Here is a 115,343-nt window from a genome sequence, read left to right as displayed (position 1 = left end):
GAGGGAGGCCGAGTCCGACGCCTCGGGGGTGCAGATCGGGAAGGCGCGTTTGAGATCGCCGGGGATCAGATCGGTTTCCAACAGGGCTTCGCGGGCACGCATGCGGTTGCGGTTGCCGCGGACGGTGTTGATCTCACCGTTGTGGGCGACGAAGCGGAACGGATGCGCGAGTGGCCACGACGGGAACGTGTTGGTGGAGAACCGCGAGTGGACGATGGCGATGGCGCTCATGCACCGCTCGTCGCGCAGATCGGGGTAGTACAGCGGCAGCTGCATCGTCGTAAGCATGCCCTTGTAGACCATCGTCCGGCTCGACAGCGACGGGAAATACAGCCCGGTGCCGGCTTCCTCGATGTCGGCGGTGACGCGTTCGGCCTGCTTGCGGAACGGGTAGATCGCGCGGTCGAGGTCGATGCCACCCAGGCGGGGGCTCCCGATGGCCGGCTCCACGGTCACGAACAGTTGCGCCATGTACGGCATGCAGCCGACAGCGGTCTCGCCGATGTCCGCGCCTTCGACATCGACGGGCAGTTCACGCCATCCGAGCACGGTGATGCCCTCGTCGGCGGCGAGATCGGTGACCCGTGCCATCGCGATCTCGCGCAGTGCCGGGTCCGCGGGGAGGAAGCAGTTGCCGGCCGCATAGGTGTTGGAACCGTCCGGGTTGGCCGGTGGCAGATCGAAATCGACCGAGCCACGCAACAATTCGTCGGGTAGCTGAATCAGGATGCCCGCGCCGTCACCGCTGTTCGCCTCGGCGCCCGCCGCTCCACGGTGTTCCAGGTTCTCCAGGGCCAGCAGGCCGTCGGCGACGATCGAGTGAGAGCGACGTCCGTGGACGTTGGTGACCATCGCCACGCCGCATGAATCGACCTCTGCCTCGGGGTCGTACAGTCCCTGCTTCGCCGGAAGCGCCGAAAACAACATCACTACCTCCACTGGATTCGAGTCGAATCGCATGCATGATGTCCTTTGGGACAGCGCTGGCCCGTGGAGCAATGTGGCCGTTCGCGGACATGGGGCTGCCGCAGACGGTGAGACTCCACCTTATCTGACGCGCGGCGATGGTGCGCTCGTTGCAGTCGGCGCGGCAGGCGTTGTCCGACAGTGAAGTCGGACGCCATCCGAAGTCGGGCGTCGTCAGGTGAAGTCGAGCGTCGTCAGATGAAGTCGAGTGTCGTCAGGAGTCGGAGGAGCGCCGGTCCGCGGATTCGGCGGGGGCCACCTCGTCTGCCGAGGCGGCGGGCGTGTCGTCCGCGTCGTCCGTGGGCTGGTCGTCGGTCTCTGTCTCCCCCGCGTCGTCTGACTCCGCGGCGGTCTCCGTCTGCCCGGTGGTATCCGATTCCGGCGGTGTCCAGGCCGTCGCGTCGGCGACCTCGGCAGTGCCCTCGATGATCTCGGAGTCGTCGACGGGATCGTCGACGATGACGACATTGGCGTCGGAGCTCGAACTCTCGGAATCGTCCGCTTCCGGGGTCCACGCAGTGGCGTCGGCGACCTCACCGGTGCCCTCGATGATCTGCGAGTCGTCGACCGGGTCATCGACGTGGATCACGTCGGCCTCGGATTCGGTGGCATCGGAAGCGCCGTCAGTGTCGGACTGAGCGCCGTCAACGTCGTCGGGAGCGCTGTCAGTGTCAGACTGAGCGCCGTCAACGTCGTCGGGAGCGCTGTCAGTGTCAGACTGAGCGCCGTCAACGTCCTCGCGAGCGCTGTCAACGTCCTCCGGAGCGCTGTCAGTGGTGTCGGGAGCGCTGTCAGTGGTGTCGGGAGCGCTGTCAGTGGTGTCGGGAGCGCTGTCAGCGTCAGACTGAGCGCTGTCAACGTCAGACTGAGCGCCGTCAACGTCCTCGCGAGCGCTGTCAACGTCAGACTGAGCGCTGTCAGTGTCAGGCTGAGCGCTGTCAGTGGTGTCGGGAGCGCTGTCAGTGTCGGACTGAGCGCTGTCGGCGTCCTCGGGAGCGCTGTCGGTGTCGGACTCGACGGCACGGTCCTCGTCGGCCTCTTCCAGGCCCTTGGCGATCACCTGGGTATCCGTCGCGTCGTCGCCGGCATCGGTCGTCTGGGCGTCGTCGTCGAACTCTTCGGCGTCGTCGTCGAACTCTTCGGCGTCTTCCTGAACCTCGCCGTCCTGAACCTCGTCGTCCTCGTCCTCGTCGACGTATCCGACGGCGCCGAGCGCCTCGAGTTCTTCGGCGCGGTCCGCATGGTACATCTCCAGCCCGCGCTCACGGCCCTTGGTCGCCACCACGAAGTAGATGGCGGCCGCCACGAACAGCAGTGCCGAGGTGAAGACGTTGATACGGATTCCCGCGATGAAGGTGTAGACGGTGTCCGAGCGCAGCAGCTCGACGATGAACCGGCCGGCGCAGTAGCCGGCGACGTACAGGGCGAACAGACGCCCGTGGCCGATGCGGAACTGGCGATCGATCAGTACCAGGGCCAGCACGATCAGCAGATTCCACACCATCTCGTACAGGAAGGTGGGATGGACGATCGCGTACACTTGACCGGTCGAGGTGCCGTTGATGAGTCCGGGACCGGTCTGGTAGCCGTCGGAGCGCTCGAAGATCTCCAGGCCCCACGGCACGGTCGTGTCGCGTCCGTACAGCTCCTGATTGAAGTAGTTCCCGAGGCGACCGATGGCCTGCGCGAGCAGGATCGGTGGGGCGATCGCATCGCCGAACGCCGGCAACTTGATCCCGTGTCGGCGACACCCGATCCAGGCACCCAGGGCACCGAAGATCACCGCACCCCAGATTCCGAGACCACCGTCCCAGATCCGCAGGGTGTCGATGGGAGACTTCCCACCGTCGCCGAAATAGATCTGCCAATCGGTGAGGACGTGATAGATCCGGCCGCCGATCAGTCCGAACGGGACGGCCCAGATGGCGACGTCGAGGACCTCACCGGGCTGGCCCCCACGCGCGATCCACCGGCGGTCCCCCCACCAGACGGCCAGGATGATGCCGACGATGATGCACAGCGCATAGGCACGTACCGGGACCGGGCCCAGATGCCACACACCCTGCGGTGGACTCGGGATGTAGGCGAGCAACGTCGTTGTCGGCGCGATCACGCCTGACACCCTAGCCGACCGCTGACGGCCTGCTCACCGCGGTGGGGTCGGATGAGCCACACCGTCGGCGAGCTCGGAAACCAGCGCATGCAGGGCACCGGGACTCTGCGCGGCAGCGCTGACCAGCGCCGATCCGACGATGACGCCGTCGGCGTAGGAGGCGATCTCGGCGGCCTGCTCACCGCTGCGCACACCGAGGCCGACACCGATCGGGATGTCGGAGTACTCGCGCACCCGCGCACACAGTTCGGGCGCCGCGTTCGACACGGTGGTGCGGGCACCGGTGACACCCATCGTCGATGCCGCGTAGACGAATCCGCGACACGAGTCGATGGTCAGGGCGAGCCGTTCCGGCGTCGAGGACGGGGCGACCAGGTAGATCCGGTCAAGGCCGTACTCGTCGGAGGCGACGTGCCAGGCCTGCCCCTCCTCGGGAATGAGGTTGGGGGTGATCAGTCCGGCTCCGCCGGCATCGGCGAGATCGTGGGCGAAGCGTTCCACGCCGTACTGCAGGATCGGATTCCAGTAGCTCATCACCACGGCCTGCCCACCCGCACCGGTGATGGCCCGGACCGCGGCGAACACGTCACGGACCCGCACCCCGTTGGTCAGGGCAAGATCGGCGGCCTCCTGGATGGTCGGACCATCCATCACCGGATCCGAATAGGGAATGCCGACCTCGATGATGTCGCAGCCCGCCTCGACCATCGTGGTGAACGAATCGATCGATGCGGCGACCGTCGGATACCCGACGGGCAGGTAACCGATGAGCGCCGCACGACCCTGCTCGCGACACTTCTCGAAGACCGGCGACAACCGGGACGGACCGACGTGGGCGATGGTGCTCGGGGTCATCGGGCGTGCGCTCCTGCGGATGTGTCGGTGTCATCGGTGTCGGTCGGCTCGTCGAACAGGTGGAACCATCGCGCGGCGGTGTCGACATCCTTGTCGCCACGACCCGAGAGGCTCACGACGATGATCGCGCCCTCACCCAACTCACGGCCGAGCTTGAGGGAACCGGCCACCGCATGCGCCGATTCGATCGCGGGAATGATGCCCTCGGTGCGACTCAGCAGGGCCAACGCCTCCATCGCCTCCGTGTCGGTGATCGGCTGATACTCGGCCCGGCCGATGTCCTTGAGGTAGGCGTGCTCGGGTCCGACCCCCGGATAGTCCAATCCGGCCGAGATCGAATGCGATTCGATGGTCTGACCGTCCTCGTCCTGCAGCAGGTAGGAGAAGGCGCCCTGGAACGCACCGGGAGTACCGCCGGTGAATGTGGCCGCATGCCGGCCGGTCTCGACGCCGTCGCCGGCCGCCTCGTAGCCGACCAATCGCACACCGGTGTCGTCGATGAACGGATGGAAGATGCCGATGGCGTTGGAGCCGCCGCCGATACACGCGGTCACCGCGTCGGGCAGGCGTCCGGCCTGCTCGAGGATCTGAGCACGCGCCTCGAGTCCGACGATGCGTTGCAGATCGCGGACCAGCATCGGGAACGGATGTGGGCCCGCCGCGGTACCGAAGCAGTAATAGGTGTTGTGCGCATTGGTGACCCAGTCACGCAGCGCCTCGTTGATGGCGTCCTTGAGGGTGGCCGAGCCGGTGTCGACGGCGATGACCGTGGCGCCGAGCAGCCGCATCCGGGCGACGTTGAGGGCCTGTCGTTCGGTGTCGACGCGGCCCATGTAGATGATGCATTCCATACCGAAGAGGGCACATCCGGTGGCGGTGGCGACGCCGTGCTGGCCCGCGCCCGTCTCGGCGATGATGCGTGACTTGCCCATCCGGCGCGCCAGCAGCAACTGCCCGAGCACGTTGTTGATCTTGTGAGATCCGGTGTGGTTGAGGTCTTCTCGCTTGAGGAAGATCCGCGCTCCGCCGGCCTCCGAGCTCAGCCGGGTCGCCTCGTACAGCGGTGACGGGCGCCCGACGTAATCGCGTTGCAGCCGATCGAGTTCGGTGAGGAAGCCATCGTCGCTGCGCAGCTTCTCATACGAGGTGGTGACATCATCGATGACGGCCATCAACGCCTCGGGGACGTGCCGGCCACCGTACTCCCCGAAATGCCCGCCCTCGTCGGGTTCGATCGACGTGCGGGTTGCCACACCCTTACTGGCCGTAGGAAATTCGGTCGTCACAGGAGACCTCACTGCAGTCACGTCACCACGGCCGCATCCGGCGTACGCCGAATGAGGCTGTCAGCGAACAGGTTTCGGACAAGATGGATGGGTTCCGGCGGTCACCAGCTCGGACACCGCGGTGCGCGGGTCACCGCTGGTCACCAACCCTTCGCCCACGAGTACCGCGTCGGCGCCGGCACCCGCGAACGCCAGCAGGTCGGCGGTACCACGAACGCCGGATTCGGCGACGCGGATGACCTTGGTGGGTAGCCCCGGGGCGATCCGCGAGAAATTGTCACGGTCGACCTCGAGGGTCTTGAGATTGCGATTGTTGACGCCCACCACCGACGCACCCGCTTCGAGTGCGCGATTGGCCTCGTCCTCGGTGTGCACCTCGACGAGTGCCGTCATGCCCAGACTCTCGGTGCGGTCGAGCAGCGACGCCAACACATTCTGTTCCAGCGCGGCGACGATCAGCAGGATCATGTCCGCACCGTGGGCGCGGGCCTCGTGGATCTGGTACGGCCCGACGATGAAGTCCTTGCGCAGCACCGGAATGTTCACCGCGGCACGCACCGCGTCGAGGTCGGCGAGAGAGCCGCGGAATCGTCGCTCCTCGGTCAGCACGCTGATGATGCGCGCGCCACCGGCCTCGTAGGCGGTGGCCAATTCGGCCGGATCGGCGATGGTCGCCAGATCACCCTTCGACGGGCTGGCGCGCTTCACCTCGGCGATCACCCCGATACCGGGCTGTCGGAGCGCGGCCATCACGTCTTTGGGGTCGGCGGCCTGCTCGGAGGCCGCTTTGACGGCGGCGTAATCGACGACCGCTTCACGCGCGGCGACGTCGGCCTTGACTCCCTCGATGATCGACTCGAGGACGTTCGGCATGCTCACGACAGCTGGTTACCTTTCGACGATCTTGCCTCCACCAGGGTAGACGGACGCCTCGGAGCCATCGTGACCGGGGCGAACATCAGGCGGATCGGCCGCGGGACGGGCCCATCACCGCTGATCGGTGGGATCGATGCCGGTGTCGAGCGCGTCCCACATCATGCGTTCGTTGGCCTGCTTTCCGGTGGCGGCGGTGCCGTCGGTCGCCGAGTTGTCGGCGTCCTCCGCGTTATCGGCGGCGGCCTTGCGTCGTTTGTGCTCGGCGAAGATCTCCCGTTCGAGTTCCTCCCGCCGTGCCGCCGGCGTGGTGTACTTCGACGACATCGCCGCACCGGAGGCGGCGCGCAGCAGCAGAATGCCCGCCAGCACGCAGCAGACGGTGCCGGCGATGACGACCGCGGCGACCCAGCCGTTGGTCGTGGTCAGTCGCACCACGTACTTGTCGGCCAGGTCGATGGCCCGCGCCGCATACAGCGAATCCGACGAGCTGGTTACCATCGACAACGCCGGGAACGCCGCCAGCAGACCGCCCACGGCCACCAGCACGGCGAGCAGCCGCAACCCCCAGCCGCGCAACGAGAACGCCGCGAGGATCGCCGCCAGCAACACCAGTGCCAGCGGGGTCAGCCACGGACTCCAGTCGGCTCCCTTGACGGTCATGTAACGGTCCGGGGACATGCCGTCGCCGGCGAACACCGTCGCCCACGTCAGCCGCGACGACACCCAGAACAACAGGGCGCCGAGTCCCAGCAGGATCGCCGCGATGACCTTGGTGCGCCGCACGCGGGCGGCTCGGGTGGTGGTCGTGCCGGCGGTGTCGGTCGTGTCCGTGTCGGCGGCGCCTGCCGGTTCGGTGGTGCCGTCCGGTTCGGTGGTGCCGTCCGGATCGGTGGGTGTGGAGTCGTCAGTCATCGTCGGAGATCTCCGCGGCGCCGCCGCCGGCGGTGCCGACGCGTCGCATCGTCGACGCCGCCGCCACCGCGTTCAGCACGGCGGTCGCCTTGTTTCGTGCCTCGTTGTATTCGTAGTCCGGGTCGGAGTCGGCCACCACGCCACCGCCGGCCTGCACGTATGCCCGTCCCCGCGACATCAGGGCCGTGCGGATGGCGATGGCGGTGTCGGCGTTGCCGGCGAAGTCGAGGTAGCCGACGATGCCGCCGTACAGACCGCGACGGGTGAGTTCGTGTTCGTCGATCAGTTCCATCGCCCGCACCTTGGGCGCGCCGGTGAGAGTTCCCGCGGGGAAGCAGGCGGTGACGGCGTCGAGTGCGTTCTTGTCGTCGCGCAGGGTCCCCGACACCGTCGACACCAGGTGCATCACATGGCTGTATCGCTCGATGTGCCGGTAGTCGCTGACCTTCACCGTGCCCGGTCGGCACACCCGGCCGAGGTCGTTGCGGCCGAGATCGACGAGCATCAGGTGTTCGGCGTTCTCCTTCTCGTCCTCGATCAGACCCTTCCCGAGGAGCTGGTCTTCCTCCTCGGTCGCGCCACGCCATCGGGTACCGGCGATCGGGTGCGTGGTGGCGACGCGGTCGTTCACGGTGACCAGGGCCTCCGGGCTGGATCCGACCACGGTGAACGGGTCGCCGTTGATGCCGGGGATGCGCAGCAGATACATGTACGGGCTGGGATTGGATGCTCGCAGCACGCGGTACACGTCGAGGGGGTCGGCGTCGCTGTCGATTTCGAAACGCATCGACGGCACCACCTGGAACGCCTCACCGGCCTCGATCTCGCCGACCAGGTCACGCACGATCTCGTGATACTCCTCGCGGCTGCGCTGGACCCGGTAGTCGGGTGTCGGGTGGTCGAACAACGACACCGTCGAGGGGGCAGGGGCGGCGAGGGCCTCGGTCATCCGGTCGAGACGTTCGAGGGCGTCGGCGTAGGCCTGTTCGACGCGGTCGTCGGAACCGTCCCAGTTCACCGCGTTGGCGATCAGGGTGATCGTCCCCTCGTGGTGATCGACGGCGGCGAGGTCGGTGGCCAACAGCATCATCAGGTCGGGCAGATGCAGATCGTCGACGGTGGTCTCGGGCAGACGCTCCAACCGACGCACCATGTCGTAGGCCATGAACCCGACGAATCCGCCGGTCAGCGGCGGCATGTCGGGCAGCGGATCGGTGGCCAGCAGACGCAACGATTCGGCCAGCACGGTCAGCGGATCGCCGTCGACCGGGGCTCCGGCCGGAACCGCACCCCACCAGCTCGCCTTGCCGTCGACGACGGTCAGCGCCGACGGTGCGCCGGCACCGATGAACGACCACCGCGACCAGCTGCGCCCGTTCTCCGCGGACTCCAGCAGGAACGTGCCCTCACGGTCTCCGGCGAGCTTGCGGTATGCCGACAGCGGCGTCTCCGAATCGGCCAGCACCTTGCGGGTCACCGGCACCACCCGGTGATCGGCGGCGAGGTCGAGGAACTCCGCGAGGGTCGTGGTCGTGGCGTGATCGGCTCCGGCGCGGTGGGAACCGGCGTGCTCGTCGGCGGGAGTGTCGCTCATCCGAGGGGCTCTCCGCCCACGCCCCACTGGCCCCGCGGGATCTCGTTGATCGTGACCCACACCGAATCGGGATTCTTGCCGGTGGCACGGGCATAGGCGTCGGTGACCGCGGCGATCGTCTCGCGCTTGACCCGGTCCGACAATCCGGGGGTCTGCGAGATCTGGATCAGTGGCATGACTAACCTCCGCCTTTCGTGGTTTCGTGTGCTGCCTCGATTGTCTCAGGCCCGACGGCCTCGGCAGCCGCGAACTCCGACAGCAGCGAGTCGGTGTCGAAGCAGCTGTGATTGCCGGTGTGGCAGGCCGCGCCGACCTGGTCGACGACGAGCAGGACGGTGTCACCGTCGCAGTCGAGGCGGACGTCGTGCACCGACTGGGTGTGCCCGCTGGTCTCCCCCTTGACCCAGTACTCCTGACGGGACCGCGAGTAGTAGGTGGCCCGCCGCGTCTGCAGGGTGCGTTCCAGAGCGACGTCGTCCATCCACGCCACCATCAGCACGATGCCGGTCTCGCGTTCCTGGGCGACGGCCGCGAAGAGACCGTCGGCGTTGTGCTTGAGCCTGCCCGCCAGTTCCGGTGGTAACGCCATGTCTCAGACCTCCATCGGGGTGTCTCGTGCGGTGCGAATGGTGATGCCCTCCGCGGCCATCGCATCCTTCACCTCGCCGATCGTCAGTTCGCCGAAGTGGAACACCGAGGCGGCCAGGACCGCGTCGGCGCCGGCCTCGACGGCCGGGGCGAAATCGCCGACCTTTCCCGCGCCCCCGCTGGCGATGACCGGGACGTCGACCGCGGCGCGCACCGCGCGCAGCATCCGCAGGTCGAATCCCTGCTTGGTGCCGTCGGCGTCCATCGAGTTGAGCAGGATCTCCCCGACGCCCAATTCTTGTCCGCGCCGGGCCCATTCGACGGCGTCGATGCCGGTGCCCTTCCGGCCACCGTGGGTGGTGACCTCCCAGCCGGACGGGGTGGGTGCGCCGTCGGCGGGCACGGTCCGGGCATCCACCGACAGCACGATGCACTGCGACCCGAAGCGGCGGCTCATCTCGGCGAGCACCTCCGGGCGTGCGATCGCGGCGGTGTTGACGCTGACCTTGTCGGCGCCGGCACGCAACATGGTGTCGACATCGTCGACGGTCCGGATTCCGCCGCCGACGGTGAGCGGGATGAAGATCTGCTCGGCGGTGCGCCCGACCACCTCGATCATCGTCGACCGTCCCGAACTCGATGCGGTGACGTCGAGGAAGGTGAGTTCGTCGGCACCCTCGGCGTCGTAGCGCGCCGCCAGTTCGACCGGGTCACCGGCATCACGCAGGTTCTGGAAGTTGACGCCCTTGACCACCCGACCGTCGTCGACGTCCAGGCAGGGAATGACACGAACCGCCAAGGTCATGAGCTCTGCTCCTTCGTTTGCGTCGGCGCCTTCTCGTGCGACTGCGCCTGCGCCGAGCCGGCGGTGTCGAGCCGGTCCACGCCGAACACCTCGTTCACAACGGCCATCACCTCCCGGTGAATTCCGGGGGCGCCGGCCACCAGCGACGGCGAGGCGACCGTCCAGTCCGCCCCGGACAGATCGGTGGCCACTCCCCCGGCGCAGCGCACCAGCGCCGCCCCGGCGGCGTTGTCCCACGGGTGTCGCCCGAAGGCGATGGATGCACCGAACGCACCCGTCGCGGCATACGCCATGTCGATTCCGGTGCTTCCGGTCATCCGCAGCCGCGCCACCCGCCCGGACAGCGCGCGGATCAATTCGGCGCGGCGTGCCCCGGGATAACGCCCACCGTGCCCCACGTTGAACGGTCCGAAGCCGATCGCCGACTGCGACAACGACTCCGGCGGTCGCGCGTCGACCGGTTCGCCGTCACACAGGAGCCGGCCGCCGGCGTACCCGGCGAACCGCTGACCGGTCAGCGGCAACCAGGTCAGCCCAAGGACGCTCTGGCCGTCGACGAGCAGGGCCAGCAGAATCCCGGTCAGCGGAATCCCCGACGAGTAGTTGTAGGTGCCATCCACCGGGTCGAGAACCCAGACGGCGCCCTCGTCGACCGGAGGACCACCGAATTCCTCACCGTGGACGCCGATTCCGGTGCGCTGCGCCAGTTCGCCGGAGATCCGGCGTTCCAGATCGAGATCCACCTGGGTGGCGAAATCGGTGTCGCCCTTGCGGACCGCGCTCGGGGCACCCAGACCCGCGACGAACTGATCACCGACTCCGTCGAGGATCGTGCCGGCGACGTCGAGCAGTCGCGGCAGATCCAGGTCGGCGCCTCCGGTCACCGGCCGCCGACCGCCGTCAGCGCCTCGGGCAGGGTGAACCGCCCGGCGTAGAGGGCCTTGCCGACGATGGCGCCTTCGACGCCCTGATCGACCAGCCCGGAGATCGCGACGAGGTCGTCGAGCGCGGACACGCCACCGGAGGCGACGATCGGCGCGTCGGTCGCGGCGGCCACCTCGGCGAGCAGTTCGAGGTTGGGGCCGGCGAGGGTGCCGTCCTTGGACACGTCGGTGACGACGTAGCGAGCGCATCCGTCGCCGTTGAGACGTTCCAGGACCTCCCACAGGTCACCACCGTCGGTGACCCAGCCGCGTCCACGGAGCCGGTAGGAGTTGCCCTCTCGGATCACGTCGAGGCCCACGGCAATGCGATCGCCGTACTTGTCGATCGCGCGGGCACACCACTGCGGATTCTCGAGGGCTGCGGTTCCGAGGTTGACCCGGGTGCAGCCGGTCGCCAGCGCGGCGTCGAGGGACTCGTCGTCACGGATACCGCCGGACAGTTCGACCTTCACGTCGAGTTCGCCGACGACCTCGGCGAGCAGGTCGCGATTGTTGCCGCGACCGAACGCGGCATCCAGATCGACGAGGTGGATCCACTCGGCGCCGTCCCGCTGCCAGGCGAGTGCGGCCTCACGCGGTGAGCCGTAGGAGGTTTCGGTGCCGGCGGCGCCCTGCACCAGGCGTACGGCCTGCCCGTCGGCGACGTCGACGGCGGGCAGCAGTTCGAGAGTGGTTCCCATGGAAGTTGGTGAGTCCTTTGTGTTGAGTATCCGGAGCGGGTCGAGAATCCGACCGTTGTCTGGTGCGACGTCGCCTAGTCCGGTGGACCTTCGCCGCGTGAAGCGCGAATCGCCTTCTCCGCCTTGCCGATCTGATAGCGGGAGGTGAATCCGATCGCGGCGATCATGGCCAGCACCGCGACCAGGGCGGAGACGAGTCCGGCGGTCGGATTCCATTTGGCCATGCCGAGGATGATCGGAATGAACAGCACCAGGACGATGGCGCCGGCACCGAGCACGTAGACGACGAACCGCCCGTAGGAGAAGCGGTACTCCTCCGCCGGAGTGTCGGGGGTCTTGGGAGATTCGGTCATGACAGACTCTCGATCCAGTTGCGGAGCAGCTGGGCCCCGGCGTCACCGGACTTCTCCGGATGGAACTGGGTGGCGCTCAGTGGTCCGTTCTCGACGGCGGCAAGGAACTTGCCGCCGTAGTCCCCCCAGGTCAGCTTCGGTGCCCGCAGTGCGGTGCCGTCGTTGTCCATCTCCCAGGTCTGCGCGGCGTAGGAGTGCACGAAGTAGAAACGGGTATCGGCGTCGAGGCCGTGGAACAGTACGGAGTCGTCGGGGGCGTCGACGGTGTTCCAGCCCATGTGCGGCAACACCGGCGCCGGCAACCGGGTGACCGCGCCCGGCCACTCGCCGCACCCGTCCGCCTCGACGCCGAACTCCACACCCTGCTCGAAGAGGATCTGCATGCCCACGCAGATCCCCAGCACCGGGCGGCCACCGGCGAGGCGTCGGCCCACGATCCGATCGCCCTTGACCGCCCGCAGACCCTCCATGCAGGCCGCGAATGCACCCACGCCGGGGACGACGAGTCCGGTGGCGTTGAGTGCAGCATCGAAGTCGCTGGTCACGGTGACCTGACCGCCGACACGTTCGAGGGCCCGGTGCGCCGACCGGAGGTTGCCGGAGCCGTAGTCGAGGACGACGACGTCCGGGCCGGTCGTGCTCATAGGGCTCCCTTGGTCGACGGCACACCCGAGGTGCGCGGGTCGTACTCGGTGGCTTCACGGAGCGCGCGGGCGACGGCCTTGAACTCGGCCTCGGTGATGTGGTGCTGATCGCGGCCATAGAGCACCCGCACGTGCAGGGCGATCCGGGCGTTGAGGGCGATCGACTCGAAGATGTGCCGATTGATGACCGTCGAGTACGGCACACCCGGGTAGCCGCCGATCACCGCGGTCAGCAGGTGATCGGGTTCGCCGGTGTGCACGCAATACGGCCGGCCGGATACGTCGACGACAGCGTGGGCGAGGGTCTCGTCCATCGGGATGAAGCAGTCACCGAACCGGCGGATGCCCTTCTTGTCACCGAGTGCCTGGCCGAGGGCCTGACCGAGCACGATCGCGGTGTCCTCGATGGTGTGGTGGCCCTCGACGTCGACGTCGCCCTGGGCCGCCACGGTCAGGTCGAAACTGCCGTGCTGGCCGAAGGCGTTCAGCATGTGGTCGAAGAAGGCGATCCCGGTGGAGATGTCGGTCTTGCCGGTGCCGTCGAGGTTGAGTTCGACGGTGATCGAGGACTCCTTGGTGGCCCGCTCGACACGTGCGATGCGCGGCGTCGGCTGCGTCGCCGACGAGGTGGTCGAATCCTGCACTGTCACTTACCCATTCTCCAGATCGGTGGCGGCCAGACGGCGACTGACGTCGAGGAAGGCGTCGTTCTCGTCGCGCAGTCCGATGGTGACACGCAAGTAGCCCGGAATCGACACATCGCGGATCAACACTCCGTCGTCGAGGTAACGCTGCCACGACGACGGGGCGTCGGCGAACCGGCCGAACAGCACGAAGTTGGCATCGGAGTCGATGACGTCGAAGCCGGCCGCCTCGAGGTCGTCGACGACCCGCTTGCGTTCGGCGATGATCTTCTCGACGCCGGCCAGGGTGTCGTCGCTGTGACGCAGCGCGGCTCGGGCGGCGGCCTGGGTGAGGACCGACAGGTGATACGGCAGGCGCACCAACTGCAGGGCCTCGACGATGGCCGGCGAGGCCGCAAGATAGCCGAGACGTCCACCGGCGAAGGCGAACGCCTTGCTCATGGTGCGGCTGACCACCACCTTGGCCGGGAATTCGTCGATGAGTTCGGTGGCGCTGGGCTGTTCGGAGAACTCTCCGTAGGCCTCGTCGACGATGACGATGCCGGGCGCGGCCTCCACGATCGCCCGCAGTCCCTCGTTCGGGATGGATGCCCCGGTCGGGTTGTTGGGTGAGGTCACGAACACGACGTCGGGGCGGCGAGCGGTGATCTCGGCGACCGCGTAGTCGATGTCGAGGGAGAAGTCGGCGTTGCGCTTGGCCTCGAGCCACGTGGTATCGGTGCCGTCGGAGATGATCGGGTGCATGGAGTAACTCGGCACGAAGCCGACCGCGCTGCGCCCGGGCCCGCCGAAGGCCTGCAGCAGTTGCTGCAGGATCTCGTTGGAACCGTTGGCGGCCCAGAGGTTGTTCACGTTCAGCCGAACACCGGTGGCGGCGCTGAGATAGTCGGCCAGTTCGGTGCGCAGGGCGATCGCGTCGCGGTCGGGGTAGCGGTGCAGGTCGGTGGCTGCGGCACGTACCGACTCGGCGAGATCGTCGATCAGGGCCGGCGACGGCGGGTGCGGATTCTCGTTGGTGTTGAGAATGACCGGAACCTTCAATTGCGGTGCGCCATAGGCAGTTTTACCGCGGAGATTGTCACGCAACGGCAGATCGGCCACGGTGATCGATGCGCCCGGGGTCTGCGGATCGCTGACCGCCGTCATTGCACGGACCTCTCGGTCGCGAACCGGCGGGTGATGGCATCCCCGTGCGCCGGAAGGTCTTCGGCCTGCGCGAGGGTGACCACCTTCTCGGCAACGTCACGCAATGCGGCCTCGTCGTAGTCGATGACGTGCACGCCACGCAGGAAGGTCTGCACCGACAGCCCGGAGGCAAATCGGGCCGAACCCGAGGTCGGCAGAACGTGATTGGATCCCGCGCAGTAATCGCCGAGGCTCACCGGCGCGTAGTTGCCGACAAAGATCGCTCCCGCGTTGTGCACACGATCGGCGACCGCGGCGGCATCGGCGGTCTGAATCTCCAGATGTTCGGCGGCGTAGGCGTCGACCACCGCGAGACCGGCCTCGACGTCGTCGACGAGGACGATCCCGGATTGCTTGCCGGACAAGGCCGTTGTCACGCGCTCGCGGTGCTTGGTCTGCGCCACTTGGGTTTCCAGCGCCTCGTCGACGGCGTCAGCGAGCTCGACACTGTCGGTGACGAGCACCGAGGCGGCCAGCACGTCGTGTTCGGCCTGACTGATGAGGTCGGCGGCGACCAGCGCGGGGACCGCGGTGGCGTCGGCCAGGATCGCGATCTCGGTGGGACCGGCCTCCGCGTCGATGCCGACGACACCACGACAGAGACGCTTGGCCGCGGTCACGTAGATGTTGCCGGGTCCGGTGATGAGGTCGACCGGATCGAGGACGCCTCCGGGTTCGTCGGCGGCGTCGGTGTCGGTGCCACCGTAGGCCAGCAACGCGACGCCTTGTGCGCCTCCGACCGCCCATACCTCGTCGACTCCGAGCAGTGCACAGGCGGCGAGGATCGTCGGGTGCGGCCATCCGCCGAAGTCTTTCTGCGGCGGCGAGGCGACTACGAGCGATCCCACTCCGGCCTCCTGCGCCGGGACCACGTTCATGATCACCGATGACGGATACACGGCATTGCCGCCGGGGACATAGAGGCCGACGCGCCGGACCGGAATCCATTTCTCGCTGACGATGCCACCGTCGACGACCTGGGTGCGGGTGGTCTCGCGACGCTGATCGGCGTGGACGAGCCGCGCCCGGGTGATGGACTCACGCAGGGCATCGGCGACCGCCGGGTCGAGGCGTTCGAGGGCATCGGCGATCACCTGGGCGGGCACCCGCACCGATGCCGGGCGCACACCGTCGAACTTGTGCCCGTAGTCCAGGGCGCCCTCGGCTCCGAGATCGGCGACCGCATGCACCACCGGCGCCACCGTGTCGAGTACGGCGTTGACGTCGGTTCCCCCACGAGGCAGCGCGCGACGCAGTTCGGCGAGCGTCGGCGCGCTTCCGCGCAGGTCGGTTCGGGCGAGCATGGGTCACTCCTGGTCGGCTGGTGGATTTACCCAACCAGGATACGGGTCGCAGGCCAGCGGGTTTCACGCCACACCTGCGGCTCGGATTCGGGGACCCATAGCGAACACCTTTCATGTCACTCGTCACATGCGACCCACCGGCCTCAACGTGGTTCGCATCCTCCTGTCCCGCCCACCAACGTGTCCGACCGTGCGCGCCGCTACGCTCGCCGCGTGGCATTCGATTGGGCGGGGCTGACCGAGCACATCCGACTTGCGATCGTGCGGGCGGTATCAGAGTTCCGAGATGGACATCGAGACGAAACGATCTACGGCGCGGCCGTCTTCGGTTTCTACGCGGACGGCGAGATAATCGCCTGGCCGTTGATCGGAGTGGCGAGCGAGAAGTCCGCGCAGGCCACCGACGCCGACCTACGGTGGCACCCCTACGACTGGGACTGGTCCCGCGAACCCTCCGACGTGGACCAGCGGTGGAGCGAATTGTTGTCGAAGTCAGCCCGAGACGGGGATGACGATCACTTCGACAAGGTCGAGGCCCGCTTCTATCGGTCGGTGATCGCGGCATGTAAGTCGGCGCGGAAGCAACTCGCGGCCGCCGGTGTGATCGACAAGACGTGTCTCGTGGTCGCGGTCGACGAGGCCGAGGAACTTGTCGCCAAGTGCATCAGCAAGGCTCAACTCCGACGCCACTTCCCGCATCTCGACGCCGCGCAGGTGGAACGCGATCGTATTGCCGGACTCCCGGTGACTGAACAGGTCCGTGAGTGGTGCGATCTGTTGATCGCGGATGCGACGAGCAGTGATGCCCCGTTGGGTTGGGAGGAGTCGCGCGAAGCGTTGATCGCTCTCGGTCGCGCCGAACCCGACCTCGCTCTCGACGCGATCATGAGCCGAGTTCGCGAGACGACGGACGTCCCGGAGTGGCGGTGGATGTTCGTCATCGACCGCATACGCATCAGCCGGCCCGACGTTGTCGAGTATCTGACGTCGAGGATGCGCACTGCCCGCGGTGATGAGTCCGCGTCACGATGGTCGGCGGGCCCGCTCGTGACTCTGGGTCACACGGACATCGTTGTGACGCAATTCGACTCTCTCAATCCCGGCGCATACGACGTCTTCGGTGGGCCTTACCGCGCCCTCGATCCCGACCATCCGCTGGACTATCGGCCGCTCGAGGCGGCTCTCACTGCGCACCCGGAGATCGAGCGGGCGCTCGTGAGCGTGATGGGCACTGGCGTGACCCGACATCACGACGTGCCGGTGGGCGATGTCGCCGCCCTATTCGACGGTCTGCGCTCCCCTTGGGCGATCATCCGACGCCACGCTGCCTTCACCCTGTTGCACGCACCGCTCGACGGTGCCGGACGCCAACGCTTTCTCGATTCCCTCGCCGAGTTGGAGAACGATCCCGACCCGGAGATCACCGCCCAAGTGCCGTTGCTCCGAAGCATCTTTGCCGACCGCCGGACGTGACAAGGACGAACCGCCTTCCCGGCTGGTCGAGCCGACCGGAGCGATGGCCTTGCGTGAGCTCCGTCGAAGCTACGAGCCGTGTCCGCCGGGCCGAGGTTGTCGAGATCGAGGTCGAGGCCCAACCCGTCGGTCGAGCCGCACCACACGTTGGTCGAGCCGGGCGGAGCGCTAGCGAAGCCCGTGTCGAGACCTCGCAAGGAAAGGCCGGAACTTCCCACCGCCACAACGTTTCTGTGGCAGTGCGGCCCGGCCAGTACCGGTGGGCGGGCTGCTTCAGGAGGTGTCGAGCCGGTAGTGAAGCCGGGCTGCCAGGACACGTTCGATCCGGCTGTTACGAGGGTTCATGCCGATGGCGGCCAGTTCCTCAAGCTCACGTTCACGGTCGGCGTCGCTGGTACGGATGCCGCCATCACGGATGCGGCGCTCGCGGGGCTGTCCTTCGCTGGTCGTGTCGCGGACACGAATCCGGGTACGCGAGGCACGATCCATCCCGGCAGCGGCAGCAGGGTCGTCGGGATCGTCGGTGATCGGAACACCGTCCCCGTCGAAGACGACCAGGTCGATCTCCCCGGTGTCGGTGACACCAGGTTCGTCAGAGTGCTCGTCGCCTATGGCGCCGGGCCTGTCCTGCTGGTCGGGTGGTTGAGGCTCGACCGGATCGAATTGGTCTGCGCCCGAACCATATTCGTCGACGGCTGGGTCGGGCCGGTCAGTGACGCCGGACTCATGATCGGCGTCCTGGTCGACGCTGTCTGCGATGTCGATGCTGTCGTCGATGCTCGAGGAGTCGGCAGCCGGAGCCGGATAGTCACTCGAGACACCACGATCGGACGAGATTTCGGCGTCCACGAACGGCGACGCGGTGTCCTCGTCGTCGGGATCGGCCGGTTCGTCGATGTCGGTATGGACCGACTCGGCCTCATCCTCCGCGTCAGCGACGTCGGCTTCGATGTCAGCAGTTTCGGCATCGACGGTGTCGGCGTCAACCGCGTCGGTGTCTGCGGGTTCGGTTGCGCCGGCACCACAATCGGCGACGATGTCGCCGTGGATCTGTTCGCGGATCTGGTCGAGTTTCTCCTCGTACAGGGCGGTGATGTCGGGGTGGTCGTTGACGATCTTCGGGTTTGCCGGCATGCCGGGTTCGGCGTTGAGTTGCCACCAGCACCGTCCGGCGAGCGGCCCGTCTTCGTAGATGCCGGTGGTGTACTGGCCGGGTTTCGGGCCGACCATCCGGTTGTGCGGCCCACACGCCGGCGCCAAATCGCTGATGTCGGTTTTCCCGCCATCAGCCCAGTCCTCTTTGGCGTGATGCATTTCCGAACGCGACGCGGGTTGCCCACACCCGGGGAACGAGCACACCTCACCGCCGGTGCGGGAGAACGACGCGATCCGCTGCTCGGTCGACGCCAGGCGTCGGGACCGCCCGAGATACAGGGGCAGGTCGATGGCGTCGGAGAACACCGCCAGGAACTGCTGCACATCGGTGGGATCTTCGATGTCTCCCAACGCACTCAGCAAATCAGGAATGGGAATCGTCGAACCAGATGCCGTGGTGGCATATCCGGCCCCGGCCAGCAGATCCGTCACGGACGCTTTCGCGATCAACGCCACGGGCAGGCCTCGATGCGTTTTGCCGAGGACGCCTTCTTTCATCGCCGACACCAACAACATGTGCATCGCATCAAGATTGCGTTGCGCCTGAGAACGGTCGTCACGTTTGACCGCCGCAGCCAACACGTCGGGGTCGGCGTCACCGATCGCACCGGTCGGCGATTCCGGATCGCTGAGACTATTCATCCCGGGTTTGGCCCAGGCGTCGAGCATGGTGTCCCACAGAGCCCGGGTGACCGGCGGGAGATGCCCGTTGAGTTTCGCCATCCCATCGACCCGGGACTGGTTGATCCACAGGTTGCGACGCTGTTGGCGTTCTTTCTCCTCCACCAACTGTCCATCGGGATCGAGGTGCGCCAGGATCCGGGCACCCATCTTGGTGATGTCGGCTGGAATGTGTTCGGTGGCTTTCTCACCCAGGGTTTCTTCGGCGGCGACCTTCTTGTCATGCGGAACGGCGCCCGGGATCTTGTCCAGGGCTTCCAACGCCGCCGAGAGGTGGGTGTGGCCGATCAGGCCCTGCTCATATGCTTTGGACAGGGTGGGGAACTTCGGTTCCTCCGGTTGTCCGGTCAGCCCGTGGAATCGGGCGGTGGCTTTCATGTGCGCGATGCGCATGGTGGGTTGCGCGATCCGCAGATCGAAGTTCAGAAAGTTCGACAGGCTGACTTTGCCGACCTTGCGGTGCACACTGCGATCCGAGATTTCCAGGATCGCCCGATCACCTTGGAAGTGGGTGCGGGTCGCGATCTGTTCGGACAGTTTCGCCGCCTCGATGACTTCGGTGTCCGAGCAGGCGGTCATCGGAGTCTGGGCCAACTCGTCCAAGATCTCGGAGAGTTGGTGCATCAGTTGCAGTGGTCGTGACATGGGACTGTCGGTGGTGTCTGTCATGCTGATGTCACCTCCCCCGAGAATGCCGTGTAGCATATCTGTTCTATTATAACCCCACTTAAACACGAATCGCAAGTGTTTTCTATACACAGGTTGTGCAAAGGTGAGTGTGTTTGGGGTGGTTGGGTTTTCAGCGTCGGCTTGCGAGGTCTCGACACAGTCCTCCGCTAGCGCTCCGGACCGGCTCGACCAACGAAAAGGGGTGCTCGACCGGCGGAATGGGGCTGCTCGACCGGGCCGGAATGAGGGGTGCTCGACCGGCGGGATCGGCTCTCGACCGGCGGGATCGGCTCTCGACTGGCGGGATCGGCTCTCGACCGTCCCGACGGTCGGCACCTGTACGCAGTCGACGTGACGACCGTTCGCGCACTGAGCAGCCAGGTACACACCTACAACATCAACGGCCCGGTGGTCTCACTGACAACCGTGACGGAGTGAGAGACGGCTACAAACCCTCGGCGTTCGGTGGCAGCCATCGAAAGAACCTGTCACGCAACCCGTCCCGGATGGCCTGGGTCGGCGTTATGACGTCGCCGCCACCGTCATAGGGGTGATAGAGCCAGTCCGCTCCCGGCGAGGCAATGATGACATCACCGGCACGGTCGTCGGCAACCAACCTCAGCAGCGCACGCAACTGCGGCGACCCAAGAGTCGACGTTCCTATGTAAACGTGCTGCCACCACTGAGAATCCATGTCGTCGTCCACGAGCAGCGAGCGCCAGTACGCGGCCCTACCGCACGCCGCGACAAGACGCGGAGAACGGGCCGTCGGTTGCGAAGTCGATGACCCCGCGCTCGTCAGCACACGAAGGTCCCGCGGCGATGTTCCTGCAACCGAACTCAATTCGGACAGCACTGCCCGGTGCCGAGAGAACACCGTGCGATGCTCGGCATCGTTTTCCGGGGACCGTTTGGCGCCCGGCAGCGTGTGGAAACGCACCCAGGTGTCCCCGACTCGGTATCGAAGCAGATGCCCGATCGGCTCGAGGTCACCTCGTCTCGAACGCCACATGTCGTCGAAGTCGGCCACGACACCACTGATGTTCTGCGCCATTGCCGATGGTCGACGCGCCTGGGCGTCAGCTCGGGATGTCAAGACCGAGATCGAGTGCGGTCACCGAGTGGGTGAGTCCGCCGACCGCGAGATAGTCGACGCCGGTCCGGGCGTAGTCGGCGGCCTGGTCCAGCGTCAGTCCGCCCGAGGACTCCAGCTTGGTCTGCGGCGACCGGTTGTTGCGACGGGATACCGCCATCTGGGTGGCCCACAACTCGAAATTGTCCAGCAGCACCAGTTGCGGTTCGAGGGCGAGTACCTCGTCGAGTTGGTCGAGCGAGTCGACTTCGACCTCCACCGGAAGATCCGGTGCGGCCGCCCGGACGGCGGCGAGCGCGGCACTAACCGATCCCGCGGCGGCGACGTGATTGTCCTTGATGAGGGCGGCGTCGCCGAGGCCCATCCGATGGTTGACTCCCCCACCGGCGCGCACCGCGTACTTCTGCAGATAACGCAAGCCCGGCAAAGTCTTTCGTGAGTCGCGAACTCTGGCTGCGGTCCCGGCGATGGCATCGACCCACTGGGCGGTCGCGGTGGCGATACCGGAGAGGTGACACGCCAGATTCAGTGCCGTACGTTCTGCGGTCAGCAACGGTGCGGTGGGCGCACGAACGGCAAGGACGGTGTCGCCGGGCGCGACCCGGGTGCCGTCGGCCACCTGCGCGGTGGTCTCGTAGGCACCGAACCCGATGACCTCGTCGAGGACCGCCACCACCACCGGTAGGCCGGCCACCACGCCATGAGCGCGACTGACGATCGCGGCGTCGGTCACCGCATCGGCGGGGACTGTCGCCGCGGTCGTGACGTCGGGGCCGTAGCGCAGGTCCTCGTCGAGCGCCGTGCGGATCAGTGCACGGACCTCGTCGGTGACGGCGAGGTCGAGGTCAGCGTCGGCGACGAGTTGGCCGACGAATCCCTGCGACGATGAAATATTCTGCGACACAGCGCTACTCACCCGAACCGGGATTACCGATGGCGATCATCCGCTCGACGCTGCGACGAGCGCGTTCGGCGACATCATCGGCGACGAACACCTCGTCGCGACCCTCGCGCAGCGCACGCAGCAGCGCGGCCGGCGTGATCATCTTCATGTACGGGCACGATGCGCGATCGTTGACCGCCTGGAAGTCGATACCCGGAGCCGCCTTGCGCAACTGGTGCAGCATGCCGATCTCGGTCGCGACGAGAACCTGCTTGGCGCCGGTCTCGCGGGCGGCATCGATCATTCCACCGGTGGAGAGAATCTTGACCCGGTCATCCGGAACCGCACCCTCACCGGCCAGATAGAGAGCCGATGTCGCACAACCACATTCGGGGTGGATGAACAGATCAGCATCGGGGTGCGCGGCGGCCTGCTCGGTGAGCTCGTCGCCGTTGATGCCGGCGTGGACGTGGCATTCGCCGGCCCAGATGTGGATGTTGTCGCGGCCGGTCTCGCGCTTGACGTGTGCACCGAGGAACTGATCCGGCAGGAACAGGACGTCGCGGTCGGGGTCGATGGACGCGACGACGTCGACGGCGTTGGACGAGGTGCAGCAGATGTCGGTGAGTCCCTTGACCTCCGCGGTGGTGTTCACATAGGACACCACGACGGCGTCGGGGAACTCGTCCTTCCACTCGCGCAGTTCGTCGGCGGTGATCGAGTCGGCGAGCGAGCATCCGGCGCGGGCGTCGGGGATCAGCACCCGCTTGTCGGGGCTGAGGATCTTGGCGGTCTCGGCCATGAAGTGCACGCCGCAGAAGACGATCTCGTCGGAGTCGACCTCGGCCGCGATGCGTGAGAGAGCGAGGGAGTCACCGACGTGATCGGCGACGTCCTGGATGGCCGGCAGTTCGTAGTTGTGCGCCAGCAGGGTCGCGTTGCGCGCGCGTGCGAGGCGGCGGATCTCCTCGGCCCACTCCGGGGTCGGCTCGACACCCGAGTAGCCGCCGGGGCCGTCGACCCATTGCGCATCGATGAGACCCGGTGCGTCTATCAGGGTCGCGTCAGTCACCGCGGCGCGGTCGCTGGTGATGCTCATCTGCCACTCCATCTCCCTGCCGCCGGGCGGCGGCGTGGTCTCGGCGCGGTCTGCGCCTCGAGCCGGTTTTCGACTAGTGGTCGAAAACCTGGTGATGATCGTAACACCGGCAAGCGCGCGGACATTCCGGCCGGATGCCGCCGGGCCGCGTCATCGCTGACCAAGCACGCCTGAACTGCGGCAACACAGTGTTCCTCGGCGAGCGCTGTCAGTGTCAGCGAGAGCGCTGTCAGTGCGGAGCAGAGCGCTGTCAACGTCGGCGAGAGCGCTGTCAGTGCCGGCGAGACCGCTGTCAACGCCGTGGCGAGCGCTGTCAGTGTCAGCGAGAGCGCTGTCAGCGGAGACGCGGCAACGCGATGGCGGAGCCCTGCCCGATCGGCCTGAGCTGGAGTAACGCAAGAGATTGCGCGATCTGGACACGTGCTCCGAGTAGTTCCAAGCGCATTCCAAGTAGTCCACTACGCGTTTGCGGGATCGTTTCACTCCGTAGCGTTCATAACGCAACGCAGCAGCAGAAACCCCGTTCATCTGCCCCAGGAGACATGATCATCATGACCGCTTCGCGCAATGCCAACACCTCCGACGGCCCGAGTCATCGACAGATCCCGACCGCGGTTGGGCCGCGTCCGGTCCTCGGTGTCCGCCGCGCCTACTCCACGCCGTTGCAGGCGATGCGTCGTCGTCAGGAGGCTCTCGACCGCCTCGCCGCCCGTCGGCCTGGGTCAGCCGCCGATCCGATGGCACCACCGACGGCACTCCGGGCGGTCCCCAGCGAGCCGCCGTCCCCGCAGTACACCCCGGTCCCGTTGACCACCCGCGAGGTCGAGGTGCTGCGCACCTGGCTGCTCGTCGACTCGAAGTCGGAGGCCGCCACCCAACTGATGATCTCGGTGGGCACCGTCAACACCCACCTCGCCCGCATCCGCGTGAAGTACGCCGAGGCGGGCCGTACCGCACGCACCAAGGCGTCGCTCGTCGCGCGGGCCATCCAGGACGGACTCGTGGTCCTCGACGACCTCTGACCTACTATCGAGCGCATGTCGCTGCGGGTCGAGGTGCTCTCTGTCGTCTTCCAGGTGCGCCCGATCTCCCCCGGCGGCCAGCCCGACCTGTTCGTCCTGCTGTGGCGGACCGACGAGAATTCACCGTGGTCACTGCCGGGCGGTGACGTGGCCGGCGCCGCCGAAACCCTGTCGGCCAGCGCCCGTCGCTTTCTCACCGAGAATCTCGATGTCACCACGGTCGCGCACCTCGAGCAGTTGTCGGTGTTCTCCGATCCCGAGCGGGTACCCGAGGTGCGGACGATCGCGTCGACCTATCTGGGTCTGGTGCCGACCGACGCAGCGACCCGGCTCCCGCCGACGGCCACGTGGCACCGGGTCGACGCTCTTGCCGAGCAGTCCCTGGCCTACGACCACGCCGCCATCATCGACGCGGGCCGGCACCGCCTGGCGGCCAAACTGTCCTACACCAACATCGCATTCGCGTTGGCGCCCAAGCGGTTTCCGATGTCGGAACTCTCCGAGATCTACGGCGCCGCACTCGGATATCGCGTCGACACCACGAACCTGCTGCGCATCCTGAGCCGCCGCGGTGTGGTGGTGGCAACCGGAACGTTGGGCCGCACCGGCCGCTCCGGAGGTCGCCCGCCGGCGCTCTACGCGTTCGCCGACACGCAATTGCGCGTCACCGACGAATTCGCGACCCTCAAACCGCCGATGTGACCACAACGTCGGACTGCTCGATGCGGCCGTCACCCACCCCGAGGTCGCCGCGTCGGCTCACGATGGCCGCCAACAGGTACACCACCGTCGCGGTGAGCGGCGCACAGATCAGCAGAATCCAAGGGCCACTGGGCGATCCGCGGGTCACGCCGTCGAGCCAGAGTTGCGGGACGGCGGTGAACACGTCCCCGACGCCGATCGAATCCGGGTCGGGGAAGCGTCGAGCGGCGAATCCCGAACCGACGACACCGGCGAGCGCGCCACCGATCACCGTCGACGCCAGCATCGCGGCGTAACCGGGCAGGCCACGCCAGCCGGGCGCGACGAACCACGTCACCACCGCGGCGACGACACCGAAGCCGAACATCACGAACGCGAACGTCGCGACGCCGGCGAAGCTGTCGACCATGTACACCTGGGTGCGGCCCTTGACCGCGGAGGCCGCGGGTGTGGCGACCGCCCACACTGCGCCGGCGATCACACCGAACAGCACAACGACCCCGACGGCGGCCAGCAGCGTGGCGGGTGTGCGGTGCCGGACGCGCGGACGCATCTCGAGCGCGGTTGCAGCACCGGCCACCTCGCTCACCGGCGCCCCAACTCGCTGGAGTCGACCGTGCCGTGGCGCGAACACCGCGCATCCCAGCCGTCGGGACGGACCTGCACCACCATCCGCCGGCCGCACTGGCCGCAGAACCGTGGCGGTTCCAGGCCGAGGCGTGCCGCGGTCGGCACCGCGTCGGGCGCCTGGATCTCCAGTTCGATGCCGGTGTAGACGCCGTAGCGATGCGGCTCGTCGAGCGGACCGGGAATGTCGGTCGCCGCCGCGGCGGCGCTCATCGTGGTTGCTCTCATCTCACCAGGTAATCAGATGCTGTCGTTGAGTGCCTTGATCGGCATCGACAAATCGCTGAGCAGGTCCAGATCGTCCTCGGCGGGACGACCGAGCGTGGTCAGGTAGTTGCCGACGATCACGGCGTTGATACCGCCGAGGATGCCCTGCTTGGCGCCGAGGTCGCCGAGGGTGATCTCGCGACCGCCGGCGAAACGCAGGATGGTGCGCGGCAATGCCAGACGGAACGCCGCGACCGACTTGAGTGCCTCGGAGGCCGGCAACACGTCGAGGTCACCGAACGGGGTACCCGGCCGCGGGTTGAGGAAGTTCAGCGGCACCTCGTCGGGATCGAGCGAGGCGAGGTCGGCGGCGAACTCGGCGCGCTGCTCGAGGGTTTCCCCCATGCCGAGGATGCCGCCGCAGCAGACCTCCATGCCGGCGTCACGCACCATCCGCAGGGTGTCCCAACGCTCCTCCCAGGTGTGGGTGGTGACGACGTTCGGGAAGTGGCTGCGCGCGGTCTCCAGGTTGTGGTTGTAGCGGTGCACGCCCATGTCGCGGAGTTGGTCGACCTGCTCCTGGGTCAACATGCCCAGGCTGCAGGCGATCTGGATGTCGACCTCGTTGCGGATCGCCTCGATACCCGCGGCGACCTGGCTCAGCAGCCGCTTGTCCGGACCGCGGACCGCGGCGACGATGCAGAACTCGGTGGCGCCGGTCTTGGCGGTCTGCTTGGCCGCCTCGACCAGCGACGGGATGTCGATCCAGGCGCTGCGCACCGGCGAGGCGAACAATCCCGACTGTGAGCAGAAGTGGCAATCCTCAGGGCAGCCACCGGTTTTCAGCGAGATGATGCCCTCGACCTCGACCTCGGGGCCGCACCAGCGCATCCGCACATCGTGCGCGAGCTGCAGCAGTTCGGTGAGGCGGTCGTCGCCCAACCGGAGCACGGTGAGCACCTGCTCCTGGGTCAGGCCCTCACCGCGTTCGAGGACCTGTTCGCGGGCGATGGTGAGGATGTCGGCGGTGTCGGCGTCGACGGTGGCGGGGGCTATCGGGGCCTGGGTCATCAGAAGATTCCTTCGAGGTGGCTGTTGTCGGTCGGGGTGGTCTGCGGGGAGTCGGCGTGAGCAACGGTCTGCGGGGCGTCGGCGTGGGTGCGGATCGCGGTGATCCAGTCGGCGTCGAACCAGGTGGGTGCCGCGGAGCGGAATGTCTCACCCGACATCGCACCGGCACCTTCGGGCAGGACTCCGACGACCGGTACACCGGTCAGGCGCGGGAGGTCGTGTCGATTGCAGCGCATCGCGAGATCCGGAGCGGCGGGCCAGGATCCGATGACGAGGCCGGCGACGTCGACGCCGGCCGCGCGGATGGCCGCCACGGTGAGCTCGGCGTGGTTGAGCGCTCCGAGTCCCGGTTGGGTGACGACGAGGACCGCCGAACCGAGAGCGCGTGCCACGTCGAGGATCGTGAACTCGGGGGCGAGTCGCACCAGTACACCGCCGGCGCCCTCGATGAGGGTGAGCCGATGGTCGCCGACGATGTCGGCGACCCGGGGCACCACGTCGTTGATGTCGAGTTGCGGTGATCCGGCGCGGTGCGCGGCGGTTTCCGGGGCGAGCGGATCCGGAAACCGCGCCCCCTCCCACGTCGGCAGGTCGCCCGCGAGGGCGGTGACGGTCGCCAGATCGCCCGGCTCGTCGGGTCCGACACCGGTCTGCGCGGGCTTGCAGACGGCGACGTCGGTGCCGGCAGCGGCGAGCGTCGCGGCGAGTGCCGCGGTGACGATGGTCTTGCCGACGTCGGTGGAGGTGCCGGTGATCACCAGGCTCCGGTCGGCGACCGGCCGGGTGGGCTTCCACCACGGATCGAGGGTCATCGCGCACCCACCTCGTGCAGCGCCGCGCGCACCACGTCGGCGGCGTGGTCGATGTCGGCGTCGTCGAGATCGGCGCGCAGGGTCAGCCGCAGCCGGGAGGTGCCCGGTGGCACCGACGGCGGGCGGAAGCACCCCACCAGCACCCCGGCGTTCCGGCAGGCGGCGGCCGCGGCGACCGCGGGCTGCGGGTCACCGATGATGATCGAGAGCACCGCCGAGGTCTCCACCGCGCCGTCCGGACCGACGGGCAATGCCACGTCGAGAAGATCGGCCATGCGAATCATGTTGTGGCGCAGTCGCTGTGGCATATCCGGTTGCTCCCGCAGGATGCGCAGGGCGGCGTGGGCCGCGCCGACGGCGGCCGGATTGAGACCGGTGTCGAAGATGAAGGTGCGGGCGCGGTCGGTCAGGTGATCACGCAACACCGCCGGCCCGAGCACCACACCGCCCTGCGCGCCCAGGGACTTCGACGCGACGGTGGTGGCGACGAGGTCGGGTGCGCCGGACAGGCCGACCTCGGCGATCACTCCCCGACCGCCCGGGCCGCGCACACCGAGGCCGTGAGCCTCGTCGACGAGCAGTGCGGCACCGAATTCACGTGCAGCGGTGTACAACTCGGCCACCGGGGCAGCGGCACCGTCGACGCTGTAGATCGAGTCGGTGACGACGAGGGCACGCTCTTCGGCACGGTCGGCCAGTGCCGCGCGCACCGCCGCGACGTCGCCGCGGTCGACCACCACGACCCGTGCCCGCGACAGCCGGCAGCCGTCGATGAGCGAGGCGTGGGTCCCGGTGTCGGAGACGATGAGATCACCGCGTCCGACGAGCGCGGTGATCGCCCCGACGTTGGCGAGGTAGCCGGACGAGAACATCAGCGCGGCAGGGAATCCGAGGAAGTCGGCGATCTCGTGCTCGAAGTCGACGTGCGCCGCGGTGGTGCCGACGACCAGTCGCGATGCGGTCGAGCCGGCGCCCCATTGCGTCACCGCGGACCGTGCGGCATCGATCACGTGCGGATGCGTCGAGAGCCCGAGATAGTCGTTGGAGGCGAGGTTGAGCAGGCCCGCGCCGGTGGTCCGCACGATCGGTTCGCGGTGCAGCCCGGCCTCTTTCGTGGCACGGGCGGCGTTGTGCAGCCAGGACAGGGCGACCGATTCGCCGGTGGCGGCGGGTGTGGTGGGGTTCAGCGTCGTCACGGGTGACCTCCGGCGGGTACGGCGAGACTGGCGTCGACGGCGGCCCGCATGCCGCGGGTGATCACCTCGACGTCGTCGGCGGTGCAGATGAAGGGCGGCATCGCGTAGATGAGGTTGCGGAACGGCCGTAGCCAGGCCCCGGCGTTGACGGCCGCCGTCGTCGCCGCGGCCAGGTCGACGGGGTGGTCGAGTTCGACAACGCCGATCGCACCGCGCACGCGCACGTCGGCGACGCCGGTGATTCCACGCAGCGGTTCCAGGCCGGTACGCAGGCCCTCGCCGATGCGCGCGACGTCGGCGCGCCACGCGCCGGCGAGCAGCAGTTCGGTGGAGGCCACCGCGACGGCGCAGGCGAGCGGATTGGCCATGAAGGTCGGGCCGTGGGCCAGTCCCCCGGCCTCACCGGCACTGATGACCGCGGCGAGTTCGTCGGTGCACAGGGTCGCCGCCAGGGTGAGGTATCCACCGGTCAGCGCCTTGCCGACGCACATGATGTCGGGTGCGATCCCGGCATGGTCGGCGGCGAACAGCTCCCCGGTGCGCCCGAAACCGGTGGCGATCTCGTCGAAGATCAGCAGAACGTCGTGGTCGTCACAGATGCGGCGCAGGTCGGCGAGGTATGCGGGGTCGTGGAAACGCATTCCGCCGGCGCCCTGCACGACCGGTTCGACGATGATCGCGGCGAGCTCGTCACGGTGGGCGCGTACCGTCTCCGCGACGGCGGCCACGTACGCGGCATCATGGTCGGCCGGTGGCGCGGGAACGAAAAGTTGTTGTGCGAGAACGTCGGTCCACATCGAGTGCATGCCGCCGTCGGGATCGCAGACGCTCATCGGCGCGAAGGTGTCACCGTGATATCCGCCGCGCCAGGTGAGCAGTTTCGTGCGCCCCGGTTCACCGCGGCCACGCCAATACTGCAGGGCCATCTTGATGGCGACCTCCACCGACACCGAGCCGGAATCGCAGAAGAAGACCTTCTGCAGCCCACGGGGGGTGATGTCGACGAGCAGTTGTGCCAGACGAGCGGCGGGCTCGTGGGTGAGACCACCGAACATCACGTGCGACATCGAGTCGAGTTGTCGGCGCGCGGCGTCGTCGAGGACCGGATGGCGGTACCCGTGGATCGCGGCCCACCAGGAGCTCATGCCGTCGACGACGCTGCGACCGTCGGCGAGATGGAGGTGAACGCCGTCGGCGGCACGCACCACGAGCGGCTCCGAGGCGGCCGGGATGGCCCCGTAGGGATGCCAGATGTGCTGCGCATCGATGCGACTGATGCTTGCCTGGTCCACGGTGGAGTTCCTCTGGTGACGGGTGCTGGACGCGGTGTGATGGGCGACACCGCTCGACTGCCTGAACACTGTACAGGACTTTTCCTGGACGGTGTACAGGCCGCCGTGGGCCCGCTTCGACGCGCCCTCTACCCTGTGCCTGTGAGCAACTCCCGCGCCGACATCCTCGCCGCCGCCCGTGACGTGCTCATCCACCACAGCCTGGCGGATCTGACGATGCGCCGCCTCGCCTCGGAGGTCGGCGTCCGACCCAACGCCCTGTACTGGCACTTCCCCAACAAACAGACACTCCTGGCCGCACTGGCCGACGACCTGCTGTCGGAGGTCGCCCGCCCCGATCCGGCGCAGCCGTGGGACCAGCGCCTACGGGCCCTGGCCGTCGGAATGCGCGCGGCCCTGCTGCGCGTGCCCGACAGCGCCGAGGTCGTCTCCTCGAGCTGGGCCAGCGGCCTGTCCGACCGCGCGGTCGCCGACGACATCGCGGCCGCGGCCGCCGGCGGCGACCTGCACGAACGGGATGCACGCGCGGTCGCCACCGCCATCTGCCAGCTCGTCATCGGCCTGACCATCGAGGAACAGACCCGCGCCCAGATGGAACGGCTCGGCGTCACCGGCCCGTCCGGCCGCGATTTCGACACCGAGTTCGGCGACGGCCTCGAGGTGATACTCGACGGCGCGCGCCGCCGATCCGGAGCGCAGGTGCCCGCGGACCGCTAGCGTCGAGAGGCGACCACCGTCTCGACGAAAGCCGTTCCGCCCACCGTGGCTCGCACCACCTCTGCTCACCGCACCGATCTCGATGGCCTCCGGGGCATCGCGATCGCCCTTGTCGCGGTGTTCCACGTCTGGTTCGGCCGGGTGTCCGGCGGTGTCGACGTCTTCCTGACCCTGTCGGGCTACTTCTTCGTCGGCTCCCTGCTGCGCCACGCCATCGACGCCCAACAGCAGCCCCACATCACCCTCGGTGCCGCGGTCAACCCATGGCCCCGGCTGGCGCGCCTGGGCCGGCGGCTGCTCCCGGCGTTGGCGACGGTGCTCCTCGCCGTCCTCGTCCTGACGATCGTGATCCTGCCGCAGACCCGGTGGAACGCGATCGGACAGGAACTGACCGCGAGTGCGCTGTATTACCAGAACTGGTACCTCGCCCTGAACTCCCAGGACTACCTCGCGGCGAGCTCGGCGAACAGTCCGCTGCAACACATCTGGTCGATGTCGGTGCAGGGCCAGTTCTTCCTGGCGACCCTGCTGGCCGCGCTGGCAGGCACCGGCGCGATCGTTGTCGGTGCGCGCTTGTTCGCGCCGCTCGCACGGCCGGCGACGATCCGGACGATCGTCGGCGTCGCGGTACTCACGGTGGCGGTCGTGTCGTTCTGGTGGGCGACGATGCGGATGGACGTCAATCAGCAGTGGAACTACTTCGACACCCTGTCGCGACTGTGGGAACCGCTGGCCGGCGGACTGCTGGCGGTGTGGATGCCGACCTGGCGGGTCTCACGATGGCTGCGGACCGTCGCCGCTGCCATCGCGCTCACACTGATCCTGACCTGCGGGTGGTGGATCGACGGCGTCGCCTCCTACCCCGGCCCGTGGGCACTCGTTCCGGTCGGCTCGACACTGGTGATCATCTGGGCGGGAGCCGCGCAGCGCCCACCACGCGGACGGCACGCCCGCGTCGACGACTCACCGCCCCTCCTCAGCCGGGCGCTCGCCTCACCCTGGCCGGTGTGGCTGGGCGCCATCGCCTACTCGCTGTACCTGTGGCACTGGCCGCTGCTGATCTTCTATCTCTCGTGGCGCGGCACCGATCACGCGTCGATCCTCGCCGGCGCCGCGGTGCTGACCGCCTCGGTGATGCTGGCGTGGCTGACCAAGCGATACATCGAGGATCCACTGCGTGAAGGTTTACTGCGGAACGAACGACCGGTGCACGAACGACCGGTGCACGAACGACGGGTGCACGGTGACCCGTCGCGTCGCGCCACCTCAGCGCGACGTCGCCATCTCGGCTACGCCCCGGTGCTGGCGACGGTACTGGTGATCCTCACCGTCGCCGGCGGAGTCGGCGTGCGCCTGTGGTCGCAGCACGTCGCCGCCGTCCACGTCGACACCGCCGATCTCGACCCGCGGCTGTATCCGGGAGCCCGGGCCCTGCTCGACGGCGTTCCGGTGCCGGCCGTCGAGCCGCAACCCAGCCCGCTGGAGGTCATCGAGGACTTTCCGGCGACCTCGACCGACGGCGTCATGAGCGATTTCGAGGATCCACGTATCCACGTCGGGGTATACGGCGACCCCACCGCCCCACGGACCATCGCACTGGCCGGTGGATCGCACGCGGAGATGTGGATCACCGCCCTGGATCTGCTGGGGTCACGGCACCACTTCAAGGTCACGACGTACCTCAAGATGGGATGTCCCCTGTCAACGGAGCGGACACCCCGACTGCAGAACGGGGTGCCCTACCCGCAGTGCCGCGACTGGTCGCGGCGCGTGGTCGACCGGATCGTCGCCGACCGCCCGGACGCCGTGGTCACCACCTCGACCAGGCCGCGTGTGGGTGCCCCCGGCGACGTCATGCCGTCCACCTACCCACCGGTGTTCGAACGTTTCACCGACGCCGGCATCGAGGTGATCGGACTCCGCGACACCCCGTGGCCGCACGGCCCCGACGGTGCGATCGACACCCCGACCTGCCTGGCCGACGGCGGGACCGCCGACACGTGTGGGACCGACCGTGCCGAGGCACTCGACCGGATCGACCCGGCGGCGGGATACGCCCAGCGCAACCGCCGTTTTCACGCCCTCGACCTCTCCGACGGCCTGTGCGACGCGAACCGGTGTCCCGCGATCGTCGGCAACATCATCGTCTACAAGGACTGGCATCATCTGAGCGCCACCTACGTCCGCAGCCTCACCGACGGTCTGGGCCGCCGGCTGGGCCGCGCCCTGCCCTGGACGACCGATCACGATCCCTGATCGCGCAACTCGGGAGTCCCGATTGGGACGGGTATCACGTACGCCCGGACGCAGACCGTTCCGAGATGAACGCCGACACCATCGCGACTACTGTCGTGGAATGAACTCACCGAAGGTGGAGACGTCCGCACCATCCACCGGCGATGACCAGGCAGCGATGACCGGGCAGGCCGCCGCAGCCGAGGATCCCAGCGGCGACGCGCTCGACGCCGAGCAGGTCACCCCGCCGACCGAGGACGAGACCGCGAGCGAATCGACCCGGCCCGAGCCGGAATCCGCCCCGGCAGAAGCCGCGGCCCCAGAAGAAACCGCGGTCCCGGACGCCGAACCCACTCCCGCACCATCCCCCGAACCCGCCGCCGTCATCACGGACACCCCGACGACTGCCGCACCGCTGAGCACCAGCACCGCACCCCACCCGACCGAGAGTCCGGTCAAGGCACCGGAGCAGGCCGAGCCGCTGGTCGCCCCCGAACCCGATCCGATCGACGTCTGGCCGGGGCAGGCCTACCCGCTCGGCGCCACCTACGACGGGGTGGGCACCAATTTCTCGTTGTTCTCCGAGATCGCGACGGCGGTCGACCTGTGTCTCATCGACCGCGACGGCAACGAGCGCCGCATCCGACTCGAGGAGGTCGACGGGTACTGCTGGCACTGCTACCTGCCCAACGTCGGCCCCGGCCAGTTCTACGGATACCGCGTACACGGCCCCTACGATCCGGCCAACGGTATGCGGTGCGACCCGAGCAAATTGCTGCTCGACCCGTACGGCAAGGCTTTTCACGGCGAGTTCGACGGTGACGCATCGCTGTTCTCCTATCCGTTGCCCGGCACCGACCCCTCGGCGACCGAGGAGATCCCCGTCTACGACCCCGGAACACCGGTGTCGGTGGATGCCGATCAGCCTCCCGCCTCCGACGAGGCCGCGGAGGTCGGGGGACCGTTGAGCGTGGGCGACGAGGCGGACGTCACGACTTCCGCAGGTGACGACGCGGGCGACGCCCCGGCCGAGACGCTGAGCACCACTGCCGACGACACCGATTCGGCTGCAACGGAAGTCGACGACCCGGCGGTCGACGGCAACACCGATGACGCGACGGACGACGACGACACCACCACCGACGACGAGACCACCGCCGACGAGGCGACCGCGCCCGACGTGGTGATCGAGACGGCGGATCCACCGGTGGCACACGAGGAGATCGTCGAACCCGAGCCCGCCATCCCGCCGACGCCGGAATACCACGACCCCGAGCCGAGTCCGTCGATGCCCCAACTCGATTCGCTCGGTCACACGATGCTGTCGGTGGTCATCAACCCGTTCTTCGACTGGCAGAACGATCGCGCACCGCGCCTGCCCTACCACCAGACCGTCATCTACGAAGCCCACGTCAAGGGGATGACGGCGACCCATCCGGGCATCCCGGAGAACCTCCGCGGCACCTACGCGGGACTGTCACATCCGGTGATCATCGATCACCTCAAATCGCTGGGTGTCACCGCCATCGAACTGATGCCGGTCCATCAGTTCATGCAGGACTTCGTGCTGCTCGATCAGGGGCTGCGAAACTACTGGGGGTACAACACCTTCGGGTTCTTCGCCCCGCATGCCGACTACGCCTCGAATCACGCACAGCCGGGCAGCGCGGTGACCGAGTTCAAGGCGATGGTACGGGCGTTCCACAAGGCGGGTATCGAGGTGATCCTCGACGTGGTGTACAACCACACCGCCGAGGGCAACCACCTCGGCCCCACCGTCGCATTCCGCGGGATCGACAACGCCGCCTACTACCGCCTCGTCGACGGCAACGCCGAGATGTACATGGACTACACCGGAACCGGCAACAGCCTCAACGGACGTCATCCGCATACGCTGCAGCTGATCATGGACTCGCTGCGGTACTGGGTGCTGGAGATGCACGTCGACGGTTTCCGCTTCGACCTGGCGTCGACGTTGGCGCGAGAACTGCACGACGTCGACCGCCTGTCGGCGTTCTTCGATCTCGTGCAGCAGGATCCGGTGGTCAGTCAGGTCAAGCTCATCGCCGAGCCGTGGGACGTCGGGGAGGGCGGCTACCAGGTCGGCAACTTCCCACCGCTGTGGACCGAGTGGAACGGCAAGTACCGTGACACCGTCCGCGACTACTGGCGGGGTGAGCCGGCCACCCTGGGCGAGTTCGCCTCCCGCCTGACCGGATCGTCGGATCTGTACGAGGCCACCGGGCGCCGACCACTGGCCAGCATCAACTTCGTCATCGCACACGACGGCTTCACGCTGCGGGACCTGGTGTCCTACAACGAGAAACACAATGAGGCCAACGGTGAGGGCAATCGCGACGGGGAGAGTCACAACCGTTCCTGGAACTGTGGCGTGGAGGGCCCCACCGACGACCCGGAGATCCTCGAGTTGCGCGCCCGGCAGCAACGCAACATCCTGGCCACGCTGTTCCTGTCGCAGGGCACCCCGATGCTCGCCCACGGCGACGAGATCGGCCGAACCCAGATGGGTAACAACAACGTCTACTGCCAGGACAGTGAATTGTCGTGGATGGACTGGACTCTCGCGGAGGAGAACGCGGATCTGCTCGAGTTCACCCGGCGGGCGATCGCGTTGCGCACGGCCCATCCGGTGTTCCGGCGCCGCCGGTTCTTCGCCGGCAAACCCATCCGCTGGGGTCATCAGTCGCTCGACATCGCGTGGCTGACCCCGTCGGGTCAGGAGATGACCACCGCCGACTGGGACAGCGGATTCGGCAAGAGTCTCGCAGTCTTCCTCAACGGCAACGGGATTGCCGAGAAGGACGAGCGGGGTGAGCGCATCCTCGATGACCACTTCGTGATCTGCCTCAACGCCCACTACGAGGACATCGAGTTCACCCTGCCTTCGATCCTGCGCCCCGGCTGGCACGGCGTACTCAACACCGCCAGCCCGACCGGCGTGTCGGATCTGGAGTCGGTCGGCGGCGGAAGCACGTTCGCGGTGCGTGCCCGATCACTCGTCGTCCTGCGAAACAAACGCTGATCGATGGTCACGCGCCCGGAACCGATCGCCACCTACCGTGTCCAACTGACGCCCGATTTCGGATTCGCCGACGTCATCGGAATCCTCGAGCACATCGCCGACCTCGGCGTCAGTCACGTGTACCTGTCACCGATCGGCACGGCCATGCCCGGCTCGACGCACGGCTACGACTGGGTTCCACCACCCCAGGTGGCACCGGAACTCGGTGGGCGCGAGGGACTTCGGGCACTACGGGCGGCCGCGTCGGTACTCGGGCTCGGAATCGTCATCGATATCGTCCCCAATCACACCGGAGTGGCGGTGGCCCTGCGGAATCCGTGGTTCGCCGATCTGCTGCGCCACGGTGCGGGATCACGCTATGCGACGTACTTCGACGCCGATTTCTCCTCCGACAACGGCGCCGACGGGGCACTCGCACTTCCGGTGCTCGCCTCCGACGGCGACCTGACGCCGCTGACCGTCGACGCGCACGGCATCCTCCGGTATCACGACCACGCCTTCCCCACCGCCCCGGGCACCCTGGGCGGAACACCCGCGCAAGTGCATGCGCGCCAACACTATCGGCTCGTTCCGTGGGACTCGGGCCTCATCGGGTACCGACGGTTCTTCACCGTCAACGAACTCGCCGGTCTCCGCCAGGAGGACCCCGCGGTGTACGACGCCACGCATGCGTGGCTCCGGGATCTCCTCGAGGCCGATCTGATCGACGGTGTCCGCGTCGATCATCCCGATGGCCTGTGGGATCCGATGGGTTACCTCGAACGCCTCCGCGGCGACATCGGCGCCGATCGACTGCTCTACATCGAGAAGATCCTCGCCGCCGACGAGGCGCTCGAGCCGACGCTGCCCGTCGACGGCACCACCGGTTACGACCAGTTACGGGTCATCGAGGCGCTGTTCACCGCCCCGTCGGGCATCGTCGAACTCAGCGAGATCCACGAACACGTCACCGGGGTGGCCGGTGATGCCCGGTGGCTGCATGCGACCGAACGCAGTCGCAAGATCACCACCTTGGCGACCATGTTTCCCGCCGAGCACCGACGTCTCGTCCGTGCCATCACCCATTCCGATCCGAGTGTCGATGCGGCGTCGGTGGCCGATGCGGTCGGCGAACTCATCGCCGACCTCGGCGTGTATCGCGCCGACTACCCGTCGTTGCGGTCCCGCCTGGTCACCGCGGCCGACGCGATCGTCGCCCGACGCCCGGACCTCGCCGACTCGATGGCGCTGATCATCCGCACCACCGAGACCCCGGGTGCGGCGACGTCGAGGTTGGCCCAGACCTGTGGTGCGGTCACCGCCAAGAGCGTCGAGGACAGCCTGTTCTATCGCACCGCACGGCTGGTGTCCGCGCAGGAGGTGGGTGCCGATCCGGCCGATCCGGCGTTGTCCCTGCACGATTTCCACCGGCACAACGTGACCCGTGCGCAGCAGTGGTCCCGTGCCATGACCGCGAGCTCCACCCATGACACCAAGCGCGGCGAGGATGTCCGCGCACGCATCGCGCTGCTGGCGCAGGTCCCGGAGCGATGGTCGATGACCATCCGCCGGATCTGGGCGGCGACCCCGCCACCCGACGACTTCACCGGATACTTCCTGCTGCAGAACATCATCGGCGTCTGGCCGACCGATGGCGCGGTGACCGACGAACTGCGGACCCGACTCGTCGACTACGCCCGCAAGGCGTCACGCGAGGCCGCTCTGAAAACCACCTGGACCGAGGTCGACGAGCAGTTCGAGTCGGCACTGTCCACCTGGATCGACACGATCACCACCGGCGAGCCCGCCGAGGTGATCACCGGGCTGGTCTCCCGGCTGGCGTCGGCGTGGGAACAGGAGTCCTTGGCGCGCAAGGCCATCGCCCTTCTCGGCCCCGGGGTGCCGGACATCTATCAGGGCACCGAGTGGTTCGAGGACTCGCTGGTCGATCCCGACAATCGACGACCGGTGGACTACCGCCGCTCGACCGACCATCCCAAGGTCCGACTCGTACAGGCCGCGCTCGGTGTCCGGTCGACCCATGCCGCCGCGTTCGGACCGGATGGCGACTACCGGCCGATCCTGGCCGAGGGCCCGGCATCGGATCACGTGATCGCGTTCGGCCGCGGTGTCGCCGGGGACGCCGACCCTCGCGTGATCGTCGCGACGAGTCGATTCACCCACAGTCTGCTGCCACCCGACGGCGCGAAGACGATGCTGACGCTGCCGCCGGGCGACTGGGTCGATGCGGTGTCGGGCGCCACCCACTCCGGCTCGGTCAGCATCGCGGATCTCCGTGCCGTCGCGCCGGTGGCGATCCTGACCCGCTGATCGTCCCTGACCCGTTGCTCGCCGGCCGCGGCGCGCCCGCTACCCGGCCGGGGTCGGGGCAGGCGTCTCGGTCTGGGTCGGGGCCGGTGCCGGTGCGCTCGAGCTCGGCGTGGATTGCCCCGGCAGGGACTGCGACGGATCGACGACGCCGCTCTTCTCACTTCCGGGCGGCCCGCTGAAGTCCGACACCAGCCAATTGCCGTCGACCTTCTGGAGGTCGAGGATGAAGATCATCAGGCGGGTCTCGCCGTTGGGGATCTGCGCCGATCGTGCGGTCACCTCGGCCATCACCGTGGTCTTGGCGGTGTCGGTGTCGAAGGATGCCACCGACGACGACACGATCTTCGAGGTCGCCTCGATGGCGAGCGCCTGACTGTTCTGCTCGGTGGCGGCGCGATCCTGTTCCAGCCGGGACCGCAGAGCCCCGGTCGACAGCGGACCCAGGATCTCCTTGTATTTGTCGGTGTTGCCCGGGTTGATCGTCGTCACCAGCTGCGTCACGAACTGCTCGGACACCTGCTTGGACGCGTCAAAAGCCTTGAGTCGCTGTTGATCCGAGTAGTACAGCCATCCGAGTACCGCCACTCCGGCGATCAGGGCGGCCACCACGATCGCCCCGAGCACGCGCAGCAGCGAGCGCGAGGACAAGGTGATCGAGAACTCCTTGCCCTTGCCCGTGCCCTTGCTGGTGTCCCGGTCGGCGGGCGCCGACGACGGGACCGTGTCGGCAGTCGACGTCTCGAGGTCATCGGCGGCAGCGTCGGAATCGGCGGCGGCGACGCCCTCGGCGGCCGGCGACGTGCGCTTGGCCTTGGCGGTCTTGGACCGCGGAACGGGTTTACCCTGCGCCTTCGTCAGGGATGCCGTCGCCTTCGAGACCTGCTGTGTCGGCGAGCCGTCGGCGTCACCGGTGTCGGCATCTGTGGTGTCGGGGTCTGTGGTGTCGGCGTCACTGGTGGTGGTGTCGATGGTGGGGTCCCCGTCGTTGTTCTCGCCGTCGTTCTTCTCGCCTGTCATGCACAGCTTTCCGTCCGCACGATGGATGTCACTTGTTCTCGGGGATCACTTGTCCAGCGGAACCGTGCGCGCATTCGGGTCGTAGTTCGGTGGCGGCCCGGCGGTGTCGTCACCCGGCGGTCGCGGTGCGTTCGCCGAGCCACGGATCTGCTGGTTGGGATCCTCGGTGACACAGTACAGATTCGTCGGAACGGTGAGTTCGAGGATCTTGGTCGGCCGCGTCGGCGTGATCGGGTAGTCGCAGTAGGGCCGCGGATAGATCGACCCGAATGCCCACCAGGCGCCGTCGTGGAACATGCTCAGGCTCTTGATCGATGCGTCCCGGATCGAGGGCAGCAGATTGACGATCGCCGGCGCCCGCAGCGCACCCTGATGGGCGATGTCGCGGAACTGGCCGAGCAGATCGGTGAGCGGGTCCTGCATCTCGTTGAATGACCCGGTGAGGCTGGTCAGCTGCTGCGGGCCCTTGCCCAGCAGGGTGCGGATCTCCCGGTCGGAGGCCACCGCGGCGTTGACGATCTCGCTGGTGGCGTTGACGGTGCCGGCGAGGTCCGGCTGGATCTGTGCCGTCGTCTGCAAGATGGTGCCGGTCTGCTGGATCAGCTTGGTGGTCTGGGGCAGCACCCGGTACAGGTCGGCGAAGATGGTGCCGCCCGCGTCGAAGAGCACCCGCAGGTCATTGGTCTCGCTGTCGGGGTTGAGGGCGACGTCGAGGTTGTCGACGACGACGGTCAACTGTGTCGGGTCGATCTGGTCGATCACCCCCAGCGAGGTCTCCAGCAACTGCGGGAACGGCACCGTCGTCTGCGTCTGGTTGACGTTGATGGTGTCCCCGTCGGCCAGATACGGGCCGTCGGCGGTGGCGGGCTGGAAGTCGACGTACTGCTCACCGGCCGCCGAGAGTCCCAGCGCCGCAACGATCGTGTTGCGGTTGATCTTCACGTCGTCGTCGATGGACACCTTCACCTGCACCGAATCCGGTTGCACGTGAATGGATTCGATGTCACCGATCTCCACTCCGCGCAGGGTGACCCGCGAGGTGTCCTGCAGACCGCCGGAGACCGGGAAGTTGATCGTCAGGCCGTAGTGCCCCTGGAAGGGCTGCCACCGCAGGGCACCGAAGGCCAGGTAGGACAGCCCCAGCAGCATCACCCCGATGAGGGCGAGGTTGCCCAGCAGCACCGAGTGCTTACGGAGAAAACCGAAGATCCCGCTCATCCGCAGCACCCCTGTGTGGCGGTGAGGCGGGCGATCAGACGTTGCAGCGTCTGCTGCAGCGACTGACCGGCCGAGTCGAGATCGCCGAGTTCGGGAAGTCTACTGGCCGAATCGAATCCGGCCCCCGGATTGAGGTAGTACACCTTCGCCGACAGCGCCGCCGCACTGGAACTGGTCGCCTTGACCCACTTCGGGGTCAGCACCGCGAGATTGTCGGCGAGACCGCCGAGCGTGGGTGCCGCGGTGTTCAACTGGGCCAGGACGTTGGCGAGATGATCCACCAGGTCGATCAGGTTCTGACGATCGTTGGTGAGGAAGTCGTTGGTCGCCGCCGTGACGGTGTTGGTCTTGTCCAGCGTCGTCAGGATGAGCTGCATCTGATCGTTGATGACGTTGAAGGCCGGTGCCAACTTGTTGATCGACGCCATGATCTGGGCGCGGCCGTCGGACAACTCGGTGGTGAGGACCCGCGTGTTGGCCATCGACCGGTCGACGGCCGCGGCGTTCTGGTTCAGCTTCACGATCGCGGTGGTCATCCCCTCGATGGCGCCGTTGAGCTCCTGCGGGTCATCGGGACTCGTCGAGACGGCCGCACTGAGCTCGGTGAGGATCTGTTGGGTCGACCCGAGCGATCCGCTGTCGACGAGTCCACTGATGCTGATCAAGAGGTCCTCCACCGTGGCGGCCGCCGACCGTGGGCCGGTGAGGGTGTCCCCGTCGGCCATGTAGCGGCCCTGCGCCGCCGCGGGCGGCAGCAACGCGACGAAGACGTCACCGAGCGGAGTCGCCTGGCGCAGTTCGGCTCCGGTGCCGACCGGGACCTTGGCGCTGGTGCTCACGTCCATCGTCACGATGGCCTGGTAGTTGTCGGCGCGGATCCCGGTGACCTGACCGACGTCACTGCCGTAGAGCTTCACCTTGGCCCGGGTCGGCAGATTGAGCGCGTTGTCGAAACTCGCGGTCAATTCGATGGTCTCGCCGAGGTTGCCCGGTGCGGGCAGCGGGATCTGTTCGACGGTGAGGCCGGGAAGCACACCGCAACCCGACACCGCCAGCATCGCCGCGACGATGCCGGTGAGCAGGGACTTGCGGGCCCAGCGGCGGCGCCGGGCGACGTCGGGCGACCAGAGGCGGCGGCTCATTTGCTCAACTCCAGTAGCCCGTTGAAGATCCCCAGGTCCGGACCGAAGTCCTGGAGCTGGCCGGTCTGACATCCGTTCTTCTGCAGATTGATGGCCCGGCAGAACTGGGACAGCAACTGGGTGTCGATCAGCGACTTGTCCAACAGCACCTGCGCGCGCCACGCCCCCTGCTCCGCCGACACCGAGTTGCTCAGGTTCTGGAACAGCAGCGGCCCGAGGTCGATGGTCTCGACGACCTGTCGGGAGAAGTCGCTGAGGTTCTCGGCGAGTGCGGCCAACCGCGCCGAGGACGCACTGATGGTCCCGCTGTTGTTGCGCAGGAACTCCGAGGTGTTGAGCAGCGCCTGGTTGAGGTCGCCGAGGGTGGCCACCAGACCCGGCGACTGCCGACCCAGCATCTCGCTCACGTCGTTGATGGAACTCGAGAACGCCTTCATCTTGGGATAGTTCGCGACCAATGCGGCGGTGAGTGTCTGCACCGACTTGATGATGTCGACGAGGCCGTCACCGTTGCCGGAGACGATCTGCGAGGCACTCCCCAACTGGTCGATGGCCTCCTGGAGGCGTTGCCCGTTGCCCTCGGTGATGCCGGTGGTGATGTCCATCAGGTCGGCCACCGGGCCTTCGCCGGGGGCATCGCCGGACAGCGAGGTGACCAGCTTGTCGACGGCGTCGAACAGATCACCGGCCGAGACGGGGCTCAGGCCCTCCTTGCGCATCACCGCGCCGTCGGCGAGTTTCGGGCCACCGGTGTAGGCGGGGGTGAGTTCGATGTGGCGGGTCGTCACGATCGAGGTGTTGACGATCGCGGCCTGCGCATCGGCCGGGATCGGCACGTCCTTGTCGACGGTGAAGGTCACCTTGACGCGGCTGCCCTGCTGTTCGATCTTGGTGATCTGGCCGACCGGCATGCCCAGCACCGCAACGTCATTGCTGGTGTAGAGACCCGCCGTGTTGGGAAAGTAGGTGCTGATCTCGATGGCCTGATCGGCCGCGACGGTCCAGCTCGCCGGGATCAGCGAGCATCCCGACAGCGCGCCGACGGCGACGAGGATCATCGCGATCAGGGTCGCCGGGCGCTGACCGGTGCGCCGACGTGCGGCGCCGTCCGCGCTCACACCCGTCTGAACTGTGTCGGTCAGCATCCGTCCACCACCCGTGCCAGGCAGAGCCAGTTGTCCGGGAAGATGCCCCAGGGCAGGTAGCCGTTGGCGTAGGGGCCGTCACCGATCACGTTGTTGGTCAGGCGCGCGGTCACCGGCAACACCTCGAGCATCTTGCGCAGGTTGTCGCGGTTCTTTTCCAGACCCTGCGAGATGGTGTTGAGGTTGGCCATGATGGGCGCGAACTGGTTGGCGTTGTCGGCGGCGACGAGTTGGGCCTGCTCGGTGATCTGGGCGATGCCGTCGAGCAGTTGGGTGACCAGCGCCTGCCGGGCCACGATCTTCTGCGCCAACTGCGCCCCCTGCCCGACGATCACCGCGAGTTAGGTCTGGGAGTCCTCGACGATCGAGGTGACCGACTTGGTGTCGGCGACCAGCTGATTGATCTGGTCCTTGCGGTTGGTGATGATCTCCGACATCTGGGTGAGCGCATCGAGGGTGGGTTTGGTGACCGCCGGAGCGCCCGCGAGTTGGGTGTTGAGCGTCTTGATGCTCTGCGCGAAGTCCTCGTCGTTGACACCCTGCAGGATCGGGGTGCCCTCCTCGATGGTCTTGTTCAGGTCATAGGGCACGCGCGTTTCCGTGATCACCCCGTCCTGTGCGAGGTCCGGCGAATTGCCCAGGGACACATCGATGTAGCGCTGCCCGAGGAGCGTCGACATCTTGATCTCGGCGGAGCCGTTGGAGGTCACCACGACGTCGTTGTCGACCTTCATCACGATGTGGACGTGATTGCCGGCGAGTTCGGTGCTGGCCACCTCACCCTTGTCGATGCCGGCGACGCGGATCTTGTCACCGGGCCGGATTCCGCCGGCCTGGGCGAAATCCGCGGTGTAGGTCTTCTTCCCGAGGTCGGCCTCACCGATCCCGGTGATCGCGAGGATCAGCACGACGATGACGATCGCACCGCCGAGGCCGTACCAGAGTCGGCGGTTGCGGTCGAAGCTGCGGCGCATGCGGCTTCTCATCGGCACACCACCGAGTGTTGGGTGCCGCCGATCTTGTTGATGATCCCGGGCGGGAACAGCACGTCGCCGATCGCGATGTCGAGGTCACACGCGTAGATGTTCAGGTAGGCGCCCTCTCCGAGAACCAGCGGGAAGTGTCCGAGGAAGATCGGCAGGTTGGTGGCCAGTCCGTCGAGTTTGGCGCCCTCCCCGATGAGGGTGGCGGTCGCCTGATTGGCCGAGGTCGCCGCCGCGGCGAGGTTGCCACTGGTCTGCGTGAGCACGTCGGCGAATCCGGATGCGGTCTGACCGATCTGGGTGACCGCGGTGCCCAGGGCCGCCGAGTTCGAGTTGAGGTTCTCGATCACGGCCTTGAGGCTGTCGATCAGCGTGCTGACCTGATCTCCCTGGCGGGCGAGGTCACGCAGTACTCCGCTGAGATTGTCGATGATCGCGCCGATGACCACATCACGGTTGGACATGTCGGAGGCGAACTTGCCGACCTGGGCGACGGTGTAGGACAGCGACACCGTGTCGCCCTGGAAGGCCTGGACCAGACCGTTGGACAGGTCGTTGATCTGCTCGGGCGTCAGCGTCTCGAATACCGGCTGGAATCCGGCGAGCAATTTGGTGACGTCGAAGGAGTCCTCCGACGGCTGCTCGAGTGCCGATCCCACCGGTAGCGGTTGTGCGTCCCCGTCGGCGAGACTGAGCGCGAGGTAGCGCTGGCCGATCAGGTTCTGGTAGCGAATGGCCGCCTTGGTGGTGGTGTACATCGGCTGATTGGTCTGGACCTCGAAGGTCACCTTGGCGCGGCCGTCGTCGAGGTCGATCGAACTGACCCGGCCCACCCGCACGCCGGCCATGCGCACGTCGTCACCGCTGGCGAGGCCGGACGCATCGCGGAAGTAGGTGGTGTACCCGTGGGTCTCACCGGGTACCGACCGCTCCAGCGTCGAGTAGATGATGTAGGTCAGCAACAACGCGATGACCGCGAACAGCGAGAAGCCGATCAACGGCTTACGGATGGTGGTGGCGCCCGCGCTCATCGCCCGCCTCCGGTCTCGGTGGACACCGTCTGCACCAGCGGCCCGAGCATCAGGGTGTCGGCGGCGGTCGGCGTGCGATTCAGTGCGGCACTCAGGGTCCGGTTGTCGGCGGCGGTGGTGACCGAGGCCGGGAAGGTCATCTGACGCATCCCACCCTGCGGGTACACCATCAACGGACCCGAACTGGTCGGGCCGGTACCGGTACCCGGACCGACGCACCCCGGACCGCGGGTCTGGCCGTACGGTCCACCGTTGTACACCGGGCAGTTCTGTCGCGTATAGCGTTGGAAGGCCGAGAAACTCACCCCGATGTTGAGCTGTGGGTGCCCGTTCACACCGGTGAACACGGTCAGCACCCGGGCCGCCAGATTGTTCAACGCGGTCAGGGCATACGGCAGCGAATTCGGCTCGTACACGGCCGCACCGAGCATCCGGTTCGCGTCGGCGACGACCGCCTTGCCGGCATCACCGTTGGCGGCGAACAGCGCCTGGATCTCGTCGGTCAATCCCTGCCCGGCCGACAGGATCGCCGTCAGATTGTCCCGGTTCTCGGTGACCGTCATCGCCGGGATCACGCTGCGGCCCAGGGCGTCGAGCAGCTCCGGCGCCGATTCCGACAGGCCGCGCACGGAGTTGTCGAAGTTCTCGAATCCCGACGGCGCCCCGGGTGGGAACTGCGCGTTGAGGGTCTTGAAGTAGTTGTCGAGAACGCCGACGAACAGCCCGAATGTCTGGCCGCCGCCGTTGAGGGCGTCGGCGATGGTGCCGAGGACACCGGCGAGTTGTTCGGGCGGGACCGCCTGCAGCAAGGTGCGCAGCTGATTCTGGGCGTCCTGCAGTTTGATGGTGGGCAGCGACGCGTCGGCGGGGATCGACGCACCGGAGGACAGGTGATCCGACGACGCATTGGCCGGCGGCACGAGTTCCACCGAGTTCACGCCGAACAGATTCGACGGGACGGTGCGGGCGGTGACATTGGCCGGGATGCCCTCGGCCTGCTCGGGCAGCACGTCGATGTCGACCTGGCGAAGCGCGATGCCCTTGGCGCCCGTCTCGTCGGAGGCCTGCACACCTTTCACCTGCCGACGATGAATCCGTTGTAGCGGACGTCGGCGCCGGTGGTCAGCCCGTCGCCGACGTCGGTGAGCTTGGCCGAGACCGACACCGTCGAGGTGAACACGCCCTGATACCGCATGAACAGCAGCACGAAGACGATGACGAGCACGATCAGAAACGCCAGCCCACGCAGGAAGTACTGCACGAGCGAGGGGTTGCGGCCGTCGGTGGCGATCAGCATCGGTTCCCCCTCATCCCGAGATCTTGATGCCGGGTGATGTTCCCCAGAACACCAGCGTCATGACCAGATTCGCGAAGACGATGACGATGATCGCCAACCGGATCGCGTGTCCCGCGGCGACGCCCACCCCCTCGGGTCCGCCCGAGGCGAAGTACCCGTAATAGCACTGCATGAAGGTCGTCAGCAGCACGAAGACCACGACCTTGATGAAGGAGTACAGCATGTCGGTGGACAGGATGAACGAGTCGAAATAGGCGAGATAGTCGCCGGCGCCCTTACCGCTCTGCAGCTGGTACATCACCTGGCAGGCAAGGTAGTTGGCGGCCAGCGAGACCGAGTAGAGCGGGACGATCGCGAGTACCGCCGCCGACATCCGGGTGGTCACCAGATACGGCAGCGGACGGATCGCGATCGATTCGAGCGCGTCGATCTCCTCACTGATCCGCATCGATCCCAGCTGGGCGGTGAAGCGGCATCCCGACTGGGCGGTGAAGGCGGTCGCGGCGAGCAGCGGGGCGATCTCACGGGTGGTGGCGAAGGCCGAGAGGCCACCCGTCACCGGGGAGATACCCAGCAGGTTCAGCGCCGTGTAGCCCTCGATGCCGACGGTCGCGCCGCCCATCACGCCGAGGATCACCATCACGCCGACGGTGCCGCCGCCGACCACGATCGCACCGTTGCCCCAGGCGACGTCGGCCAGCAGCCGCCACACCTCCTTGCGGTAGTGGGTGAACGCGATCGGCACCGCGCCGATCGAGCGCACCAGGAAGGTGATGAGGTGACCCATCTGGACCAGCGCGTCGCGCGGACCCTCGTAGACGACCTTGGTGGCCGCGAGCGGCCGCAGAACGGGGGGTACGTACCGGGAGGCGGCCATGTCACACCACCTTCGCCGGGACGAGGATGGCGAACAGCTGGGTGAGCACGACGTTGACGGTGAACAGCAGCAGCACCGAGTTGACGACGGCAGCGTTCACCGAGTTCGCCACGCCCGCCGGACCACCCTTGGTGTTGAGGCCGCGGTCGCAGGCGACCACCGCCACGATCGCACCGAAGATCACCGACTTGGCCAGCGCGAACGACAGATCCGAAACCCCGGCGAAGGACGCGAAGGTGCCGGTGTAGCTGCCCGGGGTGCCGCCCTGGAAGTACACGTTGAAGACGTAACCGGTGATGAATCCGACGAAGCAGACGAAGCCGCAGAGCAGGAAGCTGACCACCATGGTCGCGAGCAGTCGCGGGGAGATGAGGCGTTGTACGGGATTGACACCCATCACGCGCATCGCGTCGATCTCGTCGCGGATGGTCCGGGAGCCGAGGTCGGCGGCGATCGCCGACCCGACCGCACCGGCGAGCAGCAGCGAGGTCACCAGTGGGGCACCCTGCCGGATGACGCCCAGGCCGGTGGCCGCACCGGAGAACGACGTCGCACCGATCTGTCCGGCGATGTTGCTCACCTGGATCGAGACGATGACGCCGATGGGTATGGCCACCAGGAACGTCGGGAAGACCGAGGTGCTGGACATGAACGCGCACTGGCGGATGAACTCGCCGAAGGGGAACCGTCGTTTGACGATGTCCTCGACGAGCACCTTGAAGACCTCGACGAACATGGCGAGCTGACGACCGAAGGTATCGAAGCTGGCGACGACGTGGTCATGAAACCACGAGGACACCATCCCCCGCCGTTTCGGCGGCGCCTCCTCACCGTGCGGCGAGGCCTGCGTCTCTGTGCTCAATACCCGTCCCTGCATCGTCCGAATACCATCGCGCCCCCCATGGCAGGCGTGGCCCGCAGTAATATACAGCACCCCGCGCCACCGCTTATGCAGTTGGTCACAGCACGCCTGGCCTGCGGTGATCCGCCGAACCCAATACCTTGAAGCGGGTGAACGAACAACGGTCCGATCGCCCGGCGAGCTGTCACCCTCATGTGGACGACGTCACAATAACTGGGACGGACGACCAAAGTCATCCGAAACACACGAAACGGCCCGACAGTTTTGTGTCAGGGTTCGTCGCGTCGCCGTTCGCTCCCCCGCGCGTCCCGGCCGACATCCGGGTCTGGGCACCGGCCGCCGACCGGCTGACCGCGGTGTTCACCGGGCCGGGGGCCGGTACGGATGCCGGCTCACCGCCGCGCGTGGAGGTGCCGATGGTGCCCGACGGGCACGGGTGGTTCCGGATGGACGCGGCGTCGGTGGCCGGACTCGACACGGCCGGACTCGACACGGGGGGACTCGACACGGCCGGACTGCGGTATGGCCTCCTCGTCGACGATGCGACGACGCCCATCCCCGACCCGCGCTCGACCCGGCTGCCCGACGGGGTGCACGGCCGCTCGGCGTTGCACGTCGTCGACGAGTCGATCTGGCATGACGCGCAGTGGGCGGGGCGCAGCGTCCGCGGGGCGGTGATCTATGAGATGCACGTGGGTACGTTCACCCCGGACGGCACCCTGGACTCGGCCATCGACCGGCTCGATCACCTGGTGGAACTGGGCGTCGACTTCGTCGAGCCGTTGCCGGTGAATGCCTTCAACGGCACCCACAACTGGGGCTATGACGGCGTCGGCTGGTATGCGGTGCAGGAGAGTTACGGCGGCCCTGACGCCTTCGCCCGATTCGTCGACGCCTGCCATACCCGCGGCCTCGGGGTGGTCCTCGACGTCGTCTACAACCACCTGGGACCGTCCGGGAATTACCTGCCGGACCTCGGTCCGTATCTGGGTGCCGGGTCGACCGGGTGGGGTGCCTCACTCAATCTCGACGGACCGGATTCGGACGAGGTGCGACGCTACATCCTGGGCAATGCCCTGCGCTGGTTCAGCGAGTTCCACGTCGATGCGCTGCGACTCGACGCGGTGCACGCGCTCGTCGACCATCGTGCCGTTCCGCTCCTGGAGGCCCTGGCGATCTCCACCGATGCGCTGAGCGAGGAACTGGGCCGGCCGCTGTCGCTGATCGCCGAGTCCGATCTCAACGATCCCCGGATGATCCTGCCGCGCTCGGCGGGCGGATACGGATTGACCGCGCAGTGGGACGACGACATCCACCACGCCATCCATACGACCGTCTCCGGCGAGCGGCAGGGCTACTACGCCGACTTCGGCAGTTACGCAGCGCTCGCGAAGGTGCTGCGTGGCGGCTTCTTTCATGACGGCACCTATTCATCGTTCCGGCGCCGACACCACGGCCGGCCGATCCCCGACCAGGTTCCGACCACCGCGCTGGTCGCCTACACCTGTGATCACGATCAGATCGGCAATCGCGCGGTCGGTGACCGGCCGAGCGCGTACCTCGACGGCGGGCAACTGGCCATCAAGGCGGCGCTGGTGCTGTTGTCCCCGTACACCCCCATGCTGTTCATGGGTGAGGAGTGGGCGGCCGACACCCCGTTTCAGTTCTTCACCTCGCACCCCGAACCCGAACTCGGCGAGGCCACCCGCAACGGACGCAGGTCGGAGTTCGCCGAACACGGGTGGGATGTCGACGACGTCCCCGATCCGCAGGACCCGCAGACCTTTCTGCGGTCGAAGCTCGACTGGTCCGAACTCGACCGGGATTCCCACGCCCGGATGTTGCGGTTCTATCGGGCGCTGATCGCACTGCGAAAGCAGGAACCGACCTTCGCCCGCGACGACTTCGCCTCGGTGCGAATCGAATTCGACGAACAGGCCGGCTGGTTCGCGATGCATCGGGAACCCGACTGGTCGGTGGTGGCGGTCCTCGCCGACCACGAGGTCACCGTGCCGATCGCCCTGCATCCGGTGTTGTCGTGGGAGGCGCCGACAGTGACCGACGAGGGGATCGGCAGCAGCGGGCACAACGTGATCGTCGGTCGGCGTACGCCGTCGCAGTGACGCCGGCGGCCCGAATCAGGTCAGGTAACGATACGCCGGTGAATCCGGTTCGAGCCGTTCACAATTGAGTCGCGAACGGTCCATCCGGTCCATCAGGCCGGCGAGGCCGTCGGGACTGCCGAGTTGTACGCCGACCAGCGCGGCCCCGGTTTCCCGGTTGTTGCGTTTGACGTACTCGAACAGGGTGATGTCGTCGTCGGGTCCGAGGACCTCGTCGAGGAAGCGGCGCAGCGCCCCGGGTTCCTGGGGGAAATCGACCAGGAAGTAGTGCTTGAGACCGCGGTGCACCAGCGACCGTTCGATGATCTCGCCGTAGCGCGACACGTCGTTGTTGCCCCCGGAGACCAGGCAGACGACTGTCGCGCCGGCGGGCAGATCCAGCTTCGCCAGACCGGTGACCGCCAGTGCTCCGGCGGGTTCGGCGATGATGCCCTCGTTCTGGTAGAGATCGAGCATCGTCGAACAGATCGCACCCTCGTCGACGTGGGTGATGTGCGCGGCACCGGGCCGCAGCGTCACCGGCTCGTCCGGGAGCACCGGGACCTTCGGCGCGGGGCCCAGCAACGGATGCGCGGTCACCGACGACCTCAGATCCGCCATCACCCGATAGCCGAGGGCGCCGATCCGCTTGACCGATGCCCCGTCGACGAACGGGTCGATCTCGTCGAGGGTCACCGGTCCCCCGCCGGCCAGCGCGGCGGCCAGCGACACCGCACCGGTCGGTTCGACGCCGACGATCGTGCTCGACTCCGAGATCGTGTGCAGGTAGGTGGCGATCCCGGCCAGGCAGCCCCCGCCGCCGACCGGGGTGACCATGACGTCGGGCGCGCCGCCGAGCTGCTCGACGATCTCCTTGGCGATGGTGCCCTGCCCGGCGGCGGTGCGCGGATCGTCGAAGGCGTGGATCCAGGTCGCACCGGTGCTCAGCACGTCACCCTGCGCGGCGGCCGCCGCCGCGTCGTAGGTGTCACCCACCGCATGCAGCTCCACGAATTCCCCACCGTGCCAGAGGATTCGGTCGCGCTTCTGCTTGGGTGTGGTGGTCGGTACGTAGATCCGCCCACGCACCTGCATCGACCGGCACGCGAAGGCGACGCCCTGGGCGTGGTTACCGGCGCTGGCGGCCACGACTCCCCGCGCGCGTTCATCCTCGGACAGCTGCGCCATCACGTTGTAGGCGCCGCGAATCTTGTACGAGCGCACCGTTTGCAGGTCCTCGCGCTTCAGGAAGACCTGGGCGCCGACGAGATCACTCAGCCGCGGAGCCGGTTCGAGCGGGGTGCGCGCCACCGCCGGCGCGATCCGCTCGGCGGCCGCGTCGATCGACGCAACCGACAGGGCGGGTCCGGACGGGACCGCTCCGGACGGGGCTGCTCCGGATGTGGCTGTTCCGGATGTGGAACCGGTGTCACGCGACGTACTCACGCGTTCCATCGTCTCACTGGGCCGGCGCGCCCGTGCGCGCGGCGGGTCCCACGCCGACCCTGGTGTCTCACCTCGCGGCGTGCCTACACTCGCAATGGGTAACGTCCATCACACCCGCGAGGAGCCCGCATGCGACTGCGTCACCGGAACCGAGTTCTCCGCCGAACCGCGATCGCCGTCGCGGCCGGCGCCACCGCACTGACCACCATCGTCGCGACGGGCAGCACCACCGCACAAGCGGCACCGCTGTGCCCGGGGGCCTCACCCGCCCGGTTGGTCGGGACGGTGCCCGGGGCGGCGCTGGAGGGCCTGACCGTCGATGGGCGCGGCCGACTCTACACCACCGACCTCATCAGCGGGCAGGTGTTCCGACTCGACGCCCCCGGATCGCGCGCGGTACCGATCGCGCGGGTGCCGGCCGGCGGCGCCGGTGCGCTCGCCTGGACCCCCGACGGCACCCTTCTCGTCGGGTACGGCGCGGATCCGCGGGTCATCGTCGGCGACGCGCTGCGGCCGGGTGCCATCGCACGTCTGAACACCTCCACCAACGTGCTGCGGCCGTGGGTGGGCGGACTGTCGGCGGCCGACGGCATGGCCGTCGCGGGCAACGGCGTCGTCTACGCCACCAACGACTTCGGGAATCTGATCGGGCGGGTGTCCCCCACCGGGGCGGTCAACCCGACGTGGGGTTCCCTGCCGAGCGCCAACGGCGCGGTCCTCGGCCGGGGCGACCGGTGGTTGTATGTCTCGCGGACGTTCACCAATCCGGGGGTGAGCCGCATCTCGACGGCCAATCCCCGCGTGGTGCAGAGCCTTCTCACCCTGGGCGGTGGCGATGCCCTGGCGGCGCCCGACGGCCTCACACTCGACTCCAAGGAACGGCCGATCGTGCCGTTCAACGCCGCCGGACAGATCGTGCGGGTGACCTCACCCGGCAGCTATTGCGTTCTGGCGCAAGGACTTCCGCTCTCGAGCGTGGTCAGCTACGGCGGCGGGAATCGCGGCTTCTCGGCAGGGCGCCTGTTCCGCGCCGGCTTCGACGGCCGGATCTATGAGATCCCGGCCGGGTTCGATCCGTCCGCACCCATGCCACTGGCAGCGCGGTAACGCCCGATCCACCACGTGGAGATCAGGACCACGCCCGACACCCAGGCGGCGGTCTGCATCGAGGTGAACACGGCCAGGCTCAGCACGGCGGCGAGCACGGCGGCGGCGACGGCCTGCAGCTTGTAGACCGGCCAGTCGGTCCCGGCGATGTCGACGGTGGGCACCGCGCGCCGCGAACGGGGCTGCATGGTCTCGATCATCGCTGTCATCGATACTCCCGGAACATCAGACTTCGGCTGCCGTCGCAGTCGATATTAGCATCGTCGGCAAGAAAGTTTCGGTCAGCCGAAACCTTGCCGGGGTGTGACCTTCACTGCCGACGGCGAAGGGTGTCGAGCAGTTCGTGATACGGGCCGACGAGATAGGCGGTGTCCTCGGCGCGCAACCGGTCGTCGCGGCGCGGATGCAGGATCGCGCCGGTGTGGCGATCGATCGCGATGACCCGGGTGAGGGTGGGCAGCTCCGCCATCGAGATCCCGTCGAGGGTGCTGCCGCGCCGCACGAAGACCCCACCGACCATGAAGGAGCGTTGCCCCACCGAGAACGTCGAGATCACCTGCAACCCCAGTGCCGCGCCGATGAACCAGGGTGCGGCGAGTTCGACGGTGGAACGGACGTTCTCGAAACCGAAGCGGTGGGCGACGGCGGAACCGAGGGTGTGGTCGAAGACCCGGAGCACGACGGGCACACCCCGTTCGGCCGACGTGTTGCCCCACCGCTCGCCGAGCGACTCGCGGGCGATGATCCCGGTCTCGATGTTGATCATGTCGTCATGGGTGAGCACCGCGACCGCTCGCGCCCGGCCGATCCGGGCGTCCTCGAGGGTCTGACGCAGGGTGGCGTCCCCGAAGATGACCGGCACGTCGGCCGCCGCGGCGGTCGCCAGGAAGCGATTGTCGGTGCTCGACTCGATCGCGACCACATCGTGGCCGGCCGCGCGCAGATCGGTCGCCACCCGGATGCCGAAGGAGCCCAGACCCACGACGATGACGTGCTCGCGCATCTCCCGGGCGCGACGTTTGCCCGCGGATTGCCCGATGCGCCGTGACAGCAGGACGTCGGCGACGAAGGCCATCAGGACCGCGGTCGTGGTCACACCGGCAAACATCAGGCAGATGGAGAACAGCCGCAGCCAGACCGGCTGATCGACGAAACTGAAGTCGCCGTAGCCGACGGTCGCGATGGTCTCGGTGGAGAAGTACAGCGCGTCGACAAAGCTCATCCCCGGTTTGTGATAGGTGAAACGCAAGAGCAGGGTGGCTCCCAGCAGCAGTGTGAACGACGCCCCGAGTGCGCGGAACAGGTTCGGATTCACATCCTCGAGGAAACCGCGCAGCGCGCCGACCCCGCGCACCGGCAACGGCGGTCGCCGCCGACGGGCCGGATTCGGTCTTTCCCATGCGATCCCGGCGACCGCGAGATCGTCCGAGGTTCCGATGACGGCCACACGATCGCCGACGCCGACGTCGAGATCGCGACCCGGGCAACACACCACGCTCTCCGCGGCGTCGTCCCCGCCGGCGATCACCGCCACCGGGGCCAGGTCGCCGTACAGGTCACGCAGCGTACCGGCGGAGGGTGCGTCGGTGACGGCCATGATGAACTCGGTGCCGGCGACGGAGATGGAGTGGGTGGTCCGCGACAGGCATGCCTCGACGACCGACGGCGCGGCGAGTTCGGCCACGTCGAGCACCGCGCCTGGTCCGTTGCCCGCCGTCACCGCCTCGCGCAACACCTGATTGGACATGTTCACCACGACGCGCGCCGTCGTGCTGTGCTGCCGGGCCAGCAGCGCGAACTCCAGATTGACCGCGTCGTCGGATCCGGCGCACACCACCGCCAGGGCCGTGGCGACGTCGGCGGTGGACAGATCCGCCGGGGTCGCCACGGTGACGACGCGTACGCCGCTGCTCGAGATCTCCTCGGCGATGCGGACACTCAGCGCGTCGTCGCCGTGCACGATGATGTGACCGGGCATCTGATGAGGGTAATCAGCGCGCGGCCACCGCGCCGGTCGGCTACTGACCCAGGCAGCTGGGACCGAGCAGTGCCTTCAGATCACCCATCAGCGCCGAACTCGGCGTCACCCGCAACGACTCGGTGAGGCGCAGCAGCGTGGACCGCTCGTCGCTGACCAGGGTGACGTGCACATCCGCGGTCCCGGGATGCCGGGTCAGCACCTGCTTGAGCGCGGCCACCCGGTCCGGGGTGCACATCCGCGCGGGCAGGGTCAGGGCCACCGGCTTCGACGCCCCGGCGGCGGCGAGATCGGGAACGGCGAGATCATTGGCGCTGATCATCGTCGAATCGTCACGCTGGTTGACCCGCGCCCTGATGAGCACGATGTTGTCCGGTGCGATGTCCATTCCGTACGCCGCGAACGCCCGCGGGAAGAAGTAGACCTCGACACCACCGACCATGTCCTCGAGGGTGACCGCGGCCCACGGCTCACCCTTCTTGTTCACCCGGCGGGTGACCGCGGAGATGATGCCGCCGATCGTGATCTGCGCGCCGTCGCCGACGTTGCCCTCGAGCAACTGCGTGATCGAGGTGTCGGTCTGCGCGGCGATCGCGTGTTCGACGCCCGCGAGGGGATGCCCGGAGACGTAGAGCCCCAACATCTCCCGCTCGAGGGTGAGTTTGTGTTTGGTGTCCCACTCCTGATCGGGCACCTTGACCGCGAACACCTCGGCAAGAGAATCGGACGCGTCGTCGTCGCCTCCGCCGAAGAGATCGAACTGCCCGATCGCCTCGGCCTTCTTGGTGCCGATCACCGATTCCACGGCCTCGGCGTGAATCAGGAACAGACCCTTGCGCGGATGCTCGAGCGAGTCGAAGGCGCCGGCCTTGATCAGCGACTCGGAGACCTTCTTGTTGCAAGCGGTGACGTCGATCTTGTTGAGGTAGTCGGAGAAGCTGGTGAACTTCCCCTTCTCCTCACGGGCCGCCAGGATCGACGACACGACGCCGGAGCCGACGTTGCGGATGGCGGCCAGACCGAAGCGGATGTCGGTGCCGACGGCGGCGAAGTTGCGTTGCGACTCGTTGACGTCCGGCGGCAACACCGTGATGCCGAGTTTGCGGCAGTCGGCGAGGTAGATGGCCGCCTTGTCCTTGTCGTCGCCGACCGAGGTGAGCAGACCCGCCATGTACTCGGCGGGATAGTTGGCCTTGAGGTAGGCGGTCCAGAACGACACCAGACCGTAGCCGGCGGCGTGCGACTTGTTGAAGGCGTACCCGGCGAACGGCAACACCGTGTCCCACAGCGCGGTGATCGCGGCCTGGGAGAACCCGTTGTCGCGCATCCCGTCGGCGAAACCGTCGTAGGCCTCGTCGAGGATCTCCTTCTTCTTCTTGCCCATCGCGCGGCGCAGCAGGTCGGCCTGTCCGAGCGAGTAGCCGGCCACCTTCTGCGCGATCTGCATGATCTGCTCTTGGTAGACGATCAGGCCGTAGGTCTCGGCGAGGATCTCCTTGAGCGGTTCCTCGAGCTCGGGATGGATCGGCCGGATCTCCTGCAGACCGTTCTTGCGCTTGGCGTAGTCGGTGTGCGCGTTGACGCCCATCGGGCCGGGCCGGTACAGCGCGAGCACCGCGACGATGTCCTCGAACCCGGTGGGCTGCATCATCTTCAGCAGTTCCCGCATGGCCGCGCCGTCGAGCTGGAACACGCCGAGGGTGTCGCCGCGGGCGAGCAGTTCGTAGGTCTTGGGATCTTCGAGCGGCAGGGTGTCGAGGTCGAGGTCGATACCGCGGTTGAGGGTGATGTTCTCCAGCGCGTCACCGATGACGGTGAGGTTGCGCAGCCCGAGGAAGTCCATCTTCAGCAGGCCGATGGCCTCGCACGACGGGTAATCCCACCCGGTGATGATGGCGCCGTCCTGCGCACGTTTCCACACCGGGATCGCGTCGGTGAGCGGTTCGGAGGACATGATCACCGCGCAGGCGTGCACGCCCGCGTTGCGGATCAGACCCTCCAGACCCAGTGCGGTGTCGTAGATCTTCTTGACGTCCGGGTCGGTCTCGATGAGCGTGCGGACCTCGGTGGCCTCGTTGAACCGCTCGTGTTCGGGATTGGTGATACCCCAGACCGGGATGTCCTTGGCCATGATGGGCGGCGGCAGCGCCTTGGTGATGCGGTCGGCGATGGCGAACCCCGGCTGCCCGAACTGGACCCTGGCCGAGTCCTTGATGGCGGCCTTGGTCTTGATGGTGCCGAAGGTGATGACCTGGGCCACCTTGTCACTGCCCCACCGGTCGGTGGCATAGCGCACCATCTCACCGCGGCGGCGGTCGTCGAAGTCGATGTCGATGTCGGGCATCGACACGCGCTCGGGGTTGAGGAATCGCTCGAACAGCAGTCCGTGCGGGATCGGATCGATGTTGGTGATGCCCAGTGCCCATGCGACGAGCGACCCGGCCGCCGACCCACGACCGGGACCGACGCGGATGCCGACCTCCTGCGCGTGCCGGATCAGGTCGCCGACCACCAGGAAGTAGGCCGGGAAGCCCATCTGGATGATGACGTCGAGTTCGTAGTTCGCACGCCGCTGATACTCCTCGGGGACCTCGGTCCCCGGGAAACGACGCTCGGCGAGGCCGGTGGCGACTTCCTTGCGAAGCCAGGTCTGCTGGGTCTCGCCGTCGGGTACCGGGAAGATGGGCATCCGGTCATGGTGGGTGAAGACCTCGGCGTAGCTCTGCACGCGCTCGCCGATCTCGAGGGTGTTGTCACAGGCACCCGGGACCACCGAATCCCATTGCGCGCGCATCTCGTCGGCCGATTTGAGGTAGTAGCCGTCGCCGTCGAACTTGAAGCGGGTCGGGTCGGAGAGGGTCTTGCCGGTCTGCACGCACAGCAGCGCCTCGTGGCTGGCCGCATGATCCTTGGTGACGTAGTGGCAGTCGTTGGTGACGATGGGCTTGATGCCGAGCTTACGGCCGATCTCGAGCAGTCCCTCGCGAACCCGGCGCTCGATCTCCAGACCGTGCTCCATGAGCTCGAGATAGAAGTTCTCCTTGCCGAAGATCTCCTGCCACTTGGCCGCGGCCTCGAGTGCCTCTCGGTCATGGCCGAGTCGCAGCCGGGTCTGCACCTCACCGGACGGGCATCCGGTGGTGGCGATGATTCCCTCGGCGTATCGGGCGATGATCTCGTCGTCCATACGCGCCCATTTGCCGAGTTGACCCTCGATGGAGGCCAGCGAACTGAGCTTGAACAGGTTCCGCAATCCGGTCGAGTTCTCGGCGACCATCGTCATGTGGGTGTATGCGCCCGAACCGGAGACGTCGTCACCCTTCTGGTCGCGCGTCCCCCATTGCACCCGCTTGGTGGTGAACCGGGACTCCGGCGCGATGTAGGCCTCGATGCCGATGATCGGCTTGATGTCGTTCTTGATCGCGGTGTTGTAGAACTCGCTGGCGCCGAACATGTTGCCGTGGTCGGTCATGCCGATGGCGGTCATCCCGAGGCGTTTGGCCTCGGCGAACAGCGGCGCCACCTTCGCGGCACCGTCGAGCATGGAGTACTCGGTGTGGTTGTGCAGGTGAACAAACGAGTCGGCCACGGGACGCTTCTCACCTCGGTGTTTCTCGACTGGTCGGATGGGGCGTCACCAACTGTAGGCGCAACCACCGACAGCCGACGCCGGGCACGCCGCATGTGGCTGGTGAGGCGATCACGCGTGTGTCGGGCCCGGTGTGTCGTGCCCGGCGTGTCGTACCCGGGCGTCGTACCCGAGTGTCGAACCCGGAGCGTCGAATCCGGAGCGTGGCCTCAGCCGGCCCGCAGCACGTCCAGGGCGTGCTGCAGGTCGGCCGGATACGGACTGGTGAACTCGACATACCGACCGTCCGCGGGATGCGCGAAGCCCAGCGACCGGGCATGCAACCACTGACGCTCCAGCCCGAGCCGGGCGGCCAGGGTCGGGTCGGCGCCGTAGGTGAGGTCGCCGCAGCACGGATGGTGCAGCGCCGAGACGTGCACCCGGATCTGGTGGGTGCGTCCGGTCTCGAGATGGATGTCGAGCAGCGATGCGGCCGCGAACATCTCGATGGTGTCGTAGTGGGTGATGCTGGGCTTGCCGGCCGCGGTGACGGCGAACTTCCAGTCGTTGCCGCGGTGGCGGCCGATCGGGGCGTCGATGGTGCCCTCCGGCGGATCGAGGTGCCCCTGGACCAGCGCGTGATACCCCTTGTCCACCTCCCGGTCCCGGAACGCCCGTTTGAGCAGCGAATAGGCCCGTTCGGAGACGGCGACGACCATCAATCCGGAGGTGCCGACGTCGAGCCGGGACACGATGCCCTGGCGTTCGGCGGCACCGGAGGTGGAGATCCGGAATCCGGCGGCCTCGAGGGCACCGACGACGGTGGGTCCGCTCCAGCCCAGTGAGGGATGCGCGGCCACCCCGACCGGCTTGTCGACGACGATGATGTCGGAATCGTGGTAGATGACCTCGAGATCCTCGACGGGGGTCGGCTCCACCCGCAGCGGTTCGGCGGGTTCGGGCAACAGCACGTCGAGCAGGCTGCCCGCGGTCAGCTTGTGCGACTTGCCGACCGCGACACCGTCGACGGTGATGTCACCGTCGTCGGCGAGACGCCCGGCGACGGTACGCGAGAGTCCGAGGATGCGGGCCACCCCGGCGTCGGTGCGCATGCCGGCCACGCCGTCGGGAATCGGGAGGGTCCGTGACTCACGCATCGGTGGCCCGCCGATCCTCGGTGCCGCCCTCGGTGCCGTCGCCGTCGGTGTCGCCATGGCGCGCCGCCCAGCCGGATCGTGAGCCGTCGTAGTCGAATCCCAGCAACGACAGGACCACCAGCAGGATCGCGCCGCAGACGACCGCGGAGTCGGCGACGTTGAACACCGGCCACCAGCCCACCGAGACGAAGTCGACGACGTGGCCGCGCAGCGGTCCGGGGGCCCGGAAGATGCGGTCGATCAGGTTGCCCATCGCACCCCCGAGGACCAGCCCGAGTCCGAGCATCCACCAGCCCGAGCGGAGTCGGCTGCTGTAGCGGATGATCACCACGACCACCACCAGCGCGACGACGGTGAGCACCCAGGTGTAGCCGGACGCCATCGAGAAGGCCGCACCGCTGTTGCGGACCAGGCGCAGGGTGACGACGTCACCGATGATCGACACCGGGTCACCCGGGGTGAGCAGCGACACCGCGAGTGTCTTGGTCAGGATGTCCAGGGCGATGACGCAGCCGGCGATCACGGCGAGAATGCCGAGGACCCGGCCACCACGTGTCGGCTCGGTCGGCCCGGTCGCCGCAGGAGTGCCGCTCCCCGGATCGTCGGCGCCGTCATCCGACGACGCGGTGACCTCGGGTGCGTCGATCTCCTGTCCGCCCGCCTCCTGTCTGTTCGCCGAGGGCTCCTCACGCGCTGCTTCATCCACCCGACCATCATCCCTGATGCGTGCAATACGCTGACTGCCGTGTCCCTGACGTCCGATTCCACCGCGTCATCGACGCGCCATCAGCCGGTGTCCCGCCATCGATCGGTATCCCTCCGCACGCGCTCGTCGATGGTCGCCGCCTGCGCCGCGACGTGCGGTCTGCTCCTCGCCGCGTGTGGCTCCGACACCGACACCCCGGCGTCGGCGACCCCGGCGGTGCCGAGCGGGCCATGCGTGTCGGCGGCCACCGCGGCGAGTATGGCGACGCAGATCCCGATCCCGTCGGCATCGGTGACACTCACCTCGCCGGGCACCGGGCCCCTCCGCGCCGCGAGCGCGGCCCCCGACCTCGCCTCGGCGCAGCAGGTCACCCTCTCGACCACCTCCACCGAGTCGTCGACGACGGCACAGACGACGCAGTCCCTCGACACACCGCTGACGGTGCGCTTCGGGTGCGACGCACCCGATCGGCTGACCGCGGTGCTCGGCGCCCCGACGTCGGCGCAGCCGGAACTCGGCGGTCAGTTGCCGCCGGTCGCCGGCAGCGTCGCCGAGATCGGTGTCGGTCCCGGTCTGGCCCCGCTGTCGTTGCGTCTGGCCCCGACCGATCCATCGTCGGAATCGGCGCGACGCGCCGTCGAACAGTCGCTGGTGCAGTCGTTGCAGAACGCGATCACACTGCCCGCCGATCCCATCGGTGTCGGCGCCACGTGGCGCACCGAACGCACCCTGTCCTCGGCGGCGACCGTCGTGCAGACCGTCGAGGCGCGGCTGACGCGGTGGGAGGGTGACCGTCTGACGGTGTCCTTCACCGCCGACGAGTCACCGGTCAATTCGGTGTTCACCATTCCCGGCGGCGATGCGACGCTGACCATCGAACGGTATTCCTACACCGGTTCCGGCGAGGTGACGATCGATCTGACCCGCGGGCTGCCCGTCGCGGGAACGGCCGAGTATCGCGGGGCGCGCGAGCTGGTCGGCGCCGACGTGAATCAGCCGCTGCTGCAGACCTTCGGGTTCACCATGGGCTGGAAGTCGCCCTGACGACGTCGGCACGGCCCCCTGGGCCACGCCTGGCGGGCATACGACGATGGCCACCGATCCGGAGGGATCGGTGGCCATCGTCGTCGGTCGGGGCCGCGCTGTCAGTTGGGTGCCCTGTCAGTTGGGTGCGCGGCTGGTGGTGGTGCGGCGGGTGCTCGTCGACGGGCACATCGCGCTGGTGACACCGTTGTTGGTGATCAGCGGGCAGACGAAGCTCGACGCCAGCTTCCAGCGACCGTTGTCGTAGACGATCTGGGCATCGATGTCCTGGGGTGCCTGGTCGGGCAGTTTCACGGTCGCGCGCACCGTCGCGCGGTTGGGTCCGTCGACGGTGACCGGGCCCTTGAGGGTGTAGGTGACGTCCTGGTTCTGCTGGCGGGCCTCGACCAGCTTGTCGAAGACGGACGGGTCCTTCTCCGAATTCTGGACGAGGACGACCTTCTGCGCGTTCGGCACCTGCGGGTCGAGTGCCGTGTCGAGCATCTGGTTCAGCGTCGCCACCGACGGCGGCGAATCCGGATTGGTGACGTCGCTGCCGTCGGACGCCGTCGAACTGCTGGTCGCGGGAATGGTGGGGATGTCATCGGAACCGTCATCGCCGCCACAGGCGGTGAGGCCGGCGGTGACCGCGGCGGCGATCATGACCGCACCTACGAACTTCGGAAACTTCAACGAACTCCCTCACTGGTCTTCGGGTCTGGGCATCGGTTCGGATGCACGGCGCCGGGACTCCCCGCCCCGCGCGCCGCGACGAGTTCTCCCCACTATGCCAAACAAGATCGGGCATGAGCGCCAACCCCGGCCCAATCCGGCGTCACCGGTCACCGACCGCCGCCCCGCATCGAGGTCGGTCCTCGACTCCACCCCGCAACGGTTGACGCCACCCGGAGGTTCCGGGGAACCTTGTGATCCATGGCACCTTCGCAGGCCCGCGCCCGCATCGTCCTGATCACCACCGGCGGCACGGTCGCCTCGCAGACGACGGCCGACGGGGCCGTGCCGACGTTGTCGGCCGATGATCTGATGGGTGTCGCCGAGGTGCCGGGCACCGTCGGCGATGACGCCGACGCGGTCCCGGAACCGCTGGTGAGTGCCGTCGACGTGGTCGCCGTCGACCTGATGGCGAAGGACTCCTCGGCACTGACCCCGGCCGATCAGTTCCGGATCGTCTCGGCCATCGCCGATGCCCTCGCCGACGACGCGGTGGACGGCGTGGTGGTCACCCACGGCACCGACACGATGGAGGAAACCGCCTTCCTCGCCGACCTGTTCGCGGCCGATCCGCGGCCGGTGGTCTTCACCGGCGCCCAGTATCCGGCCGATTCCCCGGATTCCGACGGCCCGGAGAACATTGCCGCGGCGTTGGGCCACGCGGCGGACCCGGCGAGCCGCGGTCACGGGGTCTCCATCCTCCTCGGTGGGCAGCTCGTCGCGGCGCGTGGTGCGTTCAAGGCGTCCACGGTCGACCTCGATGCGTTCGACTCGGTGCATGACGGGTTGCCACGACCGCTGCTGACCGGTCCGGTGCCGAGTGGCCGGTTGGCGCGGGTGGACACCTACAGCCTGTATCCGGGTGTCTCCCCCGGCATCATCGCCGCGGCCGTCGCGCAGCATGCGGGCGGCATCGTGTTGGCCGGGACCGGTTCGGGCAACACCCATCCCGACATCACGGCCGAGGTGGATCTGGCGCGTCGACGCGGCGTGGTCGTCGTCGTGTCCACCCGGGTTCCGTTCGGCCCGGTCGTCCCCACCTATGGCGGCGGTGGCGGCGCCGTCGATCTGGAGCGGGCGGGCGCGATCGTCTCCCGGTGGCTTCGTCCGCCGCAGGCCCGGATGGCGCTGTTGGCACTGCTCGGCACCGGCTGCGATCAGGACGAGGTGGCCGACTTCTTCTCGGCATCCGAACCGCGTGACTGGCCGGCCTGAGTCGCCGTCGACGGCCACGCGAGGCTGTCGAGCGGATCGGCCGGTTGCAGGTTCGCGTCCGACTCGGTGAACGTGCGGACCGGTCCGGGTCCGGTGGCCCGCGTCTCGAAGCGCACCGTCACCACCCCGTGACCGGCACCCTGCACCCACCCGTGCCCGTACTCGGGGTGCACCACGTCGCGGCCGGTAGCCCAATGGTGGTGCGCCCCGGACGGATTCGCGCTCGTGCGGTTCCCGGCGGGGACGTCGAGGTCGAGGGAATCGGTGTGCACCGGATCGATGTCACCCGAGTCGGGCTCGACTGAATCGGGATCGACCACAGGGGTGTCGCCCGGATCGAGGTGGGCAGAACTGATTGCGCCGGCCGTGACCGCCGCGTCGCCGAAGAGTGCGTACTGCTCGATGTCGCTCAGTCCCGAGTACCCGACGCCGACGAGCCGGATCGGGCCGATTGCCTCCGGATCGAGGGCCAGTCGCTGAGCGATGGCGACCAGCGCGTCGAGGTCGCTGGTGGCGGCGGGAAGGGTGGAACTGCGGGTGAGGACGGACATGTCGGAGCGTTTGAGTTTCAGGACCACAGTGCGGGCCCCGCGACCGTCCGCGACGAGCCGCCGATGGGCGTCGGCGGCCGCGCGGGCGATCGCCGGCCGCAGGGCGGGCAGGGTCACGATGTCGTCGGCGAATGTCGATTCCGCCGAGATCTGTTTCGCCGCGGCACGTTCGGTGACGGGGCGGTCGTCGATGCCCTGGGCCAGGCGATGCAGCGCCGGCCCGACGGTCGACCCGAGCACCGAGGCCACCTCCACCTCGGACAGTGCCGCGAAGTCACCGATGGTGGCAATCCCCAAGCGCGCCAATCGGTCTCCGGATACCGGGCCGATCCCCCAGAGTTTGCGCACCGGAAGTGCGTGCAGGAAGTCGAGTTCCCCGGATGGTCCGATGACCATCACCCCGTCGGGTTTGGCCATCCCCGATGCGATCTTGGCGATCTGCTTGCCCGACCCGAAGCCGACCGAGGCCGCCAGTCCCACCTCATCCCGGATGCGGCGCCGGATGGACTCCGCGAACTCCTGTGCGGTGGCACCACTTTCGCCACTGAGCTCGGACGGTTCGGCGAACGCCTCGTCGAAGGACAGCATCTCGATCACACCCACCGATTCGCGGACGATCGCGAAGATGCGTTCGCTCACCGCGCGGTAGACGCTGCCGCGTGGCGGCAACACCACCGCGGTCGCGCCGACCAGTCGCCGCGCCTGATGCATGGGCATCGCCGATCGTGCGCCGTAGGCACGGGCGGCGTAGCTCGCGCCGGCCACGACTCCGCGGCCGCCGGTACCGCCGACGAGGACGGGTCGCCCGGCGAGGGTGGGCCGGGTGAGTTGTTCCACCGAGGCGAAGAAGGCGTCCATGTCCAGGTGCATCACCCAGCGGGCACTGCGTTCCCCCTCTCCGGAGGGAGCGGATCGATCGGACACCTCACCAGCGTAGGCAGTACCGGACGGGGCACTCGCCGCGCGGGTCACCCGACGACGAAGACCGGGATCTGGTGGGCGTGGGCGCGGATCTGATCGGCGGTGGCGTCGACGCCGACTCCGTCGGGCAGGAAGCGGCCGACTTCCCAGCCCCACTTGTCCAGGTAGCGGCGGATGATCGCCGGGCGCGCGGAATCGGGCACCTCGGTGAGGTGGGCGGCACGAGTGCGACGACCGCGACGCAACTCGACCGCCCCGTTGACCCGCACGTTGCGCACCCACTGGGTCTGACCCCGCACCGAGACCAGGTACTGGGCGCCGTCGATGGTCAACGGGTTGACCGGGATTCGCTGCGGTGTGCCGGTCTTCCGTCCGAGGACGGTCAGGGTTTGCGCGCCGGCCAGATTCACGCCGCGATCGGCGAGCCATCGGACGATGGCGTTGAAGCGGACATCGAGACCCTGCGGTGCGCGGTAGTGGGTGTCGGACATGTCGGCCCTTTCGTTGAGGCGGAATCGAGAGCGGTGCTCTCTAATTCAGAATCCGCCATCCCGGCCAGAAAATCAAGAGCACCGCTCTCATTCATGGCACGATGGTCGCCATGCCCCCTGCCGACACTCCCCCGTCCCGCGCGACCACATCGCGTTCCCGTGCACAGAATCGACAGGTCATGGAGTCCGAGATCCTGCGGCTCGGGCGTGAGCATCTGCGCACCCACGGAGCCGCGGGACTCTCGCTGCGTGCGATCGCCCGGGAACTCGGCGTGGTCTCCTCGGCGGTCTATCGCTATGTGCCCAGTCGCGACGAACTGCTGACGCTGCTGCTCGTCGAGGGGTACACCGACCTCGGCGAGGCGGTCGACGCCGCCGCCGATGCCGCCGAACCGGCGGATTCCTACGTCCGAATCCTGGCCGTCGCCAACGCGATTCGTTCCTGGGCGATCAACGACCCGGCCCGGTGGGCACTGCTGTACGGCAGCCCGGTACCCGGCTACGCCGCCCCCGCCGACCGCACCGTCGCGCCCGGCACCAGGGTGATCGCCCGCCTGCTCGCCGAACTCGCCGACGCACATGCCGCCGGACGGACCACCGATCGCCGGACCTCGCTGCCCGCCGAACTGTCGACCGACCTCGACGCCATCCGCACCGAGTTCGCCAGCACCCTGCCCGACGGCGTCCTGCTGGCCGGAACACTGTTGTGGTCCACCGTGATCGGCGCGACCTCGCTGGAGGTCTTCGGCCAGTACGGCACCGACACCTTCGCCGCGCCGGAGCAGTTGTTCGGCGCACAGGTCGACGCCGTCCTGTCGGCGATCCTGCGTCGGGACCGACCGACTCCCGACCCGCGCGTGTTACCCGATCACGCGGAGTAGAGATCCTCGCCGTGTGCAATCCGGGCCAGGACCCGACGGAACACCTCGTAGTCGTGGGGTCCCACCTCGGCGGCCCATGTGCGTTCGACCGCCGACAGATACACCCGAAGTCGCCCGATCAGGTCCTCGCCTCGCGCGGTCACCGAGATCCGCCGCACGCGTCGATCGCCCGGATCGTGGCCGACCGCGAGGAACCCGCCGTCGACCAGGAAGGCGACGTGCTGACCGGCGCCCTGCTTGGTCATTCCGAGAACCTGCGCCAGGTCGACGGTCCGCCCGGCTCCGTCGGCGACCGCCTCGAGGACGCGAAAGTGCGAGACGCGCAGGCCGTCCCACTCCTCGGGGACCACCCCTGCGCGTACCCGCGCCAGGGCGAGTCCCAGCAGCATCGCCACGTGCGGACCCGGCCCGGCTGCGGACATCCCCTTGACAGAATTGGTCAATCTACTTACCTTTCTAGTAAAGTAGCTTGACCAAAGGGTAGCCGATGAGCGCGTCGCCACAAGAGCCTTCCCCCGCGCCCTGGCTCGAGGAGATCCGCGCCGTTGTGCCCGGCGAGATCCGTGAGACCTCGGTCGCCGACGTCGATTACCCGCTGTCGACACTGACCACCGGCGAACGCGCCGAGGTTCGCGTGCGCACCGACGCCGGCACCCACCGCCTCGTCCGCAAGGTCGCCCGATCCGTGGCACGGTCTCCGATGCTGGCGGCAATACCGCCCGAACACCGGGCGGTCCTGATGGACGCATTGCCCTGGCGTGTCGAGCCCGACGTATACCGCTCGCCCATGTCGTCGTCGCTCCCCGAGGGCATGCGACAGGCTCGATGCCCGGCCGTCATCGATCTCGACGACGAATCCGCCGCCATCTGGCTGGAACGGGTCGACCATGTCCCGGGTCCGTGGTCGGCAACCGACTACCGCGACGCCGCCCGGATGCTCGGACGATTCGCCGGTGCGGACCCGATCGGTCACATCGCCGACGCCATCGGACACCCGACCGGTCCGCATCAGGCCCGGGTGTACTGGCAGATCAAGCTGTGCGGGATGTATCTCGCGGCGTTCGACGAGGGATCGGTGTGGTCACACCCGGCGCTGCTCCGAACGGTGACGCCGGCTCTGCGCCGTCGGCTCGACGCGTTCATCGAGCAGGTGCCGACCCTGCTGACCGAGATCGAGTCGCTCCCGCTCCTCGTCGCACACGGCGACGCATGTCCCAACAACATCCTGCGTTCCGTGGACGGCTCCGGGTTCATCGTCATCGACTGGGCGTTCTTCGGCCGCAATCGGGTGGGCTTCGATCTCTCCCAACTCGTCATCAGCGAGATCGACCTCGGACGGATGCCCGGCGCGCGCCTCGGCGAACTCCAGGATCTGTGCCTGCCCGCCTACCGAGCCGGACTCGCCGACGGCGGCGTGCGGATCACACTGCCCGATCTCACCCGCGCCCACCGCATCCAACTCGCCCTCGCGGCAGCAGTCGCCTCCATCCCCGTCGAACGCCTCACCCCCGATGCCGTCGCCGACCCGGCACTCGAGGAATACTGCCGTCAGCGCATCACGGCTTTGGAGCACATGCTTGCGGCGATCGACATCTGATCGCGAACCCGACGTCCAACCCCATCCACGGTGACAGCGCTCGACACCACGTTGACAGCGCTCTACCCGACGTTGACAGCGCTTGGCGAAGCGCTGTCAGTGAAATTCAGAGCGCTGTCAACGTGTGCGTGAGCGCTGTCACCGACCGTGCCGGCGCTCAGCTTCCGGCGGGCGCCTTCACCACATCGGCGCTGACGCCGTCGCCGAGTGCGATCGCTCCGGCAGCACCGTCGACGTCGACGTCGAAGCGGACCGCGAGAACCTCACCGGCGATCAGCTCGGCATGACGCCGGGCCCATTCGGCGCGCCCGGCGGGTACCACCAGACGGATCTCGATGCGGTCGGAGACGTCGAGTCCCAACGTCTTTCGCGCATCCTGCAGTTCCCGCACGCGGTCCTTGGCCCAGCCCTCGGATTCGAGTTCCTCGGTCACCGCGGTGTCGAGGACGACCAGGCCACCGCCGCCGGGCAGCTCGGCCGTCGAATCCGGCTCCACCGCAACCAATTTGCGCGTGTACTCACCGGGCTGCAGATCGATCCCGTCGGCCGAGACCACCTCGGTGCCATCGGCGGCCGACGACACGGTCCAGTTGCCCGCCTTGACCGCCTTGATCACCCGCTGCACATCCTTGCCCAAACGGGGTCCGGCCGCGCGGGCGTTCACCACCAGCTCGTGGCGCCCATAGGCGTCGGCGTCGGTGGACAACTGCACCGACTTCACATTCATCTCGTCGGCGATGAGGTCGGTGAACGGGGTGAGTTGCTCGGCCGTCGGCGACGCGATCGTCAACCCCGGCAACGGAAGTCGCACCCGGAGCTGGTTGGCCTTGCGGATACTCGACGCCGTCGAACACACCGCCTGCACCTCGTCCATCGCCGACACCAACGCGGTGTCGCCGGGCAGTTCGTCGGCACTCGGCCAGTCGGTGAGGTGCACCGACCGTCCGCCGGTCAGCCCGCGCCAGATCGCCTCGGTGGCCAGCGGCAGCAGCGGCGCCGCCAGCCGGGAGGCCACCTCGAGCACCGTGTACAGCGTGTCGAAGGCGTCCGCATCGGCGTCCTGTCCCGCCCAGAACCGCGCCCGGGACCGACGGACGTACCAGTTGGTCAGCGACTCGACGAACTCGCGGAACGACTCACATGCCCCGGCGATGTCATAGGTGTCGAGCGCCGTGGTCATGTCGTCGCGGGTGACCGCCAGCTTGGCCAGGATGTACCGGTCGAGCACGTTGGTCGAGTCGGTCCGCCAGGTGGCCGGCCGCTCGGCGTAGAGCTGCAGGAAACTGTAGGCATTCCACAGCGGCAGCAGCGCCTGACGGACTCCCTCGCGGATTCCCTTCTCGGTGACCACCAGGTTGCCGCCCCGCAGCACCGGCGAGGCCATCAGGAACCAGCGCATCGCATCGGAGCCATCGCGGTCGAAGACCTCGTTGACGTCGGGGTAGTTGCGCTTGGACTTGCTCATCTTCTGGCCGTCGTCGCCGAGCACGATGCCGTGCGCGATCACGCTCTTGAATGCGGGCCGGTCGAACAGGGCCGTCGCCAGTACGTGCAGGTTGTAGAACCAGCCGCGGGTCTGACCGTTGTACTCGACGATGAAGTCACCCGGATTGTGCGGCAGCACACCGGAATCGGCGTCACCGTCGAACCAGTCGGCGTTCTGGAACGGGTAGTGCACCTGCGCATACGGCATCGACCCGGACTCGAACCAGCAGTCGAGTACCTCGGGGACGCGGCGCATCACCGAGGTACCGGTCGGATCATCGGGATTGGGCCGGGTCAGCTCGTCGATGTAGGGACGATGCAGATTGTCCGGTCGCACCCCGAAATCCCGCTCGAGCTCGTCGAGTGAGCCGTAGACATCGGTCCGCGGATACTCCGGATTGTCCGACACCCAGACCGGGATCGGCGCACCCCAGAAGCGATTTCGGCTGATGTTCCAGTCCCGCGCACCCTCGAGCCACTTGCCGAACTGACCGTCCCGGATGTGTTCGGGCGCCCAGGTGATCTGCTTGTTGAGCTCGAGCATCCGCTCCTTGATCGGCGCCACGGCCACGAACCACGACGGAACGGCCATGTAGATCAACGGCTTTCCCGATCGCCACGAATGCGGATAGGAGTGCTCGATCGTCTCGTGCCGCAGGATCTTGCCCACACCCTTGAGGTCTTTGATGATCACCGGATTCGCATCGAAGACCATCAGGCCTTCGTACGGTGGCACCTGCGCGGTGAATCGGCCACCCGGATCCAGTGGCTGCACCACCTCGATGCCGTTGGCGGTGGCCAGTTCCATGTCCTCTTCACCGAAAGCCGGTGCCAGATGCACGATTCCGGTGCCGCTGTCGGTGGTGACGTAGTCACCCAACAGGATCCGGTGCGCATTCGGATGGCCGGCGAAGAAGTCGAACGGCGGCGTGTAGTGCAGATCGGCGAGGTCGGCGCCCCGGTAGGTGCCCAGGGTCTCGGAATCACCGAACTCCTTGGCGGAGGCACCCACCAGCGCCTCGGCGAGCAGGTATTCCTGCCCGTCGGCCGCCCTGAGGTGGACGTAGGTGACATCCGGGTTGACGGCGATGGCGAGGTTGCTCGGCAGTGTCCACGGGGTGGTCGTCCAGATGAGGGCGTTCACGCCGTCGAGTTCGGTGTGCGGACCGTCGGGGACGACCAGCGGCATGCGCACGGTGACCGCCGGGTCCTGACGCATCCGGTAGGCGTCGTCGAGCTTGGATTCCTGATTGCTCAGCGGTGTCTGCTCGTACCAGGAGTACGGCAGCACGCGATGACCCTGATAGATCAGGCCCTTGTCCCACAGCCGCCGGAAGGCCCACATGACCGACTCCATGAAGTCGATGTCGAGGGTCTTGTAATCGTTGTCGAAGTCCACCCAGCGGGCCTGCCGGGTCACGTAGTCGCGCCATTCACCGGTGTAGCGCAGCACCGAATCGCGGCAGTAGTCGTTGAACTTCTCGACGCCCATGGTCTCGATCTCCGACTTGTCGGTGATCCCGAGTTGGCGTTCGGCCTCGAGTTCGGCGGGTAGACCGTGGGTGTCCCAGCCGAAGCGGCGCTCCACCTTCTTGCCGAGCATCGTCTGGTACCGCGGTACCACATCCTTGACGTAGCCGGTCAGCAGATGCCCGTAGTGGGGCAGGCCGTTGGCGAACGGCGGACCGTCGTAGAAGACGAACTCCGGGGCGTCGGCGCGGTTGGCGATCGACGCACGGAAGGTGTCGTCGGCATCCCAGTAGGCCAGGACCCGTTCTTCGACCGTGGGGAACGACGGTGCTCCACGCTCGCCGTCGGTCATGTCGACGACGGGGTACACGTGGGTGTCGGGGGACGAACTGGCGTCGCTCATACGAAGGGCTCCTCGTGCCATCACTGCTCATTCGGCACGGGGACGCATCATCTGCGCGGTACCACCCCGCTTGCATCGGCAGACACCGATGCCACTCGGCACCCGCGGGACCGCCGATGGGCGACCGTCGCGGATCAACAAGGCTGTGACGGGCCAACCCGCCTGGTTCTACTGAGGGCGGACATTGCCGGACCGGGTGGGCCCGGCCGTACCCCGTTCTTCCAGGTGCTCCCCGGTGATGGCCGGATCAACGCAGCACTCAGTGTAGCCGCCGAGGGCGGCCGACAACCAAATCGTTTTCGGGCCCCGCTGCCAAGCGCCCGCTGTCGCTCAGGACAGTGGCGGACGCCAATTCGGATCGAGCGGATCGATCGTACGGGGCGGGGGCGGATCCTCACGATCAGCGTCGGCGTCGGAGGTCGCCTGCGGTTGCGCTCGTGTCACCGCGGGGTCCGTCGCACCGGACGACGATGAGGTGGGAACCGAACCCGGTGCCGGCGGTGCCGGCACATCAGCAGGCTTCGGCGTATCGACGATGTCGGCGGCGCCCACGGATCGCAGATAGTCGGCGTAACCCCGTTCGGCCGTTGTCGGAGAATCAACCGTCGAGTCAACGTTCGGTGAGTCGACGGTGGGTGAATCGCCGGTCGGCTGCGCCGGGGGCACCGGGGTGCGATCGGCCTTCTCGGCATGGGACGCCGGCGGCTCGGCCGGCGATCGTGGTGTCACCACACCTTGCCAGAGGGCCGCTCGCTCGTCCTCTGCCGACATCGGCACCGCTCTGGGCCCGCCGGGATGCGGCGGCGGAGAACTCGACGGTTCGTCACCGGCGGCCACAGTCTGAGCCGATCCGGCTTCGTCCCCGGTCGGGCCGGCATCGTCGCCGGCGTCGCGTTCGTCGTGGGCGGCAGCGTCCTCATCGGTCCCGAAGCCGAACCCGCCGCCCCGATCGGGCTCCGGCTTGGTCCGGCGCCCCGACCACACGATGTCGGCGACCAGGAAGATCAGTCCGACCAGACACACCACGATGCACGCGACCGCGAGCCACAGTGTGCCCGTGATCAAACCGACGACGAGCAGGACGAAACCGACGAGCGTGGCCGCCAGGGCCAGGGTCAGCATGTCATGTGCTCACGTCGCGGGCGATCAGCTCTGCGAGTAGTTGCTGAACCCACCATTGCCCGGATCCGTGGAGAACGACTGGTCGACGGGGCGTCCACTCTCCACCGGTGCGGCGCTACCGCGCTGCTGCAACTCCTCGAGCTGCGATTCCAGGTAGGTCTTCAGGCGGGTGCGGTACTCGCGCTCGAACACCTTGAGCTGTTCGATGCGGCCCTCGAGCACACCACGCTGCTGGTTGATGGTGCCCATGATCTCGGCGTGCTTGCGCTCGGCATCGGACTGCAGGGCGTCGGCACGCTCCTGGGCCTGACGCACCTGCGCCTCCGAACGCGTCTGAGCGTCGGCGAGGATCGCCTCGGATCGCTGCCGGGCGTCGGTCAGGGTGGCCTCGGACTTGCTCTGCGCGTCGGCGACCATCGAGTCGGCTCGCTGACGGGCGTCCGACAGCAGGGCGTCGGCCTCCTGTCGCGACGATCCGGTCAGGCGGTCGGCCGTCTCCTGCGCCAGGGCCAGAACCTTGGCGGCCCGGACATGGGCGTCGCCGTCGACGGGTGCGCTGACCGGTGCGGCAGCGGCCACCGGGGCCGGGGCGGGCTCGGGTTCGGGCTTGGACATCGAGAAGACCTGCGTGTGGTCCTCCGACGGTGCCGGAGCGGCGGCGACCGCACCCGACTTGGCGTCGGCGAGCTCGCCTTCGAGTTCTTCGACGCGCTGCTTCAGATCGGAGTTCTCATCGATCAGACGCGCGAGTTCCGCCTCGACGAAGTCGAGGAATTGATCCACCTCGTCCTCGTTGTAGCCGCGTTTACCGATAGGCGGTTTGCTGAACGCGACGTTGTGCACATCAGCTGGTGTCAGCCGCATGTCGGTCCCCTCAATGTCGTTCGAGATTGTGTGTTGTTGACGGTCGAAAACTGTGCCCAGTACAGAGTGTCACTGATCATTCATACCAGTCAAAATCTGTAACTGGCGTCTTATCCTGTCACACCTGAACCGTTCGTTGTAGATCATCGATGTCGTCTCGCAACCAAACAGTCATCTAACTATGACATCCATGCCCGTCGAAATGGCCCACTACCGGCAGACACGTACCCGATGGCGCTCCTGCTTTCAGACCGGCATGCCGAGCGCGGCCAGGGCCGCCGATGTCCGGAACGAGCCCACGAATTGCATCGCGATGACGACAACGATCAGCACGATCATCAGGGACAGATCCAGCCGCACCGGTCCGAGGGGAATCGGCGGAATGATGCGCCGCAGGAGTTTGATCGGCGGATCGGTGAGGGTGAAGGTCACCTCGATGACCACCACGACGATTCCGGTCGGTCGCCATTCCCGCGCGAAACTGCGGACCAGTTCCACGATGAGCCGGGCCAGGAGCAGCAACCAGTAGACGAACAGGACGTAGTAGAGGATTTCGAACAGCATCGCCACTTCTCAAGAGTGCCTGACGCCGCGCGCCCGCGGTCGCACCGGTGTGACCCGGCACGTCTCCGCGGGCGCGACGACGACGATCGGATGGGATGGCCCGACCCCACCGGAGGGTGGGCGATTGGGCCGATTTGCGCAGTTCAGGACTGATTGTAGAAGCCGGTTTCGGCGATCTTGCGCCGATCCTCGGCCGAGACGTCGATGTCGGCGGGCGAGAGCAAGAACACCTTGGTGGCGACCTTGTCGAACGAACCGCGCAACGCGAACGCGAGTCCGGCGGCGAAGTCGACGAGTCGCTTTGCGTCGTCGTTGCTCATGTTGACCAGATCCATGATCACCGGGTTGCCGTCGCGGAAGCGCTCACCGATGGTGCGGGCCTCGCCATAGTCGGACGGGCGCAGCGTGGTGATCTTGTGCAGGGGTCCGTCGGCGAACACCCGCTCGAGTTCTCCACGCGATTCCACGCCGCGGGGACCGCTCGCGGCGCGCAACGTCGCGCTGCTCGACCGCTGCAGCGGCTCGAGCCGGGCCGGACGCACACGCTCCGGACCGTGTTCGACGGCCGCCCGGACACTGCCCGCGTAGGCGTATTCCGGTGCCGCGGCGTAGCCGGCCTCGAATTCGTATCCGGCCGCGGCGTAGCGGCGTTCCTCGCCATACCCGTCACGCTCCCGGAAGCCGACCTCGCGGAACTCCCCGTAGCCTTCTCCGGCGACCTCGTCACGGTAGGAGACGTCGCCGTAGTACTCGTCGCGGTAGGACCGCTCCCGCGGCACCGCCCGCACCGGTCCGGGGCCCGGCTCGTCGAGGTAATCGTCCTCGTACTCACTCGGAGGCACCATGCCGAAATATGCCTTGAACTTCTGCATCGTGGTCATGTGCGGGGGCCTCTCTGTCGTCCGACGCTTAGAGCGGTGTTGCAGGTGGTGCCGGTGGGTGTTGTTGTTCTCGTTGGTTCTCGTGTGACCAATGTGATTACTGAGAGAGTATCGGCCGAGAACCCATGATCGCGGTACCGACACGCACGCATGTCGAGCCGTATTCGATCGCGATCTCCATGTCCCCGCTCATCCCGGCGGACAACTCACCGGCCTGCGGGTGATCGGCGAGAAAACCCTCCCGGACCTCGGACATCCGCTCCATCCACTGCCGGTGAGAACCGTCGACGGGAGTGATCACCATGAGCCCACGCAGCCTCAGGGACGACTCCGCGGCGATGGTCTCGGCCAGGGCCGGCAGGTCCGCGATCTCGACACCACCGCGCGTCGGGTCACCGTCGAGACTCACCTGGGCGAACACGCCCAGCGGCGCGTCGCGCACGTGCTCGTCGAGTGCCTGTTCGGCTGCCCGGCCCAGATGCCCGACGAGCTTGTCGCGGTCGACCGAATGCACCGAACGCGCCCACCGCGCAACGGTTTTCGCCTTCTTGGTCTGCACACTGCCGATCATGTCGAACACCACCCGATGGGTCGGTACGGCGTCGCCGAGTTCGGCGAGCTTGCGGCTCGCCTCCGGCTCCCGCGACTCGCCGAAGGCCCGCTCCCCCAGCTCGATCAGCCGCATCACGTCGGATGCCGGGAAGAACTTGGTGACCACCAGCAGTTCGACGTCGCCCACCGGGCGACCGGCCGCGGCGACCGCGGCGTCGAGCCGCTCACGCACGGCCGCGAGTCGCCCGGCGAGTTCATCCGAGCGCGGATCGCTCACGACCCGGCCACCGGGCCGGCAGCGTCCTCGTCGGGATCGCCGTCGGGATCGATCCAGATCACCGACGCCAACCGGCCGGTGGGGGCGCCACGTCGATGGCTGAACAACTCGGTGTCGGAGATGGTGCAGCGCGGATCCTGCGCCACCGCACCGACCCCGACGGCGAGGAGTTGCCGACGGATCCCGGCGCGCAGGTCGAGGCCCGCGGTTCCCTGACGGGTTCGGCAGGCACTGCCCGGGAGGTGTTCCTCGACGTCGCGCTGCATCGCTGCGGGGACCTCGTAGCGCTCACCGCTCGCGGCCGGCCCGAGGAACGCCCCGATGCGTTCGGGACGCGCGCCGAGCCGGATCATCGTGCGCAGCGTCGCCGGGATGATCCCGATCCGCGCACCCACCCGCCCGGCGTGCACACCGGCGATCACACCGGCCTCGTCGTCGCTGAGCAGGACCGGCACGCAGTCGGCGCTCAGGACCGCCAACGCGACGCCGGGGACCGTGGTGACGAGGGCGTCGGTCGCCGGCACCCGGATCGACGGTCCGACCCGCTCGCCCTCGGCGGATCCGAGCGTCTGCTCGTCGATGACCGTGACGTTGCGACTGTGGATCTGCTCCATCCAGACCACCGACGACTCCTCGACACCGATCTGCTCGGCGAGGCGTCGCCGGTTGACCGCCACGGCCGCGGGGTCGTCGCCGACATGATCACCGAGATTGAAGCTGTCATACGGCGCACGCGAGACGCCGCCGGCGCGGGTGGTCACCACGCGCCGGACCCGCGCACCACCGGAAACCGGTGAGTTCATCTCACCGCTTCATGAAGGACGGAACATCGACGTCGTCGTCGTCGAGGGTCACGTTGTTGCGGCGGGGCCGCTCGGGGGCGGCGTTGGAGGCGAAGGGATCGCCCTGCCCGGCCGGGAGGTCACCGAAGAGCGGATCGCTCTTGGTGGGCGTCGAGACGGTACCGGCGGTGGCCGATCCGACCGCCGACTTCCCGGCGGCGGCCGTGGGTGCGTCGGTCCGCTTGCGCGGTGCGCCGCCGTCGAATCCGGCCGCGATCACCGTCACCCGGACCTCGTCACCGAGGTTGTCGTCGATCACGGTGCCGAAGATGATGTTGGCGTCCTCGTGGGCCGCCTCCTGCACCTGGGTCGCCGCGTTGTGGATCTCGAACAGGCCCAGGTCGCTGCCGCCGGCGATCGAGATGAGCACGCCGCGTGCGCCTTCCATCGAGGCCTCGAGCAGCGGCGAGTTGATCGCCGACTCCGCGGCCTTCTTGGCACGATCCTCACCGCGGGACGAACCGATACCCATCAGCGCGCTGCCCGCGTCACTCATCACGCCCTTGACGTCGGCGAAGTCGACGTTGATCAGACCGGGCGTGGTGATCAGGTCGGTGATGCCCTGCACACCGTTGAGCAGTACCTCGTCGGCGCTGCGGAAGGCGTCCATCAGGCTGACCTGGGCGTCGCCGAGCTGCAGCAGACGATCGTTCGGGATGACGATCAGGGTGTCGCAGGATTCGCGCAGTGCGGTGATGCCGGCCTCGGCCTGATTGCCACGCCGCTTGCCCTCGAAGCCGAACGGGCGGGTCACCACGCCGACGGTCAGCGCGCCCAGCTTGCGTGCGATCGCGGCCACCACCGGCGCGCCGCCGGTTCCGGTGCCGCCGCCCTCACCCGCGGTCACGAACACCATGTCGGCACCCTTGAGGAGCTCCTCGATCTCGTCGCGGGCATCCTCGGCCGCACGACGACCCACCTCGGGATCGGCACCGGCGCCGAGACCACGCGTGGAATCACGTCCGACGTCGAGCTTGACGTCGGCGTCGGACATCAACAGCGCCTGCGCGTCGGTGTTGATGGCGATGAACTCAACGCCCTTGAGGCCCTGCTCGATCATCCGGTTGACGGCGTTGACGCCGCCGCCGCCGATGCCGACGACCTTGATCACGGCCAGGTAGTTGTGCGGTGGCGTCATGACGCTCGCCTTCCTTCTCGGGTCAAAACCCTAAACCTCAACCATAGATCTAGAGTTATGTCAAGTAGTGGTGTTGGTGACGACGCTAGGCACCGGTGCGCCCCAGACCCGGGAGGCGCCTCGGCGTGTCGCCAAATCCCCGCCGATATGTCGGAAAGCGGGGCGCGGACGCCCGAATCGCCGCGCGCTGTCGCGCCTCCACCTGAGATGGTGCGCCCCTACCGAGATGGCGTGCCGCTACCGGTATGTCGGAAAGGCGGGGGCGGAGACGTTGAACTGCGTGGCGTCGCGGGTCAACAGATAACTGAGCGTGCGCGCCTTCTCCGCACCCTGGGAATCGTCACCCCACACCACATTCCGATTCCCGGTCAGCTCCAGGTGGATGTCCACCGGCGAGGAGGCCGTGACACTGACCACCTGCTTGGACAACGACGGCGGCAACCCGGCCACCACCGCCAGCGCGGCCCGCGTGGTGGGATCGGCAGGACCCGGTGTCGCGGTGTGGAAGACGGGCAGCTTCTTGATGTCCGGCGGCGCCGAGGCCGCGGGATAGGTGAGGTAGCCGACCCCGGACCGATCGAGGACGTGGAGCTTGTCCCCCTCGGTGACCACCGCGACCGGGACCCGCTCGGTGATGGTGATCTCCAGGGTCGACGGGTAACTGCGTTGCACGCGTGCCGATTCCACCGACGGGATCGCGGCGATCCGCCGTGCCGCGGCACCGGTGTCGACCTGCAGCAACGGGGTTCCCGACGGCACCGCGGCCGCGGCGAGCACCTGAGCCCCCGGCACCGTCCGGGTACCGCTGATCTCGGTGCCGCGCACCGACATCAGCGGTGTCAGATACGCGACGAGCACCGACCCGACGATCACGACGGCCGCCACCACACCGCCCAGCAGGATCCGGGATCGGCGACGCCGTGGCAGCCGCGGCCTCACGGTTCCGCCGGTTCGGGGCTCGCCGGTGCTGGGCCCGCCGGTGCTGGGCCTGCCTGTTCTGGGCCCGCCTGTTCCGGGCCCGCCTGTTCTGGGCCCGCCGGATGCGGATCGGCCAGCACGGCAAGGATTTCCGGGCCCTGCATGGTGATGTCCCCGGCACCCAGCGTCAGCACGATGTCCCCGGGCACCACCGCCGCGGCCACCGTCTGCGCCAGCGAGGACAGGTCCGCCACGAACGTCGCCGGACGCGACATCCGCTCCACGATCATCCGCCCGCTCACACCGGGGATCGGGTCCTCGCGCGCCCCATAGACGTCGGCGACGACGACCACGTCGGCCAGATCGAGTGCCGCGGCGAACTGATCGGCGAATTCCTCGGTGCGCGAATACAGATGAGGCTGGAAGACGGCGATGACGCGTCGCTCGACGCCGGGATCGGCGTCGACGATCGCGCGCGCGGCGGTGAGCACCGCGGCCACCTCGGTGGGATGGTGTGCGTAGTCGTCGAAGACCTCGACCCCGCGGGCGCGGCCCTTGAACTCGAACCGCCGACGCACCCCGGAGAAGGCCTCGATGCCGTCGATCACCCCGGATAGATCGGCGCCGGCGCACACCGCACCGATCGTCGCCCCGATGGCGTTCCGCGCCATGTGAATACCGGGCAGCGTCAACGACATCCGGCGGGATTCGGCGACGTCGTTGACCGGCGGCGCGAACCGGACCTCGACATCGCTGCCCGCGGTCGTCGGCGTCCACGACCGCACGCTCGCCACCATCGACACACCGTCGGGCACCGCCACACCGTCGGTGCCGTATCCCAGCACCGACACACCCCGGGCGGCCAACGTCGCCGCGCACCGCTGCGCCAGCGCCCGCGCGCCGGGATCGTCGAGGCACACCACCAGGACGCCGCCGTCGACGATCCGGGCCACGAAGGCGTCGAACACCGCGACGTAGCGCTCGACGGTACCGAAGTAGTCGAGGTGATCGGACTCGATGTTGGTGATCACGACGATGTCGGGCGTGTACTCGAGCAGCGAACCATCGCTCTCGTCGGCCTCAGCCACGAACACCGCACCACTGCCGTGATGGGCGTTGGTGCCCGACTCGTTCAGCTCACCACCGATCGCGAAGGACGGATCGACACCGCAATGCTGCAGGGCCACCACGGCCATCGACGTCGTCGACGTCTTCCCGTGCGTGCCCGCGACGAGGACCGTGCGATACCCGACCATCAACTCGGCCAGCACATGCGGGCGCAGCAGGATCGGGATACCCCGGGACCGGGCCGCGACGAGTTCGGGATTGGTCTTCGGGATGGCCGCATGGGTGGTCACCACCACCGACGGCCCGCCCGGGATCAGATCGAGCGCCGACGGGTCGTGTCCCACCTGGATGTGGGCGCCGCGCGCACGCAGGGCGAGCACACCCCGACTGCTCTTCGCGTCCGAGCCGGACACCGCCGCACCCCGCGCGAGCAGGATCCGCGCCAGCCCGGACATGCCGGCACCGCCGATACCGACCATGTGCACCCGCCGCAGGTGGGCCGGCAGCGTTCCGGCACCCGATCGCGTCGTCTCGCCGGTCATCGACTCACCTCCACCCACTCGTTCCGATGCATATTGTTCACTGCTCCGGAGCCGAACCCGGCGAGCGAAACGCGTGTGCCAGGTGTCCGCGGTGATCTCCGGCCCGGAACTGCGCCGCCAACTCCAGCGCCGCCCGCGCCACCTCGACCGCCGCATCCCGATGGCCGGTGCCCGCGGCCGCCGCCGACATCGACGCCAACCGCGCCCGATCACCGAGCAACGCCGGGATCTCCCGTTCCACCCACTCGGTGGTGAGATCGTCGTTGTCGACCAGGATCCCCCCGCCGGCCTCGACCACCGGGAGAGCGTTGAGTCGCTGCTCGCCGTTGCCGTGCGGGAGCGGCACATACACCGCGGGCAGCCCGGTGGCCGACACCTCGGCCACCGTCATCGCCCCCGACCGGCAGATCGCCAGGTCGGCGGCGGCATACGCCAGATCCATCCGCTTGAGATAGCCGACACCCTGATACGGCGGTGCGCCCGCCGGGGTCGCCGGATCGATCGAATTCTTTGGCCCGTAGGCGTGCAGCACGCCGATGCCGGCACGGCCCAACGCCCCGGCAGCACCCTCGACCGCCTTGTTGAGCTGTTGGGCCCCCTGCGACCCACCGAACACCAGAAGTGTCGGCGCCTCCTCGTCGAGGCCGAAGTAGTGCCGGGCCTTGGCCCGCAACGCGGACCGGTCGAGTTCGGCGATCTGGCCCCGCACCGGGATTCCGACGACGCGGGCATTCTCCAGCCCGGACCCGTCGACCGCGGCGAGCACCACATCGGCGAAGCGGGCGCCGACCTTGTTCGCGATACCGGCCGACGCGTTGGCCTCGTGGATGACGATCGGCAGTCTCTTCTTGGCGCGGAGATGGGTCTGCGCCGCGAGGTACGCCGGGATCGACACATACCCACCGAATCCGACGACGACGTCGGCCTGCACCGAGGCGAGCACCTTGCGTGCCGCGGCCACCGACCGGGCCAGCCGCGCCGGCGTCTTGGCCAACTCCAGGCCGGGCTTGCGGGGCAACGGCACCGGCGGGATCAGGGCCAGCTCGTACCCGCGGTCGGGAACCAGGGTGGTCTCCAGGCCCCGGCGGGTACCGAGCGCGGTGATCCGGGCCCGCGGGTCGAGCCGCCGGACGGCATCGGCCACGGCCAGCGCCGGCTCGATGTGTCCGGCGGTGCCGCCACCGGCCACCACCACCGACAGCGGGCGACCGCTGCCATCCGCCTGATCAGGCGAGTCCATCGCTTCCTCTCCGTGTGAGCCGAGGTCCGGCTCGTCGTCCGAGTGCATCACTGCGCGTCATGCGGGCCGCGCCCCACCACGGTTCGCCCCACCACGGGTTCGCCGCGGCACCGGTCACCGAGGACGGTTCACCCCGGCCCGATTTAAGCCGGGGCACACCCGGCCCGGGCCTCGCCCCGGTCATCGGGTCCGGTCACCGTCGGGCCGGGCGACCGGTGTGCGCCCGCGGCTCCGACCTCATCGGCGCACCCGCATATCGAGTTCTCGACGGGCCACCACCGGCGCGGGTGGCGCCGGGCGTCGGTGCGCCACGATACCGAGCAGGAGAATACCTGCCGGGCGACGCCGGCGGCGCAGCCGGTGACGGCACCATCGCTGACGCGTCACCGCGCCCGCCGGGCCACACACGTCGCCAGCCCGATCGGGCCGGTTCGGCCGGTCCGGCGGCCGTCGGTCGCTGTCGGCGCGCCGGCGCGGCCCCGGATCGCCGGCCGTCGAGGCGGTCACGCAGCACCTCCGCCCGGGACGGCTGGTAGGCCACCGGCGTGGGCAGACGGAACAACCGGCCGAAGCGACGGGTGGGCGGCGAGGACAGCGCCACGACCGCCTCGGGTTCGTGGCGGGCCGCATTCGCCAACAACCCGAGCATCGCGAGCACCGTCAGCGTCGACGTGCCACCGGCCGACAGCAGCGGCAACTGGATACCGGTCACCGGCAGCAGCCCGATGACGTAGCCGATGTTGATCAACGCCTGAGCGGTGATCAGCACGGTGATGGTGGCGGTCATCAGACGCAGGAACGGGTCGGTGCAGCGATGCGCGATCCGGAAACCGACGAACGCCAGGATCACGAACAGCATCACCACCAGCAGCCCGCCGATCAGGCCGAGTTCCTCACCGATGATCGCGAAGATGAAGTCGTTGTGGGCGTTCGGCAGGTAGTTCCACTTGGCCCGGCTCTGACCGAGACCGACCCCGAAGACGCCGCCGTTGGCCAGGGCATAGGTGGCCTGGCGCGCCTGGTAACCGGCACCCTGAGGATCGTCGATGCCGCCGAGGAAGCTCATCACGCGCTGCGATCGGTAACCCTCGACCAGGGCCAGCAGGATGGCGATGGCGATACCGGTGACCGCGAAGGCACTGAACACCTTGATCGGCAGGCCGGCGAACCACAGCAGGGTGCCGACGATGATGGCGATCGTGATGGTGGTCGACAGGTTGGGTTCGAGGATGATCAGCAGACAGATCAGCACACCGACCGGCAACAGCGGGATCAGCAGTTCGCGCAGCGGTGCATGTTCCCGGCGGCGCGAAGCCAACAGATGGGCCCCCCACACGCACAGCGCCACCTTGACCAGCTCCGACGGCTGAACCGACAACCCCGAGATCACGAACCAACGCCGAGCACCCTGGCTCAGCGTGCCGATCCCGGGGATCAGCACGAGCGCCAGCAGGATGGTCGTGACGATCATCAACGGCGCCGCGACACGACGCAGCAACCGCACCGGCAGGCGCAACGTGAAGTAGAAGACGACCAGGCCCAGCAGCGCGAACACCACCTGGGTCGCGAACAGCCCGTAGGCCGAGCCGTCCTGCGAGTATCCCTCGACCGACGACGCCGAGAGCACCATCACCAGGCCGAACACGGTCAGCAGCAACGCCAGCGTGAGAACCAGGTGATACGACGCCAACGGCCGACCGAGCAGGCTCCGCACACCCTCGCCGATGGTGCCGACGACCGAGCTCAGCGACCCGGTCACCGTCGTCGCGGATTCCGCGTTCCGGGCACGCGCGGATCGGCCGGACTTCTTCGCCGCGCCCCCCGCCGAACCCGCCCGCGCATCCCGCTTCTGATCGGTCGTGTCCCGGTCGGCCCCGTCACGCGTACCCGGCGTGGACTCGTCGGCCGCGGGGTCCGCCGGCACCGTGTCGCCCGGAGACGATGTCGGCGCCTTCGACTTCTCGGTGCGTCCTGCCTTCGACTTCTCGGTGCGTCCTGCCTTCGACTTCTCGGTGCGTCCTGCCTTCGACTTCTCGGTGCGCCCTGCCTTCGACTTCTCGGCGGGTCCTGCCTTCGACGCGGCGCCGGCATCTGTGCCGGTGTCGGTCCGCGGGGTCATGGGCGCGTCGGCTCGTCGGTACCGGCTGTCGGTGACGATCCGGCCAACGACCGGGCCGCCGCGGCGAACGCGTCACCGCGCCGCCCGTAGCCGGCGAACATGTCCAGCGATGCCGCGGCCGGGGCGAGCAGGATCGCGTCGGGTCGCTCACCGGCGTCCCGGGGCCCATCGGCGGTGACCCGCGGCCCATCGGCCAGGACCCAGGCGACCTCGACGGCCCGGTCCATCACCGCGACGGCGGCGTCGGAGGAGGTCGCCGGTCGAGAGGTCGGGGCCCCGGGAAGGTCGGATCCTGTGGGCAGATCGAATCCCGCGGGAAGGGAGAACTCGCGCTGTACCGTCACGCAGCCATCGTCCCCTGTGAACACTGTGACTGTTGGGACTTCTGGGGCGTGTCGCGCGATAGCCTCGACGATCAGATCCCGATCCTGTCCGATCACGACGACCCCGGCGAGGCGGGAGGCGACCGCGGTGAGCATCTCCGCCAGGGAGGCCCCCTTCAGCAGTCCCCCGGCGATCAGGACCACGCGCCGGTGCGCGGCGACCGCGGCATGCGCGGCATGCGGATTGGTCGCCTTGGAGTCGTCGACGAAGTCGATGCCCGCGCGGGTCGCCACGACCTCGCCGCGATGCGCGGCGGGCCGGAAAGCGCCCAGAGCAGCGCCGATGGACGCCGCGTCGACTCCGATGGCCCGCGCCAGCGCCGCCGCCGCCAACGCATCGGACTGTCCGGACGGCCCGGGCGGCGCGATGGTCGCGACGTCGGCGAGCACGACCCCGTCATCGCCGGGGACATCCCCCTCGAGCGCGAAGGCCCGGTCGATCAGGTGCCCGTCCCGGATGCCCAGCTCACCGGGACCCGGCTCGGCGAGCGTGAATCCGACCCGTCGGCCGGACACCGGCATGCCCGCGGCGACCGCGTTGTCGAGGCCGACCACGCCGACCGTTCCGTGCAAGGCGATCTGCTTGGCCTGCGCGTAGGCGTCGAACGATCCGTGCCAATCGAGATGATCGTCGGCGACGTTGAGCACCACCCCGGCCGCCGGTGCGATCGACGGCGCCCAGTGCAGCTGAAACGACGACAACTCGGCGCAGAGCACCTCCACGCGGGGTTCGGCGCGCATGGCGTCGAGCACCGGCAGCCCGATGTTGCCGCAGGCGGCCGCGCCACGACCCGCGGCGGTCACGATCTCGGTGAGCATCGAGGTGGTGGTGGTCTTGCCGTTGGTGCCGGTCACCACGAGCCAGGTCCGCGACGGTCCGTAGATCTGCGCGACGTCCAGACGCCACGCGAGTTCGACCTCACCCCACACGGGAACACCGGCGGCCAGCGCGGCGGCGGGCACCGCATGGGTGGGTGCGAACCCGGGCGAGACCACGACCAGATCGGTTCGTGCGGGCCAGTCGGCGTCGGCGAGCAGAGCGGTGATCGAGATCAGTGTGGCGCCACGTTCGACGATCGCCGCGGCCCCGGCAATCGGGGTGTCGGCGGTCGGGGTGTCCACACCGTCGTGTACCCGGTCGTCGGCGATGCGCACCCGTGCGCCGAGGGCGAGAAGGTGATCGGCCGCCGACATCCCGGCGGTTCCGCCACCGGCGACGACCACCGATCGTCCCGGCAACCACGTCGCCGGATCGTCGAGGCCATCCGCGCGCGGCGCGTCGGCGTCTGCGTGGTCACTCATCGCGTCCGCACTCATCGCGTGCGCCTCAGCCACTGACCGTGAGGAACTCGCCGTAGAACAGCGACAGTCCCAACGCGCAGGCGATCGCGGTCAGCAGCCAGAACCGGATGATGACCGTGGTCTCGGCCCACCCCCCGAGTTCGAAATGATGGTGGAACGGCGCCATCCGGAACACCCGCCGTCCGGTGGTGCGGAAGAACGCGATCTGGATGACGACCGAGACGATCTCGGCGACGAACAGTGCTCCGATGACCACCGCGAGGAGTTCGGTGCGGGTGGTGATCGACAGGCCGGCCAGCATGCCACCGAGCGCCAGCGATCCGGTGTCACCCATGAAGATCTTGGCGGGCGCGGCATTCCACCAGAGGAATCCCAGGCAGGCGCCGCCCCCGGCGACCGCGATCAACGCCAGATCCAGCGGATCACGCACGTTGTAGCAGCCCTTGGGGATGTCGTTGGCCGGCTTGGCGCCGCCGGAGCAGGCGTTGACGAACTGGAAGAAGGCGACGAGCACATACGAGCCGAGCACCATGGCCATCGATCCGGCGGCCAGCCCGTCGAGTCCGTCGGTGAAGTTCACCGCATTCGACCACGCGGCCACCACCAGCCACACGAAGATCACGAAGGCCACCGAGACCATCGAGATGACGTCGATGTCCCGCACATACGACAGGTACGGTCCCGCCGGCGTCAGACCGGCGTCGTTGCGGAACTGCAGGACGAGGACGCCGAACAGGATCGCCGCGATGAACTGCCCGATCGACTTGGCGGTCTTGTTGAGACCGAGATTGCGGTGCTTGTGGATCTTGATGAAGTCGTCGAGGAATCCGACGATGCCCAGGGCGGTCGCCAAGCCCAGGACGAGCAGACCGGAGGCACTGGGCCCGGCGTCGGAGTCCATGAAGACCCCGGCGAGGTGGGCGCCGAAGTAGCCGGCCCACAGCGCGATCAGGATCGCGACACCGCCCATCGACGGGGTGCCGCGTTTGGTCTGGTGGCTCTTGGGGCCCTCGACGCGGATCTCCTGTCCGAAGCCCTGGCGCGAGAAGAGCCGGATCAGCAACGGGGTGAGCATGATCGACACCGCCACCGCGATCGCACCCGCGATGAGGATCTGGGTCACCTGACGGTCCTCGCCTTCATTCGTTGATCGTTACCGTTCATCGGACTCGTCCGAATCATCTTGTGCCGCAAGGATGGTGACCTCGTGGCCGAGATCTCGCCAGCGCTGCGCCACGGTCTCGGGGGACAGCTCGGGGACGGCCAGCAGCACGGTGTCACCGGCGTGTGGCGTCCACGCCTGTTCGGCGACGACGAGGTCGAGGGCATCCTCGACGTCCTCGGCCAACCGCGCCTCGTCACCCCACGAGCCTTCCATCACCGCACCCTGATGCATCCCCCGCACCGCCCGGGACGAGGCACCGACACACAGCACCTTGTCGACCGCCAGCCGGACGGCCAGTCGCCCGAGCAGGTCATGCTCGACGACGTGCTCGTTCGCCGAGCGCACCGGACCGTCGGCCTCGTCGGTGCGCAGCTCGCCGAGGATCGCCCACGTGCGTTCGGCGTCGGCCCGATCCGGTTGCACCCCGGGCGGGGCACCGCGCGACACGCGTCGGGCACCGTCGGCCGACTCGACGAGGGTACGCAACAACCTGGCGACGTCGCGGGTCCGCGCCGATGTCGGCGCGGCGAGAATGGTGATCGCCTCACTCACCGGGCACCCCCGGTGCTGCGGCCGCCGCGGCGGCCAGGACCTCGGCGACGACCACACGGTCATCGAAGGGGTGCTTGACCCCGTTGATCTCCTGGCCCACCTCGTGGCCCTTGCCGGCCACCAGCACGATGTCACCGGGCCGGGCCCAGCCGATCGCCGCCTCGATCGCGGCCCGGCGGTCGCCGATCTCCCGCTCCTGCGCCCCCGCGGGCCGCTCGTCGGAGGGCACCTCGGCCAGGCCCGCGAGCATCGCCGACCGGATCGTCGCCGGATCCTCGGTCCGGGGATTGTCGTCGGTGATGATCACCAGATCGGCGCCACGCGCGGCGACGGCACCCATCACCGGGCGTTTGCCGTGATCGCGGTCGCCGCCCGCGCCGACGACCACCGCGATACGGCCGGTGGCCTGCCCACGCAGCGTCGACAGCACCGCCTCGAGGGCGCCGGGCTTGTGGGCGTAGTCGACGATCGCGAGGAAGGGCTGACCGGTGTCGACACGTTCGAGGCGCCCCGGCACCGACACCGACTGCATCGCCTTCGCGGCCTGCGAGGCGCTGACCCCGGCGGCCACGGCCACCGCGACCGCGAGGGTGGCGTTGGCGACGTTGTAGCGACCCGGCAGCGGCACGGTGACCTCGGTGGCGATCCGCCCGGGACCGCGTAGTTCGACGCGCTGGGAACCGTCGGCGTCCACCGTCGACGGACCGGCATGCCAGGATGCCGGGACGTCGGTGGTGGCCACGGTGATCGGGGCGCTCGGCGCACCGGCCGCGGCGACCTCGGCCATCCGCCGTCCCCAGTCGTCGTCGACGCAGATCACCGACCGCACCGCGCGCACCGACGAACCGGAGGAGAACAGTCGTGCCTTCGCCTCGAAGTAGGTGCGCATCGTCGGATGGAAGTCGAGGTGGTCCTGCGAGAGGTTGGTGAAGGCACCGACCGCGAAGTGCGCCCCGTCGACGCGCCCGAGTGCCAGGGCGTGGCTCGAGACCTCCATCACGACGGCGTCGACGCCACGTTCGACCATCGCCGCCAGCAGACCCTGCAGATTCGGCGCCTCGGGGGTGGTCAGTGAGCTGGGAACGGCGACACCGTCGACCCGCGTCTCGACGGTGCCGATCAGCCCGACGGAGTGTCCGGCGGCGAGCAACGCCGCCTCGACCATGTAGGAGGTGGTCGTCTTACCCGAGGTGCCGGTGATGCCGATGAGCTTCAGCCGCTGCGAGGGGTTCCCGTAGACCCGTGAGCTCACCGCGCCGAGCACGCTGCGCGGATCGTGGGCGACCAGGACCGCGTAGGTGGCCTCGGCGGGCGCCGAGCGGGCGATCTCGGCCCGTCCGGCGGCGTCGGTGAGCACCGCGGTGGCGCCACGCTCGATCGCCTCGGCGACGAATTGCGCACCGTGCGCCCGCGCGCCGGGGAGCGCCGCGAACAGATCGCCGGGCTCGACGTCCTGGGCGCGCAGACAGACCCCGGTGACGGTGGTCGATCCGGTGGCCGCGCCCACCAGGTCCAGGCGGGCGCCGGTGGACGCCGACAACACACTCACCTCGGTGGGTTCCACGTGCCGTGGACGACTCAGATCGGCCGCGCCCCGGGTACCCGACCGGCGACGGGAGCCGGACTCGCGACGAGATGCCATGGCGATAGATCCTCTCCTCTCCCCCTGCGGATGTCTCCGGCCGACCGATGACGGCCGCGGCGGGAGATGAACGCACTCACGATACCGTCAGGCATCCCCGCGTCCCGGGCGGGTCGCGCGGCGTCGTTCGAACTGTTTGCGTGAACCGCCGACGACGCGCCCGGCCGGTCAGGATGCCTGCAGAACCAACCTCGGGGTGGGCTGCGCGGACTGCGGAACGCGGTCGTGCTGCAGGATCCACGAGGCGATGGTGCCGAACAGCGGCGCCGCCGACTGGCCCCCGCTGCCGTCGGAACTGCGCCGCGGGTTGTCCAGCATGATCCCGACGACGAAGCGCGGATTGTCGGCCGGGGCGATGCCGGCGAAGGTGATGTTGTAACTGGAGTTCGAGTAGCAGCCGCACGACGGGTCGACCTGCTGGGCGGTACCGGTCTTGCCGGACAGCTGATAGCCGGCGACGGCACCCTTGGCCCCGGTGCCGCTCTGCACGCCCATCGGGTCGTCCTGGAAGACGGCCCGGAACATGTCGCGCACGGTCCGCGCGGTGTCCGGCCGGACCACCTGCACACCCGCGGGCGTCGGCTCGGTCTGGGCGCCCTGCCCTTCCCGCTGCTCCGACATCAGTATCCGCGGCGGGATGCGCAAGCCGTTGTTGGCGATGGCCTGATACATCCCGGTCATCTGCAGCAGCGTCATCGACAGGCCCTGACCGATCGGCAGGTTGGCGAACGAGCCACCCGACCACTGGCTCAGGGCGGGCACCTCGCCACCGCTCTCGGCCGGCAGTCCGACCCCGGTGAGCTTGCCGAGACCGAACCGGTTGACCATGTCGGCGAAACGTTCCTCACCGACCTGCTGGGCGAGCATCAGGGTGCCGACGTTGGACGACTTCCCGAAGATCCCGGTGGTCGTGTAGGGGGCCACGCCATGGGTCCAGGCATCGTTGACGGTGACCCCGGACATCCGGATGCTGCCGGGAACCTGATGGACCTGATCGGGAGTGGTGAGACCGTACTCGAGGGCCGCGGACGCCGTGATGATCTTGTTCACCGAGCCGGGCTCGAACGGCGAGGTGACGGCCGGATTGCCGAGATCGGCGTCGGGCTGTTCGGACAGCGGCGTCGAGGCGTTGAACGTCCCGTCGTTGGCCATCGCGAGCACCTCGCCGGTGCGGGAGTCGAGCACGACCGCCGACGCGGACTTGGCGCCGGAGAGTTGCTTGGCCTTGGACACCTCACTCTGTACGAACCACTGGATGTCGGAGTCCAGCGTCAGTCGCACCGTCGCACCGTTGATCGCCGGGTGCACGTTGCGGGTGGACCCGGGGATGATCGCCCCGTCCGAACCGCGGTCATAGGTTCGTGAACCGTCGGTGCCGGCGAGGACGGAGTCGAGTGAGGCCTCCAGCCCGATGAGGCCGTTGCCGTCGTAGTTGACGTCGCCGATCACGTTGGCCGCCAACGATCCACCGGGATAGAGACGGATGCTCTGCGGGTCGGCACCGACCTCGGGATAGTCGGCGATGATGCGGGAGGCGACCTCGGGGCTCACCGAGCGGGCGAGGTAGACGAAGGTCTCGTCGCCGGTGAGTTTCTTGCGCAGGTCGTCGACGCTGATCGATCCGCCGAGCGCCTCGGAGACGCCGGTGGCGATCTCGTTCAGTCGCGTGTCGACGTCGGGCAGGTCGGGGTTGTCGTGATGGGCCGCGCTGATGGCCGCGCGAACGGCCTTGGGCAGGAACGTCAGTGACCGTGCCTCGTCGGTGTAGGCCAGCGGCCGCCCGTTGCGGTCGAGGATCGCGCCTCGCTTGGCGGTGAGCACCTGGGTGTACTCACGTTGCTGCGCGGCCTGCGCGGACAGTTCCGGCGCTTCGATGGTGTGCACCACCACCATCCGGATCGCGACGGCGATCACCGCGAGCAGCACCACCACGCCGGCGATCCGGCTGCGGAGCACGAACGTCTCGGGACGCTTACCCGGACGCTTGGAACCGCGGGGCGGCTTCGGTGGGGTGACGCCGGTACCGCCCCTGCCGGAGGCAGGTCGTCCGGGTGCGGCGGTCGTGGTCGCACGTGTCGTCATGGTTGTCAATTGTCCACCGCGCTAACGGTTCTCCCCGGAATTTCCGCCCGGCGGGTTGCCGGTCGACGGCGCCGCGGAGGCCGGCGCGGAGGTGGGCAGCACGTTCGGCGCAGGCGTGGTGGGCGTTTGGCCCGATTCGACCGAACCACTCGGCGTCGACGACGGGACGGGTGTGGTGTTCGGCGCCGGTGTCGGAGTTGCCGGGGCGGACGTCGTCGGGGTGGATGCGGTCGGGGTCGCCGGGGCGCTCGTGGTCGTGGTGGTCGCCGCCGAACCGGACAGACCGACCGAGTCGTCGACCTTGTTGGGATCGATCTGTGCGGTCGGGTTCGGTCGCGGATCCGGGTTGATGGTGCCCATGCGGGTGCCGGTGGCCGGGGTCGGATCACCGATGATCCGCACCTTGCCGTCCGGACCGAGCACCATGCGCGCCGGGTTCTGTGCGGGTACCAGACCGAGCGCAGATGCCTTGTCGGACAACTCCGGTGCCGAGTTGCCCGATTCGAAGGTGCGCTTGAGCGCGTCGGCGTGGTCGGCCAACGCCTGATTCTCGTTGCGCGCCAAGCCGATTTCGTAGGAGTCCTGCGCCGCCATCGTCGACAGCCACAGGCTGGTACCCAGACCCAGCGCGAGCAGCAGCAGCACCGGAACGACGAAGGGAACCCGGGACAGCCGCTGCGAGAGCGTGATTCGCCGATTCCCGACGCCACCTGCGGCGGCCCGCAGCCGTGCCGCACGTGCCACGTCGGCGTCGTCGGCGGCGCGTCGTTTGCTGCGACGATCGATCGCGCGTTGGGCGGCCCGTGACCGCGTCGGGCGGTCCGCGTCCGCACCGCTCCGGCGCCGCCGTGAGTTGCCGGACGACCTCTCGCGCACTGCGTCGACGTCGACGTCGTCGATCAGGGTCATGACGTCACCTCCTCGGCGATTCGCTCGATCGCTCGAACCCGTACCGGGGCCGAACGCGGATTGCTCTCGAGTTCCGCATCGTCGGCGCGTTCTGCTCCGCGCGTGACGAGCCGGAAACGTGGTGCGGTTCCGGGCAATTCGACCGGGAGTCCGCGCGGTGAGGTGGACGTGGTGCGAAGTGCGAACTCCCGCTTGACGATCTTGTCCTCGAGCGACTGATAACTCATCACCACCACGCGTCCACCGACCCGGAGTGCGGCCAGTGCCGCCGGCAGCGCGTGGCGCAGTGCGTCGAGTTCGTGATTGACCTCGATCCGCAACGCCTGAAAGGTGCGTTTGGCCGGGTGCCCACCGGTTCGCCGGGTGGCGGCCGGGATGGTGGCGTAGAGCAACTCGACGAGTCGTCCGCTGGTGGTGAACGGCTCGCGGTCACGTTCGCGCAGCACCGCCGAGGCGATCTTGCCGGCGAAGCGTTCCTCACCGTATTCCGAGAGCACCCTGGCGAGTTCGCCATGTGAATAGGTGTTGAGGACGTCGGCGGCGGTGGGCCCGTCGGCGAGGGTCATCCGCATGTCCAGCGGGGCGTCGACGGCGTAGGCGAATCCCCGTTCGGCCTGGTCGAGTTGCATCGACGACACCCCGAGATCGAACAACGCGGCGTCGATCCGGTCGACGCCCGCCGCGGACAGGACCGCGGGGATCTCGTCGAAACGGGCCTGATGCAACGAGATCCGGTCGCCGAATGCGGACAGCCGATCGCCCGCGATGGCCAGCGCCGAGGAATCACGATCGATGCCGATCACCCGGGCATCGGGGAATTCGGTGAGAACGAGTTCGCTGTGACCCCCGGCGCCGAGTGTGGCATCGACGAAGATCGGTTGTGCCACAGCGGCATCGGAGAGCGCCGGCGCCGTCAGTTCGATGATGCGCCGGGCCATCACCGGGATGTGACCATGCTCGCCGGAGCGACGATTCGTGGCGGTTGCGCCGCTCTCGTCGTCATCCTGCGATGTCACCGTCGTGCCCCTTCGCGTGCGCCGGCCACGCCACCCGCGCAGGGCGATGTGGTCGGAATCGTTTCCTCGGCTACGGCGGCCACCGATGGTGCGGGGTCTCGCCCCGGTCGCGCACCTGGCGTTGGGGAAGTACGCCAGGGTCGGACCGGGGCGAGGCCTCGAACCATCCGAAGCCCGGTGCATCTGTCCGGCACCCATGTTCTCGGCTACAGCACCGCGCTCAGCGATGAGGAGTTCGCCGCCGAGAAGTTCTCCTCGTGTTGGTTCTGGTAGTCACGCCATGCCTGCGCGTCCCAGATCTCCAGATGATCGAAACTGCCGATCACCACGCATTCCTTGGACAGTCCCGCGTACTGCCGATGCTCGGCCGCCAGGGTGATCCGGCCCTGGCCGTCGGGGCGTTGCTCGTCGGTGCTGGCGAAGAAGTACCGCTGGAAGGCGCGCGCTTCGGGATCGTTGCGCGACGCCTCCATCGTCCTCTCCGCGATCGCATCGAACTCTTCGGCTCGATACACCGACAGGCTGTGGTCCTGGCCTCGTGTGACCATCACCCCTCCTGCCAGTGCGTCGCGAAACTTCGCGGGCAACGTGAGTCGCCCCTTGTCATCCAATTTGGGCGTGTAGGTACCGACAAATCGCACGGACATGTCGGCACCTCCCGCCCACCGGGTCCGACGTTCCGGTTCGCCTCACCCAGTGACGCCCACAGTACCCCACTTTCCACCACTTTCCACCCCATAGCCCCCACCACTTCCCCACCGATCCCCATATCCGCAGGTCAATCACCATTCAGAGAACACCGACACGCGGCGCGGCGCGTCGTTCACGCGAGTGCCCAGCACCCGGATCGTGTGAACAGAGGTACAGAAAGTGCCTGTTGAGGCGGGCCCGGGCCCGCGGTGGGGCGTGGTGGGGAACCGGGTGGGGCGTGGTGGGGAATGCGGTGGGGCGTGGTGGAGAACCCGGTGGGGCGCGGTGGGGAACCAACTGGGGACCCGGCGGGGCGTGATGGGGCCCGATTGGGGACGCACAGTCACGGCAGGACCGTTGCGAAGGACATCCTGGTGAGCAACCGCGCGGCCACCGGTCGAGAATCACGGGCGGACCCGGCATTGGCGTACCGGTGGCGGTGTACCCGTAGCGGCGTGCCGATGGCACACACGACGACGGCGGCGCACATTGTGTGCGCCGCCGTCGACTGGTAGAGCTGCGGACCGTCTGGTCCGAGATCAGGTCAGAGTGTCACTCGCCGTGCTCGAAGCGGCGGTTGAACCGTTCCTCCATGCGCTCGGTGAACTTACGCTTGGGCGCGGACTGCTTGCCACCGCGGCCGGCCGAGTCCGAACCGCCGGACGACTTGCCCGGCTTGCCGCCGCCCCACAACGCCAGGAGTGCGGCGCCGAACATCACGAGGAATCCGACGAGGGACAGGATCGGGAACCCACCAACCGTGAGACCGGTGATCGGTCCCAGCACCAGCAGGACCAGTCCGAGGACGAAAACGACCGCCGCTTGAATGCGACGACGACCTGACGACCGCCCGAGACGGCGACGTGTGACGCTGGACGCGAACTTCGGGTCCTCCGCGTACAGAGCGCTTTCGATCTCTTCGAGCATCCGCTGCTCGTGCTCTGAGAGTGGCACCGACCCTCCTTACCTGTTACCGACGAGTCATCGATGAGTGCGTTGCCGCGATCTTCGACGATGACGTGTCTCGCGGCGTTTCTTTCATGATACGAGGTGATTCGGGCGGCGACCACCATAACCGCCCCCGTTGGATCGAATTCATGTCTTCCGACCCCATCGATCGACCGATCCGCTCAGGCCGGATGCGCCAAGGAGGGCTCGGCGGAGGGGCGTCCACCGCGTTCATAGGCCATGACCAGCGTCTCGACGGCGTCGAGAAACTCCAGCACCCGGCGATGGGTCTCGGCGCCGACGCCGGGATCCACCGAGCGCTCGATCCCCGCCTCGATATTCATCCGAAGAGAGGATCGGGCGGCGAAGAAGTCGGCGTAGAAATCCAATTCCGGCATCACGATCGCCAGCCTGCTCCAGGCGTTCGTCGGCAGTCCGCGGGTGGATCGGCGCGAGGACTCCCCGATCGCGATCGCCGCTCCGGCGGCGCGCAGGGCGGCGAGGTAGAGCTGCCGGAAGCGTTCGGCGTCATCGATGACCGCGATGGCGTTGTCGAGGAGCAGATCCGCGCGTGACAGCAGGTCACGTGCCCGACCCACGACGATCGGGTCCACCACCGTTGCGGACTGTGCGCGACGTGCCATCGTGATCCCCTTTCCTCGTGGTGCCCGTCTCACCCGTTCCGCGCCCGAACCCAGCAGCGCCCGAACCCAGCAGCGCCCGAGCCCGGCAGCGCGATCGGCAAGTGTGTGTTCGCGTACCGTTCAACACGGCCCGGTGGCAGACGCTTCCCTCGTCCACCACCGGATCGTGTCGTCGTCGGGCATCGGCGAACAGCTTGCGGAGGCACATTCATCGAACACCCGTTCGACATATTCAATATAGCTAGATCCGCTCCAGAGATCAAGATGCCCGATGCCACCGACAATCCGACCAGAGAGGCTCCTCGTGACGATCCGGCTCGTCAGGCTGCAGGGACAGGATTCCGCTGTCTGGCTCGAGCCCGCGCTCGACATCTACGTCACGGCGATGAACTATCCGCGCGGTACCGAACTGCATCGGGCCGGACTCTGGCGCGAACACATCGCACGCACCGGGTGGACCGCGTTCGGCGCCCTGCAGCGGCTGCCCCCCGCGACGACCGCGTCGATGGACGTCGCCCGGCGCCGCATCGGATTGCCGATCTCACCGGACGCCGACGAGGTCCTCGTCGGCATCGCCTACGGATACCGCGGCGCCCGGGACCAATGGTGGAATCAGCAGCTGCGGGCCGGTCTGCGCGTGTCCGGACGCGATCCGCACGTCATCGACGACCTCACCGACAGCTACTTCGAACTGACCGAACTGCACGTCCACCCGACCGCCCAGGGACACGGGATCGGGCAGTGGTTGCTGTGTCAGCTCCTGGCCGACCGGCCCGAACGACACGTGTTGCTCTCGACTCCCGAGATACCCGACGAACGCAACCGCGCATGGTCGCTCTACCGCCGGATGGGATTCTGCGACGTGCTGCGCAACTTCACCTTCACCGGCGATCCGCGTCCCTTCGCGTTCCTCGGCCGCGGACTGCCCCTCGTCGATCCCCCCGCGATGCCGGCAGGTCGCCATGCCTGCCCGTGACCGGTCGCATCGCCTGCCGCCGACGATCGCGCGATGACCTCACCACCGATGACCTCACCCCATCGCCTCACCGACGCCGTCGTGGTGGGCGGTGGTCACAACGGGCTGGTCGCCGCCGCCTACCTGGGCCGGGCCGGGCGGTCGGTGCGCGTCCTGGAACGCGATACCGTGCCGGGCGGCGCCGTGTCGACCATCGAGCGCTTCCCCGGTTATCGGGTCGACCGCGGATCGTCGGCGCACCTGATGATCCGGCATTCCCCGGTGCCCGACGAGCTGTCGCTGAGCGCGGTGGGTCTGACCTACCTCGACTGCGATCCGTGGGCGTTCTGCCCCGCCACCGACACCACCGGCCCGATCGTGTTCCGCACCGACCTCGACGCGACGTGCGCTTCCATCGAACGCGCATGCGGCCCCGAGGACGCCGCGGCCTATCGCGACTTCGTGGCCACCTGGACCCCGCGCGCCGAGGCACTCATGCGGTCGTTCTACCAACCGGCCACCCCCGGCCGGTTCGCGCAGGCGTTCGGCACCCTCGGAACCACCGCCACCACCGCGCGTCGCGGGCCGATCGGCGCGCGTTCGGGCCGGATGCTCTCGCTCACCCAGGAGCTGATGTCCTCCGGTGATGCCCTGCTGGATCGCTGGTTCCGCTCCGAACAGCTCAAGGCGGCCCTGGCCTGGTTCGGAGCGCAGTCCGGTCCGCCGATGAACGCTCCGGCGACCGCCCCGATGATCGGTTTCGCCGCGCTCATGCACCGGATACCGCCGGGACGTGCGGTCGGCGGCAGCGGCGCGCTCACCGAGGCGTTGTTACGCCGCATCGATTCCGACGGCGGCGAGGTGCGCACGGCATCCACCGCCACCGAGATCGGCCGATGCGGCGACCACTGGCGGGTGCGGACCGCCGACGGTGAGGGTCATTGCGGCCGAACCGTCATCAGTGCCTGCCACATCATGACCACCCTCGAGTTGCTGCTGGCCGGCGGATTCGACGCCGATCTCCTCACCCGATGGCGTTCGCAGATCGTCGTCGGCACCGGGATCGGCATGGCGGTGCGGCTGGGCACGCGCGATCTGCCCACCTACCGGGATCTGCCCGGCGATCTGCCCGCCCATGGCGTGCACTCCGGGCTCGGACTGCTGGTGTCGGATCGCGCGCACCTGCGACGCGCCGAGGCCGCGGCCGCCGTCGGAGAACTCCCGGCGCGACCGGCCTGTGTGGCGATGAGCTACTCGGCGATCGATCCCTCCCTCGCCCCGGCCGACCGGCATCTGATCACCCTGTGGGCGCAGTGGCATCCGCGCCGGCTCGCCGACGGAACCTCCTGGTCGGCCGCCGAACACTTCGCCACCGACGCGATCATCGCCGAACTCGAACGTCACGCCCCCGGCATCACCGACAGCGTCGAGCACCGCTTCGGGCAGACCCCGGAGTTCCTCGAGTCCGAGTTGGGTCTCGTCGGCGGCAACATCATGCACGTCGAGATGTCGATCGATCAGATGTTCATGTTCCGGCCGCATCCGGACCTCTCCGACCACACGGTGCCCGGCGCCGACGGGGTGTTGCTCGCCGGCGCATCGACCCATCCCGGCGGCGGCGTCACCGGGGCCAGCGGCCGCATCGCCGGACTCGCCGCGGTCGCGCGGACCCGTCGTCGCCGTCGCTGACCCGCCACGTCGGTCACCGATGCCGCCACGGACGTGTCGCCCACCCCGCGGCGACGGGTCTCTGGCACGATGAGCACCGTGCGCCCGCCGACTCCACGACCGATGCCGCGTCCCCGCAACCATCGCCGCCCCGCCTTCCTGCTCGCGGTGCTGCTCATGCTGGCCGCGCCACTGATGTCGGGATGTCTGGAACGCTCGACGACGGTCGGCGATCGCTTCGCGGGCAGCGTGATCGTCGCGACGAGCCCGGACAATCCGCGCGGCGCACCGCAGTTCGACATCCCCGAATCGATGCGCCGCGACATCGCGATCACCGACTATCGCGAAGGACCGTCGACCAGCGCCTCGGCGCAACCGCAACCCGGCGGTGGCACCGCGGAGGGGGACGACACCGCGACCCGGGTCGGTAGTCGGGCCACATTCAGCAATCTCACCGCCGGACAACTCGGCCAACTCGGCGACATCGTGGCCGACAGCTTCGGCGACACGACGATGACGATGGAGCTCAGTGCCAAACGCAGCGGCGACGTGGTGCGGTTCCGCGGCACCGCCGACCTCACCGGCCTGGTGGCCAACCGCGACTACGTGAAACTCACCATGTCCTTCGCGGGTCCGGTGACCGCGACCAACGGCGATCAGAGCAGCGACACGTCGGTCTCGTGGACTCCCGAACCCGGCAAACCCGCCGACTTCACCGCCGAGGCCACCTATGCCGATCCGGCCACCGCGGCGTTCGGCGGGTGGACGATCCTGATGGTGCTGATCTGCCTCGCGGTGGTCCTGGTGGTCGCCCGGCTGGCCTACGTCTCCCGTGATCGCAGCCCGCGCCCGGGCCGGCCCGCCGAGACGGCGAAGACCTCGAAGACGAAGACCGGCAAGCGATCGACAAGCAAGAACACGAGCGCCGATGCCGCTTCCCCCGGACCGTCGGGTCCCCGCGGCGACGAACCCGCGCGGGATGCGGCGGCGGTCGGATCGACGCCGACGGCGGGCCGACACGAGATACCCCGCTCGGAGAGCGAGTAATCGCCTGCCTCGCCGGGCGATTGCCGGTGGGATTGCCGGTGGGATTGCCCAGGCGGCCGGCCCGGCGAACGGGTGACCGGGAATCAGCCGACGGCGCTCGGCAACGCCTCCCGGGTGTCGACGCCGAGCCGTTCGAGGACCTCGCAGGTGGCCTTGGCGAAGTTGAGACTGCAGAAGTGCAGGCACACGACGCCCTCGGCGATCAGCCGCTGGGCGGTCTCGGTGGCGAAATCGATGCCCACCTGACGCACCGCGGCGCGGTCCTCCTCGGGACCGTCGCCGGCGGCCGCGGCGAATCGCTGCTCCACGGCCGGCGGGATCACCGACCCCGACAGCTGGGTCATCCGCCGCGCGCTGGCCAGCGAGGTGATCGGCATGAGGCCCGGGATCAGTGGCTTGTGCGCCTGTTCCGGATCGGCGGCGGCCACCCGGTCACGCAGCCGCAGGAAGTCCTCGACATCGAAGAACATCTGCGACACCGAGTATTCCGCACCCGCTCGCAGCTTGTTGACCAGCACCTCGGTGTCCTGGGCGAGGTCACGGGCCCGATGGTGGCCCTCGGGGAAGGAGGCGACGCCCACGTGGAAGTCGCCGAGACTCTCGATCAGTTCGACGAGTTCCTGCGCATACGACAGACCCTGCGGGTGGCGGACCCACTCGCCGAGGGGATCACCGGGCGGGTCGCCGCGCAGGGCGAGCAGGTTGGTGATGCCCTGATCGGCGTAGGCGCCGACGAGTCCGCGCAGTTCGGCGATGCTGTGGTTGACCGCGGTCAGGTGGGCGACGGGCAGCAGCGTGGTCTGGGCGGCGAGCTCACCGGCGATGCGCACGGTGCGGTCCCGGGTCGAGCCACCGGCACCGTAGGTCAGTGACACGAAGGCCGGATCGAGGCGCTCGAAGACCCGCACCGCCCGCCACAGACGGGCCTCGGCGTCGGCGTCGCGTGGGGGGAAGAACTCGACCGAGAAATGCACCACGCCGTTGGCCGGCGGCGTGGCGAGGCGCTCGACGACGGACGTCGCCGGGGAGGAGGTGGTCACCGCGCCATTGTACGTATGACGGGCGATCTCCTCCGCGCGGCGCACGCCGCCGATGTAGGGCGCCCTTCCCTCACTCCGCCCCGGACTCGGACGCCGATTCCGTGGGCGCGACGGCAGCCCCGGAGCGTCACGCGCCATGCCCTAGCCTGAGTGGGTGACGCCGACCGTAGTCCCACCGACCTCGTTGTCGGAGGTGCCCGCCGCCTCCGGCGTCGTGCTCGAGGAGTTCTTCGCCCGCGCAGTGCCGGTGGCCGGCGAGATCTCGCCGGTGGTCGGCCACGCCGCCGAGATCGTCGCCGACTTCGTGCGGTACGGCGGCAAACGGGTCCGGCCCACCTTCGGCTACGCGGGCTGGCTCTGCGGGATCGGCCACCCCGATCGTCGTCCACCGCAACCGGAGCAGACCGCGACGGATGCGTTACGCGTCTGTGCCGCACTGGAACTCGTGCAGGCATGCGCCCTGATCCACGACGACATCATCGACCACTCCGACACGCGTCGCGGCCGCCCGACCGTGCACCGACTCTTCGAACAGCACCACCGGGAGTCAGGGTGGTCCGGCGATGCCGCCGATCACGGTGTGGCGGCGGCGATCCTGGCCGGTGACTTCGCCCTGGCCTGGGCCGACGACATGGTTGCCGGGCACTCCCCCGCCGGCGCGGATCCCACCGACGCCGCACCGACCCCCCTGCCCGCCGGCGTCGGTTCGACGTGGGCGGCGATGCGCACCGAGGTCCTCGGTGGCCAGTATCTCGACATCGTCAACGAGGCCAGCGGCGACGACAGCGTCGAGGCGGCCTATCGGGTGATGCGATACAAGACCGCCGCCTACACCGTGGCCCGGCCTCTCGAACTCGGCGCCCGGATGGCCGGGGCGCCACCACAACTGCTCGACGACCTGGCCGCCGTCGGCCACGACCTCGGCATCGCCTTCCAGTTGCGTGACGACATCCTCGGGGTGTTCGGCGACCCCGACCGCACCGGCAAACCGTCCGGCGACGACCTCGTCGAGGGCAAGCGCACGGTGCTCCTCGCCTCCGGGTTGCGCCGGGCCACCGACCGCGACCCGGCACTGGCCGACCGTCTGCGCGGATACCTCGGCCGGACGCTGGACTCCGACGAACTCGCCGGTGCCCGTTCGATCCTCGTCGACGTCGGCGCCCGTGCGGAGGTCGAGGACCGCGTCGACGGACTGCTCGGGTCGGCGATCGCACGCCTGGACGCGGCAGACATCGCCGCCGGCGTCCGGACCGAACTGTGCGGCCTGGCCGAGTCGATAGCGCACCGTGAGGCCTGATCGTCGATGCGCCACAGCGTGATCGCCGCCGGCGACGGTGAGCTCACCACCCACCGTGACGGTACTCGTGCCGACATCTGGCGCGGCCTCGTCGGGTCGATCCTCGTCTGTCTCGGCGGGTTCGCGGTCGCCGACATCCCGCGCAATCATCCGGGACTCGCCGGTCTGGGTCTCGACGCGGTGACCTACGGACACGGTAAGACGTTGGTCGGCACCATCTTCTGGCTGGGTGTGGCGCTGATGATCTTCTCGTGGGTACGGATCGGCCGCCGCGTCGGCCCGCGGGTCGCGCCCGCCGATCGTCCGTCGGCGACGACCATCCGCTGGGCCGTGATCGGCTGGGCTGCACCACTTCTGGTGTCCGTCCCGCTGTTCAGCCGGGATGTCTACGCCTATCTCGGCCAGGCGTCGGTGTTCGGTGCCGGGTTCGATCCGTATGCCGACGGCCCGGCACATCACCCCGGCCCGCTGGTCGACAGCATGGCGCAGGTCTGGGCGTCGACCACCGCGCCGTACGGCCCGATGTTCATGGCCATCGCCCGTGGCGTCGTCGAGATCACCGGTGAGCACGTGTATCTCGGCGTCATCGCGACGCGCGTGGTGTTGCTGCCCGGGTTGGCCCTGTCGTTGTGGGCGGTCGGGCGTCTGGCCGATCACTTCGGCGCCGGCGCGCAGGCCGGGCTGTGGCTGGCCCTGCTCAACCCGATGGTGCTGATCCACCTCGTCGGCGGACCTCACGTGGAGTTGCTGATGATGGGCCTGCTCGCCGCGGGTGTCGCCCTCGTCGTCGACGGCCGCCACGTCGCGGGGCTCACCGTGCTGGGGCTCGCGGTCTCGGTCAAGATCACCGCGGGCGTGGCGATTCCGTTCATGCTGTGGATCTGGCTGGCGCACATACGCTCGCAGCGCACACTCACCGCCCGGGACGTGACGTCGACGCTCGCCGCGGTGGTGGCGGTCCCGGTGGCCGTATTCGCCGCGTGGACAGCGGCGCTGGGACTCGGTCTGGGCTGGCTGACCGGACTGGGGTGGGCCGATCGGATCATCAACTGGTTCACCCTGCCCACCGCGGCCGCCCACCTGGTCACGCTGGTGGCCGCACCCTTCACCTCGTTGAGCCTGTGGCCGGTGCTGACGGTGACCCGGGCGATCGGGGCCGTCTGCCTGGCGCCCATCCTGGTCGCCCTGTGGTGGCGCGGTCGGCGCGACGAACGCTCCGCCATGACAGCGCTGGCGTGGGCGATGCTGGCGGTGCTGGTGCTCGAACCGTCCACCCTGCCGTGGTACTACACGTGGGTTCTGGTGATCGCCGCCGCGTTCACGCTCCCCGAGTGGACCCGCGCCCTCGTCGTCGCCGTCTCCGCCTTCATGCTGATCGTGTTCCAGCCCGACGACTCGATCGTGTTCTACAAGCTCCCCGAGGTGGTGCTGGCCGTCGCGCTGTCCGCGCTCGCGGCGATCTCGCTGATCCGCCCGGATCCGTTGCGGCTGCGGGCGCTCGCCCGGCGCGCCTGGGGTGCGTGACCGGGCCTTTGGGGCGTGTCCTCAGAAGGCCTCGGCCTGCGCGCGGCGGATGACCTCGCGCGCCGAATGCGTGTGCAGGGCCGCGGCCGGACACATGCCGAGATCGTCCTGCACGGTGAACAACCACGCCATCGCGTCGTCGCGGGTGAACCCACCGTCGAGGAGGACGTCGACGAGACCGGTGAAATGCTTGGCGATCCCGAGGTCGTCGAAGAACAGGCACGGGATCGCCGGCTGTCGGTCTCGCGAGATGGCGAGCAGGCGATGGTCCCGGATGAGGGTGCGCACCTTGGTCGATGACACCCGGAGTCGGGCTGCCACCTGATCGACGGAGTAGGTCTCGACGTCGGCGGGAATGGTGTCCGGCGAGAGCGGAAGTGAACTCACCGCCCAGAGCCTACCGTCTCACCGCGCGCCGTGGCGCACGGTTGTGCACGACTCGCGCGGTGGGACACGGGTAGATTGCATTGACGTGAAGGCTGGCGTCGACGAGGTGATCGGATCGGTCCTCGAGGACCGCTACCGCATCGATGCGCCGATCGCCCGTGGCGGGATGTCGGCGGTGTATCTCGGGGTGGATCTGCGACTCGGCCGCGACGTCGCGGTCAAGGTGATGGACACCCGGTACGCCGCCGATCCACAGTTCTTGCGCCGCTTCGAGTTCGAGGCGCGCGCGGTGGCCGGGCTGAAGCATCCCGGACTGGTGGCGGTCTACGACCAGGGCATCGACGACGGGGTGGCGTTCCTGGTGATGGAACTCGTCGAAGGCGGGAGCCTGCGCGAGTTGCTGCGCGAACGTGGACCGATGCCACCGCATGCCGTCGTGGCGGTCGCCGACCCGGTCCTGGGCGGCCTGGGCACCGCCCACCGCGCCGGACTGGTGCACCGCGACGTCAAACCGGAGAACGTCCTGATCTCCGATGCCGGGGAGGTCAAGGTCGCCGACTTCGGGCTGGTGCGCGCCGTCGCCGAATCCGGGGTCACCTCGGCGAGCGTCATCCTGGGCACCGCCGCCTATCTCTCCCCCGAGCAGGTGGAGGCGGCGCACGCCGACGCCCGCAGCGACGTGTACTCCATGGGCGTGATGATGTTCGAACTGCTCACCGGCCGAACACCTTTCCGCGGTGACACACCTCTGGCACTGGCGTACCAGCGACTCACCTACGATGTGCCGGCACCCGGTGACGTGATCGCCGGCGTGCCCACCGAACTCGACGAGATCGTGCTGCGGGCCACCGAACGACGACCCGCCGACCGCTACGCCGACGGCTTCGCGATGCGGGAGGCGCTTCTCGACGTCGCCGACGACCTCGACCTGCCGCCGTTCACCGTGCCCGCCCCGCGCCGCTCGGCCGAACGCGACACGGTCGCACGTCTGCGCGCTCGAGCGGGCGCCGCCCATCACACCCGGGTGGCCTCCCGTCCACAGCCGGCCGCCCCCGACTCCGAGGCCGGCGACGACGAGGCACGCGAGGCATCCCGGCGCCCGTCACGTGCGGCCACGCCACGCGTCGAGACACCTCCCCATCCCCTCGCCGAGGAGATGGCCGATACCGCGTCGGGTCGTCTCCGCGCGCTGATCTGGATCGTCGTGGTGCTGATGCTCGCGGCCGTCGCCGGTGGCGTCGGGTGGTGGGTGGGCTCGATGCTGCCGGTCACCTGAACCGTCGCCGGAACGCCCGGCCCACGCCCGGGCGTTCCTCAGCCGCGCAGCATCTCCGCGACCAGGAAGGCCAACTCCAGCGACTGCTGGGTGTTCAGGCGCGGATCGCAGGCCGTCTCGTACCGGCCGGCGAGGTCGAGATCGGAGATGTCCTGGGCCCCGCCGAGGCACTCGGTCACATCCTCGCCGGTCAACTCGATGTGGATGCCGCCCGGGTGGGTGCCGAGAGCGTGATGGACCTCGAAGAAGCCCTGCACCTCGTCGACCACCCGGTCGAAGTGCCGGGTCTTGTAGCCGGTCGACGACTCGTGGGTGTTGCCGTGCATCGGATCGCTCTGCCAGATCACCTTGTGGCCGCTGGCCTCGACGGCGGTCACGATGGCCGGCAGCACATCACGCACCTTGCCGTTGCCCATCCGCGCCACCAGCGTCAGCCGACCGGGCTCGTTGTACGGATCGAGGCGCTCGACGTACTCGACCGCCTGCTCCGGGGTGGTCGACGGCCCGATCTTGACGCCGATCGGATTGCGGATCAGCTCGGCGAAGGCGATGTGGGCGCCGTCGAGTTGCCGGGTGCGTTCCCCGATCCAGAGGAAGTGCGCGGACAGGTCGTAGAGCACCTTTCCATCCGGGCCGGCACTCGGATCCTCGGGTGCGTCGGCCAGGCGCAGCAACGCGCGCTCGTAGTCGATGACCAGCGCCTCGTGCGAGGCGAAGATGTCGGCGGCGCCCAGCGACGCGTCGTCGACGCCACAGGCGTCCATGAATCGCAGCCCGCGATCGATCTCGGCGGCGAGTGCCTCATACCGCGCACCGGCCGGTGAGGTGCGCACGAACTCGCGGTTCCAGTCGTGCACCCGGCGCAGGTCCGCCTCCGAATGAGTCAGTGCCCGAACGAGATTCATCGCCGCGGAGGCGTTGGCGTAGGCGCGGACCAGGCGCGAGGGATCGTGGATGCGCACCCCCGGTTCCGCCGGGAACCCGTTGACCATGTCACCGCGATAGGACGGCAGGCCGAGGGCGTCGGTGTCCGACGAGCGCGGCTTGGCGTACTGCCCGGCGATGCGGGCGAGCTTGACCACCGGCATGCTGGCGCCGTAGGTGAGCACCACCGCCATCTGCAGCAGCGTGCGGATATTGCCCTTGATGTGCGGCTCGGTGTTGTCGGCGAACGTCTCGGCACAGTCACCGCCCTGCAGCAGGAAGGCGCGGCCCTGCGCGACCTCGGCGAGCTGCTCGCCGAGCGTGCGCACCTCGGCGGGCATGCAGATCGGCGGAACGCTTTCCAGCACCGTACGCATCCGGCGGGCCTCGTCGGCGGGCCAGCTCGGCTGCTGCAGGGCGGGCCGGCCGAGGGCGTCGGCAAAGCGCGCCTGCAGGTCACCCGGCAACGGCGGGAGTTCGGGCAATTCGTCGATCGGAACGTCTACGGTCCAGTTCACCACCCGTCCAGCGTAGCGACCGGCCGGAGACGATCATCCCGGGACCGTCATATCGGACGTCGACGATGTCCGCGACGCCGTGACCGGTGACGGGACGCCGGTTCAGCGCGCCGGTTCAGCGCATGGAGGTCCGGGACCGTTCGATCGCCTGCCACTTGCGAAAGTTGTGCCGGGCATCGGCCAGCGCATCGTGGGCATCGGCAGGCGCCGACGGCAGCGCCGGCCGGCCGGCCGCGTCCCAGTGCTGACGCAACTCGCGGGTGTAGCGGGGGATCTGACGTGGCAGCGCCGTCATCGGACCCCACAACTGGCAGAGCGCGACGTGGTCGTAGGCGCCGACCCAGGCCCACAACTCGATGTCGTCGCCGGTCTCGGTGAGGAAGGCGAAGAGTTCGTCACGGATCTGCCGGCGCGACCGCCACACCGACGCCGACGGGGACGGGAGTTTGGGCAGGACGTTGGCCCGCACCCAACCACCGGCACGCGCCGGATCGAACTCGGTGGACACCGCGTAGAATTCTCGTCCGTCCTCCGCGACGACACCCATCGAGATGAGCTCGATCGTGGTGCCGTCCTCGATAAACTCCGAATCGTAGAAGAACCGCATACTGGTAAGTATGCGCACCCGCCATCCGAGTGGACATCACCGGAAGAAACGAAGGCCATGAACGCTCCGCTGACCGCACTCGACGAGCGACTGCGCCGCTGGTCGCCCTCGCGTGCGGTGCGCGTGCTCATCGGCGTGGCTTTCGCAGTGTCGGCGGGGATGCAGATGTTCGGGGTGCCGTTCACCTCCAACTTCGGTACCCGCACCCGCATCGACCTCGACGTCTACCGGATCGGCGCACAGATCTGGCAGGACGGTCAGAGCCTCTACGCCGACGGATCGATGCCCTTCACCAGCGATGGCATCTGGTTGCCGTTCACCTATCCGCCGTTCGCGGCCCTCGGATTCGTGCCGCTGGGTGCCATGCCGCTGCCGGTGGCCGGGGTGATCATGTCGGTGGTGACCACCGCCCTGGTGGTGGTGATCCTGCACATCGTGGCGACACTGCTGTCGATCGGTAACCGCGGGAACCGCTGGTGGTTGGCCCTTCTCATCGCCACCGGGACCTTGTGGCTCAATCCGGTGTGGATGACCCTCGGTTTCGGCCAGGTCAACGTGATCCTGATGGCGATGATCATCGTCGACATCTTCGTGATCACCCGGCTGCGCCGCCCGTGGACCCGCGGGCAGGGAATTCTCATCGGGTTGGCGTCGGCCATCAAACTGACGCCCCTGGTGTTCATCGGGGTGTTCATCGTCGCCCGACGGTGGCGTGCGGTGGCGACCGCCGCGGCCACCTTCGTGCTCGCCGGAGCCTTCGCGTGGGTGTGGTTGCCGCACGACTCCTACGGGTACTGGACGCACACGCTGTTCCACACCACCCGCATCGGTGATCCGGCCGGCCGGATCAATCAGAACCTCAACGCCGCGTGGATTCGCATCCTGCCCGGACTCGACGGTCAGATCGCGTGGGTGATCAGCGCGCTGGTCATCACCGCGTTGGCGGTGTGCGCCGTGCACGCCTGCCACCCGGTGGAGTCCTTCCGCGCCCGGGCCGGCACCACCGCCCGCATCAACGCGGTCCTGGCGACCTGCGTGGTCGCGCTCTGGGGACTGCTCGTCTCTCCCACGTCGTGGGCGCATCACTGGGTGTGGGCGATCCCGCTGATCCTCACAGCGGTGACCGTCGCGGCGCGCACGACCTCACGGGCCGGCCGGATCGGCTACCTGACATTGGCAGTGACCGGGCTGATCCTGTTCTCGCTGGGCCCGTTCCAGTTCCTGGCGCAGGACTCCTCGACGTGGTCGGTATGGGGCCACATCGTCGGAAGTTCGTACTCGATCTGGGGTATCGCCGCGCTCGTGCTGATCTGGCGCCTGCCGTACACCACCGCCTCGGCCGACACCGCCGGACGCGCGGGGGCCGATCGCACCCTGGCCGACAGCCACACGCGCTGAGGCGCACAAGCGCTCACCGAGCCTCGGTGAACGCCACCCCGTCCGGGCAGCCACCCCGCCCGGACAGGAGGTGATCAGGCCGCCGTGGTCTCCTTCGGGTGTTCGGGCTGCTTGCGTTCCTTCAGCGACGCCGCGTACACGTCGACGTACTGCTGACCCGTCAAACGCATGAGCTCGTACATGATCTCGTCGGTGACCGCACGCTCGATGAACCGATTGCCCTGCATGCCCTCGTAGCGGTCGAAGTTCAGCGGCTTGCCGACCTTCACGATGACCCGGGTCGGTCGCGGCAGCACCGTCCCCGGCGGATTGAACTTGTCGGTGCCGATCATCGCGATCGGGATCACCGGCACACCGGTCTCCAGCGCGATACGCGCCAGCCCCGTCTTGCCCTTGTAGAGACGGCCGTCCGGTGACCGGGTGCCCTCCGGATACATCCCCATCAGCTCACCCTTCTCCAACTGCCGGCTCGCCGCGGTCAGCGCGCCGGCCGCGGCCTCGGCCCCGGACCGGTCGATGGGGATCTGGCCGACGGCGGTGTAGAACCACCGCTGGAACGCGCCCTTGAGGCCGCGGCCGGTGAAGTACTCCGCCTTGGCGAGGAAGTAGATCCGGCGCGGGCACATCAGCGGAAGGAAGAAACTGTCCATCACCGCAAGGTGATTGCTCGCCAGGATGGCGGGTCCGCGGGCCGGGATGTTCTCCAGACCCTCCACCGTCGGACGCCCCAGCACCCGCAGGATCGGCCCCAGGAACACATACTTGAACGCGTAGTACCACATCGGTCTTTTCAGTACCTTCCATCACGCCGTGAGCGCGCCTCGGCCCGGTTGGAACATTACTCATTCACCGCTGCCGCCGGTGCGGCATCGGCCGTCTGTCCCCGAAGTGCCGCCAGACCTTGACGGGCCACCTCGGCCGCGCCGAGGACACCGGCATTCTCCCCCAATTGCGTGCCCCGGATACGGGCGAGTTGACGGTGCCCGGCCCCGGTGACCAGACGCGCGTAGTGTTCGCGCGCCTCGTCCAGGTACAGCCCCGACGCCGACCCCACACCACCGGCGATCACGATCAGATCGGGGTCGAAGACGTCGGCGATCATCGCCAGGCCCTGACCCAGCGAGGCCGCGAACGCGGCGAACGCGGCCACCGCCACGGCGTCGCCGTCGGCGGCCGCACCGGCCACCCGGCGTCCGGTCAACGAGCCCGGATCGGCGGCCACATCGGCGGCCAGCTGACTGCGTCCCCAATCACCGTCGGCCAGCAGCTCCACCACGGTGTCCACCAGACCCGTTCCGCTGCAATACCTTTCCCAGCAACCCCGCTTGCCGCACGAGCATTGCCTGCCGTCCGGGACGACCGTGAGATGACCGAGTTCGGGAGCGACACCGAAACTGCCGCGGTAGATCCGCCCGTCGATGAGCAGACCGGCACCGATGCCGGTGCCGATCGCGAGCACCAGGGCATTGTGGCCGCGTGCGGCGGCGCCGAATCGTTGTTCGGCGACCGCGGCGGAGTTCGCATCGTGTTCGGTGAACACCGCAATCCCGATCCGGGCGGTCATCTCCTGCGCCACCGCCGCCTCCCGCCACGGCAGGTGCGGGGCGAAACGCACGATCTGCCGGTCGGGCGTGAGGAATCCGGCGATCGCCATCCCCACGGCACCGGCCGACCACCGCGAGGTGAGTTCACCGACCAGCCGGTCCAGGCAGTGTTCGAGGGCGAGGGCCGTCGGCGGTGTCGCCGCGCGCAGCGTGTCGAGCATGACCCCGGCGTCGTCGACGACCGCGGCGCGAACACTGGTGCCGCCGATGTCGATTCCGATCGTGAGCTCACTCATCACATCTCACCTTCCGGCGTCCCCGGGGCCGGCCGCGGCCACGGATCGACGCGAGAACTGTCGGCCGCACCCGGACCGGGACGCGAACCCGGACCCGGGCGCGACGGCGGAACATCGAGTTGCACGGTGATCGGCTGGTAGTGACGCGGCGGCGGCGCGTTCTCGGGCGGAACGCTGCGCAGCGCCTCCACGACGGCCTCGAGCACCGTGATGAGGGCCGCGATCAGCCGGGCCAACAGATCACTGATCTCCCGGATCAGCGAACCGATCTCGCCGATGGCGTCGGCACCGAAGCCTTCGCGCACAAAAGAATCCATGCCGGGGACCGAACCTGCCGACCCCGAACCTGCCGCGGCGGTGCGCGCACCGGCGTTGCCCGTGCCGAACCACGACGCCACGGTGTCGATCTGGGCGGCCAGCGCCAACAGCAGATCGCGCAGCGGATCGCCCACCGTCTCGTGGCGGCGCGAACCCGACTGATACGAACCCGACTGATGCGAACCCGAGGGGGACCCGGGCGCACCGTTGCCGGTGTGCCCGCTGTCGTCGGTTCCCATGTGTGCTCCATCTCGGCGAGGCAAAGGGGTGGCAGCCTCGGCCGTCAATGTTCGTGCAGTGGCGGATCGTGTCCGGTGGTGGCGGATCGTGCAATGGCACGGTACCCGGTGAACCCACCCCCCTGCATCAGCGGGGCGCTGAAGCGAAGGGACCGCTCAGGACCCGCGATCGCGGGGCCAGACGGCGGGGTCGGGAGTGAACTGCACCCGCACGTGCGTCCCGTCCCACCGGGCGGTTCGGACGACGCAGCGCCGCAGGACCGACGGCAGACGAACGCCGTACCGGAACCCGTCGACGGTGACCAACAGGTCGTCGCCGCTGCGCCCGAGGTCGAAGCGCTGCGGGTCCGGCAGCCGTTGCGACCAGGCCATCTCGAACACCGAATCCACCCCGGCACCCGAGATCGTGACGACCGTCGGGTCCGCGCTCCCGCGTGCCTGGCCTGTCGGTTTCGCCAGTGCCACAGCAAGTCTGCGCAGTCGTGCCGGCCGGTCCACCGGCGCGTCCGCCGCGGCCACCGTCACCAGCGACAGCTGCGGATCCTCGGGGGTCACCACCGCCGCCGGCCCCGCGCACACGCCCTCGTTGACGACGACCGAACGCACCGGCAACCCCATCACGTCGGCGACGGCGAGGTGGCGGGACAGCACCCGTCCGCCGCGATGATCGGCCGAGACGACGAGGTGGGCGGCCACCACGTCGGCGTCGGCCAGCAGCTCGGTGATGTCGTCACAGTCGCGGGCGATCGCGTCGATCGCCGCGGTCAGTTGCGCCCAGAGCGGCTTCTCCGCGGCCGCGGCCAGCCGCCGGTGCCGGGGCCAGAGGCGTTCGAGCGCCTGACCGAGCACCGCGGGCGCGCGCAGCACCGCGAACGGATCACCCGTACCCGACAGGTCCACCACCACACGCTGCCAGTCGCCGCTCGTCGCCTCATCGCGAATCCGCTTGAGCAACAAGAACTCCTCGACGCCGGGAAGCGATGCGAGCTCGGCCGCGTCGATACCGGCGATGGTGCTCACGATGGGCAGTGCCACCTTGGATTCGCGCACGCTCATACCCAGCAGCGACCCGAAGGCCGTCCATGTGTGTTCCAGCAGATCCAGCCGGTCCAGCGTCAGCAGATGCAGTCCGGACGCGACCGCGACCGGTTCACCGGACACCCGGAAGACGCCGAGAAGATCCGGCGTCGCCGACAATCGATCGACCGTGATCAGCAGTGTGTGCCGGTCCGGTGGGGTCAGCGGCGTCGGAGACCGGCGTCGGGTGCCGCGGTCACGACGCATGGCTCCGGCTGCCGCGACGACCGAGATCCCGGAGCCGCCCGGACCCAGCACCAGGTGGATGGGGGTGAGATCGATCAGCCTTCGACCCTCTTCTTCAGGTCGTTGAGCGCGGTGTCGGTGATGGCCTTCTCCGCACGCCGTTTGAGCTGGCCGATCATCGGCACCACCAGGTCGACCATCAGGGTGTAGGTCACCTTCGTCGACCCAGGCACCTGCTGGGTGACCTCGTAGCGGCCCCGCTGATCACGCTGGAGGTCACTGGACACCAGTCTCCACGACACCCCGGAGTTGTCGTCGTCCCACTCGTAGCGCAATTCGTAGGTGTCCTGCAGTACACCGGCATCGAGGACGAACCGCACCTGCCGCGGACGGCCGGCGCCATCACGTTCGGTCACCTCGACCTCACGGGCCGCACTCACCCATCGCGGATAGTTCTCGAAATCCGCGATCACCGCCATGACGTCGGCGGCATCGGCGTTGACGATCACCGACCGCTCGGTGTGGTCGGCCATCAGTGACCAGCCTGCACGGCGTCGACGGCCGGTTCACCCGCGCCGCGGAGCCCCTCGAGGTCGGCCTTGACCTCGAACGCCATCACCTTGCCCGCGACCCGGCGTCGCCGATTGAGCTCGGCCACCGCGCGCATCCGTGCCGGGTCGTCGGTGGGCAGCGCGGCGGTCGGTTCGGCGTGCAGAAAGTAATGCAGCACGAATCCGTCGAGCACCGGCTCACACCAGATCTCCATCGTCCCCGACAACGGCCCGGACACCCGCCACCGCACGCCGGCGGGCCCACGGTCCTCGACGACCTCCAGACGCAGATCCGGCCACCAGCGCCGCCATCTGCCCCGATCCCCGACCACCCCGGCCCCCAGCTCCGGCGCCGCGGCGACAAAGGTGTCGTCCGCCACCTGAATGCTCGTCACGGTCTTAGCTTCACATACTCGGCCTCGGCATCGGTAGGGCACCGGTCCCCGGGACGTGCCCGGCGAACGCGGTGAGCGCGTTGGTTAACATGGAGTAACCCATGATTTCGATGCGGAAAGGGTCCACACATGAGCGAGTACAGCGTTACCGCCTCATTCACCATCGGGACTGACGAGAACGCCACCTCGATCATTTTCGGTATCGCCGAGCGCAATCCGGCCAAGACGGTGTTCCGCGAGAAGCGCGGCGGGCAGTGGGAGCCGGTGCGGGCCGACGACGTGGCCCGGCGCATCACCGAACTGGCCAAGGGTCTCGCCGCCGTCGGCGTCAATCCCGGTGATCGGGTCGCGCTGCTGTGCCGGACCCGCCTGGACTGGATCCTCCTCGACTTCGCCATCTGGTCGGCCGGCGCGATCACCGTGCCGATCTACGACTCGTCGTCGGCCGGTCAGATCGAGTGGATCCTGCAGGATTCCGGGGCGACCACGATCATCCTCGAGGACGCCGAGCATCGCGTGCAGTTCGATCAGGTCACCGGGGTCCCGCAGCAGGTCCGGGCACTCCAGATCGACGTCGCCGACGGGACCGGTGCCATCGAGTACCTCCGAACCGCCGGCGCCGACATCGACGACGAGGAGATCGTCAAACGACGGGCCTCGGTCGGTGCCACCACCCCGGCGACGCTGATCTACACCTCCGGCACCACCGGCCGCCCCAAGGGATGCGAACTCACCCACGCGAACATGCTCTCCGAGGTCCGCGGGGTCCTCGAAGGGGACCTGTCGACGCTGCTCGGCGACGGCAAGCGCCTGCTGATGTTCCTGCCCCTGGCGCACGTGCTCGCGCACGCCATCACCCTGGTCGCCCTGGAGGCCGGCGTCGAGGTCGGTTTCACCCACGACGTCTCCGCGCTGGTCCCGGAGTTCGCGGCCTTCCGCCCCTCGCTGATCCTGTCGGTGCCCCGCGTCTTCGAGAAGGTCTACAACTCCGCCCGTCAGGGCGCCCACGACGGCGGCAAGGGCAAGATCTTCGATCTCGCCGCCGACACCGCCGTCGCCTTCGCCGCCGCCTCCGAACGCGGGAACGTCGGAATCCTGTTGCGCGCCAAGCATGCCGTCTTCGACAAACTCGTCTACGCCAAGCTGCGCGCCGCCCTCGGCGGCCAGTGTGAGCTCGCCATCTCCGGCGGCGGACCGCTCGGCGCGCGACTCGGCTACTTCTTCAGTGGCGTGGGCATCCCGGTGTACGAGGGCTACGGCCTGACCGAGACGACCGCCGCGGTCACCGTCAACACGCCCGGGGCGGTCAAGGTGGGCACCGTCGGGAAACCGTTGGCGGGCAACTCCGTCCGGATCGCCGAGGACGGCGAGATCATGCTCCGCGGCGACGTCGTCTTCGCCGAGTACTGGCGTAATCCCGAGGCCACCGCCGCCGCCGTCGAGGACGGCTGGTTCCACACCGGCGACCTCGGCTCGCTCGATGAACACGGATTCCTCCGGATCACCGGCCGCAAGAAGGAACTCATCGTCACCGCCGGCGGCAAGAACGTGTCACCGGCCGGGCTCGAGGACGTGATGCGCGCCGACGCACTGATCTCCCAGGCCGTCGTCGTCGGGGACGCCAAGCCGTTCATCGCCGCCCTGATCACCATCGATCCGGAGGCCTTCCCCGGATGGAAGGAACGCAACAACAAGCCCGCCGACGCGAGTGTGTCCGACCTGTCCGACGACCCGGATCTGCGTGCCGCCATCCAGGCCGCCATCGACGAGGCCAACAAGACCGTCAGTCACGCCGAGGCCATCAAGAAGTTCCGGATTCTGCCCGAGGACTTCAGCGAGGAGACCGGCGAGATGACGCCGACGCTGAAGGTCAAGCGCAACGTCGTCGTCGACAAGTTCTCCGACGACATCGAGTCGTTGTACACCAAGCGGTAGCACCCCGGTGGTGCACCGGCGAGGTCACAGGAGTTGACGCAACCGCGCCGCCAGCTGTGACCACTGCCAATTCTCTTCGACGAAAATCCTTCCCTGCCTGCCCATCTCGGCAGCGGCAACCGGATCGGAGAGGATACCGATGAGCGCGAGCGCCACACCGGCCACATCGGTGCCGTCGACGACGGTGCCGGTGACGCCTTCCCGGACGGTTTCCGGTGCGCCGCCGGAGAGCCCCGCGACCACGGGCACTCCGGTGGCCGACGCCTCGAGGTAGACGATGCCCAACCCCTCCACGTCGAGTCCGCCGGCGCGGGTCCTCGACGGCATCGCGAAGACGTCGGCGATCGTGTGGTAGGCGGCGAGATCGGCGGCGGGAACCGACCCGGTGAAGATCACATGCTTGGCCACCCCCTCCTCGCGGGCGATCTCGTGCAGTCGATCGGCGTAGGGTCCACCACCGACGATGACGAGGACCGCGTCGTCGATCTCCGACCGGATCAGCGGTAACGCCCGGATCAGCACGTCCTGCCCCTTGCGGGGTACCAGACGCGACAGGCAGAGCACGGTGCGACGGTCACCGAGACCCAGCTCGCTCCGAATCCGTTGCCGCGCCGCCGCATCCGGCGCGAACCGCTCGATGTCCACACCGGGTGGGAGGTACTCCAGGCAGGCCTGCGGACCGAACGCCGACGCGAAACGTCCACGCGTGTAGCGACTGACGAAGGTGACGGTGTCGGTGTGAGTCCCGATGTACCGCAATACACTTCGCGCTCCGGGCAGCATCGACCAGCCGACCTCGTGGCCGTGTGTGCAGGCGATCACCCGGCTCGCCCCGGCCTTGCGAAGATGTCCGGCGAGCATCGCGAGCGGCGCGGCGGCCCCGAACCACACCGTCGAGATCCCTTCCTCCCGAATGATCTTCGCCGCCCGACGGGCCACGAACGGCGTCGGCAACATCAGGGTGGTGGGATGCCGGTACACCCGATACGGCACCGACGCGTCGAAGTCGACGTGACTGTTCCCCCGCCACCGCGGTGCATACACCACCACGTTCTCCGGATCGAGCCGATCCACGAGATTCTGCAGATACGACTGGATACCCCCCTGACGGGGCGGGAAGTCATTGGTCACCAACAGGGTTCGGTGCGTCACCACCTCACCATACGGTGATCAGATCACGATGGTCACCGGAGTTCACGGGTCAGCCACGCGCGCCACTGCCCGACCAGTGTGTCGCGCGGAATCCCCAGTGTCGCCGCGATCGCCGCATCCTGGCGGGCCTGTTCCCCGCTCGCGGCGACGCCGACGTAGAGCGACCTGAGTTTCTCCTCGCCGAAGCGGCCGGCGACAAACGCCGCCATCGACCACGCGGTTTGATACGCGAGGCGTGAGGCGTCGCTGTCCACCGCGAACTGCTCATCGGCGGGCAGACCGGCCGGTGTCCGGCCGGACCGTACCGCGGCCGCGAGGTCGGGGGCGGCGTCTTCGAGGCGCGTGTAGGTTCCCTTGCGCCCCACGTACTCCGGGACGCCTTCGGTGATCCACATCGGGGCGGTGGGGGCGGTCTGCGCCCGCGTCGCGACGTGGGTGAGTTCGTGGCGCAGCACCACCTCCAGCGCCGGATCGGGGAGGTCGGCAACCTCGGGGGTGAGGACGATCCGCTGTCCGGTGGCACTGGCCGCGGACAGATCGAGATGTGCATAGATGGTGGCCGCTGCGGCACCGGTGTCCGAGGCGGTACCGGCCAACGTCCGGAACTCGTCGTCGGTGGCGGTGGCGACGACCACCGCGCGGCGTGGCCAGCGCGGTCCCCACCAGGCGGTCACCGCGCGCACCGCACCCGGCAGCGACCGGCCGATCCGCTCGATGAGGGTGCCGGTGTCCGGGTAGGAGCCGATCACCGAGGTGCCGCCGAGTGTGGGAACGTCGGACGCCGCCAGCCCCGGCACGTTCCACAGCTGGGCCGTTGGTGCGGGCTCGCCGACCAGAGTGGCGTCGCCGACCACCTTCCAGTCATCGCCGTAGCGCGCGACGACGAGCTGGGTGGTGACGACCACCGGCTCCTCGTCGATCCCGGGATTCGCCGCACCGCCGAGCGCACTGTGGATCTCCACCGGGGCCACCCAGTCGTCGGAACTCCCCTGCTCGTCGAGCCGTTGCCGGACATCGGCGCCCACCTGCGTCTCGGCTTCCTCGGTGGGTGCCGGCTCGTATCGAAAGTCCCTGAGCACCAACCGGGTTCCGCGGGGTACACGAGCCG

The 115,343-nt window shown here is 68.3% G+C and carries 99 protein-coding genes and 2 pseudogenes (2 of these 101 only partly in view); 21 read left to right on the top strand and 80 right to left on the bottom strand.

Features of this window, described 5'->3' with window-relative positions:
* The 17 genes from gltB to hisD all read right to left on the bottom strand — a co-directional run.
* Positions 1-927: the 5' end (the start) of a glutamate synthase large subunit gene (gltB, locus tag ABLE94_RS03820; RefSeq protein ID WP_348804009.1), read on the bottom strand. The gene continues 3,645 nt to the left of window position 1, outside the view; 927 of the gene's 4,572 nt are visible here — the first part of the coding sequence; it begins with the start codon at positions 925-927; the stop codon falls past the left edge of the window.
* A gap of 253 nt (positions 928-1,180) precedes the next feature.
* Positions 1,181-3,079, bottom strand: coding sequence for a prolipoprotein diacylglyceryl transferase (gene lgt / locus ABLE94_RS03815; RefSeq protein ID WP_348808082.1), 1,899 nt, complete (start codon positions 3,077-3,079; stop codon positions 1,181-1,183).
* A 33-nt stretch (positions 3,080-3,112) separates the two neighbouring features.
* Entirely contained in the window at positions 3,113-3,934 is an 822-nt protein-coding gene (trpA, locus tag ABLE94_RS03810) for a tryptophan synthase subunit alpha (protein ID WP_348808081.1), read from the bottom strand.
* Positions 3,931-5,220 carry a tryptophan synthase subunit beta gene (gene trpB, locus ABLE94_RS03805; RefSeq protein WP_348808080.1) on the bottom strand — a complete coding sequence of 430 codons (1,290 nt, stop codon included), beginning with the start codon at positions 5,218-5,220 and terminating at the stop codon, positions 3,931-3,933. The genes trpA and trpB overlap by 4 nt, the downstream gene beginning before the upstream one ends.
* A gap of 60 nt (positions 5,221-5,280) precedes the next feature.
* Positions 5,281-6,099, bottom strand: coding sequence for an indole-3-glycerol phosphate synthase TrpC (gene trpC / locus ABLE94_RS03800; protein ID WP_348804014.1), 819 nt, complete (start codon positions 6,097-6,099; stop codon positions 5,281-5,283).
* Between the two features lie 108 nt (positions 6,100-6,207).
* Entirely contained in the window at positions 6,208-7,008 is an 801-nt protein-coding gene (locus tag ABLE94_RS03795) for a TIGR02234 family membrane protein (RefSeq protein WP_348808079.1), read from the bottom strand.
* A complete protein-coding gene (locus tag ABLE94_RS03790; RefSeq protein WP_348808078.1) occupies positions 7,001-8,602 on the bottom strand; it encodes an anthranilate synthase component I in 1,602 nt (533 codons plus the stop codon). Before ABLE94_RS03790 ends, ABLE94_RS03795 begins: the two co-directional genes overlap by 8 nt.
* Complete coding sequence (locus tag ABLE94_RS03785) at positions 8,599-8,778, bottom strand: tautomerase family protein (RefSeq protein ID WP_348804019.1); 180 nt, start codon at positions 8,776-8,778, stop codon at positions 8,599-8,601. Before ABLE94_RS03785 ends, ABLE94_RS03790 begins: the two co-directional genes overlap by 4 nt.
* Before the next feature lie 2 nt (positions 8,779-8,780).
* A complete protein-coding gene (hisI, locus tag ABLE94_RS03780) occupies positions 8,781-9,191 on the bottom strand; it encodes a phosphoribosyl-AMP cyclohydrolase (protein ID WP_348804020.1) in 411 nt (136 codons plus the stop codon).
* A 3-nt stretch (positions 9,192-9,194) separates the two neighbouring features.
* The gene (gene hisF, locus ABLE94_RS03775) at positions 9,195-9,995 is read right to left on the bottom strand and encodes an imidazole glycerol phosphate synthase subunit HisF (RefSeq protein WP_348804021.1); all 801 of its coding nucleotides are present in this window, start codon (positions 9,993-9,995) and stop codon (positions 9,195-9,197) included.
* Complete coding sequence (locus ABLE94_RS03770) at positions 9,992-10,879, bottom strand: inositol monophosphatase family protein (protein ID WP_348804023.1); 888 nt, start codon at positions 10,877-10,879, stop codon at positions 9,992-9,994. The genes hisF and ABLE94_RS03770 overlap by 4 nt, the downstream gene beginning before the upstream one ends.
* Positions 10,876-11,619, bottom strand: coding sequence for a bifunctional 1-(5-phosphoribosyl)-5-((5-phosphoribosylamino)methylideneamino)imidazole-4-carboxamide isomerase/phosphoribosylanthranilate isomerase PriA (gene priA, locus ABLE94_RS03765; protein ID WP_348804024.1), 744 nt, complete (start codon positions 11,617-11,619; stop codon positions 10,876-10,878). Before priA ends, ABLE94_RS03770 begins: the two co-directional genes overlap by 4 nt.
* 74 nt (positions 11,620-11,693) lie before the next feature.
* A complete protein-coding gene (locus ABLE94_RS03760; RefSeq protein WP_348804025.1) occupies positions 11,694-11,972 on the bottom strand; it encodes a hypothetical protein in 279 nt (92 codons plus the stop codon).
* Complete coding sequence (gene hisH, locus ABLE94_RS03755) at positions 11,969-12,616, bottom strand: imidazole glycerol phosphate synthase subunit HisH (protein ID WP_348804026.1); 648 nt, start codon at positions 12,614-12,616, stop codon at positions 11,969-11,971. The genes ABLE94_RS03760 and hisH overlap by 4 nt, the downstream gene beginning before the upstream one ends.
* Positions 12,613-13,260 (bottom strand): imidazoleglycerol-phosphate dehydratase HisB, encoded by a 648-nt coding sequence (gene hisB, locus ABLE94_RS03750; RefSeq protein ID WP_425476136.1) that lies wholly within the window; start codon positions 13,258-13,260, stop codon positions 12,613-12,615. The genes hisH and hisB overlap by 4 nt, the downstream gene beginning before the upstream one ends.
* A gap of 6 nt (positions 13,261-13,266) precedes the next feature.
* On the bottom strand, positions 13,267-14,406 hold the full coding sequence (locus ABLE94_RS03745; protein WP_348808077.1) for a histidinol-phosphate transaminase: 1,140 nt from the start codon (positions 14,404-14,406) through the stop codon (positions 13,267-13,269).
* Positions 14,403-15,749 (bottom strand): histidinol dehydrogenase, encoded by a 1,347-nt coding sequence (gene hisD, locus ABLE94_RS03740; protein ID WP_348808076.1) that lies wholly within the window; start codon positions 15,747-15,749, stop codon positions 14,403-14,405. The genes ABLE94_RS03745 and hisD overlap by 4 nt, the downstream gene beginning before the upstream one ends.
* A gap of 213 nt (positions 15,750-15,962) precedes the next feature.
* Here hisD and ABLE94_RS03735 point away from each other — a divergent pair, with 213 nt between their 5' ends.
* On the top strand, positions 15,963-17,222 hold the full coding sequence (locus ABLE94_RS03735) for a DUF4303 domain-containing protein (protein ID WP_348808075.1): 1,260 nt from the start codon (positions 15,963-15,965) through the stop codon (positions 17,220-17,222).
* Positions 17,223-17,495: 273 nt separating this feature from the next.
* Here the strand turns inward: ABLE94_RS03735 and ABLE94_RS03730 are convergent, their stop codons facing one another.
* From ABLE94_RS03730 to nadA, 4 genes are all read right to left on the bottom strand, one after another.
* Positions 17,496-19,727 (bottom strand): HNH endonuclease signature motif containing protein, encoded by a 2,232-nt coding sequence (locus tag ABLE94_RS03730; protein WP_348808074.1) that lies wholly within the window; start codon positions 19,725-19,727, stop codon positions 17,496-17,498.
* A 445-nt stretch (positions 19,728-20,172) separates the two neighbouring features.
* Positions 20,173-20,757, bottom strand: a complete 585-nt coding sequence (locus ABLE94_RS03725; protein ID WP_348808073.1) for a DUF3885 domain-containing protein — start codon at positions 20,755-20,757, stop codon at positions 20,173-20,175.
* 49 nt (positions 20,758-20,806) lie between these two features.
* A complete protein-coding gene (gene nadC / locus ABLE94_RS03720) occupies positions 20,807-21,736 on the bottom strand; it encodes a carboxylating nicotinate-nucleotide diphosphorylase (RefSeq protein ID WP_425476127.1) in 930 nt (309 codons plus the stop codon).
* Complete coding sequence (nadA, locus tag ABLE94_RS03715; protein WP_348804034.1) at positions 21,729-22,802, bottom strand: quinolinate synthase NadA; 1,074 nt, start codon at positions 22,800-22,802, stop codon at positions 21,729-21,731. Before nadA ends, nadC begins: the two co-directional genes overlap by 8 nt.
* 551 nt (positions 22,803-23,353) lie before the next feature.
* On the opposite strand from nadA, the gene ABLE94_RS03710 reads away from it, so the two are divergent.
* Together ABLE94_RS03710 and ABLE94_RS03705 are read left to right on the top strand one after the other, a co-directional pair.
* Entirely contained in the window at positions 23,354-23,824 is a 471-nt protein-coding gene (locus ABLE94_RS03710) for a LuxR C-terminal-related transcriptional regulator (protein WP_348804035.1), read from the top strand.
* Between the two features lie 15 nt (positions 23,825-23,839).
* Positions 23,840-24,526, top strand: a complete 687-nt coding sequence (locus ABLE94_RS03705; protein ID WP_348808072.1) for an NrtR DNA-binding winged helix domain-containing protein — start codon at positions 23,840-23,842, stop codon at positions 24,524-24,526.
* Here the strand turns inward: ABLE94_RS03705 and ABLE94_RS03700 are convergent.
* From ABLE94_RS03700 to ABLE94_RS03675, 6 genes are read right to left on the bottom strand one after another with little or no spacing between them, the layout of a single operon-like run.
* Positions 24,510-25,106: a DUF2567 domain-containing protein gene (locus tag ABLE94_RS03700; RefSeq protein ID WP_348804038.1), complete on the bottom strand. Its 597-nt coding sequence runs from the start codon at positions 25,104-25,106 to the stop codon at positions 24,510-24,512. The two genes, ABLE94_RS03705 and ABLE94_RS03700, sit on opposite strands and share 17 nt — an antisense overlap.
* 5 nt (positions 25,107-25,111) lie before the next feature.
* A complete protein-coding gene (gene bsaP / locus ABLE94_RS03695; RefSeq protein WP_348808071.1) occupies positions 25,112-25,381 on the bottom strand; it encodes a biotin synthase auxiliary protein BsaP in 270 nt (89 codons plus the stop codon).
* A 12-nt stretch (positions 25,382-25,393) separates the two neighbouring features.
* A complete protein-coding gene (gene bioB / locus ABLE94_RS03690; protein ID WP_348804040.1) occupies positions 25,394-26,431 on the bottom strand; it encodes a biotin synthase BioB in 1,038 nt (345 codons plus the stop codon).
* Complete coding sequence (gene bioD / locus ABLE94_RS03685) at positions 26,431-27,243, bottom strand: dethiobiotin synthase (protein ID WP_348804041.1); 813 nt, start codon at positions 27,241-27,243, stop codon at positions 26,431-26,433. Before bioD ends, bioB begins: the two co-directional genes overlap by 1 nt.
* Positions 27,240-28,439 (bottom strand): 8-amino-7-oxononanoate synthase, encoded by a 1,200-nt coding sequence (locus tag ABLE94_RS03680; protein WP_348804042.1) that lies wholly within the window; start codon positions 28,437-28,439, stop codon positions 27,240-27,242. The genes bioD and ABLE94_RS03680 overlap by 4 nt, the downstream gene beginning before the upstream one ends.
* Positions 28,436-29,731 carry an adenosylmethionine--8-amino-7-oxononanoate transaminase gene (locus ABLE94_RS03675; RefSeq protein WP_348804043.1) on the bottom strand — a complete coding sequence of 432 codons (1,296 nt, stop codon included), beginning with the start codon at positions 29,729-29,731 and terminating at the stop codon, positions 28,436-28,438. Before ABLE94_RS03675 ends, ABLE94_RS03680 begins: the two co-directional genes overlap by 4 nt.
* A 141-nt stretch (positions 29,732-29,872) precedes the next feature.
* On the opposite strand from ABLE94_RS03675, the gene ABLE94_RS03670 reads away from it, so the two are divergent.
* From ABLE94_RS03670 to treY, 4 genes are all read left to right on the top strand, one after another.
* The gene (locus ABLE94_RS03670; protein WP_348804044.1) at positions 29,873-30,448 is read left to right on the top strand and encodes a TetR/AcrR family transcriptional regulator; all 576 of its coding nucleotides are present in this window, start codon (positions 29,873-29,875) and stop codon (positions 30,446-30,448) included.
* Between the two features lie 45 nt (positions 30,449-30,493).
* Positions 30,494-32,704, top strand: a complete 2,211-nt coding sequence (locus ABLE94_RS03665; RefSeq protein ID WP_348808070.1) for an acyltransferase family protein — start codon at positions 30,494-30,496, stop codon at positions 32,702-32,704.
* 100 nt (positions 32,705-32,804) lie between these two features.
* Positions 32,805-35,726: a glycogen debranching protein GlgX gene (gene glgX, locus ABLE94_RS03660; protein ID WP_348808069.1), complete on the top strand. Its 2,922-nt coding sequence runs from the start codon at positions 32,805-32,807 to the stop codon at positions 35,724-35,726.
* Between the two features lie 3 nt (positions 35,727-35,729).
* Positions 35,730-38,036, top strand: a complete 2,307-nt coding sequence (gene treY / locus ABLE94_RS03655; RefSeq protein ID WP_348804047.1) for a malto-oligosyltrehalose synthase — start codon at positions 35,730-35,732, stop codon at positions 38,034-38,036.
* 39 nt (positions 38,037-38,075) lie between these two features.
* On the opposite strand, the gene ABLE94_RS03650 is transcribed toward treY, so the two are convergent.
* The 9 genes and pseudogenes from ABLE94_RS03650 to ABLE94_RS03610 all read right to left on the bottom strand — a co-directional run bounded on the left by ABLE94_RS03650 (position 38,076) and on the right by ABLE94_RS03610 (position 47,548).
* Positions 38,076-39,053: a YfgM family protein gene (locus tag ABLE94_RS03650; RefSeq protein ID WP_348808068.1), complete on the bottom strand. Its 978-nt coding sequence runs from the start codon at positions 39,051-39,053 to the stop codon at positions 38,076-38,078.
* 45 nt (positions 39,054-39,098) lie between these two features.
* Positions 39,099-40,271: an MlaD family protein gene (locus ABLE94_RS03645; protein ID WP_348804049.1), complete on the bottom strand. Its 1,173-nt coding sequence runs from the start codon at positions 40,269-40,271 to the stop codon at positions 39,099-39,101.
* Complete coding sequence (locus ABLE94_RS03640) at positions 40,268-41,413, bottom strand: MlaD family protein (RefSeq protein WP_425476126.1); 1,146 nt, start codon at positions 41,411-41,413, stop codon at positions 40,268-40,270. The genes ABLE94_RS03645 and ABLE94_RS03640 overlap by 4 nt, the downstream gene beginning before the upstream one ends.
* Positions 41,410-42,471, bottom strand: a complete 1,062-nt coding sequence (locus tag ABLE94_RS03635) for an MCE family protein (RefSeq protein WP_348804256.1) — start codon at positions 42,469-42,471, stop codon at positions 41,410-41,412. Before ABLE94_RS03635 ends, ABLE94_RS03640 begins: the two co-directional genes overlap by 4 nt.
* 80 nt (positions 42,472-42,551) lie before the next feature.
* A pseudogene (locus ABLE94_RS03630) lies at positions 42,552-43,532 on the bottom strand (MCE family protein).
* Between the two features lie 8 nt (positions 43,533-43,540).
* On the bottom strand, positions 43,541-44,572 hold the full coding sequence (locus ABLE94_RS03625) for an MlaD family protein (protein ID WP_348804050.1): 1,032 nt from the start codon (positions 44,570-44,572) through the stop codon (positions 43,541-43,543).
* Positions 44,569-45,869: pseudogene (locus ABLE94_RS03620) on the bottom strand (MlaD family protein). Before ABLE94_RS03620 ends, ABLE94_RS03625 begins: the two are co-directional and overlap by 4 nt.
* A gap of 10 nt (positions 45,870-45,879) precedes the next feature.
* Complete coding sequence (locus tag ABLE94_RS03615) at positions 45,880-46,746, bottom strand: ABC transporter permease (RefSeq protein ID WP_348804053.1); 867 nt, start codon at positions 46,744-46,746, stop codon at positions 45,880-45,882.
* A gap of 1 nt (position 46,747) precedes the next feature.
* On the bottom strand, positions 46,748-47,548 hold the full coding sequence (locus ABLE94_RS03610) for an MlaE family ABC transporter permease (RefSeq protein ID WP_348804257.1): 801 nt from the start codon (positions 47,546-47,548) through the stop codon (positions 46,748-46,750).
* A gap of 326 nt (positions 47,549-47,874) precedes the next feature.
* On the opposite strand from ABLE94_RS03610, the gene treZ reads away from it, so the two are divergent.
* The gene (treZ, locus tag ABLE94_RS03605) at positions 47,875-49,731 is read left to right on the top strand and encodes a malto-oligosyltrehalose trehalohydrolase (protein WP_348804054.1); all 1,857 of its coding nucleotides are present in this window, start codon (positions 47,875-47,877) and stop codon (positions 49,729-49,731) included.
* 15 nt (positions 49,732-49,746) lie between these two features.
* On the opposite strand, the gene ilvA is transcribed toward treZ, so the two are convergent.
* Positions 49,747-51,165, bottom strand: coding sequence for a threonine ammonia-lyase IlvA (gene ilvA, locus ABLE94_RS03600; protein ID WP_348808067.1), 1,419 nt, complete (start codon positions 51,163-51,165; stop codon positions 49,747-49,749).
* A 120-nt stretch (positions 51,166-51,285) separates the two neighbouring features.
* Between ilvA and ABLE94_RS03595 the strand changes: the two genes are divergently transcribed.
* The gene (locus ABLE94_RS03595) at positions 51,286-52,263 is read left to right on the top strand and encodes an SMP-30/gluconolactonase/LRE family protein (RefSeq protein ID WP_348804057.1); all 978 of its coding nucleotides are present in this window, start codon (positions 51,286-51,288) and stop codon (positions 52,261-52,263) included.
* Here ABLE94_RS03595 and ABLE94_RS03590 read toward each other — a convergent pair.
* The 5 genes from ABLE94_RS03590 to lspA all read right to left on the bottom strand — a co-directional run bounded on the left by ABLE94_RS03590 (position 52,206) and on the right by lspA (position 59,612).
* The gene (locus tag ABLE94_RS03590) at positions 52,206-52,472 is read right to left on the bottom strand and encodes a hypothetical protein (protein ID WP_348804058.1); all 267 of its coding nucleotides are present in this window, start codon (positions 52,470-52,472) and stop codon (positions 52,206-52,208) included. The genes ABLE94_RS03595 and ABLE94_RS03590 overlap by 58 nt on opposite strands.
* 101 nt (positions 52,473-52,573) lie before the next feature.
* A complete protein-coding gene (locus ABLE94_RS03585) occupies positions 52,574-54,241 on the bottom strand; it encodes a potassium channel family protein (protein WP_348808066.1) in 1,668 nt (555 codons plus the stop codon).
* 40 nt (positions 54,242-54,281) lie between these two features.
* Positions 54,282-57,830: a DNA polymerase III subunit alpha gene (gene dnaE / locus ABLE94_RS03580; RefSeq protein ID WP_348808065.1), complete on the bottom strand. Its 3,549-nt coding sequence runs from the start codon at positions 57,828-57,830 to the stop codon at positions 54,282-54,284.
* Positions 57,831-58,039: 209 nt separating this feature from the next.
* Positions 58,040-58,966: an RluA family pseudouridine synthase gene (locus ABLE94_RS03575; RefSeq protein ID WP_348804062.1), complete on the bottom strand. Its 927-nt coding sequence runs from the start codon at positions 58,964-58,966 to the stop codon at positions 58,040-58,042.
* Positions 58,959-59,612: a signal peptidase II gene (lspA, locus tag ABLE94_RS03570; RefSeq protein ID WP_425476135.1), complete on the bottom strand. Its 654-nt coding sequence runs from the start codon at positions 59,610-59,612 to the stop codon at positions 58,959-58,961. The genes ABLE94_RS03575 and lspA overlap by 8 nt, the downstream gene beginning before the upstream one ends.
* A 189-nt stretch (positions 59,613-59,801) precedes the next feature.
* On the opposite strand from lspA, the gene ABLE94_RS03565 reads away from it, so the two are divergent.
* Positions 59,802-60,716, top strand: a complete 915-nt coding sequence (locus ABLE94_RS03565) for a hypothetical protein (protein WP_348804258.1) — start codon at positions 59,802-59,804, stop codon at positions 60,714-60,716.
* 117 nt (positions 60,717-60,833) lie between these two features.
* Here ABLE94_RS03565 and ABLE94_RS03560 read toward each other — a convergent pair whose 3' ends face one another.
* Positions 60,834-61,388: a WKL family lipoprotein gene (locus tag ABLE94_RS03560; RefSeq protein WP_348804064.1), complete on the bottom strand. Its 555-nt coding sequence runs from the start codon at positions 61,386-61,388 to the stop codon at positions 60,834-60,836.
* Positions 61,389-61,628: 240 nt separating this feature from the next.
* Between ABLE94_RS03560 and ABLE94_RS03555 the strand changes: the two genes are divergently transcribed.
* Entirely contained in the window at positions 61,629-62,642 is a 1,014-nt protein-coding gene (locus ABLE94_RS03555; protein ID WP_348804065.1) for an asparaginase, read from the top strand.
* Here the strand turns inward: ABLE94_RS03555 and ABLE94_RS03550 are convergent.
* Together ABLE94_RS03550 and ABLE94_RS03545 are read right to left on the bottom strand one after the other, a co-directional pair.
* The gene (locus ABLE94_RS03550; protein WP_425476134.1) at positions 62,585-64,063 is read right to left on the bottom strand and encodes a DNA polymerase IV; all 1,479 of its coding nucleotides are present in this window, start codon (positions 64,061-64,063) and stop codon (positions 62,585-62,587) included. The two genes, ABLE94_RS03555 and ABLE94_RS03550, sit on opposite strands and share 58 nt — an antisense overlap.
* A 98-nt stretch (positions 64,064-64,161) precedes the next feature.
* Complete coding sequence (locus ABLE94_RS03545; protein ID WP_348804067.1) at positions 64,162-64,605, bottom strand: nitroreductase family deazaflavin-dependent oxidoreductase; 444 nt, start codon at positions 64,603-64,605, stop codon at positions 64,162-64,164.
* A 110-nt stretch (positions 64,606-64,715) separates the two neighbouring features.
* Between ABLE94_RS03545 and ABLE94_RS03540 the strand changes: the two genes are divergently transcribed.
* On the top strand, positions 64,716-65,486 hold the full coding sequence (locus ABLE94_RS03540; protein ID WP_425476125.1) for a TetR/AcrR family transcriptional regulator: 771 nt from the start codon (positions 64,716-64,718) through the stop codon (positions 65,484-65,486).
* Here ABLE94_RS03540 and ABLE94_RS03535 read toward each other — a convergent pair.
* Positions 65,474-65,929 carry a MarR family winged helix-turn-helix transcriptional regulator gene (locus tag ABLE94_RS03535; RefSeq protein WP_348804070.1) on the bottom strand — a complete coding sequence of 152 codons (456 nt, stop codon included), beginning with the start codon at positions 65,927-65,929 and terminating at the stop codon, positions 65,474-65,476. The genes ABLE94_RS03540 and ABLE94_RS03535 overlap by 13 nt on opposite strands.
* A 44-nt stretch (positions 65,930-65,973) precedes the next feature.
* Between ABLE94_RS03535 and ABLE94_RS03530 the strand changes: the two genes are divergently transcribed.
* The gene (locus ABLE94_RS03530; RefSeq protein WP_348808063.1) at positions 65,974-67,083 is read left to right on the top strand and encodes a phosphotransferase; all 1,110 of its coding nucleotides are present in this window, start codon (positions 65,974-65,976) and stop codon (positions 67,081-67,083) included.
* Positions 67,084-67,240: 157 nt separating this feature from the next.
* Here ABLE94_RS03530 and ileS read toward each other — a convergent pair whose 3' ends face one another.
* The 22 genes from ileS to ABLE94_RS03420 all read right to left on the bottom strand — a co-directional run bounded on the left by ileS (position 67,241) and on the right by ABLE94_RS03420 (position 93,901).
* Positions 67,241-70,441 (bottom strand): isoleucine--tRNA ligase, encoded by a 3,201-nt coding sequence (ileS, locus tag ABLE94_RS03525; RefSeq protein ID WP_348808062.1) that lies wholly within the window; start codon positions 70,439-70,441, stop codon positions 67,241-67,243.
* A gap of 330 nt (positions 70,442-70,771) precedes the next feature.
* A complete protein-coding gene (locus ABLE94_RS03520; RefSeq protein WP_348804073.1) occupies positions 70,772-71,563 on the bottom strand; it encodes a hypothetical protein in 792 nt (263 codons plus the stop codon).
* 24 nt (positions 71,564-71,587) lie between these two features.
* Positions 71,588-72,427: a DivIVA-like cell division protein Wag31 gene (gene wag31 / locus ABLE94_RS03515; protein ID WP_348804074.1), complete on the bottom strand. Its 840-nt coding sequence runs from the start codon at positions 72,425-72,427 to the stop codon at positions 71,588-71,590.
* Positions 72,428-72,673: 246 nt separating this feature from the next.
* Complete coding sequence (locus ABLE94_RS03510) at positions 72,674-72,991, bottom strand: YggT family protein (protein WP_425476124.1); 318 nt, start codon at positions 72,989-72,991, stop codon at positions 72,674-72,676.
* A 143-nt stretch (positions 72,992-73,134) separates the two neighbouring features.
* Positions 73,135-73,872 carry a cell division protein SepF gene (locus ABLE94_RS03505; RefSeq protein WP_348804076.1) on the bottom strand — a complete coding sequence of 246 codons (738 nt, stop codon included), beginning with the start codon at positions 73,870-73,872 and terminating at the stop codon, positions 73,135-73,137.
* A gap of 97 nt (positions 73,873-73,969) precedes the next feature.
* The gene (locus ABLE94_RS03500) at positions 73,970-74,701 is read right to left on the bottom strand and encodes a YggS family pyridoxal phosphate-dependent enzyme (protein WP_348804077.1); all 732 of its coding nucleotides are present in this window, start codon (positions 74,699-74,701) and stop codon (positions 73,970-73,972) included.
* The gene (pgeF, locus tag ABLE94_RS03495; protein ID WP_348804078.1) at positions 74,698-75,504 is read right to left on the bottom strand and encodes a peptidoglycan editing factor PgeF; all 807 of its coding nucleotides are present in this window, start codon (positions 75,502-75,504) and stop codon (positions 74,698-74,700) included. The genes ABLE94_RS03500 and pgeF overlap by 4 nt, the downstream gene beginning before the upstream one ends.
* Position 75,505: 1 nt before the next feature.
* Positions 75,506-76,681: a cell division protein FtsZ gene (gene ftsZ / locus ABLE94_RS03490; protein WP_348804079.1), complete on the bottom strand. Its 1,176-nt coding sequence runs from the start codon at positions 76,679-76,681 to the stop codon at positions 75,506-75,508.
* Between the two features lie 237 nt (positions 76,682-76,918).
* A complete protein-coding gene (locus tag ABLE94_RS03485) occupies positions 76,919-77,620 on the bottom strand; it encodes a cell division protein FtsQ/DivIB (RefSeq protein WP_348808061.1) in 702 nt (233 codons plus the stop codon).
* Entirely contained in the window at positions 77,617-79,209 is a 1,593-nt protein-coding gene (gene murC, locus ABLE94_RS03480; protein WP_348808060.1) for a UDP-N-acetylmuramate--L-alanine ligase, read from the bottom strand. Before murC ends, ABLE94_RS03485 begins: the two co-directional genes overlap by 4 nt.
* Before the next feature lie 37 nt (positions 79,210-79,246).
* The gene (gene murG, locus ABLE94_RS03475) at positions 79,247-80,449 is read right to left on the bottom strand and encodes an undecaprenyldiphospho-muramoylpentapeptide beta-N-acetylglucosaminyltransferase (RefSeq protein WP_348804083.1); all 1,203 of its coding nucleotides are present in this window, start codon (positions 80,447-80,449) and stop codon (positions 79,247-79,249) included.
* A gap of 193 nt (positions 80,450-80,642) precedes the next feature.
* A complete protein-coding gene (ftsW, locus tag ABLE94_RS03470; RefSeq protein WP_348808059.1) occupies positions 80,643-82,568 on the bottom strand; it encodes a putative lipid II flippase FtsW in 1,926 nt (641 codons plus the stop codon).
* Complete coding sequence (gene murD, locus ABLE94_RS03465) at positions 82,565-84,253, bottom strand: UDP-N-acetylmuramoyl-L-alanine--D-glutamate ligase (protein WP_348804085.1); 1,689 nt, start codon at positions 84,251-84,253, stop codon at positions 82,565-82,567. The genes ftsW and murD overlap by 4 nt, the downstream gene beginning before the upstream one ends.
* A 25-nt stretch (positions 84,254-84,278) precedes the next feature.
* Positions 84,279-85,376: a phospho-N-acetylmuramoyl-pentapeptide-transferase gene (mraY, locus tag ABLE94_RS03460; RefSeq protein ID WP_348804087.1), complete on the bottom strand. Its 1,098-nt coding sequence runs from the start codon at positions 85,374-85,376 to the stop codon at positions 84,279-84,281.
* 30 nt (positions 85,377-85,406) lie between these two features.
* On the bottom strand, positions 85,407-85,970 hold the full coding sequence (locus ABLE94_RS03455; protein WP_348804088.1) for a UDP-N-acetylmuramoyl-tripeptide--D-alanyl-D-alanine ligase: 564 nt from the start codon (positions 85,968-85,970) through the stop codon (positions 85,407-85,409).
* Positions 85,963-87,612 (bottom strand): UDP-N-acetylmuramoyl-L-alanyl-D-glutamate--2,6-diaminopimelate ligase, encoded by a 1,650-nt coding sequence (locus ABLE94_RS03450; protein WP_348808058.1) that lies wholly within the window; start codon positions 87,610-87,612, stop codon positions 85,963-85,965. Before ABLE94_RS03450 ends, ABLE94_RS03455 begins: the two co-directional genes overlap by 8 nt.
* Before the next feature lie 168 nt (positions 87,613-87,780).
* Entirely contained in the window at positions 87,781-89,694 is a 1,914-nt protein-coding gene (locus tag ABLE94_RS03445) for a peptidoglycan D,D-transpeptidase FtsI family protein (RefSeq protein WP_348804090.1), read from the bottom strand.
* Positions 89,695-89,715: 21 nt separating this feature from the next.
* Positions 89,716-90,603 carry a cell division protein FtsL gene (gene ftsL / locus ABLE94_RS03440; RefSeq protein ID WP_348808057.1) on the bottom strand — a complete coding sequence of 296 codons (888 nt, stop codon included), beginning with the start codon at positions 90,601-90,603 and terminating at the stop codon, positions 89,716-89,718.
* Complete coding sequence (gene rsmH / locus ABLE94_RS03435; RefSeq protein ID WP_425476133.1) at positions 90,600-91,541, bottom strand: 16S rRNA (cytosine(1402)-N(4))-methyltransferase RsmH; 942 nt, start codon at positions 91,539-91,541, stop codon at positions 90,600-90,602. Before rsmH ends, ftsL begins: the two co-directional genes overlap by 4 nt.
* 284 nt (positions 91,542-91,825) lie before the next feature.
* The gene (gene mraZ / locus ABLE94_RS03430; RefSeq protein WP_348804093.1) at positions 91,826-92,266 is read right to left on the bottom strand and encodes a division/cell wall cluster transcriptional repressor MraZ; all 441 of its coding nucleotides are present in this window, start codon (positions 92,264-92,266) and stop codon (positions 91,826-91,828) included.
* A 595-nt stretch (positions 92,267-92,861) separates the two neighbouring features.
* Complete coding sequence (locus ABLE94_RS03425) at positions 92,862-93,263, bottom strand: SCO2097 family morphological protein (RefSeq protein WP_348804094.1); 402 nt, start codon at positions 93,261-93,263, stop codon at positions 92,862-92,864.
* Positions 93,264-93,439: 176 nt separating this feature from the next.
* Positions 93,440-93,901 carry an SAV_6107 family HEPN domain-containing protein gene (locus ABLE94_RS03420; RefSeq protein WP_348804095.1) on the bottom strand — a complete coding sequence of 154 codons (462 nt, stop codon included), beginning with the start codon at positions 93,899-93,901 and terminating at the stop codon, positions 93,440-93,442.
* Between the two features lie 304 nt (positions 93,902-94,205).
* Here ABLE94_RS03420 and ABLE94_RS03415 point away from each other — a divergent pair, with 304 nt between their 5' ends.
* The 3 genes from ABLE94_RS03415 (at position 94,206) to ABLE94_RS03405 (ending at position 97,571) form a co-directional block, all read left to right on the top strand.
* Entirely contained in the window at positions 94,206-94,877 is a 672-nt protein-coding gene (locus ABLE94_RS03415) for a GNAT family N-acetyltransferase (RefSeq protein WP_348804096.1), read from the top strand.
* 33 nt (positions 94,878-94,910) lie between these two features.
* Positions 94,911-96,545 (top strand): phytoene desaturase family protein, encoded by a 1,635-nt coding sequence (locus tag ABLE94_RS03410; protein ID WP_348808055.1) that lies wholly within the window; start codon positions 94,911-94,913, stop codon positions 96,543-96,545.
* A 69-nt stretch (positions 96,546-96,614) separates the two neighbouring features.
* Positions 96,615-97,571, top strand: a complete 957-nt coding sequence (locus ABLE94_RS03405; protein ID WP_348804098.1) for an LppM family (lipo)protein — start codon at positions 96,615-96,617, stop codon at positions 97,569-97,571.
* Positions 97,572-97,654: 83 nt separating this feature from the next.
* On the opposite strand, the gene ABLE94_RS03400 is transcribed toward ABLE94_RS03405, so the two are convergent.
* Complete coding sequence (locus tag ABLE94_RS03400) at positions 97,655-98,611, bottom strand: methylenetetrahydrofolate reductase (RefSeq protein ID WP_348804099.1); 957 nt, start codon at positions 98,609-98,611, stop codon at positions 97,655-97,657.
* A gap of 154 nt (positions 98,612-98,765) precedes the next feature.
* Between ABLE94_RS03400 and ABLE94_RS03395 the strand changes: the two genes are divergently transcribed.
* Both ABLE94_RS03395 and mptB read left to right on the top strand, forming a co-directional pair.
* The gene (locus ABLE94_RS03395; protein WP_348804100.1) at positions 98,766-99,908 is read left to right on the top strand and encodes a polyprenyl synthetase family protein; all 1,143 of its coding nucleotides are present in this window, start codon (positions 98,766-98,768) and stop codon (positions 99,906-99,908) included.
* Between the two features lie 6 nt (positions 99,909-99,914).
* On the top strand, positions 99,915-101,432 hold the full coding sequence (mptB, locus tag ABLE94_RS03390; RefSeq protein WP_348804101.1) for a polyprenol phosphomannose-dependent alpha 1,6 mannosyltransferase MptB: 1,518 nt from the start codon (positions 99,915-99,917) through the stop codon (positions 101,430-101,432).
* Positions 101,433-101,453: 21 nt separating this feature from the next.
* Here mptB and ABLE94_RS03385 read toward each other — a convergent pair whose 3' ends face one another.
* A complete protein-coding gene (locus tag ABLE94_RS03385) occupies positions 101,454-101,819 on the bottom strand; it encodes an Rv2175c family DNA-binding protein (RefSeq protein WP_348804102.1) in 366 nt (121 codons plus the stop codon).
* A gap of 85 nt (positions 101,820-101,904) precedes the next feature.
* Between ABLE94_RS03385 and ABLE94_RS03380 the strand changes: the two genes are divergently transcribed.
* Entirely contained in the window at positions 101,905-103,095 is a 1,191-nt protein-coding gene (locus tag ABLE94_RS03380; RefSeq protein WP_348804103.1) for a protein kinase domain-containing protein, read from the top strand.
* 38 nt (positions 103,096-103,133) lie between these two features.
* On the opposite strand, the gene ABLE94_RS03375 is transcribed toward ABLE94_RS03380, so the two are convergent.
* Positions 103,134-104,540 carry a class II 3-deoxy-7-phosphoheptulonate synthase gene (locus ABLE94_RS03375; protein ID WP_348804104.1) on the bottom strand — a complete coding sequence of 469 codons (1,407 nt, stop codon included), beginning with the start codon at positions 104,538-104,540 and terminating at the stop codon, positions 103,134-103,136.
* A gap of 112 nt (positions 104,541-104,652) precedes the next feature.
* Entirely contained in the window at positions 104,653-105,144 is a 492-nt protein-coding gene (locus ABLE94_RS03370) for a polyadenylate-specific 3'-exoribonuclease AS (RefSeq protein ID WP_348804105.1), read from the bottom strand.
* 57 nt (positions 105,145-105,201) lie between these two features.
* Between ABLE94_RS03370 and ABLE94_RS03365 the strand changes: the two genes are divergently transcribed.
* Positions 105,202-106,542: a glycosyltransferase 87 family protein gene (locus tag ABLE94_RS03365; RefSeq protein WP_348804106.1), complete on the top strand. Its 1,341-nt coding sequence runs from the start codon at positions 105,202-105,204 to the stop codon at positions 106,540-106,542.
* A 74-nt stretch (positions 106,543-106,616) separates the two neighbouring features.
* Here the strand turns inward: ABLE94_RS03365 and ABLE94_RS03360 are convergent, their stop codons facing one another.
* From ABLE94_RS03360 to ABLE94_RS03335, 6 genes are all read right to left on the bottom strand, one after another.
* Entirely contained in the window at positions 106,617-107,324 is a 708-nt protein-coding gene (locus ABLE94_RS03360) for a lysophospholipid acyltransferase family protein (protein WP_348804107.1), read from the bottom strand.
* 56 nt (positions 107,325-107,380) lie between these two features.
* Positions 107,381-108,382, bottom strand: coding sequence for an ROK family protein (locus ABLE94_RS03355; protein ID WP_348804108.1), 1,002 nt, complete (start codon positions 108,380-108,382; stop codon positions 107,381-107,383).
* The gene (locus ABLE94_RS03350; protein WP_348804109.1) at positions 108,382-108,939 is read right to left on the bottom strand and encodes a hypothetical protein; all 558 of its coding nucleotides are present in this window, start codon (positions 108,937-108,939) and stop codon (positions 108,382-108,384) included. The genes ABLE94_RS03355 and ABLE94_RS03350 overlap by 1 nt, the downstream gene beginning before the upstream one ends.
* 156 nt (positions 108,940-109,095) lie before the next feature.
* Positions 109,096-110,277, bottom strand: a complete 1,182-nt coding sequence (locus ABLE94_RS03345) for an ArsA-related P-loop ATPase (protein ID WP_348804259.1) — start codon at positions 110,275-110,277, stop codon at positions 109,096-109,098.
* 20 nt (positions 110,278-110,297) lie between these two features.
* Positions 110,298-110,735 (bottom strand): SRPBCC family protein, encoded by a 438-nt coding sequence (locus tag ABLE94_RS03340; protein ID WP_348804110.1) that lies wholly within the window; start codon positions 110,733-110,735, stop codon positions 110,298-110,300.
* Positions 110,735-111,148 carry a hypothetical protein gene (locus ABLE94_RS03335; protein WP_348808054.1) on the bottom strand — a complete coding sequence of 138 codons (414 nt, stop codon included), beginning with the start codon at positions 111,146-111,148 and terminating at the stop codon, positions 110,735-110,737. Before ABLE94_RS03335 ends, ABLE94_RS03340 begins: the two co-directional genes overlap by 1 nt.
* A 129-nt stretch (positions 111,149-111,277) precedes the next feature.
* Here ABLE94_RS03335 and ABLE94_RS03330 point away from each other — a divergent pair, with 129 nt between their 5' ends.
* A complete protein-coding gene (locus ABLE94_RS03330) occupies positions 111,278-113,083 on the top strand; it encodes an AMP-dependent synthetase/ligase (protein ID WP_348808053.1) in 1,806 nt (601 codons plus the stop codon).
* A gap of 24 nt (positions 113,084-113,107) precedes the next feature.
* Here ABLE94_RS03330 and ABLE94_RS03325 read toward each other — a convergent pair whose 3' ends face one another.
* The gene (locus ABLE94_RS03325; RefSeq protein WP_348808052.1) at positions 113,108-114,235 is read right to left on the bottom strand and encodes a glycosyltransferase family 4 protein; all 1,128 of its coding nucleotides are present in this window, start codon (positions 114,233-114,235) and stop codon (positions 113,108-113,110) included.
* Between the two features lie 32 nt (positions 114,236-114,267).
* On the bottom strand, positions 114,268-115,343 hold the 3' portion of the coding sequence (locus ABLE94_RS03320; RefSeq protein ID WP_348804114.1) for a peptidase MA family metallohydrolase. 355 nt of this gene lie beyond the right edge of the window; the window shows 1,076 of its 1,431 coding nt (coding positions 356-1,431); its start codon lies beyond the right edge, outside the window — the gene reads right to left on this strand; its stop codon occupies positions 114,268-114,270.

Origin of the sequence: Gordonia sp. VNK1 (assembly GCF_040049135.1) — a bacterium.
In the GTDB taxonomy this organism is placed as follows: domain Bacteria; phylum Actinomycetota; class Actinomycetes; order Mycobacteriales; family Mycobacteriaceae; genus Gordonia; species Gordonia oleivorans.
Note: the sequence above shows the minus strand (reverse complement) of the source record. Positions and strands in the feature narration are given on the sequence as shown.

What these genes read in the sequence shown, in the direction of transcription:
- ileS (WP_348808062.1), bottom strand. Translation starts at nt 70,441, where the DNA reads ATGAGCGACGCCAGTTCGTCCCCCGACACCCACGTGTACCCCGTCGTC.
- bioD (WP_348804041.1), bottom strand. Translation starts at nt 27,243, where the DNA reads ATGACCCTCGATCCGTGGTGGAAGCCCACCCGGCCGGTCGCCGACCGG.
- ABLE94_RS03585 (WP_348808066.1), bottom strand. Translation starts at nt 54,241, where the DNA reads ATGCCCGGTCACATCATCGTGCACGGCGACGACGCGCTGAGTGTCCGC.
- ftsW (WP_348808059.1), bottom strand. Translation starts at nt 82,568, where the DNA reads ATGACCCCGCGGACCGACACCGGCACAGATGCCGGCGCCGCGTCGAAG.
- ABLE94_RS03590 (WP_348804058.1), bottom strand. Translation starts at nt 52,472, where the DNA reads ATGACAGCGATGATCGAGACCATGCAGCCCCGTTCGCGGCGCGCGGTG.
- ABLE94_RS03615 (WP_348804053.1), bottom strand. Translation starts at nt 46,746, where the DNA reads ATGGCCGCCTCCCGGTACGTACCCCCCGTTCTGCGGCCGCTCGCGGCC.
- ilvA (WP_348808067.1), bottom strand. Translation starts at nt 51,165, where the DNA reads ATGGAACGCGTGAGTACGTCGCGTGACACCGGTTCCACATCCGGAACA.
- hisD (WP_348808076.1), bottom strand. Translation starts at nt 15,749, where the DNA reads ATGCTCGCCCGAACCGACCTGCGCGGAAGCGCGCCGACGCTCGCCGAA.
- trpA (WP_348808081.1), bottom strand. Translation starts at nt 3,934, where the DNA reads ATGACCCCGAGCACCATCGCCCACGTCGGTCCGTCCCGGTTGTCGCCG.
- ABLE94_RS03650 (WP_348808068.1), bottom strand. Translation starts at nt 39,053, where the DNA reads ATGACAGGCGAGAAGAACGACGGCGAGAACAACGACGGGGACCCCACC.
- ABLE94_RS03625 (WP_348804050.1), bottom strand. Translation starts at nt 44,572, where the DNA reads ATGAGCGCGGGCGCCACCACCATCCGTAAGCCGTTGATCGGCTTCTCG.
- ABLE94_RS03550 (WP_425476134.1), bottom strand. Translation starts at nt 64,063, where the DNA reads ATGCACCTGGACATGGACGCCTTCTTCGCCTCGGTGGAACAACTCACC.
- ABLE94_RS03645 (WP_348804049.1), bottom strand. Translation starts at nt 40,271, where the DNA reads ATGAGCGGGATCTTCGGTTTTCTCCGTAAGCACTCGGTGCTGCTGGGC.
- ABLE94_RS03705 (WP_348808072.1), top strand. Translation starts at nt 23,840, where the DNA reads ATGTCGCTGCGGGTCGAGGTGCTCTCTGTCGTCTTCCAGGTGCGCCCG.
- ABLE94_RS03760 (WP_348804025.1), bottom strand. Translation starts at nt 11,972, where the DNA reads ATGACCGAATCTCCCAAGACCCCCGACACTCCGGCGGAGGAGTACCGC.
- ABLE94_RS03635 (WP_348804256.1), bottom strand. Translation starts at nt 42,471, where the DNA reads ATGATCCTCGTCGCCGTCGGCGCGCTGTCGGGATGCTCGCTGATCCCG.
- ABLE94_RS03745 (WP_348808077.1), bottom strand. Translation starts at nt 14,406, where the DNA reads ATGACGGCGGTCAGCGATCCGCAGACCCCGGGCGCATCGATCACCGTG.
- ABLE94_RS03420 (WP_348804095.1), bottom strand. Translation starts at nt 93,901, where the DNA reads ATGGCACGTCGCGCACAGTCCGCAACGGTGGTGGACCCGATCGTCGTG.
- ABLE94_RS03355 (WP_348804108.1), bottom strand. Translation starts at nt 108,382, where the DNA reads ATGAGTGAGCTCACGATCGGAATCGACATCGGCGGCACCAGTGTTCGC.
- ABLE94_RS03540 (WP_425476125.1), top strand. Translation starts at nt 64,716, where the DNA reads ATGCCCCCTGCCGACACTCCCCCGTCCCGCGCGACCACATCGCGTTCC.
- ABLE94_RS03575 (WP_348804062.1), bottom strand. Translation starts at nt 58,966, where the DNA reads ATGCGTGAGTCACGGACCCTCCCGATTCCCGACGGCGTGGCCGGCATG.
- ABLE94_RS03405 (WP_348804098.1), top strand. Translation starts at nt 96,615, where the DNA reads ATGAGCACCGTGCGCCCGCCGACTCCACGACCGATGCCGCGTCCCCGC.
- hisH (WP_348804026.1), bottom strand. Translation starts at nt 12,616, where the DNA reads ATGAGCACGACCGGCCCGGACGTCGTCGTCCTCGACTACGGCTCCGGC.
- ABLE94_RS03790 (WP_348808078.1), bottom strand. Translation starts at nt 8,602, where the DNA reads ATGAGCGACACTCCCGCCGACGAGCACGCCGGTTCCCACCGCGCCGGA.
- ABLE94_RS03640 (WP_425476126.1), bottom strand. Translation starts at nt 41,413, where the DNA reads ATGAGCCGCCGCCTCTGGTCGCCCGACGTCGCCCGGCGCCGCCGCTGG.
- murD (WP_348804085.1), bottom strand. Translation starts at nt 84,253, where the DNA reads ATGAGTGACCACGCAGACGCCGACGCGCCGCGCGCGGATGGCCTCGAC.
- bioB (WP_348804040.1), bottom strand. Translation starts at nt 26,431, where the DNA reads ATGACCCAGGCCCCGATAGCCCCCGCCACCGTCGACGCCGACACCGCC.
- ABLE94_RS03610 (WP_348804257.1), bottom strand. Translation starts at nt 47,548, where the DNA reads ATGGTGTCCTCGTGGTTTCATGACCACGTCGTCGCCAGCTTCGATACC.
- ABLE94_RS03795 (WP_348808079.1), bottom strand. Translation starts at nt 7,008, where the DNA reads ATGACTGACGACTCCACACCCACCGATCCGGACGGCACCACCGAACCG.
- ABLE94_RS03370 (WP_348804105.1), bottom strand. Translation starts at nt 105,144, where the DNA reads ATGCGGTTCTTCTACGATTCGGAGTTTATCGAGGACGGCACCACGATC.
- ABLE94_RS03445 (WP_348804090.1), bottom strand. Translation starts at nt 89,694, where the DNA reads ATGACGACACGTGCGACCACGACCGCCGCACCCGGACGACCTGCCTCC.
- mraZ (WP_348804093.1), bottom strand. Translation starts at nt 92,266, where the DNA reads ATGTCCGTGCGATTTGTCGGTACCTACACGCCCAAATTGGATGACAAG.
- ABLE94_RS03505 (WP_348804076.1), bottom strand. Translation starts at nt 73,872, where the DNA reads ATGACCACGATGCAGAAGTTCAAGGCATATTTCGGCATGGTGCCTCCG.
- ABLE94_RS03785 (WP_348804019.1), bottom strand. Translation starts at nt 8,778, where the DNA reads ATGCCACTGATCCAGATCTCGCAGACCCCCGGATTGTCGGACCGGGTC.
- ABLE94_RS03510 (WP_425476124.1), bottom strand. Translation starts at nt 72,991, where the DNA reads ATGCTGTTCGAAATCCTCTACTACGTCCTGTTCGTCTACTGGTTGCTG.
- ABLE94_RS03410 (WP_348808055.1), top strand. Translation starts at nt 94,911, where the DNA reads ATGACCTCACCACCGATGACCTCACCCCATCGCCTCACCGACGCCGTC.
- hisF (WP_348804021.1), bottom strand. Translation starts at nt 9,995, where the DNA reads ATGACCTTGGCGGTTCGTGTCATTCCCTGCCTGGACGTCGACGACGGT.
- murG (WP_348804083.1), bottom strand. Translation starts at nt 80,449, where the DNA reads ATGGACTCGCCTGATCAGGCGGATGGCAGCGGTCGCCCGCTGTCGGTG.
- ABLE94_RS03360 (WP_348804107.1), bottom strand. Translation starts at nt 107,324, where the DNA reads ATGTGGTACTACGCGTTCAAGTATGTGTTCCTGGGGCCGATCCTGCGG.
- ftsZ (WP_348804079.1), bottom strand. Translation starts at nt 76,681, where the DNA reads ATGACGCCACCGCACAACTACCTGGCCGTGATCAAGGTCGTCGGCATC.
- ABLE94_RS03710 (WP_348804035.1), top strand. Translation starts at nt 23,354, where the DNA reads ATGACCGCTTCGCGCAATGCCAACACCTCCGACGGCCCGAGTCATCGA.
- ABLE94_RS03595 (WP_348804057.1), top strand. Translation starts at nt 51,286, where the DNA reads ATGCGACTGCGTCACCGGAACCGAGTTCTCCGCCGAACCGCGATCGCC.
- ABLE94_RS03520 (WP_348804073.1), bottom strand. Translation starts at nt 71,563, where the DNA reads ATGCTGACCCTGGCCCTGGCGGCCACGCTCGTCGGTTTCGTCCTGCTC.
- ABLE94_RS03330 (WP_348808053.1), top strand. Translation starts at nt 111,278, where the DNA reads ATGAGCGAGTACAGCGTTACCGCCTCATTCACCATCGGGACTGACGAG.
- ABLE94_RS03555 (WP_348804065.1), top strand. Translation starts at nt 61,629, where the DNA reads ATGGCACCTTCGCAGGCCCGCGCCCGCATCGTCCTGATCACCACCGGC.
- ABLE94_RS03350 (WP_348804109.1), bottom strand. Translation starts at nt 108,939, where the DNA reads ATGGGAACCGACGACAGCGGGCACACCGGCAACGGTGCGCCCGGGTCC.
- mptB (WP_348804101.1), top strand. Translation starts at nt 99,915, where the DNA reads ATGCGCCACAGCGTGATCGCCGCCGGCGACGGTGAGCTCACCACCCAC.
- ABLE94_RS03545 (WP_348804067.1), bottom strand. Translation starts at nt 64,605, where the DNA reads ATGTCCGACACCCACTACCGCGCACCGCAGGGTCTCGATGTCCGCTTC.
- ftsL (WP_348808057.1), bottom strand. Translation starts at nt 90,603, where the DNA reads ATGACCCTGATCGACGACGTCGACGTCGACGCAGTGCGCGAGAGGTCG.
- glgX (WP_348808069.1), top strand. Translation starts at nt 32,805, where the DNA reads ATGAACTCACCGAAGGTGGAGACGTCCGCACCATCCACCGGCGATGAC.
- murC (WP_348808060.1), bottom strand. Translation starts at nt 79,209, where the DNA reads ATGACCGGCGAGACGACGCGATCGGGTGCCGGAACGCTGCCGGCCCAC.
- pgeF (WP_348804078.1), bottom strand. Translation starts at nt 75,504, where the DNA reads ATGAACTCACCGGTTTCCGGTGGTGCGCGGGTCCGGCGCGTGGTGACC.
- ABLE94_RS03340 (WP_348804110.1), bottom strand. Translation starts at nt 110,735, where the DNA reads ATGGCCGACCACACCGAGCGGTCGGTGATCGTCAACGCCGATGCCGCC.
- ABLE94_RS03530 (WP_348808063.1), top strand. Translation starts at nt 65,974, where the DNA reads ATGAGCGCGTCGCCACAAGAGCCTTCCCCCGCGCCCTGGCTCGAGGAG.
- nadA (WP_348804034.1), bottom strand. Translation starts at nt 22,802, where the DNA reads ATGAGCATCACCAGCGACCGCGCCGCGGTGACTGACGCGACCCTGATA.
- ABLE94_RS03365 (WP_348804106.1), top strand. Translation starts at nt 105,202, where the DNA reads ATGAACGCTCCGCTGACCGCACTCGACGAGCGACTGCGCCGCTGGTCG.
- bsaP (WP_348808071.1), bottom strand. Translation starts at nt 25,381, where the DNA reads ATGAGAGCAACCACGATGAGCGCCGCCGCGGCGGCGACCGACATTCCC.
- hisI (WP_348804020.1), bottom strand. Translation starts at nt 9,191, where the DNA reads ATGGCGTTACCACCGGAACTGGCGGGCAGGCTCAAGCACAACGCCGAC.
- ABLE94_RS03730 (WP_348808074.1), bottom strand. Translation starts at nt 19,727, where the DNA reads ATGACAGACACCACCGACAGTCCCATGTCACGACCACTGCAACTGATG.
- rsmH (WP_425476133.1), bottom strand. Translation starts at nt 91,541, where the DNA reads ATGGCCCGGCGCATCATCGAACTGACGGCGCCGGCGCTCTCCGATGCC.
- wag31 (WP_348804074.1), bottom strand. Translation starts at nt 72,427, where the DNA reads ATGCGGCTGACACCAGCTGATGTGCACAACGTCGCGTTCAGCAAACCG.
- ABLE94_RS03450 (WP_348808058.1), bottom strand. Translation starts at nt 87,612, where the DNA reads ATGGCATCTCGTCGCGAGTCCGGCTCCCGTCGCCGGTCGGGTACCCGG.
- treY (WP_348804047.1), top strand. Translation starts at nt 35,730, where the DNA reads ATGGTCACGCGCCCGGAACCGATCGCCACCTACCGTGTCCAACTGACG.
- priA (WP_348804024.1), bottom strand. Translation starts at nt 11,619, where the DNA reads ATGGGAACCACTCTCGAACTGCTGCCCGCCGTCGACGTCGCCGACGGG.
- ABLE94_RS03565 (WP_348804258.1), top strand. Translation starts at nt 59,802, where the DNA reads ATGGTCGCCGCCTGCGCCGCGACGTGCGGTCTGCTCCTCGCCGCGTGT.